The sequence below is a fragment of the Pseudodesulfovibrio hydrargyri genome (assembly GCF_001874525.1).
In the GTDB taxonomy this organism is placed as follows: domain Bacteria; phylum Desulfobacterota; class Desulfovibrionia; order Desulfovibrionales; family Desulfovibrionaceae; genus Pseudodesulfovibrio; species Pseudodesulfovibrio hydrargyri.
This window is the reverse complement of record NZ_LKAQ01000004.1, coordinates 730940-844243: the sequence shown is the minus strand read 5'-3', so window position 1 is coordinate 844243 and position 113304 is coordinate 730940. Positions and strand designations below refer to the sequence as shown.

Below are 113304 nucleotides of genomic sequence, written 5' to 3'. Positions count from 1 at the left end.
GTCACGGCCGAGGAAGTGGAAAAGGCCGAGGCCGACTATCTGCAGGCCAAGGCCGCCTTGAGCCGGGCCGAGCAGGGCGTGGCCGGGGCCGAGGCCCAGGCGCGCGAGGCGGACAAGGTGGTCCAGGAATCCGAGATCGACCTGGGCTACACGACCATCACGGCCCAGGAGGCGGGCGAGGTGGCCAAGCGGCTGGTGGAGCCGGGCGATCTGGCCTTCCCCAACAAGGAGCTTTTGACCCTGCACACCAGCGGGTCCATGCACCTGGAAGCCATGGTCCGCGAGGCGCTCATCGGGCGCATCAAGCTCGGCGACTCCCTGTCCGTGGTCATCACCGCCCTGAGCGACAAGACGCCGCTTACCGGCGTGGTCCAGGAGATCGAGCCGTTGGCCGACCCCGTGACCCGCTCGTTCCTGGTCAAGGTCAGGCTGCCCGACCGGCCCGGCCTGTATCCCGGCATGTTCGGCCGTCTGCTGATTCCTCTGGGCGAGCGGGAGACCGTGCTGGTGCCCAGGGAGGCGGTCCGCCACGTGGGCCAACTCGAGACCGTCATGGTCGAGGGCGCCGAGGGGTGGCAGCCGGTTTACGTGCGCACCGGACAGGCCGTGGACGGCAAGGTCGAGATCCTGTCCGGCCTGTCCGGCGGCGAGACCGTGGGGCTGGGCCGGGAGGGAGGGCTCTGATGCCGCCCGATCAATCCAGGGTCCGGGGATTTCTGCCGTCCATCGTTCGCTATTTCCTGACCTCGCAGATGTCCATTATCCTGGCGCTGGCCTCGCTCATGGTCGGCGCGGCCGCCATCATGGTCACCCCGCGCGAGGAGGAGCCGCAGATCGTGGTGCCCATGGCCGACGTCCTGGTCCAGGTGCCGGGCGCGTCCGCCGAGGAGGTGGAAAAGCTCGTGACCACGCCGCTGGAGCGGCTGCTCTGGCAGATCGACGGGGTGGAGTACGTCTACTCCATCTCCAGCAAGGACCGGACCTCCGTGACCGTGCGCTTCTTTGTCGGCGAGAACCGCGAGGACTCGCTGCTCAAGCTGTACAACACGATCATGAAGAATCAGGATCTGGCCCCGTCCATCGTCACCGGCTGGGTGGTCAAGCCGGTGGAGATCGACGATGTGCCCATCGTCACCCTGACCCTGCACGCGGACCATGGTTACGAAGGCCGCTACTCCGATTTCGATCTGCGGCGCATGGCCGAGGAGCTGTTCCACCGGCTGGCCGAGGTCGAGGACGTCTCCCGGGTGCGCCTGTATTCGGGCCGCTCGCGCGAGGTGCGCGTGGAGCTGCACCCGGACCGCATGGCCGGGTTCCACGTCTCGCCAGGGGAGATCGCCACGGCCCTTTCGGGCGCGGACCGCTCCCTGCCCGCCGGACATTTCGTGTCCGGCGACGCGGACACTCCGGTGGTCAGCGAATCCTTCCTGCTGTCAGCGGACGATGCCGCTTCCCTGGTGGTCGGCGTGTTCGACGACAGGCCGGTCTACCTGCGCGACGTGGCCGACATTCTCGACGGCCCGGCCGAACCGGCCAGCTATTCGCGCATCGGCTTTTCCGACCTGTACCTGACCGAACACGACTGCGAGCCCGAAAACGTGTCCCGGCCCGCCGTGACCATCGGTCTGTCCAAGAAAAAGGGCGTCAACGCCGTGGGCGTGGCCGACGCGGTCATCAAACGCGCCAGGGAGCTCGAGCGCAACGTGCTGCCCGAGGGCGTGACCCTGACCGTGACCCGCGACTACGGCCAGACCGCCCACGCCAAGGTCAACGACCTGCTCTCCTCCCTGCTGTTCGCCATCATCACGGTCATCGCCCTGCTCGCCTTCACCCTGGGCTGGCGCGAGGCCCTGGTGGTCGCCCTGGCCGTGCCCATGAGTTTTTCCCTGGCCCTGTTCGTCAACCACCTGATGGGCTACACCATCAACCGGGTCACCCTGTTCGCGCTCATCCTCTCGCTCGGCCTGGTGGTGGACGATCCCATCACCAACGTGGACAACATCCAGCGGCACATCCGCATGGGGCTGCGCGATCCGCTCGAGGCCACCCTGGCCGCCGTGAAGGAGGTCCTGCCCCCGGTCATCCTGTCCACCCTGGCGATCATCGTCTCCTTTGCCCCGCTCTTCTTCATCACCGGCATGATGGGCCCGTATATGGCCCCCATGGCCGCCAACGTGCCCCTGACCGTGTCCTTTTCCACCGTGGCCGCCCTGACCGTGGTGCCGTGGATGGCCTACCTGCTGCTGCGCAACCACAAGTTCAGGAAACCCGCGCCCAAGGACGATACTTCCGGCGGCAAGACCGGCACCCGGCTGCAACGCATCTACGGCGCGGCCATCACCCCGTTTCTGAGCAAGTCCCGCAACCGCTGGCTGCTGCTGACCGGCATCCTGGCCGGGCTCGGCCTGTGCGCCGGGCTGGTGGTCATGCGGTTGGTGCCGCTCAAGATGCTGCCCTTCGACAACAAGAACGAATTTCAGATTCTGGTGGACATGCCCGAAGGGACCACCCTGGAGCGGACCGACCGCGCCGTGCGCGACTTCGAGGCCTATCTGCGCACCGTGCCCGAGGTGACCGACTTCGTGACCTACGCGGGCCGGCCCTCGCCCATGGACTTCAACGGCATGGTCCGCCACTACTACTGGCGCGAGCAGCCCAACCTCGCGGACATCCGCGTCAACCTCAAGGACAAGTCCGAACGGTCCATGCAGTCCCACGCCATCGGTCTGCGCCTGCGCAACGACCTCCAGGCCATCGCGGACCGCAACTTTGTTCGCATGAAGCTCGTCGAGACCCCGCCCGGCCCGCCGGTTATCGCCACCCTGACCGCCGAGGTCTACGGCCGCCCGGCCATGGACTACGGTTCCCTCATCCAGGGCGCGCGTCACGTGGAATCGGTCATGTCCGCCCTGCCCGGCCTGGTGGACCTGGACGACTCGTCCGAGACCGACCGGACCATGTACGACTTTGTCCTGGACAAGGAAAAGGCCGCCCTGCACGGCGTGACCACCGCCGATGTGGTCGACGCCCTGCGCCTGGCCCTGTCCGGCTCCACCCCGGCCAACGTACACCTGCCCAACGAGCGCCAGCCCCTGCCCGTGCGCCTGGTCCTGCCCGTGGCTCTGCGCACCGGCCCGGACACTTTGGGCGAGCTGCGCATGAAGACCGCGTCCGGGGCCATGGTCCCCCTGGCCGAACTCGGCTCGTTCCGCGAGGTCCCGGCCGAACAGCCCATCTACCACAAGAACCTCAGGCGCGTGGCCTACGTCTACGCCGAAACCGCGGGCATCCCGCCCGGCGAGGCGGTCCTGGACCTCCAGTCCATGCTCAAAAAGGATCCCCCGCAGCCCGGCCTGACCACCGAGTGGGCGGGCGAGGGGGAATGGAAGATCACCCTGGACGTGTTCCGCGACCTGGGCATCGCCTTTGCGGCCGCCCTGATCGGCATCTTCATCCTGCTCGTGGGCCAGACCGGCTCGTTCGTCATGCCCGCCCTGATCATGTCCGCCATCCCCCTGACCCTGCTCGGCATCCTGCCCGGATTCTGGCTGCTCAACCTGGCGGTGGGCTCCACGGTCGGCGGGTTCGGCGACCCGGTCTTCTTCACCGCCACATCCATGATCGGCATGATCGCGCTCGGCGGCATCGTCATCCGCAACTCGCTCGTGCTCATCGAGTTCATCCAGTCCGAGGTTAAGGACGGCGTGCCCCTCAAACAGGCCATCGTCCAATCCGGCGCCGTGCGCATGCGCCCCATCGTGCTCACCGCCCTGACCACCGCCCTGGGCGCCTGGCCCATCACCCTGGACCCCATCTTTTCGGGGTTGGCCTGGGCCCTGATCTTCGGGTTGGTCGCCTCGACGTTGTTTACTTTGGTCGTGGTCCCGAGCGGGTATTATGCGCTGTATGGCGGAAAGGAGAGAGTATAGGTTCGACGAATATTTCTATATCTCTTTTTGAAAACCGCGCCCTTATTGTTTTAGTATAAATCAAATATATTCGGATTGTTAACGACTATTGAAAAAATAAGACCACTGGAGTAGTCTTATTTTGGAGGCAGTCATGTTGGAAGTATCCAAAGAAGAAATAGTCGCTCGCCTATCTTTCATCGACAATCCCTGGTGGGAATCATCGGCGCGCCCTGAGGATTGGCAATATAACGGATTGCCGTATCGAGCGTATTTCAAGGCTTTTTACTCGAGATGCACTCAAAAAAAAGTTCGTAGGGCGGCTATATTGATGGGGCCGAGGCGTGTGGGCAAAACGGTCATGCTTCATCAGGTGATCCACAAAATGGTGGCCGATGGTTGGAACGCGCAACGCATCCTCTTCGCATCTATAGATACTCCGATATATACTGGGATGGGTCTGGAACAATTCGTCGGGATCGTTAGAGAAAGACAATCCCTAGGTAGAAATGACGAGTTTGTGGTTTTCTTTGATGAAATCCAATATTTGAAAGATTGGGAAATTCACTTGAAAAGTCTGGTCGACAGCTACCCCAACGCCAAATTCATTGCGTCGGGGTCCGCTGCGGCCGCATTGAAGGTGAAGAGTCACGAATCTGGTGCTGGACGATTCTCCGATTTTATGCTCCCCCCCCTGACTTTCGCGGAATATCTGAGCTTTATCGGCCGAGAAGAGGAACTCGTGGGGATGGTGGGAGACGAACTGGAGCATCTCCAGGAAGTTTCGATAGGACCGTTGAATGAAGAATTCGTGACATATCTGAATGTGGGGGGGTATCCGGAGGCCGTTGCCAGCCTCGACGTCAGAGAGGGAGCCAGCCAGTTCATTCGCAGGGATATCATCGATAAGGCATTGCTGCGTGATCTTCCCAGTCTGTATGGGATCAATGATGTTCAAGAATTGTATCGGCTGTTCACGGTTGTTGCCTACAATTCAGGCAGTGAATTCAATCTCGACGGCCTCTCCAAGGCGGCCGGGGTCAAAAAAGATACCATAAAGAGGTATCTCAATTATTTGGAAGCGGCTTTTCTGATTATGAAGGTCTGCAGGGTTGATGAAACGGGCAAGGCATTCAAGCGGGAACGAGGCTTTAAGCTGTACCTAACCAATCCTTCGATTCGTGCAGCCTTGTTTCAGCCGGTAGGACCGGACGACGACCCGATGGGATGTTTGACGGAAACGGCTATTTTCAGCCAATGGTTCCATGCTCGGGAAAATGAACTGTTGAGATATGCCCGGTGGAAGGGGGGCGAGGTGGATATAGTCCAATTGAATCCGGCGACCTTAAGGCCCACCTCTGCACTTGAAGTAAAATGGTCGGATTTATATTTCCGTGATTCGACAAAACTTGGGGCTCTGCGGTCTTTTACGGAAAATACGAATATTTCCGCTCTCGCAACCACAAGAACGGCTTTGGGGATAACGCGAGATAAAGGCTTCAGAGTCGCCCATGTGCCGAGCAGCTTTTATTGCTACTGGGTGGGAAAAAAAGGAATCGAGCAAAAGGTGACCCAACTTGCCATACTGTAACAGTATAAAATAAATTGAAATAAATTTTCTCTAGAGAATAAGTCCGGTTGATGATGCTTAATCCAGCTTGTCCATATCCCAGGGTTTTCGGATGAACATGCCGGTCTTGATTTCCGGGTGGTCGCAGATGAACACGGCGCGTTGGCCGGGGTGGGAGGTGTCGACGGCTTGGCCTGTGTCGTCGACCAGGCCGTAGTCCTCGGCGGAGATCTGGGGCCGGATGAGGCCGGGCACGAGGATTTCCACGGGGGCGGCCGAGGTCCAGCGCGCCTTGGTCTGGACGAGCCAGCGGCCCGCGGCCAGGGGGGCGAGGATGCGGGCCAGCACGGGCCGTTTTTCGGTCTCGTCGGGCGGCTGGGCGATGATGCCCCGGTTGGCCGGGTCGAAGAAGCCTGTGGTCAGGGGCCGGGAGGCGGCGTTGACCAGTTCGGACAGGTAGAGTTCGGGCTGGAACCGGCCGGTGGCGGCGTGGGTCAGGGCGGTCTTGTAAGCATCCACGACCTGGGCGAGGTAGGCCGAGCTCTTGGTGCGGCCTTCGAGCTTGAGCGAAGCGACCTTCATGCCCCGGAACCACTCGAGATAGTGGAGCAGGCAAAGGTCTTCGGCGGCGAAGAATTTGGTCCAGTTGTCGGTGTCCAGCGCGGCGGACAGGGCGCGGTCGGCCGGGGGCTGGGACGCGGACCGGTCGTTGTCCGGGGAGGAGAAGGCGAACTCCTCGGGCGCGTCGAAGGTGAAGTCTTCGGAGAACGGGTTTTCGTATTCGCGCATCTCCCAGAGCTTTTCGCCGGGCCGGGTGCGTTCCTCGAAGGTCATGGACACGGGCCGGTACTCGTAGCGGCAGGGGTGGGAGCACTGGCCGAGGTTGCCGGGCCGGTCGTTGAGCAGCGCGGACATGTAGCAACGGCCGGACACGGCCATGCACATGGCCCCGTGGACGAAGACCTCAAGTTCCATGGTCGGCATCTGCTTGCGGCAGGCGTCGAGCATCTCGCCCAGCTCGGCCGAGCGCAGCTCGCGGGCCACGTTGACGCGTTTGGCCCCGTTCTCGCGCCAGAAGCGCACGGCCTCCACGTTGGCGGTGTTGGCCTGGGTGGAGATGTGCACCGGGATTTCGGGCAGCTCGCGGCGCAGCAGGCGGATGACGCCTGGGTCGGCGGCGATGATCGCGTCTGGCCCGAGTTCGCCCAGGGTGTCGAGCTGCTCGCGCACCGCGTTCATGTGCGACTGGCGCGGGTAGACGTTGAGGGTGTAGTAGACCTTGACCCCGGCCTTGTGGGCAACCCGGATGGCCCGTTCCAGGGCCTGGCGGTCGAACCCGCCCGCGCCGGCGCGCAGGTTGAGGCCCTCGCCGCCGAGGTACACGGCGTCCGCGCCGTAGAGGATGGCGGTCTCGAGCTTTTCCATGTCGCCCGCGGGAGCGAGCAGTTCCGGGATGAACGGGGTGTCGGGCATGGCGCAGACTACCTGATGGGGGTTCGTTTCGCCAAGCGGAATGTTGGCGCGGCCGCTAGCGCAGGTGGTCGACTTCGCGCCAGTCGATGCCGAGCAGCCCGGCGGCGGCGCGGTCCACGGCCAAAGGGTCGGCCCCGGCCAGGATCATGCCCACTTCCGGGCGGCACCGAGGGCCGCCCAGGTGGTAGTCCCTGAGCCCGACCGTGGCGTCCATGAGGGTGAAGTGCGGGGTGACGTAGCGGTTCAGGTCGCGGATGGAGCCGTGCATGTCGCGGTGGAAGAGGGCCTTTTTCCAGCCGCCGCCCTGGTAGTGGGAGGGCGGGGCAAAGCCCATCATGTTCTTCATGGTCCCGGTCACGGAGGCCATGGAATGGCCCTTGAGCACGGGCAGGGACACGATGCAGTGGGTGAAGGCGGCCTTGGGCAGCCACATGGTCGGAAAGACCGGGCAGCCCGGGCGCGAGACCTCGGTAAGGTCCGCGTGGTTGAGGTCGAGCAGATCGACGCCCTTGCATCGGGCGAGCTCCTCGTAGCCCAGGGCGGTGAAGACCTCGCCGGTCTCCTTGTCCTTGTCGCCGGTGCCCTCGGCGATGGTGATGGGCGCGTCCGTGTGGGCGCGGACGGCGTCGATGGCCGCGGCCGTGAACTCGGGGTGGGTGGTCACCGGAAAGGGCGAGGCGTTGACCAGATTGGGCTTGAGCAGGATGCGCTCGAATCCGGCCAGGGCGTCCGGGCCGCCCGCCTGTTCAAAGGCGTCGCGCACGGTCCGCGCGTAGCTTTCGCAGGGGAGGGTGACGACGTCGGCCATGATCGTTAGACGGGCAGTCCCTTGGCCCGCCGGGCCGCTTTCATCTTGTCGAGCAGTTCGTTGGGGATGTCCAGGTTGCCCCGGCCCACGCCGAGCCTGATGTCCGGCTTGTTGGTCCCGTGGAAGTCCGAGCCGCCGCTCTTGAGCAGGCCGAGGCGGTCGGCCATCTCGCCGAACGCCCTGGTGTCCGCCTCGGAGTGCTCGGAGTAGAAGACCTCCATGCCGTCCAGGCCGAGATCCATGAGGCGGCGGACCGCCTTTTCGGTTTCCTTGTAGCTCAGTTTCAGGGCGAACGGGTGGGCCAGGATGGAGGTGGCCCCGATGTCCTTCAGGATGGAGAGGGCCTGCTCGGGCGTGAGCTTGCGCTTGGGCACGTAGGCCCGGCCGTTGTCGCCGACCCAGACCTTGAAGGCCTCGTCCATGGACGAGACCACGCCCAGCGCCATGAGCTCCTGGGCGAAATGCGGCCGGCCGATGGTCCCGGTGGCCCGTGCGGCCACGGCTTCGTAGGTGATGTTCACGCCAAGCTTGCGCAGTTTCTCCACGATCTCGTGGTTGCGGTTGGCGCGCCCCTCGATGACCCAGTCAAAGGCCTTTTGGAGTTCGTCCGCCTGTTTTGGCAGCCACAGGGCGACCACATGAATCCAGCCCGTGCCCTCAGGCGACTCCAGGCTCAGTTCCGCGCCCGGAATGACCTCTATGCCGAACTTTTCCCCGGCCTCCAGGGCCTCGTGTATGCCCTGGAAGGTGTCGTGGTCGGTCACCGCGATGGCGTCCAGCCCGCTCTCCTTGGCCAGCCGGACCAGTTCCGTGGGCGTCAGGGTCCCGTCGGAGACCGTGGTATGCGCGTGCAGGTCTATGCTCATGGATATGCTGTCCCTATGGTTGTCTATGGTTCAAGTTTTCAAGATACAGACTCTCCGCTGCGAGGTAAAGCACGGCGTGGTTGCCAATCCCCGCGCCCGGGGCTATCCTGCGCAGCGAAAAGGAGAACGCCATGACCCTGAAAAAAGAACTGCTCGATATTCTGGCCTGCCCGCAGTGCAAGGGCGAACTCACGCCCAAACCCGGCGGCGACGGGCTGGCCTGCCCCAAGTGCAAGGTGGTCTACCCGGTCAAGGACGACATCCCGATCATGCTCGTGGACCAAGCCGTGCCCGAAAAGGACTGGACCGGCTCAAACTAGCCGCTCCAAAGGTTCGTCTTTCACGCCGCCCTGCCCGCATCCGCGGACAGGGCGGCTTTTTTTGCGGCCCGGAATCCCGCGGCCTTTTCTCTCCATTCCGGAACTCTCCCCGCCGTCAGGTCCGCGATAGCGGACCGCGAGCATGAGCAAAAAATTTTCCACAGGGTGTCTTGACGATCGAAAAAGCGTGTCTATTTTTGATTTTGAACGAACGAAAAGGAGGTGCCGTTCATGGTTATCGATTTCAATACGCTCTACAATTTTCCGTCCCGGTTGGATCGTGTCTTTGAGGAAATGCTCAGATCGCCCATGGGCGACGACCGGCGTTTGGCCTATCCCCCGCTCAATTTGAGCAACGACGAGGAGAACATTTACGTCCGCGCGGAAGTGCCCGGCGTGACCATCGAAGACGTGGAACTGACGTTGACCGACAAGACGCTGGTCATCAAGGGCGAGCGCACCGCGCCGCAGGGCAAATTCTATCGCCAGGAACGCCCGAGCGGTGTTTTCCACAGAGTTGTCAACATCGGCGTGCCGGTGGACAGGGACAAGGTGACTGCGGCCATGAAGGACGGGGTGTTGACCGTGACCCTGCCCAAATCCGAAGAGATCAAGCCGCGCACCATCAGCATCGACGTCGCCTAAGGAGGGTGTCATGAGTGAAGTCGCGAAGAAAGAGGCAGTCAAGGAATTGAGCCGTTTCCGTCCGGCCACGGACATCCTGGAGCGCGAGGACGGCTTTCACATCTTCATGGACATGCCCGGCGTGAGCAGGGAGGACATGGCCATCGACCTGGAAGAGGACGAGTTGACCGTGACCGGCCGCTCAGACCAGTGCCCGCTGCCCGGCGAGAAATTCGTGGAGGCTCAGTTCGGCGCGTGCGAATACGTGCGGTCCATCTCCATCTCCGACATCGTGGACCGGGAGCGCATCAAGGCGTCCCTGGAGAACGGGGTCCTGGAACTCTTCCTGCCCAAGGTGGAGAAGGTCCAGCCCAAACGGATCACCATCCAGGCGCAATAGTTTTGTCAATCATTGCATAGCAAGAGCCCCCGGCAACCGAAGTTGCCGGGGGCTCTTTGCGTGCGGTGCGCGACCGTCGGGTGGAAGCGGTCAAATGGCCCAGGTCTCGATATCGATCAGCCCCAGCCGGGCGGCGTAGCGGACGAGTTCCACGGAGCTCTTGAGGCCGAGTTTCTTCATCAGGTTGGTGCGGTGGTTCTCCACGGTTTTGGGCGAGATGAACAGTTCCTCGGCCACGCCCTTGGCGGTCAGCCCTTCGGCGAGCATGCGCATGACTTCCTGCTCGCGCGGGGTCAGGGTGGAGTACGGATCGTCGTTGCCGTCCTCGGAGCCGCTTTTGGTCTGGAGCAGTTTGAAAACCACTTCCTGGGACAGGGCGCTGTCCAGGAAGAGATTGCCGCCGGCCACGGTGTTCAGCCCCTTGATGAGCTGCCCGGCGGCGGATTCCTTGATGATGTAGCCGGTGGCCCCGGCGCGGAAGGCCTCGACGATGTAGTCGGCCTCGGAGTGCATGGAGATGATCACGAATCGGGTCTGGGGCAGTTCGTCCTTGAGTTCGCGGATCATCTGGATGCCGCTCTTGTCGGGCATGGAGATGTCCACCAGGACGATGTCCGGCCTGTGGTCGCGGGCCAGGGCCACGCCCTCCTGGCCGGTGCCCGCCTCGGCGCAGACCGCGAAGTTCTCGTCCCGGCTGACGATGGTTTTGAGCCCCTCCCTGAAGAGGGGGTGGTCGTCGACGATCAGGATGTCCAGGGTGTTCGCTCCCATACTAGCCGTGTCTCCTCGCGCTTTCGATCGGTACCTTGAAAAGTATGCGTGTGCCGGTGCCGGTCAGGGTCTGGATCTCCATGGAACCGCCGATGAGGCGGGCCCGCTCCTCCATGCTCCGCAACCCCATGCGTTTTTCCGCGTCGGCCCTGGCCAGGCTCTCCTCCATCGGGAATCCGCTGCCGTTGTCCTCGATGCGGATGAGGATGTCCGGGTGGCTCTTGACCAGGCGGATGACGGCCTTGGTCGCCCCGGCGTGGCGGCAGATGTTCCTGACGGCCTCCTGGACCATGCGGTAGAGATTGATTTCCACGTCGAAGTCCAGGGTAATATTTTCGAGTCCGGTGGAGAAAAAGTCAACGTCAAAGCCGTAGCGGTTCCCCGAATCGTGGCACAGGTTGGTCAGGGCCTGGACCAGGCCCAGCTGGTCCAGGGCCGGGGGCCGCAGGCCGTAGGCGATCTCCCGGACCGAGGCGATGGTCCGGCGCAGAATGTCGGCCACGGCCTCTCCCCGCTCGGCCAGTTCCAGGTCCGGCGCCGGGAGGCCGTCGAACAGGGTCTCCATCTTGAGCATGATGGACGAGAGGTCCTGGGCCACGTTGTCGTGCAGGTCGCGGGCGATGCGCTGGCGCTCGTCCTCCTGCACGCGGATGAGTTGCTGGGTCAGGGCCTGGATGCGTTCCTGGGCCTTGCCCCGCTCCTCGGCCACGGCCTTGAGCCGGACGTTGGCCTTGGACAGTTCGGCGGTCCGCTTGCGCACCCGGTTCTCCATCTGGGCGTGGGCGATGAGCAGTTCGGACTCGAGCGCCTTGTACCGGGTGATGTTGGTCAGGATGAGCATCTGGGCCTCGCGGCCGCCCCACATGATCGGCTTGACGCTCATGTTCACCCACTTGGTCCCGCCGCTGCGGGTCAGGACGCGGAAGGAGCCCAGGGACTCGTTCATCCCGCCGGAGGCGAGGCGGGCGAATTGGGGGGCATGCTCGTGCTGGTCGCCGGGGTGGACCATGTCCACGAAATCGATGGCCTCGAGCTCCCCGGCCGAGTAGCCGGTGATGCGCAGCATGGACTCGTTGACGTAGCGGACCGCGCCGTGCTGCATGACGATGACGCCTTCCTGGGAATTCTCGGCCAGGACGCGGTAGCGCTCCTCGGAGTCCATGAGGGCCTCTTCGGCCCGCCGCCTGGGGGTCACGTCCAGCAGGGAGACGATGACCCTGGACAGGGTATCCTTGTACTCGTCGGGCACGAAGAAGTGGGCCATGACCCAGATGGTGTCGCCGTCCAGAGTGCGGTTGGCGATCTCGCCACAGTATTCCCGGCCGCCCGAGGCGAGCAGGATCATCTCCTCGGCAAAGGCGGACATGGAGGATTCGGTCAGGACGTTGTCCAGGTTGCCGAACAGCTCTTCCTTGCTGGCCGCGCCGAGCAGGGCCAGGGTGGCCTTGTTCACGTCCACCACGGTGACCAGGTCGGCGCAGCGGAGCAGGGCCTCGGGGTTGTCGCGGAAGAATGCGCGGAAGTCCGTGACGCCCTGCTCCCTGAGGTCGTCGAAGTAGAACTTGAGCTTGGTCAGGTCCTCTTCCCACAGGGAGATGGGGGAGTCCTCGAACAGGGTCCGGAAGCGCGCCTCGCTGGCCGCGATGGCGGCCCCGGCCTCCAGGCGCAGGGTGACGTCCCGGGACACGCCCTGGAATCCGTGGGGGCGGCCCTTGTCATCGAGCAGCCGCTTTATCATGGTCTCGACCCAGAATATCTTGCCGCTCTTGTCGATGTGCTCCAACTCCAGAGTGTTGATCAGGGTGTAGTCGCCCCTGGCCTCGGCCTCTTGCCGCCGGGCCAGGGCCTCCTCGAACTTGGCGATGGACGACCGGGTGATCATCTTCTTGAACGGGCGGCCCTGGAGCTCCTCCGCGGTGAAGCCGCTGACGTCCTTGATGGACGGGGTGGCGTAGACCAGGCGGTATTCGTCGTCCATGGTCCAGATGACGTCGGCGGTGTTTTCGGCCAGGAAACGAAACTTCTCCTCGCTGGCGCGCAACCGTTCCTCGGCCTGCTTGCGCGCGGTGATGTCCGTGGCGATGCCCTCCACGGCCAGGGGAGCGCCGTTCTTGTCCCGGAGCAGGATGTGGCGCTGGCTGGCCCAGTGGACCCGGCCGGACTTGTGGATGAACTGAAATTCGTATTCCTCGCGCACCTGGCCCGCGAGCAGCTCCTCCATGATCCGGTCCAGGTAGTCGTGCCAGTCCGGGTGGATGATCTTGCGGATGAGCATGGGACATTCCTGGTATTCCCGGACCGAGTAGCCCGAGAACCGCTCCACCGAGGGGCTGAGGTAGTCGTACAGGCCGGTGCGCAGGTTCAGGCGGAAGAAGATGTCGCTGGTGCAGTCGGAGATGAAGTTCAGGCTCTTTTCGGCCGAGCCCAGGGCCTCGCGGACGCGGATGAGGTCGGACAGGTCCTGCTTGATGGCGATGACGCAGGTGACTTTCCCGGACTCGTCGGTAATCGGGTCGAACCACCCCTTGACCGTGTGCAGCCGGCCGTCCCTGGCCCGGATCACGTATTCCCCCTGCCAGCGCTCTCCCTGGCTGACCGTGGAGAGGACATTGTTCCAGTACAGCTCCAGGGTCTCCTCCGGCATGAGCATTTCCTGGGGGATGTCCAGGATTTCCCCGACGGAGTACCCCCAGAGTTCGGTCCAGGCCCGGTTCCCCCAGATGGGTCGGAGGTTTTCGTCGTGGATGGAGATGGCCATGCCCGAGGCCTCGACCAGCTTGCGGAACAGGGCGGGGTCGGATTCGATCAGCCGCTTGCGGGTCTCGGCGTCAGGGCGTTCTAGCGGGTCGCGGTCGATCTTCACAGGGCGTCCGGCTGGGTGAAAGTGGCTGGCATGGGCCTCTACGGTGGGGTTACCGTACCGCATTTGCCGGTTGAATGGAAGGAGCGGGCCTTGTTTGGGGCCGCTTCGGGAGGCTATTCGAGACCGTTGATCCAGGACACGGCCAGGGCGGCGTGGTCGTCGGCCACCTGCTCCACCCAGGAGGAGTGTTCACCCTCGGCCTCAAGCACCTCCCGGCTGGTCCTGGCCGGGGCCACCACGATGGTAAAGGCGCGCTTTTCCCGGTCGCGCAGGGTCTCGAGGGTGGTGATCAGGGGGCGCCAGCCGGCCGTCCTGCGGCCGGTGACCAGCCAGAACACGGGCATGTCCAGCCCGGCGAGCACGGCCCGGTTCGGCAGGTCGCCGGGATCGAGACCGTCGGTCAGCATGCAGATCAGGAAGCGGGGGGCGGTCCGGCGCGCGGCCCGGATGGCCGCCGGTACACCCGGGCCCGAGCCCCAGATGCCGGTCTTGTCCGCGTCGATGGACGGATGGGCCGCCAGGAAGTCGAAGGCGGACAGGGTGTCCTCGGCCAGTTCTCCGGTGCCCGCCGGGGAGGGGGATTCGCCGCCGCAGCCGCGCGGGGTGAAGGTCAGGGCCGCCAGGCCGTGCATGGACAGGGTCCGGGCAAAGGCCTGGACCATGCCCGGGTCGGCGCAGTCCGGGCCGTGGACGATCACCGCGCCCGCGTGGCCCTCGTCGTAGGGCGGGCGGGAGAGCCTGGCCTCGATCCGCCCGGCGGGACCGTCAAAGGCGACCTCCTCCTCGCGCACGTGGACCTTGACCGGGTAGTGGGCGATGCGGTCGTCGTCGGTCATCAGGATGAACCGTTCGATGCGGTCGTCCTTGGCCAGGAAGGTGACCGAGCCGGTGACCGGCTCGTCCGCGTACACGGATGGGCCGATGGTGTAGACGTACTTGCCGAAGGCCTGCTTCAGGCGGCGCAGGGTCTTGTTCTTGGAGTCGTAGATCAGAAAGCGCCCGTACTTGGTGTTGCGGGCGTCGATGATGGAGATGATCCGGTCGTCCTTGGTCCGGAACTGGCCGGAAAATTCCTTGGCGGAATAGGAGAAATAATCGCCCATCAGCGCCCGGCCGAAGCGTGCTTCGGCCCCCCGGTGCACGGTGGCGTCCTTGCGCACGTAGATTTTTTTTGACAGGCCGTCATCGGCCAAGTCCTCTTCGGGCGCGGGGGGCAGAGTCTTTGTCGGGCTGATCTCGATGACGTCAGGGTCGAATTCGGGCTCGGCTTCTGGAGTCTCCTCGGAGCCGATGACAGGAGGGGAATCGTCCAGGACCACGGTCTTGTCCATGGGCAGCGGAGCGGCGACATAGAGATCGTTGGGGAACTCCGGCTCATTGGGGATCGCGGTTGCGGGCGGGAGGGCCGGTTTGGGCTCCGGCTTCGGTTCGGGCTCCGGTTCCGGCTCCACACTCAGGTCTACTTCCAGAATTTTCTCAGGAAGCACGACCGGCAAGGAAATGAAATGGAGTGCCGCCATCGCTATCAACGCATGGAAGAGAATGGAGAATATTCCGCCCAGCACCCGTTGCATGCCATCCGTCCCCGGCCGTTACCGTTTTTTGTCTTGCTTGGGCTGTTCGGCCACGATGCCGAGCCTGTCGATGCCCGCGGCCTTGATCTCGCCCATGACCTGGACCACGGTGCCGTAGGGGACTTCCTTGTCCGCGCGCAGGAAGAGCTGTTTCTTCTGCTTGGCCACCAGCCGCTGGATGTATGCCTGCAGCTCGTCCAGGGCCACCTGGTACTCGTCCAGGAAGATCGTGCCGTCCTTCTTCACGGACAGGACCAGGTGCTCGGAATCCTGGGGCAGGTTGCGGACCGTGCGCGTGGTCGGCAGGTCCACCTCCACCCCCTGGGTCATGAGCGGGGCCGTGACCATGAAGATGATCAGCAGGACCAGCATCACGTCCACAAAGGGCGTGACGTTGATCTCGTTGAGGAACCCGCCGCCGGTCTTGATCGCCATGGCTCGCTCCTAGTCCCGCTCGGGCTTGTCGGCCCAGGCGATCTCGCGTTCGGCGCGGTTCAGGAAGGCCCCGGCGAAGTCGACCATGCCGGACTCGACCTCGTTCAGCTTGCCCAGAAAATAGTTGTAGAAAATGGTCGCCGGGATGGCCACGAGCAATCCGATGGCCGTGGCGATGAGCGCCTCGGAGATGCCGGGCGCCACTGTGGCCAGGGCCGCGCTCTGGGCCATGCCGATGGAGTGGAACGAGTGCATGATGCCCCAGACCGTGCCGAACAGGCCGATGAACGGAGCCGCGTTGGCGCAGGTGGCCAGAAACGGCAGGTTGCGGGTAAGGGAGCGCATCTCCTTGGAGATGCCCTGCTTGAGCACGCGGCGCAGGGTGTCCTTGACCAGCAGCCGCTTGCGCTCGCGATTGACGTCGGCCTTTTCCAGCAGCCGGAACTCCTTCACGGCCAGGGACGAGACCCGGGCCAGGGGCGAGTCGTCCTTGTCGCCCAACCCCTTGATACCCTTGGCCAGATCACCTGCGGCAACAAACGCGTCGTAGCCCTGGATGACCTTCTTGCGGGCCGTGCCGATGGTGAAGAACTTGAAGAAGATGATGGTCCAGCTCCACAGGGACATGCATCCCAGAAAGAGCATGACCAGCTTGACCGCCAGGGTCGCCCCGGCAAGCAGGGACAGGATGGAGTTGTCGGGCAGAAAATTCATGGTTGCACCTTTTCGGGTCTGTGTGTCGGGAAGGGTCTGTACTGTGTGTAAACCCCGATGGGCCAGAAATCAAGGGGGATGCGAAATGGAAGGGCTGTCTTTTCAGACGGTTGCGGTCAGCTATGTGGGCCGCCGACCGGCCCGGCGAAACCGTGCCGGACTCGCGGATGCGGTATGCACTTGTCCCTTGTCCCGTTTATGGCGTAAGGACATCGGATAGGCGGCGGGAACCGTTTATCTTTCGGGGCGGCCAGCGGAGGCGTTGCGTGAAAATACTGATCTTGGCGGGCAAGCGTGTGGACGAACGGGACCTGGACCTGCTCCCGGAGGGCCATGAACGGACGGTGGTCCGTCAGGGCGCGGTCTCCCGAGGAGTGCGCCGACTGGAAAAGGACGGTGCCGACCTGGTCCTGTTCGTGCCCGATGCGGACGACGGCTCCTGGCCCCGCGCCGTGCGCCGCGTCCGCGAGGAATACGGGCGGCAGTCCATCGTCCTGACCCGGGATCCGGGCCGGGAGGCCGAGGCCCTGGCCCAGGGGGCCTTCGATTGTTTCGTCCGGGGCCCGGAGACGCGCGAGAGCCTGGCCCGCAGCTTCCGCCATCTCGAGGACCGGCTGGACACCGAGAACCGGCTCAAATCCCGCCAGGACCTGCTCGACTGGATGGAGCGCACCGATTCCTTCGGCAGCTGGGAGATGAACGCGGACGGCGAGATCCGCTGGTCCATGGGGCTGCGGCGCATCTTCGGCAGGGAGGAGGCTCCGGGCCGCAGGCTGTCCGGCCTGCGCAACCACGTCCACCCGGACGACCTGGAGGTCTTTGACCGGGCCAACGAGGCCACCTTCGACCAGGGCTGGCCACTGGATTTCGAGTACCGCGTGGTGGACGAGGACGGCAAGATCCGCCACCTGCACGTCAACCGCGAGGTGGCGCTGGGGCCGGGCGGCGAGGTCGCGCGCATCTGGGGCATGGCCCGCGACGTCTCCCTGCAAAAGGAATTCGAGGAACTGCTCTTCAAGCGGGACGCCATCCTCCAGGTCCTGGCCAACTTCGCCAGCCGGTTCCTGCGCAAGGTGGATTGGAACGGGGGCGTGGACGAGGCCCTGGCCAAGCTCGGCAAGGTCGCGGACGTGACCCGCATCTACCTGTTCATGAAGGAGGGCGACCCGGACGGCGGGGAGGTATTGTCCCTGCACAACGAGTGGGGCGCGGAGTGGGTCGCGCCCCTGAGCGCCATGCCCCTGAGCCGGGACCTGCCGATCTCCCCCCGCTACGACACCTGGCGCGGGGCCATGCTCAAGCGCAAGGTGGTCACCGGCCACGTCAAGCACTTCCGCAAGGAGGAGCGGACCCTGTTCGCGGCCACCGGGGCCAAGTCGGTCATGATCGTGCCGGTCTTCGCCGGAAACGCCTGGTGGGGCTTCCTCGGGCTGTCCGAACACCGCCACGAACGGGACTGGCTGCCCGTGGAGATCGAATCCATGATGCTGGCCGCCAACCTCTTCGGCTCGGCCATCCACTACGGCGAGATGAGCCGCAAGCTGGTGGAGGCCAACCGGTCCGCCGAGGAGGCCTCCAGCGCCGCGCTCGAGGCGAACCTGGCCAAGTCCATGTTCCTGGCCAACATGAGCCACGAGATCCGCACGCCCATCAGCGGCATCCTGGGCATGGCCGAGATGATGGTCACCACCGGCCTGACCGAGGCCCAGCGCGAACACATGGACATGATCCGCGACGCCAGCAATTCTCTGCTGAACATCGTCAACGACATCCTGGACATCTCCAAGATCGAGGCGGGCCGCATGGAGCTCAAACCCGAGGATTTCACCTTCCGTTCGGCCCTGGAGACCAGCGTGCGCTCCTTCGGCCCCCAGGCCGAGCTCAACGGGCTGGTCTTCCGCTACTCCGTGGCCGAGGACGTGCCCGAAAGGCTCAACGGCGACCCGGACCGGCTGGGCCAGGTCCTGTGGAACCTCATCGGCAACGCGCTCAAGTTCACCCCGCGCGGGCTGGTGGAGCTGACCGTGGAGCTCTCGCGCATCGAGTCCGGGCGCGCCTGCCTCCAGTTCAAGGTCCGCGACACGGGCGTGGGCATCCCCGGGGACAAGCTCGACGCGATCTTCGACAGCTTCACCCAGGCCGACAGTTCCCTGCGCAAGAAGCACCAGGGCACCGGGCTCGGCCTGACCATCTCCCGCCAGCTGGTCAACATGATGGGCGGCGAGATCGGCGTGGAATCCGCCGAGGGCCGGGGCAGCACCTTTTTCTTCACCGCCTGGTTCGGCCTGGCCGAGGCGCCCGAGGCCGAACCCGTCCCGTCCCGGTCGCGCACCCCGCGGACCCTGCACCTGAATATTCTGCTGGCCGACGACAACCCCATGAACCGGAAGTACCTGCAACACTTCCTGACCATGTTCGGCCACACCGTGACCACCGCGGAAAACGGGGTCCAGGCCCTGGAGGCCCTGCGCGAAAGGGGGCGGGATATCGACCTGGTGCTCATGGACGTCCAGATGCCCGAGATGAGCGGCCTGGAGGCCACCCGCGCCATCCGCGAGTCCGACGGCCGCCTGTACGACCGCAGGATCCCGATCATCGCCCTGACCGCCTACGCCATGAAGGGCGACCGCGAACGCATGCTCGACGCGGGCATGGACGACTACGTCAGCAAGCCCGTGGACATGCACAAGCTGTCCGAGGCCATCGTCCGCTGTACCGCCGACCGCGAGGCCCGCAGGGGGGTGACCTGCCGTCCCGTCCCCGCGGCCCTGGCCCCCCGGCGGGAGGAAAAGCGAAAGCCCGAGGTCGCCCTGGATGTGGATAGCCTGAGCAGGCGGTTCGAGGGCAATATGGACCTGTACAAGGACATCCTCGACCTCTTTCTCCTCGAAGCCCGGGTCAAGCGCGAAGAGCTCCACAAGGGGCTTGAGGCCATGGACGCCAAGGCCGTGGCCACCGCCCTGCACTCCATCACCAACATCTCCAGCCACGTCCTGGCCATGGATTTGGTCAAGGAGTCCCGGTCACTTGAAAAAAGATGTTATTGCGGTGAGATGGAGGAGGTGAAGGAGGGGGTCAAGGACCTCGTGCCCCGCTTCGACGCCCTGGTCAGGGCCGTGGAGAACGAAGCCGCGCGGTTGTGACCCGTTGCAATTTGCGGACTTACCGAGTAGGTATTGTTGACCCTTTCCGTCCCGGAAATCAGGAGGTAGCCGATGCTGGTCAGAGACTGGATGACGGTCAACGTCATCGCCCTGGGAGTGAATTCCTCGGTGCTGGACGCGGCCGAGATACTGCGGGAAAAGAATATCCGTCAGTTCCCGGTCATCGACAGCGCGGGCTCCCTGGTGGGCATCGTCTCCGACCGGGACATCCGCGACGCCATGCCGTCCAAGTTCATCCCCGGCGACGCCGTGGTCGAAAGCGGCGGCGGCCTGTACACCCTCACCGCCGGGGACATCATGACCCTGGACCCGGTGTCCGTTCCCCCGGACGCGGCCATGACCGAAGTGGCCGACATCCTCGTCAAACACAAGGTCGGCGGCCTGCCCGTGGTCGATCGGGGGCGGCTTGAGGGGATCATCACCCAGCTCGACGTGCTCCGCTTCCTGTGCGCCTCGGCGGGCTCCGCGCGCGGCGGCGCCCAGTTCGGCATCCGCATGGACGGCTCCGAAGGCGCCCTGGCCGACATCCTCTGCGACCTGCGCGCCAGGGGAATCGCCTTCAACAGCGTGTTCACCGCCGTGGACCCCAACCGCTGCGGCTCCCGGAACGCCTACGTCACCATCGCCGACCTCGGCGACAAGTCCGTCGAGGACGTCGTTGAGCTACTGCAAAGCAAATACACTTTATTGTTCTACGTAGCCGAGGGGTGACGGTAGATTTGGTGTAGGGCGGCTTCCGATAGCGGGCCATCCGCACATTTTTCGAGGGTTCGCCTGACCGCAGCGTACCCCAGTACGTGAGGATCAGGCGGACCCTCGAAAAATGCACAGCTGACCCACTCTCGAAAGCCTATCCCGAGCGCGGTAGGAGAGCCGCTGTCGGGTGCTGCGCACCCGAATCGCTCCAGGGGGAGATCTGCGGGGCCTTGTTTCATGGCTTGGGCAAAGGTTGTTTTGCGCGCCCCACCCCGCGAAGCGGCGCCAAAAAGTTTGGAAGGGGGAGTCCAGAGGGGGAAACTTTTGAAAAAGTTTCCCCCTCTGGCCGCCGGAGGCGAAAAAAGGACCTCCCGGCCGCATTGCGGCCGGGAGGTCCTTTTTTCGCTTGAGTACGCCGGGCTAGTCGGCCAGGGCGGTGCGGACGACTTCGACGAGACGGCGGGTGTCGATGGGTTTGGTGAAGGTGTCGACCACGTCGTAGACCTTGGCGAGCTCGACGATGGCTTCGGGGTTGAAGGCCTCGCCGCCGGAGATGGCGATGAACTTGTGGGAGCTGTCTGCCTTGATGAGTTCGCCCATGACCTGGAGGCCGCCCTTTTTGGGCAGGAAGATGTCGATGATGGACAGGTCGATGGGGGTGTCGCGGCAGATATGGATGGCTTCTTCGCCGTCCGCGGCCTCGATCACGTTGAAACCTTCGGCTTCGAGAACCGACTTGAGCAGTTCCCGGATCATGGGGGCGTCGTCGACGACGAGGATGGTTTTCATCAGGGTGCTCCTTTACGTTTCAGGGAGGGTGTCCGCTGCCTGTTCGCGAATATCGGTTAGGTAGTCTAGCGCGGACCGGACGTCGGATTCAAGGATTTTCAATTCTTTTTCGGCGGACGCGACATCCTGCTGGCGGCAGAGATATTCCATCTGTTCGGCGATGGCCCCGAGGCGTTGCGCGCCGATGGTCCGGGCCGAACTTTTGATGGAATGGGCCATGCGCTTGGCGTTCTTCCAGTCGCGCCCGGCGAAGTGGCCGGCCAGTTCCCTGAGCTCGCCGGGCACGTCGCGCAGGAAGATTTCGTCCATGCGGTGCAGGAGAGCCTCTTTGCCGCCGAGCATTTCCAGGGCGCTTTCGCGGTCGAACGGCTTGCCCGAGGGCACGGGGGCGCGGGTTTCGCTTTTCGGCTCCGGGGCCTTGTGCGGGAGGTTGGTGACCCGGGCGATGGTGTTGTAGAAGTCGCGCATCTTGATGGGCTTGGCGATGTAGTCGTCCATGCCCACGTCCAGGAACCGTTCGCGGTCGCCTTTGAGCGCGTGGGCGGTCAGGGCCACGATGGGGATGTTCGGGTCCAGCGCGCCGGAGTTGGGGTCGCGGATGGCCCGGGTGGCCGAGACACCGTCCATGATCGGCATCTGGACGTCCATGAGCACCAGGTCGAAGGGGGACTCGCGCAGGGCATTGAGGGCCTCGATGCCGTTTTTCACGGCCAGGACCCGGTGGCCCTGCTCACTGAGCAGGGTGGTGGCCAGTTCGCGGTTGAGCGGGTTGTCGTCGGCCAGGAGCACGGTCATGGGCGCAATTTCCGGGGGCGGGGTTTCGGCCTCGAGCCGTTCCCGCTCCACGGCGGCCGGATCGCCGACTTTGAGGTCGGCGGTGAAAGTGAAGGTGCTGCCCTTTCCCTCCCGGCTCTCCAGGGAGAGTTCGCCGCCCATGAGCCCGACCAGGAGTTGGCAGATGGCCAGCCCCAGGCCGGTGCCGCCGTATTTGCGGGTGATGGAGTCGTCGGCCTGGAGAAAGGACTGGAAGATGTCCCGCTGCTTGTGCTCCGGGATGCCCACGCCGGTGTCGGCCACGGAAAACACCATGGTCACCGGGGCGCCGGACGCAAGGCCGTCGGCGGGCTCGGCGGGCCGGACGCTCACGGTCACCCCGCCGGTCTCGGTGAACTTGATGGCGTTGCCCACCAGGTTGATGATGATCTGGCGCAGGCGCGAGGGGTCGCCCACCAGGGCGGGGGGCACGTCCTCGGCCACGGTTGCCCGCAGCTTGAGTCCCTTTTCCTCGGCCGCGAGAAGGTGCAGGTCCATGGCGCCGCCGATGACCCGGCGCAGGTCGAAATCGATGGATTCCAGGGTCAGCCGGGAGGCTTCGATCTTGGAGAAGTCGAGGATGTCGTTGATCACGGACAAGAGCGAGTTGCCCGCCTCCATGACCCGGCGCAGGTAGCGGTCCTTGCGCTCCTGGTCGTCGATGGACAGGGCCAGCTCGGACATGCCCAGGATGGCGTTGAGCGGGGTCCGGATTTCGTGGCTCATGTTGGCCAGGAACGAGGACTTGGCGCGGGTGGCGGCATCCGCCTTTTCCATGGCCGTGACCAGGCGGTGGGACTTGCTGGTCAGCTCCATGTTGGCCTTTTCCAGTTCCTTGGTGCGCTGTTTGACGCGGTCCTCCAACTTGTCGCGGGCTTTTTTCAGGGCGTCCTCGGCCCGTTGCCTGGCGGTGATGTCGATGCCCAGCACCATGATCATGCGCTCGCCGTTGGAGTCGGTCATGGGGCTGCATTGCAGGTGGAAGGTGCGCCCCTGGTTGTCGGTCCAGTCCCATTCCACGGCCCGGTCGGTGTTCATGGCTTCCATGGGCGGGCACAGGGAGCAGGTGGTGCCCGAGCAGTTCAGGGCCTCGCGGCAGTTGCGGTTTTTGGGGCTGCCGAAATACCGCCGGAAGTAGCGGTTGGCGTAGCGGATGGTCTGGTCCGGGTAGAGGTGGTAGACGATGCCGGGCAGGGACTCCATGAAGAATATCTGGCGCTGCTGTTCGCGGCGCAGATCCTCGTCGGTGCGCCGCAGCTTGGTCAGGTCCAGGGTGTGCACGGCCAGCCGGTTGACCTCGCCCCAGGGGTTGGCCACGGGCACGATGGAGTGGACCAGGGAGCGGCCGCCGATCTCCTCTTCGAAGCGCACGGACCGGACGCTTTCTATGGCCTCCTTGATCTTGGCCCGGCGGGAGTCCGCCGCGTCCGCGGGCAGCAAGTCGTAGATGTTGGAGCGCTGCAGGCTCTGGCCCGGTTTGAGATCGAACAACTTGGCCGCGGCCTCGTTGGCGGCCAGCACGTACCCGCTCACGTCCATGACGAAGGCGGACTCCACCGAGGAGTCCATCAGCGCCCTGGAGGTCTCGTCCAGAGCCACGTAGGAGGTGGGGCGTGCGGGTTTCTTGTCGAAGGCCATGCTGTTTGTGGATTCGATAGGTTACTCTTGACTAAGTAGTAAGAAACCGGGGCGGTAAGGTCAACGGGAAAGCCCTGCGAACCATTATAAATATGGCCCCCCGGGCGGCTTGCCATTTCCGCCGGTTGCCGTATCGTGGGGAGCCGGAGGAGGACGCATGGACCATCAGGGCATGATCATACGACCGCCGAGCGAGGCCGGGTCCGTTCTGCTGCAGGTCACCCTGGGGTGTTCCCACGGCCGGTGCGCCTTCTGCGGCGCGTACCTGGAAAAACGGTTCGCCATCAAGCCGCGCGAAACCGTGCTGGCGGACATCCTGTACGCGGCCCGTCATCTGCGCGGCCAGCGGCGGGTGTTTTTGTGCGACGGGGATGCCATGATCCTGCCCCAGGCACGGCTGACCGATATCCTGTCGCTCATCCGCGAGCATCTGCCCTGGGTCACCAGGGTGGGCACCTACGCCAACGCCAAGAGCCTGAAACGCAAGAGCGACGCGGAACTGGCCGAGCTGCGCGGGCTGGGCCTGGGCATCGTCTACATGGGCCTGGAGTCCGGCGACGACGCGGTCCTGGATGAGATGGGCAAGAACGGCGATGCGGACTTCATCGTGGAGCAGGGGCGCCGCGCCAGGGCGGCCGGGTTCAAGCTCAACGTCACGGTCGTCAACGGACTGGGCGGAGTGGAGCGGTCCCGGGAGCACGCCGAGGCCACGGCCCGCGCCCTGACCCGCATGGACCCGGACCAGGTGGGGGCGCTCAGCTTGATGCTCGTGCCCGGCACCCCGCTGCACGATCGATTCGAGCGCGGCGAATTCGCCATCCCCGACGCCCGGGGCATCCTTTTGGAACTGCGCCGGATGCTGGCCGGAACCGAACTGACTCGCGGCCTGTTTTTGGCCGACCACGCCTCCAACTACCTGCCGCTCAAGGTCCGTCTGCCCTCGGGCAAACAGGCGGCCCTGGACCGCATCGACCAGGCCCTGGCGGGCGCTGCCCGGCTCAGGGACGAGTCCGTCCGGCGGCTTTGATATCCCGGAAAATCAGCGGATGAACACCCCGTCCTTGACGATGTGCGCGGGGTCTTGCAGCGCGTCCTGCGCGGGCGCGCCGCGCACGGCCAGCAGGTCGGCGGCCATGCCGGGCGCGATGCGCCCCCGGTCCGTGAATCCGCAGACCTCGGCCGCCGTGGCCGTGGCCGCCTGGAGCACGGCGGTGTCGTCCAGTCCCGCTTCAGCCAGCAGACGCATCTCGCGCACCGGCATGCCCGCGTCCGTGCGCCGGTAGGGGAAGTCGTTGCCCAGGGCGATCCGCCCGCCCATCGCGTGGAAGGCGCGGACCGGCGCGAACAGGTCCGGCCCGTTCCACGGGGTGCGGGTGAACACGTCCAGGGTCGGGGTCATGATGATCCCGTCCCGGACCATGCGTTCGAGCAGACGGAGGTAGTACGGCGCGGGCGCGCCATCCGGGTCGAGGACGGGGCGGATCGCGCCCTGCTCGTGCCAGCGGTGCGGGACGTGCTCGATGCAGTCCGCCCCGGCGTCGAGCGCGGGCTCAAGGCCGGACACATCCTCCACATGGCAGCGCACGGCCAGCCCGAGCCGGTGGGCCGCGTCGCAGATCGCCCTGGCCGTGCCCGGGTCGAACAGGGGCCAGGCTTCGGGCAGGCTGCCGGGTTCGAAAGCGATCTTGATGCGCCTCACGCCCAGATCGGCCAGCCGCCTGACCGCGTCCGCGCCCTCCTTGGGGGACGCGACGGACAGGGCGTGTTCCGGGCTGTGCACGGGCAGGGGGTAGCCGCCGGGGGGGCAGAGCATGGGCCCGCAGGCCGAGGCCGAGGCCGTCCGGCCCGTGGGCGCGTCCAGGAGCGCGGGCAGGAACTTGAGCGGCGAGGCCGCGTCGCCGATACCGGTCACGCCGTGGTCGAGCCAGCGCTCGCGCCGCTCGCGGACGGTGTGCAGGTCGTGGCAGTGGGCGTTGATCACGCCCGGTAGGATGGAGCCGTTTTCGGGCGCGACGATGGGGCGGTCGGTTACGGCATGGGCCGGGACCACATCCTCGATGCGGCCCGAACGGACGAGCACGGCGTGGCCGGGCAGGGGGGCTCCCTGCCCCGGATAGACGGTGCCCGCCAGGGCGAAGGTCCCCCGGGGCGGGGCGGCCTGGACCGTTGGCGCTAGCAGGCCCGTTCCGGCCAGCAGGGTCAGGAACGCGCGCCGCGACAGGGCCATGGGCCGGGGCTAGTCCGAGCCGGGTTTGGAGGAGAAGAAGGCGTCGGCCCAGGTGAAGGCGTGCTGGTAGCTGACGGCCACGGTGCCGGGCAGCAGGTTCAGGGCCGCCGCGCGTTCGCCGACCTCGTCCCAGTCCGAGGCCTCGATGGCCTTGGCCAGGTCGAGCCATGGAGTGAACCGGGTCCGTTTGCCGCACAGGGTGGCCTTGACCTCCTCGTCCACGGGCAGGTGGTCGGTGATCTCCTTCATGGCCGTGTCGAGCATGGCGTCCAGCAGGGAGAAGAGGCCGACGATGAACAGGGTGTCCGAGTCCTCCTCGTACCCGCTGCCCAGGGCGGCGGTCTCGAAGAGCTTGGCCCGGTGGGCCGAGATGTAGGCCAGTTCCAGGGTCTTCTCGGACGGGGCCAGGTCGGTCAGGATGATCAGCCGCAGCCAGTTGCGGATGGGCTTCCATCCGGTCAGGACCACTGCCTGCTTGATGGACGTCACCTTGGTGGCGAAGCTGAAGTTGGCGGAGTTGAGGAAGTTGAGCAGCCGGTAGCTGATGGCCACGTCCGCCTCGATGGCCGGGGCCAGGGCGTCGAAGTTGGGCTCGTCCTTTTCGATGATCTCGAAGAGCTTGAGCCGGGTGGCCTTGGCCGAGCTGATCTTGCGTCCGGACTCGATCTGGGGGCGCTTGAAGAAGAACCCGTGGAACAGGGTGAAGCCCGCGTTACGGGCCCGTTCCAGGTCCTCCGCGTTCTCCACCCGCTTGGCCACCAGGCGGGGCGCGCCGAACCGCTTGGCGCGGGTGACGATGGCCTCGAGGTCGGCCTGATCCTTGCCCTCCACGTCGATGAGCAGGGTGTCGGCCAACTCGCCCAGCCGTTCGCAGCCGGGCTTGCCCTCGAAGTTGTTCAGGGCCAGCTCGTAGCCGTCGAGCATCAGGTCGCCCAGGGCCACGAACAATGCCTCGTCCGGGTCCTCGATCTCCTCCAGGATGATGACCGTATTGTCCCACGGGATGGCGTGCGGGATGCCCCGGACCACGGCCTCGGGCGTGAAGTGGATCAGGAACCGGGTCTTGTCGTTCCGCGGGGTGTCGCACAGCGGGAGGTTGGAAACGAGGCTCATGGTCGCCTCGGAATTGTCGGTGAATACGGCGTGGTCGGCGTCTCCGCTGTCGCGGAAGAGCATCATATAGCCCCAGGTCTCGTTCTGGGTATCGAATATGGGCTGACGGGCCACGAAGACGGATTCATAGGTCTTCTCGTCGGTCATCTGTGTCCCCTTTGGCAGGCAATCGGATCGTTCATGCGGTTCATAGGGAAACGGCACGGTACCAAGGATAGGGCGTGGATGGGCATTCGTCAACAACTCCGCACAAAAAGGACCCGGAAACCAGAGCCCGCGACAGGGGAATTCCGCTTTCCTCTTGGGCCGTACTGTATTATGGGAACCCAGGTATCGGACAGACAGCAACCACCAGGAGAGAGGTGACGCAATGCATATCGGAAAGGCCATCCGTCTGGAGAGGATTTTCAACCGCAACACCATGCGGACCATCATCGTGCCCATGGACCACGGCGTGACCGTGGGACCCATCGCCGGGCTCGAGAAGATGCGCGACACGGTCACCAACCTGGTGGCCGGCGGGGCCAACGCGGGGCTGGTCCACAAGGGCCAGGTCAAGCTCGGCCACCGCATGCAGGGCCGCGACTTCGGCTGCATCGTCCACCTGTCGGCGGGCACCTGCCTGTCGCCGTTCCCCAACGTGAAGCGGCTGGTGACCACCGTGGAGGAGGCCATCCGCCTTGGCGCGGACGCGGTCAGCGTGCACGTCAACCTGGGCGACGAAACCGAGGGCCAGATGCTCATGGACCTGGGCAGGGTGGCCGCGTCCGCCTCGGAGTGGGGCATGCCCCTGCTGGCCATGGTCTACGCGCGCGGCCCCAAGGTCCCGGACGAGTACGACCCGGACATCGTGGCCCACTGCGCCCGCGTGGGAGCGGAGCTGGGCGCGGACGTGGTCAAGGTCAACTACCCCGGCAGCGCCGAGAGCTTCGCCCATGTGGTCGAGTGCGCGGGCGTGCCCGTGGTCATCGCCGGCGGGGCCAAGATGGACTCCACCCGCGACTTCCTGGACATGGTCCGCACCTCCCTGGACGCGGGCGGTTCCGGCCTGTCCGTGGGCCGCAACGTGTTCCAGCATCGCGATACCACCCGGCTGGTCGAGGTCCTCAACCGGATCGTCCACGAGGACGCCCCGGTGGACGAGGCCGTCAAGGGGTACGAGGACATCCTCTAGCCCGCTTCCGCCATCGGTCGACTAAACCGAAGCCCCTGGCGCCCTTTCCGGCGTCAGGGGCTTCGTCGTTCCGGGAGACGGCGATGCGGCCGGGCCGGTCCTGTTCCCCGCAGACGCATGGGCCCGGGGGCGCGTGTCCGGGCTCAGCCGCGTCCCGGTCCGGCCCCAGGGCCGTGGACACGGCAAAGCCCGCTTCGCGGAGTTCGGCGGCCGTGGGCAGCTCCTCCTTTTGTTCGGCTTTTATGATCACGGCAAGACGCATAACTCCCCCTGGCTGACCGGCCGTCCTTGAAGAGCGGCAAGTTGGCAATCGATAAATATAGAATCAACGTTGTAACAGTAGAAATATAGTCATAAAATGTCCAGTAAAAACTGACAAAATTTGCATCTAATATCCTATTTTACTTTGAAAAATTAGTAAAATACAATTTAAGGTTTTGCTGTAAAATACAACTTATATAGTTATTGGTGCAGTGTTGCATCCACTTTGTTTGCAAAGTGGATATAGTTGCGTTGCACATAATGCAAAAGACCGCGCCGCGCATGGTATTACCATGCGCGGCGCGGTCTTTTGCAGGGCGCGTCCGCCGGTTATTGTTCCTGGCTCTTGAACACGAAGAGCGGGAGCCGTGCGCGGGTCTCCCAATCTCCGTCGGTCTTCACGGCCACGGCCAGGACGTGCTTGCCCTCGCCCTCCACCTTGAGGCCGGGGAGCTGGAAGTTCATCTTGTGCAGCATGGTCCCGGTGGGGGCGATCTCCTGCATGCCCAGGGTGATCTCCCCGCCCTCGGGCGAGACCAGGGCCAGAGAGATGGTGAACGGGGTGTTGCCCGCGTTCTCCAGGTCCCACAGGCTGGCGAAGTAGATGGGCGGCAGGGTGGTCGGAAAGTTCGGGACCACCGCGTGTTCGATGGTCCGGATGAACGAGGTCGAGCTCGAATCCTTGTCGATGATCAGGTCCGAGCAGATGAGGGCGTAAACGAGTTCAGGCATGGTGCCTCCGTGTCAGTTTTGGTGAAGGACGCCGCTCAGGGAGCGGCGAAGGTCCTCGGGCAGGGTGCGCGCCAGTTCCGGGTCGATGCGGGTCAGGAGCAAGGCGGCCGCCGCCTTCTGCCCATCGCTGCCCGTGGCCAGGGCCGCGCGCAAGGCGGGCTCGGCCTGCGCGCCCATGCGCGCCAGGGTGTACAGGGCCATCTGGCCCATGGGCGTGCCGGGCCTGGTCAGCAACCTGACCAGGACCGGAGTCGCGTCCGCGCCCAGGCGGGCAAACGGCCGGTTGGCGTCCTCGCTGCCGAGCAGGGTCATCTGTCTAAATACCAGCGCCGGGTCCGGCCCGATGAGGTCAAGGGTCTCGGCGATGACGTGGACCAGGCGCATGTCCCGAGTCGCAAGCGCCCGGATCAGGGCCGGGACCGCGGGCATGGCCTCGGGACCCATGGCCCCCAGCAGCCATGCGGCCTTGGCCTGGACCGCGACATCGTCGGCCTGCAGCAGGCGGGCCAGGGCCGGAATCGCGTCCCGTCCCATACGGTTCAGGCACAGGGAGGCGGCCAGGCGGGCCCGTTCGTCGGAACAGGCCAGCAGCCGGGCCACGTCCTGAGCGGCCGTTCTGCCGATCCGGGCCAGGGTGTGGGCGGCCAGGGAGCGGACCGTGGGGTCCGGATCGCCCAAGGCCTTGAGCAGGCCCTCCATGGCCAGGGCGGGCGCGGGCTGCAGGGCCAGGCCGTAGACCGCGCCCCGGCGCACGGCCGCGTCCTGGGCGTTCAGACTCCGGATCAGTCCGGGCAGGGCCTCCTGGCCGCATCGGCGCAGGTCGGACATCCCCGTTGCCCGTTCGCTCTCGTCCTGGCTGCCCAGCCGTTCGGCGATATGAAGTCCGCCCTGCTCCGAGGCCGAGGCGGACGCGGCCGGGACAAGGGGCAGCACCAGGGCGAACAGCAACGCCGGGACAAGCCCGCGGACCGTGATAATATGTCGAAAGTCCAACATGGGGCCTCCTTTTTTGAAAGATGGCTATTTCCGGGTCATGTCGCTCCAGGCCCAGACCACGTTGCCGCCGATGGCCCCATTGATGTCGCCGCCGTAGTCGCGGCCGAGCCGGAAGGTGACGGGCGGATGCTCGCGGCTGTTGTCCGAGTAGTAGATCAGCTCCACGTCGTCGTCCAGCCGCCGGGTGCTGACCCGCCGGATATGCACCGCCCCGTCCTCGCCCGGTTCGCGGACGAGCATGATCTTGCCCGCCGGGCTGGGGTCGCGGTCGTCGCGGTCCACCAGAACGACGTCCCCCGGGTGCAGCGTGGGGGTCATGGCCTGCTCGGCCCGGCCCACCTCCACGGCCACCAGGTTGGTCCGAAAGCGGATGGACTCCTGGTGCCGCCAGACCAGAATCCAGCCCTCCACGCCGGCCTCGGGGACCAGCCCGGCCGAGGCGGCCACGGCCGGAGCGGCCAGGGGCACGGCCAGGTAGTCGTCGGCCCTGGGGTCGGGCGCGGCCGCACCGGCCCGGGCCCGGTCGGGCGGCCGGAAACAGACCTGGCGGGCGGCGTCGGCCGGTTCGTCGCAAAAGGACAGGGTCACGCCCACGCGGTCCAGAATGTAGCCCAGGGAGTCGCTGTTCAGGCCGCGTTCCCGCTTGAGGAAGCGGTTGAGCTGCGACGGGTCGACTCCGAGTTCGTCGGCCATCCGTTTGTTGTTGGGGTACCGTTTGCCCGGTCCGATCCGGTCGAGAAGCGCCTGGCGCACGTCATCGGTGAATCCCATTTCATCCCCTTTTCCTTGTAATGGTCGTGCACTCTTATACATGAAAATTGGCAAATGTCTAAAGAGAATTTGAGGAAAATGGTTGACTAGCAAATTGCCAATTGACTATAAAAGGTTGTAACTGCTTTGTCAGATTACAAACACGGAGGTGTAACTGATGAGAAAAGTTGATATTACACGACTGGAAAAAAGTGAAGAAGGGACTTTCGGCGTGCTCCGCCTGGACGGCCGGGTCCAATGCGTCACCCTGGAGCCGCCCGAGCGGGGCAACCGGGTCGGGGTGTCCTGCATCCCGGCCGGGACCTACACCTGCCGGAAGGTGGATTCGCCCAGCTTCGGGCCGACCTTCGAGGTGACCGGCGTGCCCGGCCGCACCGCCATCCTGTTCCATCAGGGCAACGTGGCCCGCGACACGCACGGCTGCATCCTGCTCGGCAGCCGGTTCGGCAGGCTCGGGGACGAGCGCGGCGTGCTCGATTCCCGCGCGGCCTTCACGGAGTTCCTGGACCGCTGCGCCGGGGAGCGGACCTTTCAATTCACCATCGAGGGATAGAGGCGGTGCGCGTATGTCGGAGATCTGTCTGAAAGGGGCGAAGGATATCTGCGAGGCCGTGGGGGAGAACCCGCGCAACATCACTGAACTGGTCCGGGACAAGGGGCTGCCCGCGTGGAAGCGGGACGACAAGGGGTCGTGGCGCGCCCTGCCCGAGGATCTGCATCGCTGGATCCGGGAGCAGCGCGACCGGCACATCAGCAATTACGTGTTCAGGGAGCGGGTGGAGGCGGGGGCGGATTGAGGCCTGTCCGGCCCTACGCGGGTGGCGCGGGACTCGCGGGCGCGGTGCGCATGACCGGCAGCCGCAGCGAGCTTCCGCCGTTCACGCCCTGAGCGCACGGGTCGCCGTCGCGCGGGGGGACGGACAGCCGCAGGCCGTCGGCCGACTGCGAAAGGTAAAGCGTCTCGGCCTGGGCCAGCCCGTTCTCCAGCCGATTCAGCCGAGCCAACAGCGGGTCCGGCGCATGGGGCACGTATGTGTGGACAGGGGCGGACCGGCGCGCCGCGACGATCCGGACCGGTTCGCTGAAGGTGGGGCCGGCAGCGACCTCGGCGGCGATCACCCGGAGCCCGGCGGTCCGTTGCACGGGGGCGATTTTCCTTTTCGTCTTTGCGGATGAGGCCTTCCTTACCGCCCTCACGGGCTGCCCTTCCTCGGCGACGGCAGTGGATTCTGCGGCCGGTTCGGCAACAGGCCCGGCAACGGGACCGGTCATGTCCCCGGCGTCGGCCACGGCCACGCTCAGGGCCCCGGCAAAGGCGGCCGGGTCGGGCTCGTCCCCGTCGTTCGCGAGCCAGTCGAACTTGGCCAGGAAGACCTCGTCCGGCGTGCGGCCGTGGGCCCCGTATTCGTAGGAGTATTCGGCCACGGTGTAGGCCGTCCCGGCAAGTTGCGCCGCGGGCGGTCCGATCGCGCCGAGCACGCCCAGGGCCGCGTTGATGGCCAGGCAGCCGGGCAGGATGGTCAGCGCTCCCAGGAGCAGGATATGGCCGAGTTTCGATCCGCGCATGGGACGTACGCTGCATGGCCCGTTCCCAAACGGTCCAAGGCGTGGGAAATCAGTCCGTTGCGCCGGGTGGTTTCGCGGTCCGCGCGGCTGCCGTCAAAAAAAGGTCGGCCGGTCAGGGCAGGGTGTTGAAGGAGCGGACCGTGTGCAGGAGCACGCCCTCGGGCCGGGCCAGGTGGCGGAGGTTCGCTCCCGGTTCCAGGGTGGAGATCACGGTCCGGCCGATGACCCGCCGTCCCTCGACCCCGCTTTGCCTGGTCTTGAGGCCCCAGATGGTCTGCAGGACCACGGGTTCGCCGTCCTTGGAACCTATGTAGAGCATGATGTGCCCCGGCTTGCGCACCAGGGTCAGGAACGGCACGCCTTCCTCGAGCAGCCGCGCCTTCTTGGCCGCGTCGCTCTCGCCGTCCAGGGGCTCCACCCAGCCGAGCCTGGCCTGCTGGCTCGAATTGCGCGGCAGGAACACGCCGAACGCGGCCATCAGGTCCATGACCGTGGCCGAGCAGTCGCGGTCCGTGTACAGCCCGCCCCATCCGTAGGGCTCGCCGAGCATGCGGTCGGCCAGCATGGCGAAGTTGTCCGGCGTGGGTGCGAGCGGCGCGGGGAGCGCGTCTCCGGGCGCGACATGGGCGTACCGGACCACTGCCCGCCCCAGGACGTCCCTGGCCGGGACCATGACCGTGAGGCCGCCGTCTTCGGTGCTTTTCACACTTTCAGCCACGGGCAGCAGGGTGCCGATGAATCCCTTGAAGCGGAACACGCCGTCCGTGTCCGCCAGGGAGACCCCTTCCCGGACCAGGGCCGCGTATGCGCCGGTCCGGAAGGTTTTGGCGAAGTCGTCGTCCACCCAGGCGATGTCCGCGCGGCGCACCCAGCCGTAGGCGAAGCGCGACTCCACCAGTACCCAGGCGCGATCCGCGCTCTCGTGGCTGGCGTACAGCGGCGTCCCGGCCAGGACCAGGGAGTTCTGCAGGTAGTCGAAGGGGAACCCCTCGCCCGCCTGTCCCGGATCGCCAAAGGCGGGCTTTTCCGTGGGCAGGACCCGCATGGCCGTGTTGGCCACGGCGATAGCCCGCCGGTTCAGGCTCGGATACCCGGCCGCCTTTGACGCCTCGGCCATGGCGTCGAGCCAGGCCGGGCCGCGCGGTCGCAGGTTCTCGCCGTATACCGGCTTGTCCGCAAAGGCGGCCAGCCCCCAGAAGACCTTGTCCGCCGGATATTCCGGCCGCGTCCGCTCCCAGGGGTCGAAATGGCGCGCAAGAAAGTCCGACCACGCCACTCCCTGGACCTCCGGGCCCATGAGCAGCGCATCCCCGGGCAACCCGTGGTATGCCCCGGCGTCCTGCGCGGGCAGCATAAGCGGCGCGTCCGCCTCCCGCACCGCGCACCCCGCGCCGGTCAGGAGCAGGGCCGCGAGCAGGAGCGGAAACGGAAATGCGGACAGGCCGGTACGACGCATGGGCTAGCCCTTCTTCAGGAATTTCTTGCCCACATCGAACCCCTTGCCGACCTTTTCGCCCACAGTGTGGTAGTTGCGGGTGCCGGGGGAGAAGATCAGGGGCAGGACTTTTTCCGGGTCCGGGTACTTGCCGTCGGCCAGCTTGTCCTCGTCGCACTTCACGTCCTTGATCTCGCCCACGAACATGACGTGCACGTTCAGGTCCACGGTTTCCTTGAGTTCGCACTCGATGACCAGCGGGAACTCCTCGATGTACGGGGCGTCCACGAACTCGCCCTTGACCGGAGTCAGGCCGGTGACCGCGAACTTGTCCACCTTGTCGCCCGAGGCCATGCCCAGGAAGTCCGCCTCGGCGGCCAGCGGGGCCGAGCTCACGGACACGGTGAACGCCTTGTGCTTGAGGATACCCTTGTAGGTGTGGCGCGACGGGCGCACGGACACGGTCAGGCAGGCCGGGTCCGAGCCGCAGATGCCGCCCCAGGCCGCGATCATGGCGTTGGGCTTGCCCGCTTCATCATAGGAGCCCACCGCCCAGACAGGGGCGGGCTGCGCCAGGGTATTGGGACCGAGGGATTTCTTCATGATGGTTGCTCCTTGTATGGATTGGGGCCCGCCGTCCGGGGCGGGCCGGGGTGAATGGAACCGTCAGCGCCCGAACCCGGACAGACCGGGGCCGGTGCGTTCGGCCATGCGTCCGGCCAGGACCGAACACAGGCCGCAGGTCCGGCACGCCTTGTCGCACGCCGTGACCTGTTCGAAAAAATCGGCGGGCAGCCCATGGTTGGGGATGTACACCTGCTCCGCCAGGTCGCCCATGGCGTCCATCAGGTCCAGCAGGTTGCCCTCGTATTTCCCCTCCACATACGCGGCCACCGTGCGCATCAGGAAATCCGCGCCCCGGTTGCGTCCGCAGAGCTTGAGCCCGTGGGCCGTCCCCGCGTGGCGGCCCATGTCCTCGGGACGGATGAACGGCGAGGCGAGCATCAGCCCCGGCTCGTCGAGCATGCGCCGGACGCAGCCGAATTCCCGGTTCATGGCAAAGGTCCGGTCCCCGCACAGACCCTCCACCACCAGCGCGATATGCGCGTCGTGGGCGGGCTTGTACGGGCATTGGTACAGGCACCCCTCGTTGGCCAGCAGGAACAGGCGCACGTCCGCATGCCGGGCGCGCAGCCCGTGGACCAACCCGCTCAACCCCTCCGGGTCGCGGTTCAGCGCCCGGTCCGCCACCAGCCTGGAGGGTGGCCGGAACGCGGTGCCCGCGATCATGTCCAGCAGCGCGAAGGCCCTGGCGGGCGAGTCCGGCACGGCGTTGACGCTCGGCACCGCCTCCAGCCGTTCGCACGCCCCGGGCCGGGCGTCGGACAGGGCCTGCAAAAAATACGCGTCCGCGAACACCACCCCGGTCAGCCCGGCCTCGTCCGCGAGCCGCTCCAGCAGGTCGGCGGTCGCGTCCAGCCCGGCCTTGTCGAAATACCGTTCCGGCCGGTGCAGCCGCCCGTTCATCAGCAGGAAGCGGTCCACGCCCTCCAGCCGGTTCAGGCCGCGCACGACCTCCCCGAGATTCGTCTCGACCAGCCGCTGCCGGGCGTCCGGCACGCGCGGGTCGGTGAGCGGGAAGTGGACCGACGCGAGCCGGGCCGATCGTTCGCGCAGGAAATCGACGTAGTCGTCGCGGGGCAGGAAGGGCACGTCCAGCAACATACTCTGTTCTCACCCCATGGGCGGCTCGCGTCAAGCTTCCTGTCGCAGCGCCCGGTCCAGGTCCGCCTTCAGATCCTCCACGTCCTCGATGCCCACGGAATAGCGGATCAGGCTCTCCGGAATGCCCATGGCCGCGCGTTCCTCCTTGCTGCATTCCACATGGCTCGTGGTCGCGGGCGGCCCGGCAATGGTCTCCACCGCGCCCAGGTTGGCCGCGCGCCGCGCCAGCTTCAGCCCGGACAGCACCCGGCAGGCATCCGCATACGTTCCGCCCTTGGCCACGAAACTGAGCATGCCGCCGAACCCGCGCATCTGCCTGCGCGCGATCTCATGCCCCGGATGGGACGTAAGCCCCGGATAAAACACCTTCTCCACCCCGGGGTGGCCCTCCAGGAACCGGGCGATCTCCAGAGCGTTGGCGTTCTGCCGCTCGATGCGCAGGTGCAGCGTCTTCATGCCGCGCAACAGCAGATACGCGCTCATGGGCTCCAGCACGTTGCCCACGATCTCGCGGTACGAATAGATGGTCTTGATCAGCCCGGCGGCGCCCACGGCCACTCCGCCCAATGCGTCGGCGTGCCCGCCCAGGTACTTGGTCGCGCTGTGCAGCACCAGGTCCGCGCCCAGGGCCAGCGGGTTCTGGTTCACCGGCGTGGCGAATGTGTTGTCCACCATGACCACTGCCCCCACGGCCTTGCCCGCCTTGGCCAGCCGCTCGATGTCCAGCACCTTGATGGTCGGGTTGGTCGGCGTCTCCAGATAGAGCACCGCGCACCCCTTGGCCACCTCGGCCTCGATGGCCGCATGGTCCGTGGTGTCGCACAGGGTCACGTCCACGTTCACCCTGGGCAGGAACTCCGTGAACATCCGGTTCGTGCCGCCGTAGGTGTCCTTGACCGAAACCACCCGGTCGCCCGGCTTCAGCAGGGCAAATAGCGCGTTGGAAATGATGCCCATGCCCGAGGAAGCGCTCGTGGCCGCCTCACCGCCCTCCAGCAGCCGGACCTTCTCCTCGAACACCGACACCGTGGGGTTGGTGTTGCGCGTGTAGATGTGCCCCGGCCGATTGCCCAGGGCCACGTCCAGCCACTCGTCCATGTCATCAAAGCCGAACGACACGCTGTGCACTACCGGCACCTGCGTGGCGTTGCCCTCGAACAACCCTTCCTCGCCGCCCCAGACCGCCTTGGTCCCCATGGCGTATTTCCTGTCCCGGCTCATAGGCACTCCCGGAGTTATTCCATAATGATCGCGGAGAAATACCAAAGTCGAGCACGGGAAACAAGCGCGGTCGGGCGGATGGAAGAATGCCTCCGGCGGGCCCTCGCCGGGCGGCGTCTCCGACGGCTTAAGAACCTTTTGGGAAAAAGGTTCTTAAGAATCTTCCAAACTTTCTGTGTCGCCTGCGGCGAAGGTGCGGGAGCGGGGTGACGAGGTGTTGCGCGGGAGGTTGGGAGCAACTTGGCAGGGCGGTGTCCCGAATGGTTCGCGCCGGACGTCCATGGGCCTCGGAAGACGTCCTCGTCGCGGCCTTCCGTCGCCGCACCCCCGAGCGTAGCTCGGCTATGGGATTCTTAAGGCCCTCGGCCTTAAGCGGGTCCAGGGCAGCGCCCTGGTCTCCCCGAAGGGGCCGCCAGAGGCATTCCTTCCTTTACACGTACTGCCTCACCCAGGCCGCGATGTCTCGGGCGTTCATGGCCCCGGACTGGCGGGCTGCCTCCTGTCCGTTTTTGAACAGGATGAGGGTGGGCACGGCGCGGATGCCGTAGCGTCCGGCAATGGCCTGTTCGGCCGAGGTGTCTATTTTGGCCAGCCGGACCTGGGGGAACAGGGTCTTGGCGGCGTCGGCGAACTGGGGGCCCATCATCAGGCAGGGGCCGCAGGTGGGCGAGTAGAAGTCCACGAGGGTGGGCACCTGGGATTTGGCGATGTGGCGGTCGAAGGTCGAGCCCACGAGTTCCAGCGGGTGGTCGTCAAAGACCTTGTCGCGGCATTTGCCGCAGACGGCTTCGGCCTCGCGGCCGGTCCGGACGCGGTTGACGGCCCCGCAGTGCGGGCAGACGATGAGTCGGTTGTCGGTGGTCATGGTGTTCCTCCGTTGGTGTCGTACGGAAGAAAAATAAGCATGAAACCGCGCGGGGCAAGGGCGGGGGATCAGGCCAGGAGCAGGAACGAGGCCGTGGCCCGGGCCACTTCGCGGTTGTCGCTTGATGCGGTGGCCTCGACGAACAGGACGCGGCCGCCGCGTTTGATCACGCGGGCCTCGCAGCTCAGGTCCGAGCCGGGCTTGACCGCGCGCAGGTAGCTGACGGACAGGTCCACGGTGGTGGTCCGCTCGCCGGGCTGGTTGCCGCCGAGCACGGCGTGGGCCATGGTCTCGTCGAGCAGGGTGGCCAGCACGCCGCCCGCGACCACGCCCGCGCCCTGGGTCAGGGCCGGGCGGAACGGCAGGCGCAGCACGGCCCGGTCCGGTTCGAGAGTGTCGACGACGATGCCGAGGAAGGCGAAGAGGTTGTTTACGGTCTGGCCCGGCTGGCGGACCTCGTCGAGATAGGATTGGGGCATGGGTCAGTCACTCCGGACGGTTGTCAGCCGCGCCTCCATGTCCTGGCGCAGCCTGGTGAGCAATTCCACGGTGCCGTCCATGTCGTCGGGGAAGGCGCCCGGTTCCAGTTCCAGGGTAATGTATCCCCCGTAGCCCCGTTTGCCAAGGCGCGCCAGGAATTCGTCCAGCGGGAGCGCGCCTTTGCCCGGCGCAAGGTGTTCGGTATAGCCCACGGCGTCGGAGAAATGGACGTTGTAGAGCAGATCGAGCGGCACCTTGTCGATGGCCTCCAGCACGTTGCGGCCGGACACTCCCATGTGGCAGACGTCGAAGGTCAGGCCCACGTTCTTGTCCCGGCACTGGGCCATGAGCTTGTCCAGGGGATCGCGGCCGAACGGCGACCCCTCGGCCCAGGGCATGTTTTCCAGTGAGAAGCGGATGCGTCCCTTGGCGTCCAGGAGCAGGGGCAGGTCCACGGCCTTTTCGAACCAGCGGTTCTGGATCATGTTGGCCAGCCGCGAGCCGGGCGGGTGCATGACGATGTGGTCCGCTTCGGGCAGGGAGTTGGCCAGGGCCGTGGTCGCGCGCCAGGAATTGAGATGTCCGCCCCAGGCCGCCCAGTCGCGGAACGGGGCGTGCAGGCTGCGGATGGGCAGGATGTCGCTGATCGCGGTGAGCCCGGCCCGCGGGTCGAGCTTGGGCGAGTTCATGATCAGTTCCATGCCCGCGAATCCGGCCTCCCGGCCGATGCGCGCCACAAGCTTGAGCGGCAGGTGGAACAAACACCCCGCCGACAGCAGAATCTGGGGGCCGCCCGGGCCGACTGCGTCTTCTCCCATGCCTGCACCATACGGCACCCTCCGGTCCAGGCAATGAAATATCGGGGAAGGGCGCAATCCGGCGGGTAAACGGCGGCAAAACGAGTCCGGCGTCCGCTCGCTGCCGCGAACGGACCGTCCACGGGGATCCGCGCCATGCACCGCCTGTCCGGTCCATCGCGATCCGTTCGGGCCGGAAACCGGACCGCCGAAAAAAAGCCGCCTGACGAATCAGCGGCTTTCATTATGCTTAAATTATAATAAAAATAACTTATCGTCGCTTATCGATACTTACTTGGTCGGTGACTTCTCGATGAGGTCGACCAGGACGAGCGCCCAGGCCATGTCCCGTTTGTTGTCCTCGGTCATGGCGTCCAGGAGCCATTCCTTGAGTGGCTTGACCGCCGCCTTGAGCCGGGCCGGACCCAGGTCCTCCACCCTGTAGGCCGCGTCCAGAGCATCGAGGCACAGACAGTCGAACGCCTGCCCGGACCCGTCCGCGTGCCGGGCCGCGCGCAACGACGCATGGTAGGCCGCGATCTCCCGGACTTTCAACAGCCCGAAGACCACCGCCTCCAGCTGCGTGTAGTCCCGGCCCCATATGTCCGCACCCCGGATCTCCGGCCGCGCCAACGCCCGGCCGCGCTCCTCGCGCCGGTCCAGCGTGCGCCGGAATTCCTCCAAGGCCACCACGTTTCCCATAACCGCTCCTTTTTCCAAACGCTGTCTCCCTCTTTTCGGCCCTTCTTCATATTTCTTAAGGTGGTTTTGATCCTTTGGCGGGAAGGGGCAGGCCTCCGGCGGGCCCTCGCCGGGCGGCGTCTCCGACGGCTTAAGAACCTTTTGGGAAAAAGGTTCTTAAGAATCTCCCAAACTTCTTGGATGCCTTCGGCAGGTGTGTACGGGGCGGGGAGGCTGTCGGATGCGCGGAGGGTGTGGAAGTAGCTTGGCAGTGCGGTGTCCCGAAGGGTTCGCGCCGGACGACCATGGGCCTCGGAGGGCCGTCCGGCGCGAACCCTTCGGGACGGTTGTCAACGCCGCTGGCGGGCGTGGGCGTATCCCACTAAAGCGCCCTTGCGGCGTTTTGTGACTGCGGGCGAGATGAGCTTGAAACCCATGTCTTTCCCCAAAAAAGGAACCCAGCGATTTCGGGCTGAAAAAACGGATCGAAATCGCCCACCGGCACGGCGGAAGGCGTCCTCGTCGCGGCCTTCCGCCGCCGCACCCCCGAGCGTAGCTCGGCTATGGGATTCTTAAGGCCCTCGGCCTTAAGCGGGTCCAGGGCAGCGCCCTGGTCTCTCCGAAGGAGACCGCCGGTAGGCCCGCCGGAGGCATTCCCAAACAATCCGCCGCCGCAAACGGCAGGAGGCCGCTCCTTGCGGGGCGGCCTCCTGGATTCGGGAAAAGGCAGAGATCGTCGGTAAGATACGACTATATTACGAGTGGATATAGATCAAGTAACTTATCGGGCTTTTATCGAAAAAGGTGATTTTCAGCGTTATCCCGGGAATTAGATGACATTGTGGACGGAGTCCACGGCCCAGTAAACGACGTCGAAGGTCTCGGCGAGGTCCTGCTTGAGGCGTTTGAACTCGGGCTTTTCCATGTCGCGGATGCGCACGTAGACGTTCTTGAACCCTTCGGATTCGGGCACGTTGTGGGTCATGATGGACATGATGCGCGCACCGTGGTCCTTGAGAAAGGCGAGCACCGGACGCAGGCTGCCGGGTTCGGTGGAAAGGCGCAGGCAGAATTGCGCGCCGCCCTCGTAGACGCCGGAGATCTCGACCAGGACCTTGAAGATGTCGGTATCGGTGATGATGCCCACGACCTTGTTTTCCTCGTCGACCACGGGCAGGCCGCCGAAGTTGCCCTCAAGCATGAGTACGGCGGCCTTTTCCACGGTCTCGGTGTCGCGGATGGTGACCACCTTCTTGGTCATGATGTCCCCGACCTTGATCTCGGAGAGCAGGTAGTACAGCTCGTGCACGTCCAGGGTGGTGGCCTTGGACGGGGAGGCGTCCTTGACGTCGCGGTCCGAGACGATGCCGATGATGGCGCCGTTCTCGTCGACCACGGGAAGCCGGCTGATGGATTTGTCCTTCATCAGCTTGGATGCCTTCATCATGGAGCGCTCGGGGGTGATGGTGATGACGTCGGTGCTCATCCAGTTGACTACCAGCATAGGGGTATTCCTCCTTGGTTAACCGGTCTCGCCCGGCCGGATACAATCGATATTCTGAGCTATTCTTAACGGTTCCCGGGCCATTTGGCTAGTCCCGGAACGCTTTTTTCGCGCCCCGGACGGGTCCGGTCGGCTACCCCGGCCGGGCGAACCCCGTCAAGATGATTTTTTATACCATTCAATTGTTTTTCCCTGCCGATCGTTCCCGAAACCCGGTTTTGCCGAAAACCGGGGCTATGCTGTCCGGGACCGGGGTGGCGTACGCAACCCTCTAGGACATGGAGAACGGCATGATACCGATTATCGCGGCCGTGGCGGGACTGCTGACCACGGTGGTGGACGGAGTGACGGACCACTTCAAGGGTAAACAGGAGTTGAACAAGGCGGTCATGGAGAACCGGATGCGGCTGGCCCGCTCCGACCGGGAATTCAATCACGACTGGGAGATGAAGCAGCTGGAGAACGCGGGCTGGAAGGACGACGTGCTCTTTTTCGCCTGGATAGGCTTCTTCATCTGGTCCGGGGTGGACCCCGAGGGCGCGGGCGAGGTCATCCGCTCCTGGGAGGCGCTGCCCGACTGGTTCTTGCAGATCACCTTCTGGATCGTGGCCGCCGTGCTCGGGGTCAAGAAGATCGGCGACTACCTGCCCGGCGCGGTGCGCGGGCTCAAGGACGCCCTGGGAGGCGGCAAATGACGGCCATGGAGAGACAGGACCTGCAGGACCTTCTGGTCCGCATCGACGAGAGGGTCAAGGCCATCCAGGTGGCCATCCGCGAGATCAACGAGACCCGGCACTGCGCGGGCAACCGGGAGAAGCTGCGGCTGCTGGAGCGGCTGGTCTGGGGCAGCGTGGCGGGCGTGGCCACCCTGGGCGGGAGGATGCTCTTCGAGGTCCTGCGATGAGTTTACGGGTAGGTCCTGTCCCGATACTGCCGCAGTTGGTCCGAGTATTGGGCGGCCAGGAAGTCGTCACCCCGGGCGCGCGCCATGGCCAGGGCCTTTTCCGCCGCCGCGATGGCCTGGTCCATCTCCCCTGCTCCGGCCAGGGCCTCGGCCAGGAGTCCGTACAGGGCGCTCTGCCCCGGCTCCAGCTGGGTGGCTCGCTGGTAGTCCCGGGCGGCCGACCGGAACCGGCCGAGCTTGAGCAGGATCTGGCCCCGCGCGGTGAGCAGTCCGACGTTGTCCGAATCCAGGATGTACGCCTGGGACAGGTCGCTCAGGGCGGCGTCGTACTCCTTCCGGGCCAGGTAGGCCATGCCCCGGTTGTAGTTGGCCTCCAGGTTGGCCGGATTCAGAGCCAGGGCGCTGCCGAAGTCGTCGATGGCCTCGTCCTCGCGGCGCAGTTGCATGTAGCACAGCCCGCGCCGGACGAACGCCTCGGCGATGGACGGGTCATGCCGGATGACCTCGGTGAAGTCCCGCGCCGCTTCCCGGAACCTTCCCAGGTTCAGGAGGATGGAGCCGCGCGTGTAGTGCGCCTGCACGTGATCCGGCTTCAGCTCGATGGCCCGGTTCACGTCGGCCAGGGCCTCGTCGGCCCGCCCCTTGGAAAACAGGATGGTCGCCCGCTGGTAGCGCGCGTTGGCCAGGTCCGGGTTAAGGTCCAGGGCCTGGTCCAGATAGTCCAGCGCCGTGTCCGCGTCCAGGAACCCGCCGTCGTGTTGGAGCTGCATGGCCTCGGACAACGCATCGGCGGCCCGGGCCTCGCGCCGTTGCGCGGCCAGTTCCTCGGCGGTGGGCGGCGCTGTGGGCGGGGTCTGTCTCTCCGCGCAGCCCGGCGCGGCCAGGACCAGGCAGAGAAGAACAATCAGGGCGTACGTGCGCATGGCCGTGGAATACCCTCGGCCCGCACCGCCCGTCAACATAAGCGAGGAAACAATGTCCAGTGATCTGTATGTGCCCAGGGAGCACCAGGCCAGGATCGAGGCCGAACTCGGCCGCTTCTCGGTCCTGGTCTGCCACCGCCGGTTCGGCAAGACCGTGCTGTCCGTCAATCGGCTCATCCGCGCGGCCCGGGCCACCCGCCGCGACGACTGGCGCGGGGCCTACATCGCTCCCCTGTACCGCCAGGCCAAGACCGTGGTCTGGGACGAGCTCAAGCGCTACTGCGGCCTGGGCTCGGACGGCTGCACGGTCAAGTTCAACGAGTCCGAGCTGCGCGCCGACTTCGACAACGGGGCGCGCATCCGCCTGTTCGGGGCCAACAACCCGGACTCCCTGCGCGGCATGTACCTGGACGGCGTGGTCTTCGACGAGGTGGCCCAGATGCCCCTGCGCGTCTGGACCGAGGTTATCCGGCCCGCCCTGTCCGACCGCCGGGGCTGGGCCATGTTTATCGGCACCCCGCGCGGCAAGAACGCGCTCTACGAGATATGGGAAAAGGCCAGGCTCGACCCGGACTGGCTGGCCGCCATGTACCGCGCCTCCGAGACCGGGATCATCCCGGCCGGGGAGCTGGACGCCAGCGCCCGCGAGATGTCGCCCGAGGAGTACGAGCAGGAATTCGAATGCTCCTTCACCGCCGCCATCCGGGGGGCCTACTTCGGCCAGCTGCTGGCCGACGCCGACCGCGAGGGCCGCGTCACCCGGGTGGCCGTGGACCCGTCCATGCCCGTGCACACCGCCTGGGACCTGGGCATGTCCGACTCCACCTCCATCTGGTTCGTCCAGGCCCGGCCCGGCGGCACCTTCGCGGTGGTGGACTACTACGAGGCCAACGGCGAGGGCCTCGACCACTACGCCAAGGTCCTGGACGCCAGGGGCTACAAGTACGGCACCCACATCGCGCCCCACGACATCCGCGTGCGCGAGCTGGGCACCGGCAAGTCGCGCCTGGAAACGGCCCGGTCGCTCGGCATCCGCTTCGACATCGCCGCCAACATCCCCATCCAGGACGGCATCAACGCCGTGCGCACCATCCTGCCGCGCTGCTGGTTCGACGAGACGCGCTGCGGCCCGGGCCTCGAGGCCCTGCGCCACTACCGGCGCTCCTTCAACGACCGGACCGCCGACTTCTCGGCCCACCCCCTGCACGACTGGACCAGCCACGCCGCCGACGGCTTCCGCTACTTCGCCGTTGGTTTCCGCCAACCCGAACCCGGCCCGCGCCCGTCCCGGACCGCCAATAACTACAACCCGTTCGGAGGCCTCCATGCCCGTGACTGAAACCAACCACCGGCCCGACCGCCTGGCCAACTTCCCGCAAAACGGCCCCTACCGCTGGCTCGAACTCGCCGACGACCAAGGCCCCTACGCCGCCTGCGCCATCGCCGAGCGCCCGGAATACCTCGAACTGCACATCACCGTGACCCGCTGGGGGCCCAGGACCCGGCGTACCCTGGCCCGCGACCTCGAATGGCTCAAAGGCGAGGCCCGCCGGCTCGGCCTGCCCAAAATCATGGGCGTCCGCGCCAACGACCAGGGCCGGTTCGACGCAAAGCTCTTCCGCTTCGCCCGGCTCTATGGTTTCGGCGAGATGTGCGTCTTCCAGACCGCGTGTCTGGCCGTGGATTAGGGAGAGGAGGGAATGCCTCCGGCGGCTGGGGCGCCGCCCCCGACTCCGCCAGGGGGAACCCTTTGAGAAAAGGGTTCCCCCGGGACCCCCTCCCAAACTTTTTGGGTCGCCTGCGGCGAGGGTGCGGAAGCGGGGTGGCGAGGAGTTTTTCGATCCAGGCAGATGTTAACGGTGTGATAGGCCCTTCTTAGGCACCAGGGGAGCCACGCAACCATGCGTAAATGGAACTTGCAATACGCCGCACGCCTTGTTCCAGCGGAGCGTTGGTCACACCGCGAACTCTGTATGGCAAGAGCGAAAACCGTCCTCTTCAATCAGCTTCCTGCGCTCCTGCGGATACGGCATCGGCGTCCTGTGGTGCTCCGTGGAGACCTTCCTGCATCGCCATAATCTGAGAAAATCACGCCCGCTGGCACCGCGCGACCAATAGCCTGCCCACACCGGATGGGGCCAGGAGCAAAATGGATCGACTTGGAGACAGGCGCTGACGGCAGGAGCGTTCTCAGGAGAAACAATTCCCGAAATATGCCTCGCCCTGACGCCTCGGCCTTGAAACGGCTACAATGCGCCCATCGCGCTGAGGGCTTGCCTCGCGTGCTCGTTCCCCGGATCAATCAACAGGATACCGAACAGAATCGACTTGGCTTCGTTCATCTGCCCCAAATTGGCATGGGCGACGGCTTCCGCGTACATGTATTGGGGGTTGTTCGGCTCCAGTTCATTGGCTTGCCTGCTATGCTCGAGGGCCTTTTTCATGTCGCCCATCTTGTAATAGCAGGCGGCCGTGTTGTGGTGGACGATTGCGGTCTGATACCCCATTGAAAGCGCCTTCTTGAACAACGCCAACGCTTCCTCCGGTTCTCCCATGTCCATCAGGATGGAACCATAGTCGTTGTATAAGATAACGCTCTGGGGGTACCGCTCCAGATAGTCCCGATAAAGCGCTCGGACTCCGTCCCAATCCCCGCTTCTGAACAGCGTCAGGGCAAGACGACTGACAATGTCGGTCGCCCCGGGCTGGATCGCGAGGGCCCTTCCGTACAGCCGTATGGACTCGGAAATACGGCCCTCTTCCCTTGCGATATACCCGAGCTTGTCCAGGGCGAGCCAATTGTTCTCATCTTGCTCCAGGGCATGGGCAAATAGCGTCTCGGAGTTCTTCCAATAACCCACCTGCCTCCAGGACAGAAACGAAAACACAAGCAAGACGCTTCCCGCAACGCAGAGGAACGCGGTTTGGCCGTGGCGTTTGGCGAGAAGGCTCCACAGGCCAAAGGCGACGGCTATATACAGGCCGACAGCTGGTAGATACGCGTACCGCTCAAACATGCTCGCCTGCAATCCGGCCGCCGTATAGACCCCGGCGGCCGGGACAAGGCCGAGCACAAACCAGAACCAACCCACGGCGACGGAGGGGGTTTTGACCGACGCAAGCAAGGCCGAGGCGCTGCCCGCGACAAGCAGGGCGAGCCCGCTGACGGCCATGACGGTCGGATCGAGGTCGAGCAGGGGGTGGAATATGGACAAGCCGGCCGGTATGAAAATCTTCCAGACGTACAAGACATAGGAAAACAGCCAATTGGCGATCCAATGTTGATTGGCCCCTATGTACACCCCGTCCAGGGCATACGAGACCGAACTCAGTTTGACGATGACGGCCGTCAATACCGCCAGGACCAGAAAGGGAACCTTTTCAAGGACAACCAGACCGATATCCCGCAGCATCCGCAGTCGGGTTCCCCTGCTCCGCAAAGCAGCCGGATCAATGCGTCCAAGGGGCCAGAAGTCCAGCAGCAGCATGAGGGCCGGGAGAACCGACAAGGTGGTTTTCGCCATCAGGCCACAGGCAAACAATGAAAGGGACATTACATAGGCAGTGATTTTTCTGTTCGCCGCGTAGTAAAAATAAACGTACAGGGATGCCATCCCGAAAAACAGGAAAAGAACATCCTTTCTTTCGGTACACCAGGCCACGGATTCAACGTGAATCGGATGCGTCAACAACAGCGCCCCGGCAACGAGGCTCGGCCAGAAAGCGTCCGTGCCCTTGCGCAAGAGCCCGAAGAGCATAAGACAGGAGCAAAAATGGAGGGCGGCGTTGATCAATTTGAATGTCGTCACGGAAAAACCGAAAAGGCTTATGTCCATCATGTAGGACAGCCAGACGAACGGGTGCCAAAAATCAAAATAGTTCGTTGAAAATGCCCATTTGATTCCCTCCAGAGTCAGCCCATTTTGAATGTGCGGGTTGTTGATAATGAAGGACGGGTCATCCAAAAGAATGAAATCCTGGTTCAGGAGCTGGTAGTATTGAACGGCAAGGAGAAATATATAGGCAAGAATAGCCGTGATGGTGCCGTGCCTTTCAATCTTTGCTATTGTCACTGAACACTTCCCTAAATAAAAAAATGGTGGAGTGCGGATTGCGAGTCGCAACCACGGCCACTCCGCGTCAATATAAAATCAATGGTATTTTTGACAAGTGCTTATGTACTCATGGCCGGTTTCATTTATGAGTCTACTTTGTTGGATGGCCGAGCGGCATTTTTAATAGGGACGGTTTCGAGGGCGAAGCCGCTATACCTCTTGTCGTCGACCGCGGTGACAACAGTGCAAGCAAAGTTCTCGGGGCAAGGCCGGATCGCCAGGCGTCCGCCAAAAGGCTCGTTTTTTTGCGGCGGCTGCTTGCGTCCCGCTGACAAGGGAATCGGCGGGTGGAGCAAAATCGTCCCGCTAGAATTTGCGCGAAGGTTTCACGGCGTCATATGGCAGGGCATACCCACCGGAGAGTTTCCTTATCAGAAGGAGGTGAAACGCAATGAGGCCGCGTTCATGAGTTTTGACGCAAGTTTAGACTGAAGAACGCATGAATCCGCACCAAGATGCCGTAGCGCCAAGCGTACCCCCCTAGGCGTTGCCGACCACGATGGCGCCGCCGGCGCGTTCGGGGGCGGCGAAGTTGAGGAAGGTTCGCGACGAGTTGTCGAACACGTAGGTGGGGTCTTCGGTGGTGGTGAAGTGGGACTGGCTGGCGTCGACGTGATTGATTTCCGAGACGCTGCGGTCCACGTTCTCGAAGTTGTTGATCTGGCTGAAACTGCTGGAGTTGTCGGCTTCGAGGATTCGGGTTTCGGGGAAGGCCATGGTCACGTCGCGGTTTTCCTCGAGCACGGTGTCGTTGTCGTTGACGTAGGTGGTCTGGGAGTTGTCCTGGTCGGTGAAGTTGTAGGCCGTGGTGGTCTCTTCGCGGCGCGAGTTGTCGATCTCGTTCACGTGGGTGTCGTTGTAGGCCAGGGAGGAGTTGAGTTCGGTGACCACCTCGGTTCGGGAGTTGTCCTGCTCGGTCCGTTCCACGATGTGGTTTTCGGTGGTGCTCTGGCTGGCGTCCACGTTGCGCACGTCGGTGTTTTCTGTGGCCAGGGTGGTTTCGTGGTTTTCCCGGTTGGTGAAGCTGCGCGAGTTGTCCTGTTCGTTGCTGACGTTGGTCACGTTGGAGAACTGGTTGTCGTTGTTGAAATTCTGGGTGACCTTTTCGGTGTTCTCGGTGGTTTGGTTGGTGGACAGGTCCAGGTTGCGGTGGGAGGAGTTGTCGAACTCGTTCTGGGTCAGGGACCGGTCGTTGCGCTCGATGGACTGGTTCATGGACTGGTCCAGGACCTGGTCAATGGTCTTGTTCTCGGTCACCTGGCGGTTCTGTTCGATGTCCTGGGTCTGATCGATGTTCAGGGAGTATTCGGAGCGCATGTCGATGGGCGCGCCTCGGCCCATGTCCTGGTCGAATTCGGCCTTGGGCGGGGTAAAGGGCTCCTCGTAGCCGTCCGAGGTAGGCACCCACGGGGCCATGGGCACGGTGGGGTGCTCGTAGGGCGAGGAGTGGCGCGAGTGGTGGAAAACGTCGTTGGGCCAGTGCTGGGTGTGGCCGAAGAACATGCCGTGCGGGTTGGTCAAGCGGAAGGCCATGATGGTCCCGCCCGGGGTGATGGGCACGAACCCGGTCAGGGTGGGCATGGAGAAGCCGATCTGGGGTGTGATGTGCACGCTGCCCGCGGGCGAGATGGGCTGGACGCCCAGAGCCGGGGTGATGGTCACGTTGCCCGTGGCCAGGGTCGGGGGCGAGCCGGGGTGCTCGATGGGGTTGCCGCCCACCGGGCCGCTGGGGTTGCCGCCCGTGGCCGGGGACGCGTTGGTGCGGCCGCCCTCGGTGGAGATGGGCACGTTGGCTCCGCCCGAGACCGCGAATCCGCCGGACGTGCCCTGGCTGATGGGGTTGCCCGGTCCGGACTGCCCGGAGGTGCCGCCCGTGGCCGGGGAGATGTTCGGCTTGCCCGCCTCGGTGGAGATGGGCACGTTGGCCCCGCCCGAGACAGAGAACCCGCCCGAGGTGCCCTGGCCGATGGCGTTGCCGGAGCCGGATTGTCCGGTGCTGCCGATACCCGTGGCGCTGCCCACGGAGCCGCCTCCGCCACCCCCGCCGATGTGCGAGGAGGACATGCCCGCGCTCAGCCCGCCGCCCGCCGCCCCGGCAAAGGCCGAGGCGAGCCCGCCGCCCGCCGCCGCGGAGTAGGGGATTCGGGCCATGGACGTGTCGATGGGCACGCGTGCGGGCGTGGCGTCGATGGGCACGTGCCCGGGTTCGCCAATGGATACCTGTCCGGGCGGACTGGCCTGGAACGAGCCTGCCGGACCTGCGGTGACCTGGCCCGGAGGCCCTGCCACGATGAAATCTGTAACTCCCATGGACATGGGATTTTCTCCCCGCCGAGCGGGCCTTCCCTGGTCCGCATGCGCCCGCAAAGGGGCCTTCTGGCGTATATCTACAATATACGACGGGAAAAAAGGGCGTCAAGGGGTATATTCTCCGCCCGGAAGGGGCGGGGAAGGAAGGGGCCGGGAAGGGCCCGGTGCGGTGCGGGCGGGGTGCCGGACCGCCCTGGGCCGGGATCAGAAGTTCTCGACCGAGTTGCCGAAGCCGTTGGCGCGCGTGCCGCCGCCGTCGGCCATGCCGCTGACCTTGAGCTTGCTCTGCTCGGCCTTGAGCAGCTGGTCGCGCAGGTCCATGAGCATGGCCTGCTTTTCCTGAAGCTGCACCTGCTTGCGGTCCTCAGGGAGATCGCCGTCCTCGATGGCCTTGATCTCCTCCTCCAGCTTTTCGATGCGCTTCTTGAGGGTGTCGATGGTCTGGTCCATGTCCTTTTCCTGGTCGAGCTCATGGGAGTCGCCGGGCTTTTCCATGGCGACCAGGGCGCGCCCCTCCTCGGAGATGGTCACGGTATCGCCCTGCTCGGGAACGCGGAGCTGCTGTGCCGTTTCGTTTCCGGTCTTGTCCGTGGCCGCCGGTTTGACGGTCAGCGCGTCCACGAAGGCCCCCGCCTGCTGCATCAATGATTCGATAGCCATGGTTCGCACTCCTTTGTGGCTGACATGGGCATCCCCTCACCCGGCTTATCGGGCCGTGCAGAGAAAACTTTATGTTCGCAAACAAACCGGCGTCGGTCCCGGCAGGGAACCGGGCCGTTCGTCAAAAGGACGCGGCCGAGCCGCCGAAGCCCTCGGCCCGGGTGCCGCCGCCCACGGCCCCGCCGATATTCTTCATCTTCTTTTCCAGGGCCTCGGTGAGCTGGTCGTTCAGTTCCATGAGCATGACCTGCTTGTCCTGGATCATGGTCCGTTTCAGCTTTTCGGGCATGTCCGACTCTTCCAGGGCCTTGATCTCTTCCTCGATGCGTTGGATCTGCTCCTTGAGCATGCGGATGATCCGGTCGATTTCGCTCTCTTCCTGGTCTTCCTCGGGCTCCAGGGAGTCGATCCCCACCTTGGAGCCGTCGGACTTCGCGGAATCACCGGACTCTTCGGCGGCGGCCAGGGCGCGCCCCTCCTCGGAGATGGTCACGGTGTCGCTCTGCTCGGGAATCCGCGCCTCCCGGGCTGTTTCGGACGCGGTCTTGTCCGTGGCCGCAGGCTTTATGGTCAGCGTGTCCACGAACGTGCCGGCCTGCTGCATCAATGATTCGATCGCCATGGTCCGCACTCCTTTGTTGCGTACTATGGACCTTCCCCTGGTCAGCTTATCGGATTGCGAATAGAAAACTTTAGGTTTGTATATGGATTTTTATATAAATATGGAAACGCGCCTTGTGCGCCCCGCCCGGCGGCGTGTCCGGCCGGACGCCGGGCGAGCCCATTCTGCGGTTGCCTCGTGGCGGTAAAAGACGCTATCCTCCGCCTGAACCGTCCTGTCGCGACACGCCAAGGAGCCACATGAGCGTCACCAATCTCGAATACCTCTTCAAGCCCAAGTCCGTGGCGGTCATCGGCGCCACCAACGACCCCCGCAACGCGGGCAACATCGTCATGCGCAACATCATGGCCGGCGGGTTCCTGGGGCCGGTCATGCCGGTGTCGTCCCAGGCCGAGGCCATTGCCGGGGTGCTGACCCACCCCTCGGTCAGGCATCTGCCCAAGACCCCGGACCTGGCCGTGGTCTGCTCGCCGCTCGACGAGGTCCCGGAAGTCATCCACTCCCTGAAGGAGCGGGGCACGCGCGCGGCCGTGCTCATGGGCGCGGGGTTCGCGTCCATGTCCTACGACGAGAGCCAGGACATCAAATCGACCATCCTGTCCATCGCCCAGCCCCCCGAGATCCGCATCCTCGGGCCCAAGTCCCTGGGGCTCATGGTCCCGTCCATGAACCTGAACGCCTCCCTGGCCCACGCCAGGGTGGAGCCGGGAAAAGTGGCCTTCATCTCCCAGTCCGACTCCCTGTTCGCCACGGTCCTGGACTGGGCCATCGACAAGGGCGTGGGTTTCTCGCACATGGTCGCCCTGGGCAGCCGCATCGACGTGACCTTCGCCGACATCCTCGACTACCTCGGTTCCGACCCGCTGACCCGGTCCATCATGCTCTACGTGGAGTCCATCCGCGACGCCCGCGAGTTCATGTCCGCGGCCAGGGCCGCCTCGCGCAACAAGCCGGTGCTGGTCATCCGTCCGGGCCAGGCCCTGGACACCGTGTTCGCCGAGCTCAAGCAGCGCGAAACCGGCGAGGCCCGCTATTCGGACGAAATCTACGACGTGGCCTTCCGCCGGGCGGGCATGCTCCGGGTCGAGGACATCGACGGGCTGTTCGACGCGGCCCAGACCCTGTCCGCGCCGCGCCAGGTCTTCGGCCGCAAGCTGGCCATCCTGACCAACGGGACCAGCGCGGGCATCCTGGCCGCCGACCGGTTGCTGGTCGGCGGCGGCGAGATGGCCCCCCTGTCCGAGGAGACCGTCAAGGGCATCGACGCGGTGCTCGGCGCGAGCAACTGGTCGCGGGCCAACCCGGTGGACATTCCGTTCAACGCCGACGGCAAGGCCTATTCCGAGGTCCTCAAGCTGCTCATCAAGGACAAGAATTCCAACGGCATCCTGGCCATGCACGTGCCCTGGACCGCCCAGCCCGACGTGGAGGTGGCCGAGGCCATCCGCGACTCCCTGAAACGGGTCCGGCGCATGGTCCTGACCGCCTGGCTCGGCTCGGGCCAGGCCGGGCAGGCCCGCGAGGTCTTCCGCAACGCGGGCATCCCCACTTACGAGACCCCGTCCCAGGCGGTCCAGGCCTTCCTGTACATGGCCGAGTACCTGCACAACCAGGAGATGCTCATCGAGACCCCGGATTCCCTGCCCACGGACTTTTTCCCGGACACCGCCGGGGCGCGCCGGATCGTCCGCCGGGCGCTCGAGACCGGGCGCGAGTCCCTGACCGAGCCCGAGGCCAAGGACATCCTGGCCGCCTACGGCATCCCCGTGGTCGAGACGCGCATCGCCGTGTCCGCCAAGGAGGCGGTCATCGCGGCCGACGAGCTCGGCTATCCCGTGGCCCTGAAGCTGCGCAGCCCGCAGATTCCCCAGCCCTACGACGTGGGCGGCGTGCTCCTGGACCTGGAGACGCCCGAGCGCGTCTGGGAGGGCGCGGCCTCCATCCTGGCCCGCTGCACCCGCGAGCGGCCCGACGCCTACATCGAGGGATTCACGGTCCAGAAGATGGGCCGCAGGCCCGGCGCGCACGAACTGTCCGTGTCCGCCCACCTGGACGGCATCTTCGGCCCGGTGCTCCAGTTCGGCCACGGCGGCATGGCCCGCGAGATGATCCAGGACCAGGCCCTGACCCTGCCGCCCCTGTCCATGTCCCTGGCCCGGGAGCTGGTCTCGCGCACGCGCATCAGCACCCTGCTCAAGGGCACCCCGTCACATCTCCCGGCGGACATCGACGACATCTGCCTGACCATCATCCAGATATCCCAGCTCATCGTGGACGTGCCCCAGATCACGGCCATCGACATCAATCCGCTCTACGCCGACTCCGAGGGCGTGCTCGCCCTGGACGCCAAGATCGACATCGCGCCCTTTGACGGCGCGGGCGAGTCCCGGCTGGCCATCCGGCCCTATCCCCGCGAGCTGGAGGAGTGCGTCACCCTCAAGAGCGGGCGGCAGATCACCCTGCGGCCCATCCGGCCCGAGGACGAGGACACCCACCGCGTGTTCCTGGCCAGCCTGTCCGACGAGGACCTGCGCCTGCGCTTCTTCGGCGTGGTCCAGCGCGAGTTCGACCACAAGGACATCGCCCGCTTCACCCAGATCGACTATGATCGGGAGATGGCCTTCATCGCCACGGCCCTGACCGAGCGCGGCGAACCCGAGACGCTGGGCGTCATGCGTACCAACACCAAGCCGGACAACTCCGAGGCCGAGTTCGCCATCGTGGTCCGCTCGGACATGAAGGGCGAGGGGTTGGGCTCCATGCTCTTCCACAAGGGCATCCAGTACACCAAGGAGCGCGGCACCAGGCTGCTCGTCGGCCAGACCATGCTTGAGAACAAGGCCATGCAGGGACTGTCCAAAAAGTTCGGCTTCGAGATCGCGCCCGACCCCCACGATCCGGACCTGGTGGACATGACCTTGGACATGGACACGGTGGACATCTAGGCATGGCCCTGCCCCCGGTCCATCACCACACCGGCCTGGAGACGAGCGGCGGGGCGACCCGCGTGGCCCGGCTGCTGCTCGAGGGGCTGGGCCGCTACGAGGTGGACGCCAGCCTGTCCTTTGAACTGGCCGAGAGGGCGGATGTCATGGCCATCCCGCCCGAGGATTTCGGCGCGCGCCTACCCGAGGGGGCCGTCGCCCACGTGCACTGCACCGGCGACTGGCCCGCCCTGCTCGGGGCCATCCCCACGGGTGCGAAGGTGGTCGTCACCCTGCACGACTGCGAGCTGTTCACCGGCGGCTGCCCCTATCCCCTGGATTGTCCCATCGCCGAGGACGGCTGCGCCTCCCCCTGCCCGCGCAATTTCCCGGACGCCGACGCGCTGCGCAAGCGCAAGCTGGCCGAGATACAGCGGCTCGATCCGGTCCTGGCCGCTCCATCGCGCTGGCTGGCCCGGCTGGCCAAGACCCACCTGCTCCGGCCGGTCCGGGTCATCCCCAACGGCATCCCCTGGCCCGCCGACCTGCGTGCCAAGGCCGAGGCCCGCAAGCTGCTCGGCATCCACCCGGCCGCGCGCGTGGCCCTGTTCGCGGCCCACGGCGGCATGAACGCGGCCTACAAGTCCGGCGACACCTGGCAGGAGCTCTGGGAGCGGCTGAAAAAGGCCCTGCCCGACCTGGTCTGTTTCGCCGTGGGCGGGGACCGCGAGGAGCGGCGCGACGACTTCATCCTGTGGCCCTATGTGGACCGCGACAAGCTCGCCCTGCTCATGGGCGCGTCCGACGTCCTGCTCTATCCCACCCGCGCGGACAACCACTCCCTGGTGGTCCTGGAGGCCATGGCCGCCGGGCTGCCGGTGGTGGCCTACGCCGTGGGCGGCATCCCCGAACAGATCGTGGACCGCATGACCGGCATGCTCGTGCCGCCCGGCGACCGCGAGCAATTCGTTGCCGCCGCCCTGTCCGTCCTGTCCAGCCGCTCCCTGGTCCGTCAGATGGGCCAGGAGGCCTTTCTGTCCGGCCGCCGCAAGTTCTCGGTGGAACGCATGATCGGGGATTACGCCCGACTGTATGCGAGTTTGTAGAACAAGCTTCAGAAAAATCAGGGTTGGAAAGCCGCTACGCGGCGATGTCGGGTGACTTCGCCTTGATTCGCCCCGTCCTGGGGCTCACCCCTTCGGGGCGCCGGGAAGCCCGGCGTCCAAATCCGCTGTCCTGCGGATTTGTCGGCGGGCAGCACTAGCTCTTAGGCGAGTCCTCGAGCCTTAGAGATAGCGACAGCAGCGATAGGGTTCGCCCCCTTGCATCCCGTGTATGCGCCTGCGGCGCGGGTTTTGGGCTTCGCGGGGGAAGTCTTTTTATAAAAAAAGCCCCCGTACCGATGATCGGTGCGGGGGTTTTTTGCGGTTTGTCGTGTGTGCTAGGTCAGCTTCTTGCGCAGGTGGGAGCGGAGCATGATGGCCACCAGGTTCATGCCCAGGACCAGGGCCACCAGCACCAGCGAGGTGCCGTACTGGAGCGGCAGGGTGGCCTCGGGGTCGGTGGAGGACACGGACAGGGAGTAGATCTGGTACGGCAGGGCCATGACCTCGTCAAAGATGGACTTCGGCAGGGTCGGGTTGTAGCTGGCCGCGGCCGTGAACATGATCGCCGCGGTCTCGCCCGCCGCGCGGGAGATGGACAGGATCGAGCCGGTCAGCACGCCGGGCATGGCCGAAGGCAGGACCACCTTGAAGATCGTCTGCCACTTGGTCGCTCCCAGGCCGAGAGAAGCCTCGCGGTAGGTGTCCGGAACGCTCCGAAGCGCCTCCTCCGAGGTGCCGATGATGACCGGCAGGATAAGCACGGCCAGGGTCATGCAGCCCGAGGCGATGGACACGCCCATGCCCAGGCCGCCGAGATCGCGCCCGGCCACGAAAAAGGCCATGCCGAACAGGCCGAAGACCACGGACGGCACGCCCGCCAGGTTGTTGATGCACAGCCTGACCACGCGCATGAACGGGCCCGGGGTGGCGTATTCGTGCAGGTAGATGGCCGCGGCCACGCCCAGCGGCAGGGCCAGGGCCATGGAACCCAGGCAGAGATAGAAGGTGCCCACGATGCACGGGAAGATGCCGCCCGCCAGGCCGCCCTCGGTGGGCTGGGTGGTCAAAAAGTCCCAGTTGATGGCCGGGAGGCCGTAGTAGACCATATAGCCGACGATGATGAACAGGGCCAGGCCGTTGATGGCCACGGCGATGCGGAACAGGGTGAACCAGATTTCCTGGGTCGCCTTGCGCTTGAAGCGCATGCCCGGGGTGTCCGGAATGTTCGAGCCGTTCACGGTCATTTCGGTGCTTGCCATTTCAGACATGTCCTTTTCCTAGAGGCTGGCCGAGCCGACCTGCTTGTATTTGTGGGCGATGTGGTCGGCCAGAAGGTTGAAGAGAAAAGTGATGATGAAGAGGACCATGGCGATGGCGAACAGGGCGAAATAGTGCCGTTCCAGGCCGAAGCTGGTCTCGCCCATTTCGGCCGCGATGGAGGCGGGCATGGGCCGGACCGGGTCGAAAATGGAGGTCGGGATGCGCGCCGCGCCGCCCGCGACCATGAGCACGACCATGGTTTCGCCGATGGACCGGGACATGCCCAGGATGACCGCCGTGGACAGCCCGGACAGGGACGCGGGCAGGACCACGCGCCAGATGGTCTCGAACCGGGTCGCGCCCAGGGCCAGGGAACCCTCACGGACCTCGTCCGGCACCGAGTGGATGGCGTCCTCGGCAATGGAGGTTATGGTCGGTACGGCCATGAAGGCGAGCATGATCGAGGCGTTGAGCATGTTCACGCCGAACCGGATATTGAAGAGCTCGAGCAGGATCGGGGCGACCACGACCATGCCGAAGAAACCGATGACGACCGACGGCAGGGAGGCCAGCAGTTCGACCATGGGCTTGACGATCTCGCGGACCTTGTGGGGCGCGATCTCGGCCAGGTACACCGCGGTCATGATCCCCAGCGGAATGGCGATGAGCGAGGAGAGCAGGGTGACCCAGAAGGACCCCATGATCAGCGGCAGGATGCCCCAGCGCGGATGCGAGGAGATGGGCTTCCAGTCGGTGCCGAAGATGAAGTCGAAGAAGTTGAGTCCGCTGATCTTTTCGCCCATGGCGTCGAAGCCGGTGAACGTGGGCAAAGCCTCGGTGATCAGGAAGTACATGATCAGCCCGAGGGCGAGGATCGACGCGCTGGCGCAGATCAGGAAGCCTGCCCGGATGAGCTTTTCCTTGGAGGACCGTGAAACGAGCATGTGTTGCCGCCTTTGATGCGTGATCCCGTCGGGGCGGTTACCCACCCCGACGGGACGTCGCGTTCGTCTTTGGTTGCCGTTCGGTCTAGTTGACGGGCACGAAACCGACTTCGGCGATGATCTTCTGGCCGGCCGGGGACATCACGAAGGTGATGAACTTGGCCACTTCGCCGGAGGGCTGGCCGCCGGTGTACAGGTTCAGCTTGCGGGCCAGCGGGTAGGAGCCGTCGGCACCGGTCTTGACCGAGGGGACCACGCCGTTGACGGACAGGCCCTTGATCTTGTCGTTCAGGAAGCCGAGGCCCACGTAGCCGATGCCGTTCTTGTTGCCGGCGATCTTGGCGGCCATGGCGGCGTTGGAGGGCATGCGGGAGACCAGGTCGTTCTCGTCTTCCTTCTGCATGACCTTGCCTTCCCAGACCTCGTAGGTGCCGGAGTTGGTCTCACGGGAGAACAGGGCGATCATGCCGTCGTTGCCGCCGATCTCCTTCCAGTTGCGGATCTTGTCCTGGTAGATGTCCTTGAGCTGGGCGGTGGTAACGGCGCTGACCGGGTTGGAGGGATGCACGATGGGCACGATGCAGTCCAGGGCGATGATGGAGCGCACGGGCTCGATGCCGTTGGCCTGGCATTTTTTGATTTCGGCGTCCTTCATGGGACGGGACATCATGCCGATGTCGGCGGTCTTGTTGATGATCGCCTTGGCGCCGTCACCGGAGCCGGTGGCGGAGATGGAGAAATTCACACCCGGGTTGGCGGTCTGGTAGGCGGCCACCAGTTTCTTCATGGCCGGGTCCACGGTGGTGGAGCCCTTGACGCGGATTTCCGCGGCAAAGGAGAGAGCGGAAACGCTCAGGACGGCCAGGGTCACGAAAGCAATGAGCAGTTTTTTCATCAGAAGTACCTTCCTTAAAAATTTATGATCAAATCCATTCCTCGTCGACGTGTGCCGTAGTGATAGACCTGCCGTGTTACATCTTCGTGACGGCCTCTAGAAAGGTCAGTTACAGTTTTTGGGGGGGCGGCTTCCGATAGCGGGCCATCTGCACATTTCCCGAGGGTCCGCCTGATCCTCACGTATGGGGTACGCTGCGGTCAGGCAAACCCTCGAAAAATGCACAGCTGACCCACTCTCGAAAGCCTAGTGCGAGCGCGGAGAGCCGCTGTCGGGTGCTGCCGCACCCGATTCGCTCCAATATTGAAGGGGAGAGGATGGGTTGTATGAGCGCGTGTTCTACTGCGCCTATGCTTGCCGGATTGACGTTGAAGTCAATGTGTCGGGTTACGACTTGAAATAACGCGCCCGCACCCCGCGAAGCGGCGACAAGAAGTTTCGGAAAGGATGGGGATGGGGGGCCGGGGAAGGGGAAGGAAAAGCCCTTTTCAAAGGGTTTTCCTTCCCCTTCCCCGGGCGCCGCAGGCGCTCTAAAACAGCGTCGTCAGTATCTCGGCTTCGTCGCCGGGGGTGAGGGTTTGGCCGCTTTGGAGAACGGCGAGACCGTGGGCCTGGGCCAGGCCGTGCATGGGGGGCACGGCTTTTCCGGCCAGGGGGGTGGCGGTCAGGGTGGAGCCCTGGATTTCCAGGCGGCACTGGACCAGCCATTCGGAGCCGGGGCGGACGTTGATGGCCTGGGTGAACCGGGCGGTGCGCGGTTTCGGTTCGGGCAGGCCGCGCAGTCTGCGGACCACCGGGAGGATGACCGCGTGGAAGCAGGCGTGGCCCGCCGCGGGCGGTCCGGGCAGGCCGAAGAGCAGGGTGTTGCCGTGCGCGGCCGCGAACATGTTCCGGCCGGGGCGGATGTCGATGTGCTTGAAAAGCGGCTCGAACCCGGCCTCCAGGGCGGCCTCGAAGGCGAAGTCCCGTTCGCTGTTGCCCGTGCCGCCCGTGGTGGCGATGATCTCGGGCAGGTCCGGGCCGGACAGGACCGAGATCAGCCTTTCGCGGTCGTCCGGGATGACCCCGGTCCGTTCCACCTTTGCCCCGGCCGCCTCGAAGAGCCCCTTGAGCAGGACCAGGTTGTCCGCCGGGAAGCGCGCGGTGCCGGACGCGGGCAGTTCCGCCGGATCGATGCCCGGCTTGGCCAGCTCGCTGCCCAGCGCCATGAGCCGGACGCGGGGCCGGGGATGAACCAGGATGGAGTCCACGCGCGTGCGGGTCATGACCGCAGCCGCCTGGGGGGTGATCTCGCCGCCCGCCGGGGTGATGACCGTGCCCGCCGCGATCTCGCCGCCCGCCGCGCGTACGAACCAGCCCGACCGCACGGGCTCCCCGGCCAGAATGTGGCCGTCCTCTTCCCGCACGTCCTCTTCGGCATAGACCGCGTCCGCGCCCGGGGGCACCGGGCCGCCGGTCAGCACGCGCACGGCCGTGCCCGGCTCGAGGATTTCCGGGTCCACAGACTCGGCCCGCAGGCATCCCCTGACCTCCAGCCGCACCGGGGCCGAGGGCCTGGCCCGCTCCACGTCTTCGCTTCGCACCGCATAGCCGTCGCGCACCGAACAGGCGTGCTCGGGCACGTCGCACAGGGCGGCCGCGTCCAGCCCGGCGGCCAGACCGACGCCGTCCATGGGGGCCACGGGCCGCGCCTTGGCCGGACGGGCGCGGCGGAGCAGTTTCTGGACCGCGTCCTTGCGGGAAATGGGTGTGTGCATGGGCTTCCTTGGAATGTTTGGGGGCTATGGGGGCATACTGGCACCCGGCCCGCAGGTTGTAAAGGAGCGCACCCTCGGCTCCTATAATAATTGCACCGTTTGCTCCCTTAATATATGATAAAAATCTGTAGATGCGCCGCGCCGGGAGGCTGTTGCGGACTCCCGGCCGCGTCCCTGTATCGCAACCTGAAAGGATTGAAATGTCACAGCATATACTCTGCATCGTCGGCAAGAAAAAGTCCGGCAAAACCACCTTTATGGAGAAACTCCTGCCCGAGCTGCGCAAGCTCGGCCTGTCCGTGGGCGCGGTCAAGCACGACGCCCATTCCTTTGAAATGGACGTGGAGGGCAAGGACTCCTGGCGGCTCAAGCGCGCCGGGGCCGAGACCGTGGTGATTTCCTCGCCCGAGCGCGTGGCCATGATCAAATCGGTGGACCGCGAGCGCTCCCTGGAGGAGTTGGCCGAGACCCTGTTCGCGGACAAGGACCTGGTCCTGGCCGAGGGGTACTTCAACTCCGACCAGCCCAAGATCGAGGTCTACCGCAAGGACGCCAACGTCCATCCCCTGTGCGACCGGCACAACCAGCACGCCAAAAAGCTCATCGCCATGGTCACGGACCGCGGCGCCGACGCCGACGTCCCCAAGTTTGGTTTGGACGACGCCCCCGAAGTGGCCTCCCACATAGCTCGCAAGTACTTCGGATGGGTGTACAACGGCATGTGGGATACGCATGATTAGGTTTATTGAGCGGTAGTCGGCTTCCGATAGCGGGCCATCCGCACATTTTTTCCGGGGGCTTCCATCCTCACGTAGACGGCTACGCTGCGGTGAAAGCCCCCGGAAGAAAATGCACAGCTGACCCACTCTCGAAAGCCTATTCCGAGCGCGGGGGACTGAGCCGCTGTCGGGTGCTGCGCACCCGAGTCGCTCCATGGGGATATTTCTGGAGTTACTCCCGTGTTTTTTGCCGGCCATTCGCATAAATCCAATCCATTCATACGCAGGGCAGCAATCGGAAGTGGACCTTAGAGCCCGTTTCCAGCGGCGAAGCGAGGCCGGATAGGCCTTCGATCCGGCCAGCGAAAGCCGCCTACGGGCTCTTGGGTCCGCTTCCGGGCGCTGGCACCACAGCGCAGCTTTTGCTTCCTTTTTTCTGCGCCAGCAAAAAAGGAAGTCGCCGTAAAGGCGAAATCAATAAGTAAAGTAAACAGCCAATAGTCCCGACGCGGATGCGCGGCCGTTCCCCCGCGCTCACACCCGCCGCAGTGCGGCGAACATGGCCGGTCTTTCGCGGCCATTCAAATAAAGCGATTACGCCTGGGCGGCCTGGCCCGTGGAAACGGTCCGGCCGTCCTTGGCCTTGGTGGGGTCGATGAAGCGGTCGAGCATCTTCTCGACCGTGGGCAGGGAGACCGTGGTGTCGAGGCAGGGGCCGTGGGGGCGCTCGTTGAGCACGCCGTACACGGGCAGGGGGTAGGTGTCCTGGATGCCGGAGGAGAGGTCGCGGTAGCAGGCCACGGCGATGATCAGCCGGGGCCGCAGCTGGACCACGATGCGCCGGGCGATGGTCCCGCCCGTGGCGATGGCCAGGTTCACGCCGTACTTGTCGTGCAGTTCGAGTAGCCCGGCCAGGGGGCACTTGCCGCAGCGCACGCAGTTGTTGATGTCGTAGGTCAGCCGCCGGTCGCACTTGGAGTTCTGGAGGCAGTGCGGCATGAGCAGGAGGATGTCCCCGGGCGCGTATCGCCCGGCCTCGGCCAGGACCATGTCGTTGTTCACCGAGATGAACGACAGCATGATGTGCTCCTTGGGGATGCCGAAGGCCCGGCCGAGCAGGACCATGAGCGGCAGGAACAGCTTGATGGTCAACCCCCGGAAGCGGCGCGCGCCGAGCAGGGGCTTCTTGGTGACGATGTTCAGGAACAGCCCCCAGTAGGCCACGCAGACCAGGCCGACCAGGCCCAGCACCAGCGCTCCGAACACCCACTTGGCCGCAGGGTGGATGTTGTCCAGCCCCACGTACGGCACCAGCCAGAGCAGGCCGAGCAGCACGCAGATGACAAAACAGGCGATGCTGATCAGGCCTACGAACAGGCGCTTGCGCGCCCGGCGCACGGACCGGGGCTGTTCCAGCGGGGTTCCTACTTGCATTCCTTCATGTACCCGCAGGTGAAGGCCGTGGCGTCCATGCCCTTCTTGCCCTGGGGTTTGACCTCCGGGGTCAGGTATATCCTGTCCGCCGTGGTGATGGCCAGTTTGTCGTCCATCTCGCCCAGCACCGTGCCGGGTGAGATCCGCGGGGTCGACTCCTCGGACACCTCGCCCGGGGTCACGTGCAGGCGCAGGACCTTGCCTTCGGGGTTGGTCCAGTCGAAGAACGCGCCGGGCCAGGGATACATGGCCCGGATCCGGTTGTGGATCATTTCCGCGGGCTGGTTCCAGTCGATCTCGCCTTCATGCTTCTCCAGCTTCTTCGCATAGGTGGCCAGCGAATCGTCCTGGGGCTTGAGGTCGTAGGCCCCGGTCTGCAAGCGGGCCAGGGCCTCGCAGATGCAGATGCCGCCAAGCCGGGCCAACTCGTCGTGGATGGTCCCCGCGTGGTCGTTGTGGCCGATGCGCAGGGCGCGCTGGACCATGACCGGGCCGGTGTCCAGCCCGGCCTCCATCTTCATGATCGAGATGCCGGTGACCACGTCGCCGTTCTCGATGGACCGCTGGATCGGGGCCGCGCCGCGCCAGTGGGGCAGCAGCGAGGCGTGGATGTTCAGCGGCAGGACGGCCGGGATGTCGAGCACGGCCTGGGGCAGGATCAGCCCGTAGGCCGCCACCACCAGCACATCCGGCTTGAGCGCGGCCAGCTGGTCGATGTCGGCCTGGTCCTTGAAATTCACCGGCTGGTATACCGGGATGCCGTTCTCCAGGGCCACCTGCTTGACCGCGGACGGCCTGCACTGCCGCCCGCGCCCGCAGGGCCGGTCCGGCTGGGTGTACACGCCGACCACGTCGGCGGCGTCGAACTTGAGCAATATGGAAAGGGCCTCGGCCGCGAAGTCCGGGGTGCCCATGAAGACCACGCGCAGCGGCTTGAGGTCCACCGCGCCCCAGGATTCGGGCGTGCTCACGCCGTTGGCTATTTCTTCCATCGCAAGGCCTTCTTTCGGTACATGGCTTGTTTCAGGCGGCCCGCGCGGTCGGCCAGGGTCACGCCGTCCAGGTGGTCGATCTCATGCTGCAGGATGATGGACAGGAAGCCTTCCGTCTCCACGCAAATCTCCTCGCCCACGCGGTTCAACGCCTTGACCTTGACCCGCTCCTTGCGCTTGACCTTGAGGTTCAGCTCCGGGCAGCTCAGGCAGCCCTCCTCGGACTCCACCTCGCCGCCGCACTCCACGATCTCCGGGTTGATCAGCACCCGCAGGTCGCCGCGCTCCTTGGGCCCGGTCTGGTCCACGCAGATCAGCCGGATGGACTTGTTCACCTGCGGCGCGGCCAACCCCACGCCGTCGGACTCGTACATGGTCTCGACCATGTTCTCGATGAGTTCCTCGAGCTCCGGCGTGATCTCGTTGATGGGTTCGGCCTTGGCCTCAAGGACCTCGTCGGGCCAGGTACATATCTCTAATCGCATTGTGGTTGCCTCCGGCGGCCGGGGAAGGGGAGGAAAACCCTTTGAGAAAGGGTTTTCCTCCCCTTCCCCCGAACCCCCATCCCCTCCTTTTCCTAAACTTTTTATCGCGCCGCGGGGAGTATGGAGGGGATGCGTTTGGTCCCGTTTGCGGCGGAATCGGTCTTGTCTATTAACTTAATAATTACGGAAATTCAAAAGGCCAGTTTCAATGTGAAACCAGCCGTAATCGGTATACTTTTTCGCGAACTGAAAATCCCGCGAAGCGGCGCTAAAAAGTTTTGGAGAGGAGAGCGCGAGAGGGGAACCTTTCTTAAAAGGTTCCCCTCTCGCATCTTCGTTCCTAATCTTCTTTTTTCTTCTCGCGCAGGCGGATGCCCAGTTCGCGCAGTTGCTTGCTCGGGACCTCGGACGGGGCCTCGGTCATCAGGCAGGTGGCTTTTTGGGTCTTGGGGAAGGCGATGACGTCGCGGATGGACTTGGAGCCGGTCAGGATCATGATCAGCCGGTCCAGGCCAAACGCGATGCCGCCGTGGGGCGGCGCGCCGAACTTGAGGGCGTCCATGAGGAAGCCGAACTTCTCTCTCGCCTCATCCTCCTGGATGCCCAGGGCGGCGAACATGGCCTTCTGCTGGTCCTCGGTGTGGATGCGGATGGAGCCGCCGCCGACCTCGTAGCCGTTCATGACCAGGTCGTAGGCGCGGGCGATGGCCTGGGCCGGGTCGTCCTTGAGAACCTGCATCTGCTCGGGCCGGGCCGAGGTGAAGGGATGGTGCCGGGCCACGAACCGCTTCTCGTCCGGGTCCCATTCGAGCAGCGGGAAGTCGGTGATCCAGACGGGCTTGAACTCGCCCTCCCTGATCAGGCCGAAGCGCTTGCCCAGCTCGCAGCGCAGGTTGCCCAGCGCGGCGTTGGCGATGTCCGCCGGACCGGCCTGGAAGAACAGGATGTCGCCGGGTTGGCAGCCGGAGCGCTCGCGCAGGGTGGCGATCTCCTCTTCGGAGAAGAATTTGACGATGGGGGACTGCCACTCGCCGTCCTCCTTGACCTTGATCCAGGCCAGACCCTTGGAGCCGTAAATCTCGACGAACTTGGTGTACTCGTCGATCTCCTTGCGGGACAGCTCGGCCCCGCCGGGCACGACCATGACCTTGACCAGTTCGGAGGAGGCGAAGACCTTGAACCCGGAGTTCTTGAAAACGTCGGTGATGTCGATGTGTTTGAGCTCGAAGCGCAGGTCCGGCTTGTCCACGCCGTAGTCGCGCATGGCGTCGGCGAAGGTCATGCGCGGGAACTCGGCGGGCAGGTCCACGCCGATGGTCTCCTTGAAGAGCCGCTTGACCATGCCCTCGGCCATGTCCTGGATCAGCGCCTCGTCCACGAACGACATCTCGATGTCGATCTGGGTGAACTCGGGCTGGCGGTCGGCGCGCAGGTCCTCGTCGCGGAAGCATTTGACGATCTGGAAATAGCGGTCCATGCCCGAGACCATGAGCATCTGCTTGAACAGCTGCGGGGACTGGGGCAGGGCGTAGAATTCGCCCTGGTTGACCCGGCTGGGAACCAGGAAGTCGCGCGCGCCCTCGGGCGTGGACTTGGTCAGCACCGGGGTCTCGACCTCGAGGAAGCCCAGACCGTCCAGATAGCGGCGGACCGACTGCGCGGCCTTGTTGCGGATGACGAAATTGCGGGCCAGGGAGGGACGCCTGAGATCCAGGAAGCGGTACTTGAGGCGCAGGTTCTCGCCCACCTCGACGCGGTCCTCGATGGGGAACGGCGGGGTCTCCGAGGTGTTCAGGAGCTTGTAGTCCGTGACCTCGATCTCCACCTCGCCGGTGACCATGTTCGGATTGGCCATGCCCTCGGGGCGCGGACGGACCTTGCCCTTGATGGCGACCACGTACTCGGGGCGGATGGCGTGGGCGCGCTCGTGCACCTCGGCGTTGTCCTCGGGATTGAAGACCACCTGGGTCATGCCTTCGCGGTCGCGCAGGTCCAGGAAGATCAGCCCGCCGTGGTCGCGGCGGAACTGGACCCAGCCCATGAGGCAGACTTCCTCGTCCATGTTGGCGGCGGTCAACTCGTTATTGTGGTGCGTGCGCCGCCAGCCCGCCAGGTCTTCGATGACGCGGTACTCGTCGTAATCTCTCTCTTGTTCGGACATTCTCTCTCCGGTATCTCGTATTTAGTGCCTCCGGCACCCCCTGCGGGGGGCTTGCCTCCGGCGGCCTAAGAAACCTTTTGAAAAAGGTTTCTTAGGGATCTTCCAAAACTTTTTAGCGCGCCTTCGGCGGGCGAGATCGCCCGATGAAGGCTTGGGTACACAACCCTGCGGCGGAGCCGCACATGGGATTCCAAAGGCCCTCGGCCTTTGGCCGCCGGAGGCGAAGTCATCCGACCCCGCCGCGCGGCGGCATCCAAATCTCTTCCTACAGACTCGCCAGATACAGCTTCCGGTCCAAGGTTTCCTGTTCACGGTCGCCGGCCATGTCCTTGACCGTGATGGTCTTATCGGCCAACTCGCTGCCACCCATGATCAGGCAGGTTTTGGCCCCGGACTTGTTGGCCGCCCGCATGCGCGACTTCATGGACCCGCCCGAGAAGCTGGCTTCGCCGGTCAGCCCCTTTTCGCGCAGGGCCTGGGCAAAGAGCATGGCCTCGTTCGCGGCCTCTTTGTCGACCACGGCCAGATAGAAGTCGGGGGTCTGGGGCTGCACGTCGTTCAAAAGCAGGGCGAGCCGCTCCATGCCGCAGGCGAAGCCGGTGCCCGGGCAGTCCGGGCCGCCGAGGTTCTTGACCAGGCCGTCGTACCGGCCGCCGCCCGCCACAGCGGTCTGGGAGCCGATGTCATTGCTGGTCACCTCGAAACAGGTGCGCACGTAGTAGTCCAGGCCCCGGACCATGCGGGGGTTGATCTCGTAGTCCACGTTCGCGCCGTCCAGGACGGCCCGGACGTCGGCGAAGTGCGCCCGACAGTCCGGGCAGAGGTGGTCGGTGATGACCGGGGCGTCCTCGACCAGCGCCTTGCAGGTGGGCACCTTGCAGTCGAGCACGCGCAGCGGATTGGTCTCCATGCGCCGCTGGCAGTCCTCGCAGAAGTTCGCCTTGTCCTTGGACTTGTAGTAGTCCACCAGGGCCTGCTTGTAGGCCGGGCGGCACTCGTGGCAGCCCAGGGAGTTGATCTCGATGGTCAGCTTGGTCAGCCCGATGGCGTTGAGGAACGCCTTGAGCATGAGGATCAGCTCGGCGTCGGCCTGGGGCTCGTCCGCCCCGAAGATCTCGGCGTCGATCTGGTGGAACTGGCGCTGGCGGCCCTTCTGCGGGCGCTCGTACCGGAACATGGGGCCGAAAGTGAAAAATTTCGAGACGTTGCCCGGCTGATGGATCTTGGACTCGATGAACGCGCGGACCACGCCCGCCGTGGCCTCGGGCCGCATGGTCAGGGACCGGTCCTTGCGGTCCGGGAAGGTGAACATCTCCTTGCCGACCACGTCGGTGTCCTCGCCGATGGACTTCTGGAACAGCTCGGTCTTCTCCAGGATGGGCGTGCGCAGCTCGCCGAAGCCGTAGCGCGAAAAGACCTCGCGGGCGCACTTTTCCATGAAGGTGTACTTGGCGGCTTCCTCCGGGAAAAGATCCGCGAATCCTTTTATTTTTTGTACGTTCGCCATGTCGCGTTCAATATCCTTAGATAAAAGTAGGGTAGCTGGAACCGAATCTGGTTAGACCAAACCCGTATGATTGTCAAAAAGAGTGTGGTCCGGAACGCGGCGCACGCAGGCACGATGGCTCTCCCCTCGGTTCTTTTGATTTGACCTTGGGCGCTCGATACTCCACTCTCCCGGCCAGGGAGAAAAGGCATGAAGACCATCACGGCATGCACCATGGACTGCGGCGACGCCTGTTCGCTGCTGGTCGACGATGAGAAGAGGACCGTCCGGGGCAACCCGAAACACCCGTTCACCAAGGGCTTTTGCTGCAAGAAGGGCGGCCGCTACTTCGAGCGGCTGGACGCGGACGAGCGAGTCACCGAACCGCTCGTCCGGCGCGGCGGCGGGTTCGCGCCCGCAAGCTGGGACGAGGCCCTCGGCCTGGTCGCGGATAAGCTCGACGCGGCCCGGGCCGTGCCCGAGTCCATCCTGCACGTCCACGGCCACGGCTACAGGGGCATCCTGGGCATGGCCAGCACCCACTTCTTCGAGCGGCTGGGCTCGTCCACAACCTACGGCTGCGTGTGCGACGACACGGGCATCGAGGCCTGCCTGCGCGACTTCGGCGCGCTCCACCACAACGACCCCGAGGACATCCTCAACAGCGACCGGGTGGTCAACTGGGGCCGGGACCTGACCCGCAGCTCCGTGCACCAGCTGGCGCTTTTGAAGCGCGCCCGCAAGAACGGCACCGAGGTCCTGTCCATTTCGCCCGGCGGGGACGGCACGCCCGAGTTCTCGGACGTCAACGTCGTCATCCGGCCGGGCACGGACCGCTTTCTGGCGGCCGCCGTGCTCAAGCTCTTTCTGGAGGCGGGCGACCTCAACCCGTGGGTCCTGACCCGGACCGCCAACTGGCCCGCCCTGCGCGGCCTGGTGGACGGCCTGAAGTTCCGCGAGCTGTGCGCGGCCTGCGAGGTCCCGCCCGCGGACGCGGAGATGGTCTACGAGTGGTACGCGGACCGGGGCAACGTGGCCACGGTCATCGGCTGGGGCCTGCAGCGCCACGTCTTTGGCGGCGAGAACGTCCGCTTCATCAACGCCGTGGCCATGGTCTCGGGCAATGTCGGGGTGCGCGGCGGCGGTGCCTATTTCAACATCTCCTCGGCCCGCAACTTCGGCTCCTGGGCGCACCTGATCGAAGGCGGCGTTGAGCCGGGCGAGCGGCGCAGACTCCTTTTGCAGGACCTGGGCGCGGAACTGCGCCGGGCCGATCCGCCGGTTCGGTTCGCCTGGATCGACGGCCATAACGTGATCAACCAGGTGCCGGACAGCCTGGCCGTGGCCGACGCGCTGGCCGCGCCGTTCACCGTGGTGGTGGACGGGTTCATGAACGACACGGCCATGCGGGCCGACGTCATCCTGCCGCCCGCGCTCATGTTCGAGCGCCTCGACGTGCTCGGCTCGTGCGTGCACAACTACGTCAACCTCTGCGCCCCGGCCGTGGCCCCGCGCGACCAGGCGCGATCGGACTTCGAAGTCCTGGCCGACCTGGGCTCGCGGCTGCGCGAGCCCGTCCGCCTGCCGGACCAGGAAGCCTGCCTGCGCGAAGGGCTCAAGCATTCGAACGTGTCCCTGGATGAATTGCGCGAGAATGGGTTCGCCAAGGTCAACCATCCCTTTGTGGCCTTCGAGAACATGGTCTTCGGCCATCTGGACGGGTTGTACCGTTTTCCCGAGGCGCTGCATTCCGAGCCCGAACGGGACCCGGATTATCCCCTGCAATTGCTGACCGTGGTGCGCGGCGAGTTCCTGCATTCGCAGATTCCCGAGTCCGAGCAGCGCGGCGTGCCTTTGGTCTGGATTTCCAAGGCCAATCCGGCGTATAGTGTCCTTGACCTGTCCGCGGACGTATATCTGACCACCGGCCTCGGGGCCATGCAGGTCAGGGTCGAGACCCTGGACGGCCTGCACCCCAGGGCCGTGCTCATGCGCCGGGGCGGGTGGATGAAATACGGCCACGGGGCCAATGTGATCATCCGCCCCATGAACACGGACATGGCCTTCGGCACGGCCTACTACAGCCAGACGTGCCGCCTGGAAAATCGCTAACCGAAAAGGATGTCCCCATGAAGACGCTGAAAAAAATCCTGACCGTCGCCTGCCTGCTCGCCGTTTTGACCGTGGCCTTCGGGTGCAGCGAGGAAGGGCCCATGGAAAAGGCGGGCAAGAAGATGGACAAGGCCGCCCAGGAGGCGGGCCAGCAGATGGACAAGGCCGCGGACGACGCGAAGGACACCGCCAAGAAGATCTTCGAGTAGGGTTTGGGCCAGCCCGGACCCGGGGCGTCACGCTTTGTCACGGCGTTGCCATGCGCTGCCGCTTGCCAACCCGTGGACGGAAGGGTAACTAGGCACGTATGCAAGCACATTCATCAAAGCCCCTGCCTTCGGCGCGGCGGGCGGCGCTCGAGGCCCTGTTCCGATGTCTCATGAACCGGCAGGACATCCAGGCCTCCCTGGACGCGGCCCTTTCCACCGGGGTGGACGACCCCCGCGACGTGGGGCTGGCCACGGAACTCAGCTACGGCTATCTCCGGCTCAAGGGACGCATCGAGTACGTCCTGTCCCGGTTCCTCCAGGATCCGGGCAAACTCAATCCCAAGATGCGGCTGGCCATGGGCGTGGCCGCCTACGAGATTCTGTTCCTGGACAAGATTCCGGCCTACGCCTCGGTGGATTGGGCCGTGGAGTTCTCCAAGTCCAAGCCGGGCGCGCGCCTGGCCGGGCTGTTCAACGCCGTGCTCCGCCGGGTGTCCGAGCTGGGCGCGGACGCCCATGATCCCGACTTTTTCCGCAAGGACGCCTCCCTGCCCGAATTCCTGTCGCGCTGGTACGCCTGTCCCCAGTGGCTGGTGGACCTGTGGTGGCGCGAGTACGGGGAGAAGACGGCCACCGACTACCTCGAGGCCCAGATCAAGGCCCCTGCGCTGGGTTTCAACCTCTTCGGCCATCCCGATGCGGACGAGCTGTACACCGAGATCGCGGGCTGGCCCGAGCTGATCGACATCGAGGGCATGAGCTTCGCCCTGCCCGGGGGCACGGCCTTCGAGGGCGAGCCCGACCCGCCCCTGGCCCGGCAGTCGTTCGCCGCGCGCCAGGCCGTGGAGGCCCTGGACCCGGAGATCTGGGACGGCCCGGTCTGGGACGCCTGCGCCGGACGCGGGGGCAAGACCCGCATCCTGCTGGAAAAGGGGCTGGACGTGTTCGCCTCGGACCCCCATCGGGGACGGCTGGCAGCGCTTGAACGCGAGCTGCACGGGGTGGAGGTCTTCGAGGCCAACGCGGCCACGGCCGAGCCGCCGCGCACGCCCGGCACCATCCTTCTGGACATGCCCTGCTCGGGTCTGGGCGTGCTGTCGCGCCGCCCGGACACCAAGTGGAAGCGCAAGCCCGCCGACCTGAGCGACCTGACCCTGCTGCAGCGCGAGATCCTGGACAACGCCCTGGCCCAGGTCAAACCCGGCGGGCGCATCGCGGTCATCACCTGCACCCTCAACCCCGAGGAGAACCAGGGGCTGGTCGCCCGGTTTGCCGGGGACAACGACCGGGTGTCCTTGGAGCGCGAGTGGACCACGCCGTCCGACTCGCCGCTGAACGAGTTCTTCTACGCCGCCTCTCTCATCGTGAAGTAATCCTTGGCGCGCGGCCCCGCGAGCGGGCCGCGCGCCGTTTCCGTTTTACCGTCAGCCGCCGAGCTTGGCCCCCAGCCACGTGGCCGGGGCCATGGATTCGGCCACGCCTTCGCGGGCGTTCACGCCGCGCGCCTCGGCCAGCTTGTCCTGGTAGGTCTGCCAGCAGGACTGGGCCAGGGACGTGGACCCGGACAGGGGGTAGGCCAGAGTGGCGGCCAGCCGCGCGGACAGGACCTCGGACAGCAGGGCGTCGTACTTTTTGGGGTCGGTCTCGCGACGCACGTAGGCGATGTACAGGGGGGCCTCCTCGTCGCACAGGATGACCCCGGACTGGATCTCCCAGTCCCGGACCTCCTCCCCGTCCGCGCCGGTAATGGCGATGATCCGCAGAAAGTCCGTGGGCAGGATGTACCGGAAGGCCCACTTCCACAGGGGGGCGATGGACCCGGCGGCCAGTTCGGCCTGGGCCGTGGCGCAGTTCCAGGGGTGGGCGCGCAGGACCGCGTCGCGCACCGCGGGCCAGCGGTGGTTGCACAGCCCGGCTGCCTTGGAGTCGTCGCCCAGGGACATGATCGCGTCCTCTCCCAGGTCCAGAAGGGCGTTGTTGCAGATTTCGATCACACTCGTTGCCATATGCGTGTTCCTCGCTTCGCTAGGGTTTCGGGCATCCCGGCGCGAAAATCGTACCACGCGTTCTGGTCGCGGCCCGCTTTTGTCGGCGAATGACAAGGAAAAGCGTCCGATCGGCAGGGAAAATCAACTTGACATGGTCCGCTGGGTGTCCATCTCCAGCCGTGTCACCGGTTGTTGACAACCGCTTGCGGGTGTGGTTGCCTGCCCGTTCGCGGAATATAATTGGCAGTGTGTGAGTAAAAAAGGATGATTCTTCGCAGTTCGCGGCGGATTTCTCAAATTTATCTAGTGGCAGCGTGTGTTGCATGGAAGACGTCTCTCTTATCGACATAGCCGGCGGCATCTCCACCGCTCTGGACTACATCTCCCCCACGGTCACCGGGCACCACCGGCGGGTGGGGCTGGCCTCCGCCCTGTTGGGCAACCGGGTGGGCATCAAGCCCTCCTCCCTGGTGGATTTGCTTCTGGCCGGGCTGCTGCACGACATCGGGGCGTTTTCCATGGATCTGGCCCTGGACGGCCTGAGCTTCGACGCCGACCTGGAGGAGCACGCGGTGGTCGGCTACCGGCTGCTCAAGGACCACCCCTTCCTGGAGCGCCCCTCGCGCATGGTTCTGTACCACCACACCAGTTGGCGGGACCTGCGGGTCATCCGCCAGGAGGGTGACCGCGAGACCCTGCTGCTGGCCAACATCGTCAATCTGGCCGACCGGGTGGACATCCTGCGCCGGATGGGCGCGCACAGGCGGGAGCGCAGTGACGTGGAGCGGGCCGTGGCAGGGTTCACCTCGGACCTCTACGCCCCGGAACTGACGGCCGCCTTCCGGGAACTGACCGCGAGCGGCCTGTTCTGGCCGCTGATGGAGGACATGGACATGCCGGTCAGGGAGATGCTCTCCAAGGACCTCCTGGACGTGCGCATCTCCCCGGACCAGCTCATCGACTTCTCCGGCTTCTTCACCCGGATCATCGACTTCCGGAGCCGCCACACGGCCACCCACTCGGCGGGCGTGGCCGAGACCGCGGTCCTGCTGGCCCGGCTGGCGGGCATGGACGAGAAGGAGCAGAAGGCCATGCGGTTGGCCGGGAACCTGCACGACATCGGCAAGCTGGCCGTGCCCACCTCCCTGCTGGACAAGCAGAGCGCCCTGGACGACGACGAATACACCCGGATCAAGGACCACGCCACGGTCAGCGCCGAGGTCCTGCGCGCCATCCCGGGCCTGGGCGAGGTGGCCGATTGGGCGGCCCAGCACCACGAGCGGTTGAACGGCAAGGGATATCCCCTGGGACTGACGGAAAAGGAGCTCTCGCTGGGCTCCCGGATCATGCAGGTGGCGGACGTGCACACGGCCATCACCGAGGACCGCCCCTACCGCAAGGGCATGACCAGAGAGCGGACCGTGTCCGTGCTCCGCTCCATGGCGGACAGCGGCTTCCTGGACGTGGACATCGTCAACCTGGTCATCGAGAACCACGAGTACCTGGACGCGGTCCGGACCATGGTCCAGAGCCGCGCCCTGTCCGAATTCCGGCGCTTCACCGAGGAAATCGGCTAGCCCTCTACGCCTCCTCGAATATCTTCCGGATTTCGTCCTGGTCCGAGGTCAGCCCCAGGGCGCACATGAGCCGGATGCGGGCCTTGGGTCCGCCCAGCCTGCCGCACAGGATGACGCCCTTGGCGTGCAGGTCGGCTCCGCCGCCCGGGTAGCCGTACACGGGCCAGACCCCGCCCTCGATGCAGCGGGTGGCCAGGACCACGGGCAGCCCCTTTTCCAGGCAGGCCTCGATTCCTTCGACCAGGGCCGGGGGCACGTTGCCTGCGCCGAACCCTTCGATGACAACTCCCTTTGCTCCTTCGCTTATTGCATGATCGATAGGCTTTCGGTCAATTCCCGTATACGCGGTAATGAGCGGCACGTTGGTCTCGATGGAAGCGGGGGCGAACTTGCGCCTGGGGGTGGGGGTGGACCTGGGCCGGGCCAGGAGCACGGACTCTCCGGCCACGTAGCCGACCACACCGGCCTCGCGGGACTCGAAGGCGTCCACGTTGAGCGAGTTGACCTTGACCGCCTCGCGGGCCGCGAAGATGCGGTCGGTCATCAGGATGCACGCCCCCACGCCCGGGGGCAGGGGGAGCAGGCAGGCGCGCACGGTGTTGGCCAGGTTGCGGATGCCGTCGTAGCCCGCCTCGGAATAGTAGCGCATGGAACCGGTCAGGATGACCGGCTTGTCCGAGCGGACCACCAGGTCGCACATGTAGGCGGTCTCGGCCAGGGTGTCCGTGCCGTGCAGGACCACGGCCCCGAGCACGGACTCCTCCTTAAGCGCTTCCTCCACGTCGCGGGCCAGCCGGAACATGTCCTCCGGGGTCATGTGCGGGCTCGGCTTGTCCGACCAGAGCACGGGCCGCAGGACCACGTCCGCCTCCTGGGGGGAGAGCTGGTTGAGCAAGCCGTCGAAGTTGCCGCCCGGGGCCACGCCCTCCTTGCCTTCCACCGGGGACATGCCGATGGTTCCGCCGGTGAAGAAAATCACTATTTCAGCTTGTTGCGTCATATTCATTCGTTTGTTGCGGTTAGTTGCAGTCGGTTGCGGTTAGACCTTTCGCCGGGCCGCTTCCAGGGCTTGGCGCAGCACGGACTCGTCCACGGCCCCGGTGACGCGCGGCTGGCCCTCGACGATGAAGGTGGGCAGTGCCGTGACCCCGGCCTCCTTGGCCTTCCTCGATCCGTCCGCCACGCGGTCCGCGTAGCGGTGGTCGGCCAGGGCCGCCTTGAGCGGCTCCCGGTCCAGGCCGGTCCGGAGAGCCACGTCCAGAATCACTTCCATGTCCCCGATGTTGCGTCCCTCGGTGAATCCGGCCCGGAACATGCGGCCGTGGAAGTCGTGGTAGAGGCCCGCGTCGCGCGCGAACTCGGCGGCCTCCAGGGCGAGGCGGGAGTTGAACAGCATCTCGGCACGGGCGAAGCGGATGCCGTAGGGCTCGCCCCGCTGGTTGCAGGTCATGATCACCTGGTCCAGGTCGAAGCGGTCCACCAGGTCGTCCAGGGGCCGCCCCTCGGGCGGGGTCTCGGGATGCAGTTCGTGGGGCAGCCAGGTGTCGCGGATGTCGAAGTCCTTCCTCAGACGGTCGATGATGCCCGAGCCGACGAAGCAGAACGGGCAGACGAAATCGGAAAAGATGGTCACGTTGATGGGCATGGGAGGTCCTTGGGCTCTGGTATGCCCACACTCTACGGCCGGTTTTCGAAAAGTAAAGCGTTTTACCGGGCCTTGGAAGCGGCCAGGAGATCCCTGCGCAGGGCGTCCAGGCGCGACTCGTCCAGGAGCCGTTGCCCGTCCTGGGTGCGCACGTGGAAGACGTCGGCCGCCCGGCCCTTGATGGTCGTGATCATGGCCAGGTGGATGGACAGCCCGTGGGCGGCCAGGGTGCGGGCCATGTCGAACAGGAAACCGGTGCGGTCCGTGGCCGCCACCTCGATCACGGTGTAGAAGTCGCTGGCCCGGTTGTCGATGGTCACCAGAGGCTTGAGCTTGGGGCGGCCCCGCCCCCTGGTCAGGGGCGAGCGGCTGCGCTCCTCCAGCCGGGCGGCCAGGTCCAGCTTGCCCACCATGGCGTAGCCCACGGACCGGCCGACCCGGGCCCAGACCTCCTCGGCGTAGAGGTTCTCGGGCGGCTCGCCCACGGTGAACACGTCCACGGCCGTACCGTCCTTCCAGCTGAAGATGTCGGCGGCCAGGATGTTCAGCCCGTGCAGGGACAGGGCCCCGGCGATAGTCGCGAACAGGTTGGGCTGGTCCACGGCGGCGATGGTCAGCTTGAAGGTGTTCTCGGCCCGGCCCGGCGCGGCCTCGATCAGGATGACGCCCTTGCCGCCGATGGAGGACGGCTTGCGCATGCGGTCCTCGGCCACGGCTCCCCACAGTTTTCTGACCAGCCGCACATGCCCGGCGATGGCCTCGGGCGTCAGGGCCAGGAAGGCGCGCGGGGGCATGGCCCGCATGGCCGCGTCCACGAACTCCGGGTCCTGGTCGTGGGCCGCCGCGAGCACGGCGAGCTTGGCGTCGGCCAGTTTGCGGGCCGCGTCCGGCTCGGCCAGGGGGCCGTGGCGCAACAGGTTGCGGACCTTGAAGTACAGCTCGCCCAGCAGGGAGCGGGTCCAGGAGTTCCAGGCGCGTGGGCCGGTGGCCATGGAGTCGGCCGTGGACAGCAGGTGGAGCATGTCCAACCGGGCCGTGTCCCCGACCACGGCGGCCACGTCCGCCACCGTGCGCTCGTCGGACAGATCGCGCCGGGTGGCGGTCTTGGGCAAAAGCAGGTGGTGCTCCACAAGGAAAGCCACGTCCTCGATGACCTCGGGCGCACGTCCGTAGCGGCCCAGGACCCGGCGGGCCATGGCCGCCCCGGCCCCGGAGTGGTCGGGCGCGCCCTTGCCCAGGTCGTGGAAGAATCCGGCCAGGACCAGGCGGGCCGGGTCGGTCACCCCTCCGGCCAGCTCCCCGGTCCACTCCCCGTCGCCGCGCGCGAAATCCGAGAGCAGGGCCACGGTGGCCAGGGTGTGCCGGCCCACCGGATGGACGTGGTAGTCGTTGAACTGGATGAGGTGCTCCACCTCGGCGAATTCCGGGAACAGGGCGGGCAGCAGCCGGGTCTCGAGCAGCCCGTCCAGAGCGGTCCGGCAGTGCGGGGCCAGGAATATCTCCACCAGGATGGACAGGGTCTCGCCCCGTCCGGCCAGCCCGGCCGCGAACCGGGCCGGGTCGCGCCGGACGATGCGCCGCGCGCCCCAGGTCAGGGGCAGGCCGGCGCGCGCGGACTCCAGAAACGCGCCGAGCACGTTGTCCGGGGTGGCCTCGGACTGGCGGATGAAGCGGATGCCCCCGGGCCCGGTAGACAGGTTGCGGATGGTCGGTTCGGGCAGGGGGGTGCTGCGCACCGGGAAGGCCTCCTGGAACAGGGCCTCGCGCATGGCCTTGATCCGGGTCATGGCCTGGTGCAGCCGGGACAGGAAGAACTCCACGGCCAGGCCGGTGTCCTCGGGCGAGGCGGTGCGCGAGGCGAATCCCATGAGCCGCGCCGTGGGCGGCTGGAGGTCGAAATAGAGACGGTCGGTCTTGCGTCCGGCGGCCAGGTGCAGGGCCGTGCGCACGCGGTTGAGGAAGGCCTGGTCCTCGCGCAGCCGCGAGAGTTCCTCGGGCAGGAAGATGGGGTTGCGCTTAAGCGCCTTGAGCACCCGGGTCAGCCAGACCACCTGCTGGCCGTCGCGCAGGCCCCCCAGGCCGTTCTTGAGCTCGGGTTCGAGCAGGGCCGAGGCGTCGCCGTACTGGGCGGCGCGGGCCTCGTTGTGTTCGCGCAGGGAGGCGGCGAAGGTCTCGCCGTGCGTGTTCAGGACCTTGGCCGCAAAGGCGGACCGGAAGGCCTCGAAGACCTCGGCGTCTCCGGCCAGGGGGCGGGCGTCCATGAGCGAGGCCAGGACCTGGAAGTCCTTCCTGGCCAAGGACACGCAGTCGGCCACGGTGCGCACGCCGTGGCCCAGGTCCAGGCCGAGGTCCCACAGGGGGAAGAGCAGGGTCTTGGTGAATTCTTCGGCTCCGGACGGGATGCGGCGCTTGAAGAGCAGGAGGACGTCCACGTCCGAGCCGGGACACAGCCGCCCGCGGCCGTAACCGCCCACGGCCACGAGCGTGAAGGCGAAGCGCTGCGGCCCGGCCTCCCGGATGCGGCTCTCGAAATAGCGGTCCACCAGGTGGGTGTACTCCCAGGCGAAGCCGCCCACGGAACCGGCCCCGGCCCGGGCCCACAGGTCCGCCCTGGCCTGTTTCAGCCTGCGGGCGGATTCGGGAAGAAGGCTGTCCGGCTGCATGGCGCTCCTGGGGTTGTCCGGCCCGGCGGAAAAGGAACGGCCGGGAGTCCTTTCCGGTCCCGGCCGCAGTCAGCCCGGCGGGCTGGGATATGCCCGGGCGGCCGCTGGGACTCTCTTTCCTCGCAGGCCCGGATGGCTCCGGTCCGGGTTCGCCCGGACCGGAGACGTTCTCGTTGTATCGAAGCTAGATGGCCTCTTCGCCGGTCTCGCCGGTGCGGATGCGCACAACCTCGTCCACGGGGGAGACGAAGATCTTGCCGTCGCCCACCTCGCCGGTGCGGGCGGCAGCGCGGGCCGCCTCCACCACCTCGGCGGCGAAGTCGTCCTCGACCACGGCCTCGATCTTGATCTTGGGCACGAAGTCCACCTGGTACTCGGCCCCGCGGTACACTTCCTTGTGGCCGCCCTGGCGGCCGAAGCCCTTGACTTCGCTGACGGTCATGCCCTTCACGCCGATGCCGGAAAGGGCGGTCTTGACCTCGTCGAGCTTGAACGTCCGGGTGATGATCTCGATTTTCTTCATGTCGCTGTCTCCTTGACTACCACTGATAACCGGTCTCGGAATGCTCGGCAATGTCCATGCCCTTGTCCTGGTCCTCGTCGCTTGCCCGCAGGCCGATGGTGGCGTCCACCACCTTGAAGATGATGAAGGTCATGGCGAAGCAGAAAGCCCAGGTGGCCACCACGGAGACGAATTGGACCCACAGCTGGTGCGCGTTGCCCACGATCAGCCCCTCCGCGCCCACCGTGGCCAGCAGTCCGGTGGCCAGGGCCCCGTAGGTGCCGCCCAGGCCGTGGATGCCGACCACGTCGAGCGCGTCGTCGTAGCCGAATTTGTTCTTGAGCATGATCCCGCCGTAGCAGAGCACACCCGCGCCCAGGCCGAGCACGATGGCCCACATGGGGGTGACGAACCCGGCGGCCGGGGTGATGGCGACCAGCCCGGCCACCGCGCCCGAGGCCGCGCCCAGGGTGGTGGCCTTGCCGCCGTGCATCCACTCGGCGATGATCCAGGACAGGGCGGCCGCGGCCGTGGCCATGTGGGTGGTCACGAACGCGTTGGCGGCCGCGCCGTCGGCGGCCAGGGCGGAACCGGCGTTGAAGCCGAACCAGCCGAACCACAGGATGGCCGCGCCCAGGATGGTCATGGGCAGGTTGTGCGGGATGAAGGCCGTGGAGCCGTGGCCCTTGCGCTTGCCGATGAGGATGGCGCAGCACAGGGCTGCCGCGCCCGAGCTCATGTGGACCACCGCGCCGCCCGCGAAGTCGAGCGCGCCCATCTGGCCCATCCAGCCGCCGCCCCAGACCCAGTGGCACATGGGGGCGTAGACCAGGATCAGCCACAGGGCGGAAAAGACCATGAATCCGCCGAACTTCATGCGTTCGGCGAACGCGCCGGAGATCAGCGCCGGGGTGATGACCGCGAACATGCACTGGAAGATCATGAAGGTCAGGTGGGGCAGGTTGTCGGCCGGGGACCCGGCCGTGGTCATGCCCACGCCCTTGAGGAAGACGAAGTCGAGCCCGCCGATGAGCCCGCCGATGTCCGAGCCAAACGACAGGGTATAGCCGATGACGGCCCAGAGCACGGACATGAGCCCGAGCATGATGAACGACTGCATGATGGTTGCGAGAACGTTTTTCGAGCGGACCAGCCCGCCGTAAAACAGCGCCAGCCCGGGGGTCATGAACATGACCAGGGCAGCGCAGACCAGGATAAAGGCGTTGTCGGTGTAATTCATTGTTCAAACCTCCAGCGGCCCGCTATGCAAGTCCGGGGCCAAGAAAAAACCACAGTATTTGGGCGATATCTACACAAAAGTATTTTTTTGAGTTTACAAAAGTGGCAAATTTTGCAAAAAATTGCCAATATTGTTAAACTACATAACGGTATTTGTCGATTGGAGCGATGCCCGCCGGGCCGGGGGCGGGTTTGACCCTGGCTGGGCAAAACAGTAGGGTTTATTGGAGGAATTGTTACAGGCACGTTACCTGGGGGGTGTGACGCATGACCATGAGGACCAAAAGCGCGCTGGTCGTGACCATCGGCCTGCTCCTGCTCTTTGCGGTGCTGTTCTCTTTCGACTACACGGACCGCTACGTCAGCGACCGCTTCTTCAAGGCGTTGAAGGAGGCCCCGGCCGGGACCGGCCGGACCTATTCCCTGGACGCCTTCATGGAATACTACGATTGGGATTCGGTCTGCGTGGTCCTGCCCGGCGGGGAGCACGACTTCTCCACCTTGTTCGGCCGCGACTACGAGCCCGCCCCCAGGAAGGAGGGAGGCTGGAGCCTGGTCTTTCTCAAGGAGGGCGCGGTCAACGCGGAGATCGTCGTGGACCCGGCCGTGCTCGAACCGTCCGCCGACCGGACGGACGGCTGTCTCGACCGCTGGGCCGCCATCTTCTCCCTGCGTCCTGATGAGCAGGGCAAACTCCACATGACCTTTGCCGGGCATTAGATCATGTCGAATCACGCCCTGCACAATGCGGCCGAGGCCCTGAAAAAAGCGCGCTGCGCCATGGCCTTCACCGGCGCGGGCATCTCCGTGGAATCGGGCATCCCGCCGTTTCGGGGGCCGGGCGGCGTGTGGTCCAAATACGACCCGGACAAGTTCGAGAAGGGGTATTTCAAGCGCCATCCCGAAGAGGTCTGGCCCCTGCTCAAGGAGATATTCTACGACATGTACGGCCGGGCCAAGCCCAACCCGGCCCATCTGGCCCTGGCCGAACTGGAGGCAGCCGGAAAACTCGTCGGCATCGTCACCCAGAACATCGACTCCCTGCACCAGGACGCGGGCAGCCGGGTGGTCCACGAGTACCACGGCTCAACAAGGCGCATGCAGTGCCTGTCCTGCCGGACCTTTTTCAAGACCGAGGCCATCTCGCTGGACATCCTGCCCCCGCCCTGCCCGGCCTGCGGCGGGCTGCTCAAGCCGGACTTCGTCTTCTTCGGCGAGGGCATCCCCGACGACGTGCACCGGGCGGCCACGGACCTGGCCAAGCAGGCGGACGTCTGCCTGGTCATCGGCACGGGCGGCGAGGTCGTCCCGGCCGGGCGCATCCCGATCGTGGTCAAGCGGCACGGCGGCACAATCATCGAGATCAACCTGCGGGATACCTCGTACACCTACAACACCACCGACTATTTCCTGGAAGGCAAGGCCGGGACGCGCACCCCGGAGCTGGTCCGGGCCGTGCTGGGCTGATCAGCCACCGGTTTCGGCCATGCCGTCCTTCGCCCTGGACCGGGAGCGAAAGATCAAGTCGTGTGGGAGGAGACGTTGGTGCAGAGAACGATCAACGTATTGCCCGCCGGTCATGCTCTTTTTTTACTTATGAAATTAGATGGATACCGATTTCAGTACAATAGAATAATTTTAGGTACAGTGGCTGATTGTAATATATTGTATTTATGGAGTATAGAAAGGGATCTTCAATTTTTACCCAAAATATAAGCAGGGGGGCGCAATGGTAACTGATCTCCCGATTCCAATTAGGAAGGGTAAGGCAAAGAGCATTCTTGAGTCTTCTGTTGATTCCGCGTTGCTGGCGATCGAGATATACAACAAGCCACGAACGACATTTAGGAGTGAGGGGTATATATCTATGATGGTCATAGCATGGACAAAACTGTTTCATGCCTATTTTCAAGCAACAATTGGTGCTAAATATTACTATAAAAATCCTAATGGTAGATTCAAAAAGAAGGATGGTGAGAAATTAGCCTGGGAGTTGTCCACATGTATACGAAAGTATGGTAAGCTCTCAGAAGCAGTGAAAATGAATATAAAGTTTTTTATTCGCCTCAGGAATAAAATTGAACACCGTCATATTAATAAAAAAGAAGTAGATGTATCTATTTTTGGTGAATGCCAAGCGTTTTTATTTAATTATGAGAATTTCCTTGTAGCGCTATTTGGTGAAGGATATGCTTTGCATGAGTCTTTGGTGTTTGCTCTACAGTTTTCACACATGAGGTCTTGCCAACAAATAATGGCGAATAAATCTGCTTTAGCAAAAGATGTGCAAGACATTAAAAAATTTATCGACGACTATAGAAATTCATTGCCTGATGAGGTGTTTATTGCTCCTGAATTTAGCATTAAATTACTGGCAATGCCAAAAGTCAGCAATACTAAACGTGGTGATTTGGCAATAGATTTTGTCCAGTTGAGTCAACTGTCTCCAGAAGATCAGAGAACTTACGATCAAGTTACAGCACTTATTAAGGATAAAAAAATCAAAGTAGAGGGTTGTAATATCGGCAAGCTGAAACCGGGAGGAGTTTGTAAAACAGTCAACAATAGATTAGGAAAGCGTTTGATTACGACAGTTCATCATAGTTGGATTGTGAGAATTTTCAATATTCGCCCAAGAGGGTCAGCGGAAGATCCCTTTGAAACGGATACACGATTCTGTCATTATGATGAAGCTCATAAGGACTATCTATACAACGATAGCTGGGTCGATTTTCTAGTAAGTGCTTTTCAAGAGGATAAGTTAACTATAGACGACATGCGACGGGCGAGGTATTCCGACAGTAAGCAGTGCATGAATATTGATGATTTTATTTGAGATTTTCGGGAAAAGTATAAAACAATATTGTACGACTGTTAGATAATATTCTCCACAAATCAAAGCCCCCGCCATATTCAGCGGGGGCTTCCCTTTCTCGCGTTGAAAAATCGTCCCGGTCAGGACTGCATGCGGCCGATGAGTTCCTTGAGGGCTCCGGCCAGGGAGGACAACCGGTCCAGGTCGGTGCGGGCCTCGGCCATGGCCTGGGCGGTTTCGCTGGAAATGGCGGTGATCTCCTCGGTGGCTCGGGTGACCTGTTCGCTGGTGGCCGACTGCTCCTCGGCGGCCGTGGCGATGGAGCGCACCTGGTCCGCGGTCAGGATCACGCTTTGCCGGATGTTCTCGATGGACTGTCCGGCGCGGTCGGCCAGGCCGGTGGACTCCTGGATGGAGGCCACGGCCCTCTCCGTGGCGGCCACGTTCTCATGGGCGCCGGTGCGGATGGACTGGATGGCCGCGTCCACCTCCTTGGTGGCGGTCATGGTCTTTTCGGCCAGCTTGCGGACCTCGTCCGCGACCACGGCGAAGCCTCGCCCGGCCTCGCCCGCGCGGGCCGCCTCGATGGCCGCGTTCAGCGCCAGCAGGTTGGTCTGGTCCGCGATGTCGTCGATGACCTGCATGATCGCCCCGATGTCCTCGGTCTGCCGGTCGAGCTGGGCCATGGATTCCTTGAGGGCCTCGGACTGCACGCCCACGTCCTGGATGGCCCGGACCACCTGGTTGACCAGCCCGGCCCCCTCCTCGGCCAGGTCGCGCATGTCGTCCGCGTTGTTGGAGGCGCTCCCGGCGTTCTGGGCCACCTCAAGCACGGTGGCGTTCATCTGCTCCATGGCCGTGGCCGTCTCGGTGGCCCGGTCGCGCTGGATGTCCGAGCCGTGGCTGGCCTCGTCCACCTTGTGGGACAGGGTGGCGGACGCCCCGTCCAGCTCCTCGGCGATGGCCTCGGCCTCGCGGGCGGTCTGGGCGATGACCTCGTGCTGGTGCAGGGCCTCGGCCTCGCTCTGCTTGATTTTCGTGGTCTCGGTCAGGATGGTGAACGCGCCCACCACCTTGCCGTCCAGGTCCTTGATGGGCGAGACGTCCACCAGCAGGTGATAGGGGCGGCCCTTGCGGCCCTTGCCCTTGGTGGCCTGGCCCGTGACGACCTTGCCCTTGCGCATGCACTGGCCGAGCAGAGTCGGCCGCGAGCGGTCGCCGTAGACGAACTCGGACATGTGCATGCCGATGAATTCGGACGGTTCCCCGTCTATCTGCAAGAGGTCCAGCTCGGGCTGGTTCAGGAAGGTGATGATCTCGTCGGTGTCCACGACCACGCACGGCTGGGTCAGGCTGGTCAGCAGCCCCTGGGCCATGCCGAGCTTGGCCTTGAGCTCACCGGTCATGTTCCGGACCGCGTCGATGGCCTCGCCGATGGCGTCATGGGCCTCGTATTCTATGGCCGCATTGTAGTTGCCCGCCGCCACCTCCAGGGTGTAGGCCGACAGGTTGTGCAGCGGCTTGAGCAGGGCGCGAACCAGCAGAAAGCTGCCCAGCAGGGAGCCGAGCACGCCCGCGGCCACGATGGCCCCGGCCACCAGAAGGATCTGGCGCTCCACCGCGCCCAGGGCTTCGGGGGACACGTTCAGTTCGTTCAGCGCGCCGTCCATCAGATAGACGATGCCCCCGGCCAGGATCAGGGCGGTCAGGGCGACCATGGCCACCACGCCGAGGATGAGCTTGTAACGGAACGGAACCCTCTTGGAATCGAACATACCTTCTCCCTCCGGGACTGCCGGATGGCGCCCGCTGGGCCCGTCGGCTCGGGCCAATTCTCTAGATAATATTTAGATTCTCTACGGCGGCCGTCCGATTCTGTCAACACGGACGGATTTTCACTAAAAGGCCAGCGCCCCGATTCCGGCCCCGGCCAGGACCACCCAGAGGATGTCCGCCTTCTTGCGCAGACTGATGAACGCGGCCAGGGCGAAGACCGCCTGGGGGATGGTCCAGTGGATGGACACGCCGAAGCGCACGGCCACGGCGGCCATCAGCCCCACCAGGGAGATGAGGCTGCCCTTGAGCACCCGCCGGGCGATGGGCGAGCGGATCAGCCTGTCGGCAAAGGGGGTGGCCGCGCACAGGACGATGAGCGAGGGCGAGAACACGGTCACCGCCGCTATGAGCGCCCCGGCCAGCCCGGCCACGGCATAGCCCACGAACGCCCCGGTCATGACGATGGGCCCGGGCGTGACCTGCCCGAGCGCGATGCCGTCCATGAACATGGGGCCGGTCAGCCAGCCGCGCACCTCGACCACCTCGTGAAGCATGAGCGGCACGGACACGTACCCGCCGCCGAAGGCGAAGCAGTCGATCTTGACCATGAGCAGGCCGAGCCGGAACAGCTCGGGGTCCACGATGAACAAAGCGGCCAGGAAGAGGGCCAGGCCCGCCAGGAGCAGCAGGGCGAAGCGCAGCGGCCCGTTCCCGGTGGACTCCCTCGGCTCGGGCAGCCCGCAGCCCTCGTCGCGCAGCAGAAACACGGCCAGGGCGCAGACCGCGGCCATGGCCAGGATGGGGTTGCCCTTGAGCCCGAGCCAGACGCCGGCCAGGCAGGCCAGGGCCATGTCGGCCGGGCCGCTCAGGTAGCGCCGGGCGAAGTTGACCGCCGCGTGGAGGATCAGGGCGACGATGACCAGTTGCAGTCCGGCAAAGGCCGAGGTCACCACGGCCACGTCGCGGGCCGAGAAATAGAGCGCGGTCAGGCCGAGCATGAGCAGGAAGGCGGGCAGGCCGAACCCGGCGTAGGCGGCCAGGGCGCCCGGGCCGCCGCGCGTCCGCAGCCCCACGTAGGCGGCCATCTGCATGGCCGTGGCCCCGGGCAGCAGCTGGGTCAGGGACATGCCCAGGGAGAACGAGGCGTCGTCGAGCCACTGTTTGCGCTCCACGGCCAGGGCCCGGATGTACGGGACCATGGCCGGGCCGCCGAAGGCGGTCAGGCCGAGCCGGGTGAAGGCCAGGAAGATGCGGGTCAGGGAAGGGGCGCTCATAGGGGCCGCCTAATCGCCGAAGGCGAGCCGTTCGATGATCACGTTGGACACGAGCATGCCGTTCTTGGTCAGCCTGAGCCGGCCGCCCGAGATGCGCACCAGGTTCTCGCGGTGCAGGGCGCTGATCAGCTGTTCCTTCCTCTTGACCAAGTCGAAGCCGGTGCGTTTGCGGTACTCCTTGAGATCCAGCCCCTTGCCCGTGCGCAGGGAAAGCATGACCATCTCCTCGAGCAGGATATCGTCGGTCAGCTCCTCATAGTCGCTGCCCACCAGTTCGCCGCGCACGTAGGCGTCGTACTCGTCCATGTAGCGCGGCACCGTGAACCGCCTGCGCCCCAGGGTGGACACGGCCGACGGCCCGAGCCCGAGGTAGTCGGACCCGTCCCAGTATCCGGAGTTGTGCACGGACATGAACCCCATGCGCGCGAAGTTGGAGACCTCGTAGTGCAGGTAGCCCACGGATTCCAGGAACTCGGCCCCGTACACGAACATGCGTCCCTGCTCCTGGTCCAGGGGCAGGGTCAGGTCCCCGCCCTCTCCGCAGCGCCGGGCCATGACCGTTCCCTCCTCAAGGGTCAGGTTGTAGGCCGAAATGTGTTCGGGCCGCATCTCGGAGACGATGCGCAGCTGGTCGAGCCAGACCTTGAGCTTCTGGCCGGGCAGCCCCCAGATGAGATCCAGACCGATATTGCCGAACCCGGCCCGACGCGCCTGGTCAAAGGCCTGATAGGCCATGGCCACCGAGTGCGGGCGGCCCATGACCTGCAGGTCCGCGTCCTTGAGGCTCTGCATGCCGAGCGACAAGCGGTTGAAGCCCATGGACAAAAGCCCCCGGAAATAGCTGACGTCCTGGGCCGAGTCCGGGTTGGCCTCGATGGTCGCCTCGACGCCCGGCTTGAGGACGAACGCCTTGTTCAGGGCCTTCATGATCCGGTCGAGCTGGGCCAGGGGGATCAGGGACGGGGTGCCGCCGCCGAAATAGATAGTGCGCAGCTTCGGGCGGTGCAGCCGTCGCCCCCACAGCTCGATCTCCTTGAGCAGCAGGGACAGGTACCAGGCGAAGGTGGCCTGGTCGAAGGACTGGGAATGGAAGGAGCAGTAGTGGCATCGGGCACGGCAGAAGGGCACGTGGATGTAGAGCAGCAGCCCCTTGCCGTTGTCCGCGACCTGCGCCGGTTTGGCCCCGGCGTCGGGAAAGGCGGGCCGCACCGGGACGTTCTCGCCGTAAATCCTGCCCACGTTCAGCCCTCCCGGCGGCTGGCGAAGACCGCCAGCGCCCCGACGACGAGGTACAGGGCCACCACAAGGCCGATCAGAGCCATGCCGGGCGCGCTGGTCAGGCTGGACCAGGCCAGGAGCAGGCCTCCGGCCGCCTCGTAGAGCATGAGCAAAGTGACGGCCCAGATGGAGATGGCCCGCCCGGCCTGGGCGAAGCGGGCGATGACCGCGTAGACGGCGAGGGCCAGGATGCCGATGCCCCATACCTCGGCCGAGCCTTGGACCAGTCCGTTGACGATCACGGCAATGGTTTTGAGCAGCAGAAAACCGACAAGCGCATGCTTGCGCGTGAACAGGAAGGCGAACAGCGCGCGCATGGCTAGCCCAGCAACTCCCGCTTGTACCGCTCGTTCTCGCTGTACAGGCAGCCGCAGTACTGCTGGCGGTAGATTTCCCACTCCTTCGAGGTCTCGATGCCCTCCTTCCAGCCCTCGCGGAAGTCGTGGTACAGGAATTTCGTCTTGGCCGACTCCAGGTCCCGGCCGAGGGCCGCTATCTCGTCGTGCTTCTGGTACTTGGAGTAGAGCAGGGTGGTGGTGAAGAAGTCGAACCCGCCCCGTTTGGCGATCTGCGCGGTGCGCTCCAACCGCATGGCGTAGCAGTGGAAGCAGCGGTTGTTCTCGCGGTGGGCCACGGCCCGAAACCACTCCTGGGGCCGGTACTCGTCGTCCTTGACGATGACCTTCACGCCCAGCTTCTCGGCCACGGTCAGGCAGCCGTCCCGCCGCTTCGCGTATTCCGTGAGCGGATGGATGTTCGGGTTGTGGAACAGTCCCGTGACCTCGTGCCCCTCGGCCAGCAGCGTCTTGAGCGTGGTGATGGAGCATGGGCCACAACAGATATGCAGCAATAGTTTCGTCATTGGGTCGCAGTTTGAGCCCATTTCGCGCGGTTTGTAAAGGGAACCGGGGCGGCCCGCGCCGCCCGCGCGGCTCCCATGCCCCCGGCGGAGCACCGTTTTTTCGCGTTGCACTGTAAAGCGGGCCGACAACAAACACGCGTTTTTTACATGTTGACGCGGGATGCATTCGCGGAAGATATTGTATTCCGTATGGATAGCCAGGCAGCACGGCTTTTGCTATATTTCTGTTACAAGTGTAGGGGAACTTCCCCTGAATGGCCCGCATGGGGCCGACGTACAGACTCTGGAGCATTCTCATGAAGTATACATATATTCTTTTCACCCTGCTGGCCCTGGTCCTCGCGGCCTCGCCCGCCCGGGCGTCGTACATCGACCTCGGAGTGGCCGGGGAGTACAACGCGTTCATCCTGGGCGACTTCACCAGCAACAGCAGCGACACCCAGGGCAATCTGGCCGTCGGGGGCAACGCGGTGATGTCCAGCTACAGCATCGGCGGATCCGTAGTGGTGGGCAACGATTTCACCCTGACCGACGGCAGCATCGGCGGCGACGTCGTGGTGGGCGGCACCGCCAACCTGACCAGGGTCGGCACCGGCTCCCGCTCCATCGGCGGCCATGCCACGCTGCCGTTCGATTTCGATGCGGCGGCGGCCTATCTCAAGAACCTGTCGCTTACTTTGAGCGGCACCGGAGCGAACGGTACGGTGGGCGACAACTCGGGCGTCCTGACGCTGAACGGGAACAACTCCTCCGGGCTTCAGGTCTTCAACATCGACGGCAGCACTCTCCTGAATGCCAACACACTGTATTTCAATCAGATCGCCGATGATGCGACCATACTGATCAACGTCTCCGGCGATCTTTCTGGGCTGACCAGCATGGGACTGTTGTACCCCGGAGAGTTCAGCGACAACGTCCTGTTCAATTTCTTCGAGGCCGACACGTTGCTCCTGGACGGCGTCGGCGTCCGGGGCTCCATTCTGGCTCCGCATGCCCGAGTGACCGGCGCATCTGGTGAATACAGCGGATGGGGGAACATCGACGGGACCCTCATCGCCTCATCCTACAACGCCCACATCGAGCAGCACGACGTCCCCTTTGACGGCGGGACGCCGGTGCCCGAACCCGGGACCTTCCTGTTCACGGGCCTCGGACTCCTGGGCCTGGCCGGCTTCATGCGCCGGAGCAAGCGTCGGAACAAGGCATAGCCGAGAGCCCCGGACCACGGTCCGGGGCTTTTTTTGCGCCCGCGAGCCGCCCCCTTGTGCGCGGTCCGGTTCTCCTTTTCTCCTTTCCTTCCCCATGGTAACCTGGGGCCAAACCAAACAAGGAAAGGATTTCGCATGGCACGATACACCGGCATCAACCACCTGGCCATGGTCACCGGCGACATGGACGGGACCATCCGCTTCTGGCGCGACCTGCTCGGCATGCGCCTGGTGGTCGGCCTGGGCCACCCCGGCTACCGCCACTATTTCTTCGAGATCGCGGAAAACGACATGATCGCCTTCTTCGAGTGGGACGGCGTGGAACCGTTGGACGAGCGGGACCACGGGTTTCCGGTCAAGGGCAAGGTGGCCTTTGACCACATCTCCTTCGGGGTGGCGGGCGAGGACGACCTGTGGGAGATCAAGGACAAGCTCGAGGCCGCCGACATCTGGTGCTCCGAGGTGGTGGACCACGGGTTCATCCACTCCATCTACACCTTTGACCCGAACAACATCCCCATCGAGTTCAGCGCCACGGTGCCCGGCGTGGACCTGCGCAGAACCCCGGTCATGACCGACTCCGACCCCAGCCCGGAGGCCCGCAAGGGACCCGAGCCGCGGCCCGGGGTCTGGCCCGAGGTGACCGAGCCCACGCCGGACGAGGACAAGGCCGTGTACGAAGGCGAGGGGCACAAGATCGTCGAGGCCCTGGAAAGACTCAGGCGCGGGGAATAGCCGGGGACCCCGGGGTTTTTGGCTGGCAAAAGCCGGGGAAATCGCCTAGTGCTTGTGCCCCAGGAGAAACCGTGTCCAGACCCGCCGCCCATATACCCTTTCACGCCCCGTGCCGCCGCGCCGCCTTTATCCGACGGATAAAGCGGTTCACCGTGGAGGCCGAGGCCCTGGACGGCCCGGACAAGGGGACGGTCCTCAAGGCCCACACCAACAACACCGGGTCCATGCTCGGCCTGCTGCGGCCGGGCGGAACGGCCCTGCTCTCGCCCGCGGCCAACCCGGACCGCAAGCTCAAGTACACCCTGGAGGGGCTGGAGCTCGCCGGGGCCATGGTCGGGGTCAACACCCTCACGCCCAACCGCATGCTGTACGCGGCCTGGCGGGCCGGAGCCATGCCCGAGATGGACGGCTACGGCCATTTCCGGAAAGAGGCCAAGGTGGGCCAGAGCCGCCTGGACGCGCACCTGACCGGCGATCCCGGCGACCTGTGGGTGGAATGCAAGAACGTGACCATGGTCGAGGACGACGTGGCCCTGTTTCCGGACGCGGTCACCGAGCGCGGCCAGAAGCACCTGCGCGAGCTCATGGCCCTGGCCGCGACCGGCGCGCGTGTGGCCCTGTTCTTCCTGGTCCAGCGGCCCGACGGCCGTTGCTTCGGCCCGGCGGACATGATCGACCCGGTCTATGCGGAATTGCTTTACGAAGCCCTGGACGCCGGGGTTGAGGCCTGGCCCTACGTGGCCGGCGTGGACGAGACCGGCATCACGCTGGGCCGCAGGCTGAAGGTGGTGGCCCCATGAGCGCATTGGTCATCGGCGCGGTGCTGATCAGTTTTTCCTCGGTCATGGTGGTCCTGGCCGGGCTGCCCCCGGACGTGACCGGGTTCTACCGGTTGACCTGCGGCGGGCTGGCCATGCTCATGGTCCTGGCCCGGGCGGGCAAGCTTCGGCTGTTCACGCCCAACGTCGTCAAGTGGGGCTGCGTGGCCGCCGTGTTCTTTGCGGGCGACTTCGTGTTCTGGCACCGCTCCATCGCCTTTGTCGGCCCCGGACTGTCCACCATGCTCGGCAACTTCCAGGTCATTCCCCTGGCCGTGGTCTCGGCCCTGTTCTTCAAGGAGCGCATGCCGCCGCGCATGTACGCGGCCATCCCGCTGGCCCTGGCCGGGCTCTACCTCATGGTCGGCGTGGGCTGGTCCGGCTTTTCCGCCGACTACCGCCTGGGCGTGTTCTACGGCCTGGCCACGGCCTGTTTCTACGCCCTGTACCTGCTCTCGCTCAAATACGCCCTGGCCAAGGACAAGGCGGACTCCCTGGTCCTGGCCTCGGCAGCGGCCCTGGCCACCGGTCTGATCCTCGGCGCTTTCGCCCTGGTCGAGGGCGAGTCCTTCGCCATCCCCACGTTCAAGTCCCTGGCCGCCATCGCCACCCTGGCCCTGATCTGCCACGCCGTGGGCTGGTTCCTGATCACCAGGGGCATCCAAAACGTGCGCGGCGCCCTGGTCGGGCTGATACTGCTGTTGCAGCCGACCCTCTCCTTCGTCTGGGACATCCTCTTCTTTGGTAAGGCGATCAACCCAATAGAACTATCCGGTGTGGCTTTGGCGCTCGCAGGCATCTATATCGGCTCACAGGGCGGGAGGAGGAAGCGGGCGCGGTAGGCGGCTTCCGATAGCGGGCCATCCGCACATTTTTCGAGGGCCCGCCTGATCCTCACGTACTGGGGTACGCTGCGGTCAGGCGGGCCCTCGAAAAATGCACAGCTGACCCACTCTCGAAAGCCTATCCCGAGCGCGGTAAAAGAGCCGCTGTCGGGTGCTGCGCACCCGAATCGCTCCAAGGAAGAGACAGAGCCTTCGATTTAGTTATAGGTCGAAGGCCTTTTCCCCGTGTGTACTTGCCCCGCGAAGCGGCAACAAAAAGTTTGGAAGGGGGAGTCCAGAGGCATCCATGCGAAAGGGCCGCCCTTGGGCGGCCCTTTCGCATGGGGTCATTCCTTGGTTGGGCAGACCCTTTTGCCCTCTTCGAGTTCGCGTTCGCGTTTGCGGTTTTCGCGGCGGAGTTCGGCTTCGCGGTAGCGGCGTTTGGCGGTTTCGGTCTCGAGCTTGAGGGGCGGGACTTCGGCGGGTTTGCCGTTGTCGTCCAGGGCCACGTAGGTCAGGTAGGCGGAGTTGGTGTGGCGGACCTCGCCGGTGCGCAGGTTTTCGGCCTCCACGCGCACGCCGATCTCCATGGAGGTGCGGCCCACGTGGTTGAGGCTGGCCTTGAAGATGAGCAGTTCGCCCATGTAGGCGGGCTGCTTGAAGGCCATGCGGTCGATGGACACGGTCACGGTATTGCTGCGCGAGTGGCGTTTGGCGACCACGCCGCCGGTGGTGTCCACGTGTTTGAGTATGACGCCGCCGTGCAGGTTGCCTGCGGGGTTGGCGTCCTGGGGCAGAACGAGATGGGTCATGACCACCTCGGACTCCGCTGCGGATTTCGCTTTCATATCAGTCCTCTCTGGATTTTCCGTATTGCACTCGGGCCTCCCAGACCAGTTTCCCGATCTTGCGGCCCAGGTCGGCCTGGCGCGTCTTCATCAGCGCCTCGGCCGCCTCCTGGTTGCCCTGCTGCTTGAGCAGGGTGGCGGATTCGAGGTCACGCAGGTGGCTCTCGCACTCCCGGATTATACCCGAAAGGTTCAGGGTTTCCAATTCCTTGGGAACACGGACACTGCGAACTTTCTTGCTCATTGCACCACCCCCCCGGAGGTTTTCATTGTGTCATTCAAATTGATGACAGAGCGTGGCGCGGTGGTCAAGCCCCGTATTTCGGGCCTTTGCGGGCCGTTTGCACAGGGGGGTGGTCCCCGGGCGCGGATGGCTGTATGCTGTTTCGCGCCGGGCCTGAAATCCGGGCCCGGCCACGCAACCCGGAGCTTCGATGGAACATACCGACAATCCAACCGGAAAACGGCTGGCAGGGCTTTCCCTGGCCGCGCTGGGCGTGGTCTTCGGCGACATCGGGACCAGCCCGCTGTACGCCCTGCGCGAGTGTTTCCACGGCGACTACGGCATCGCGGTCACCCCGGAGAACGTCCTGGGCGTGCTCTCCCTGATCTTCTGGGCGCTGATGCTCATCGTGTCCTTCAAGTACCTGACCATGGTGCTGCGCGCCGATCACGACGGCGAGGGCGGCGTGCTCGCCCTGACCACCCTGGTCAAGCCGCGCCGGGAGCGCATGACCAGGGGGGCCTGGGTGCTGGTCATCCTCGGCCTGTTCGCGGCCTGCCTGCTGTACGGCGACGGCATGATCACCCCGGCCATCTCGGTCTTGAGCGCCGTGGAAGGATTGGGGCACATCACGCCCTTGTTCGATCCGTACATCCTGCACATCACCCTGATCATCCTGATCAGCCTGTTCCTGCTGCAACGCCACGGCACGGCCAAGGTCGGCACCCTGTTCGGCCCGGTCATCCTGGTCTGGATGGCCAGCCTGGCCCTGATCGGCCTGCACCAGGTGGTCAAAAACCCCTCGGTGTTCGCGGCCATCCTGCCCTGGCACGGCCTGCATTTCCTGATCGCCAACAAGGTCCACGGGTTCGTGGTTCTGGGCGCGGTCTTCCTGGTGGCCACCGGGGCCGAGGCCATCTACGCGGACCTTGGCCATTTCGGGCGCAAGCCCATCCGGCTGACCTGGTTCCTGGTGGCCCTGCCCGCCCTGCTGCTCAACTATTTCGGCCAGGGCGCGCACCTGCTGTCCGCGCCCCAGGACGCCTTCCACCCGTTCTACGCCATCGTGCCCCGCTGGGCGATCATCCCCATGGTCGTGCTGGCCACCATGGCCACCATCGTTGCCTCCCAGGCGGTCATCACCGGGGCCTTTTCCCTGACCTCCCAGGCGGTCCAGCTGGGCTACCTGCCCAGGCTGCGCGTGACCCACACCTCGGCCGCGCACATGGGCCAGATCTACGTGGCCCCGGTCAACTGGCTGCTGATGGTCTGCACCGTGGGCCTGGTCCTGGGCTTTCAGACCTCGAGCAGGCTGGCCGCGGCCTACGGCGTGGCCGTGACCGCGAGCATGCTGGTCACCGCCACCCTGTTCTACGTGGTCATGCGCAGGCGCTGGGAGTGGAAGCTGCCGGTGGCCCTGGGGCTGACGGTCCTGTTCTTCACCGTGGACTTCTCGTTCTTTGCCGCGAACATGACCAAGATCGCGCACGGGGCGTGGTTCCCGCTGGTCATCGCCCTGCTGGTCCTGGCCGTGATGCTCACCTGGGAGAAGGGCGGCGAGATCCTGGCCGTGCGCGCCCAGGGGCTGACTCGGCCCCTGGACGACTTCCTCAAGGAGATCACCGACAATCCGCCCAAGCGCGTGCCGGGCCAGGCCGTGTTCCTGACCCGCAGCCACAACACCGTGCCCGTGGCCATGATCCAGAACCTGCGCCACAACAAGGTCCTGCACGCCGAGGTCTACTTCCTGAACATCCGCACAGAGCAGATCCCCCGCGTGCCCAACTTCGAGAAGATCGAGCTGGAGCGTTTCGGCTCGGGTGTGCTTCGGGTCATCGCCCACTTCGGCTACATGGAGGAGCCCACCGTGGCCGTGATCTTCGCCCTGTGCCGGGACAAGGGCGTGGACGTGGACATCAACGCGGCCAGCTTCTTCCTGGGCCGCGAAAAACTGACCGTGGGCGATCCCCCGGCCATGGCCCGCTGGCGCTCCAGCCTCTACCTCTTCCTGGCCAGGAACGGCATGGACCCGGCCGCCTTCTTCGACATCCCATCCGAGCAGGTCATCGAAGTCGGGGCCAGGTTGCAGATCTAGGTTCGTCAGGCGGCTTTCGGGAGCTGTGCCGGCTGAAAAAGAGGATTGCACCAGAATTGCGGAGTAATGTGCATTCCTCTCGGGTAGCTGCTATGTAATCAATGAAGGCGAAGAATCCGTTGCCATTCACGCGCTTCCCGAAGCCTTTGGCCTGCGAGGCCGATCCTCCGGCTCCGGGGGGCGTGGAGGCGTTCCACTCTTTTGCATTACGGAGATGCCATGCAGTACAGAACATTTGGAAAAACCAATGAGAAGGTTTCGGCGCTCGGTTTCGGCACCATGCGGCTGCCCGTTGTCGGAGGCGATAACAGCAAGGTGGATGAATCCGCCGCGCTCAGGCTGTTGCAACATGCCGTGGACAACGGCCTGAACTACATCGACACGAGCTGGCCCTATCACGGCAACAGCCTGACCGAGGGCGGCGCGAGCGAGCCGTTTGTCGGCCGGGCGCTGAAGGCCATCGGCCGGGACAAGGTCTTCGTGGCCACCAAGCTGCCCATCTGGGTCGTCGAATCACGCGCCGACATGGACGTCTACCTGGACAAGCAGCTGGAACGGTTGCAGACCGATTACGTGGACTTCTACCTGGTTCACAACATCATGGAGCCGACCTGGAGGAACGTGGTCTCCCTGGGACTCCGCGATTTCCTGGACAAGGCCCTGGAGAGCGGCAAGATACGCTATGCGGGCTTCTCCTTTCACGACACGCCCCAGTTGTTCCAGGAAGTGTCGAACTTCTACGACTGGTCGTTTTTTCAACACGCCTGCAACTATTTCGACACCAAGTTCCAGGCCGGTCTGGCGGGTATAGACGAAGTCTGCGGACGCGGCCTGGGCTTCGTGGCCATGGAGGCCGTGCTGGGCGGCATGCTCGCGGACCAGTTGCCCCAGGAGGCCCTGGACGTGTTCGCGGCCACGGGCATCGACCGCTCTCCGGCGGGCTGGGCCCTTCGCTGGGCCTGGAACCGGCCGCAGACCAGCCTCGTCCTCAGCGGCATGAGCACCATGGCACAGGTGGAGGAGAACCTCCGCCTCGTGGACGAGGCCCTGCCCGGCTCCCTGACGCCGAAGGAACTGGAGGCAATCGAGACCGTCCGGGCGATCCTCAAATCCAAGGGGCCGGTTCCGTGCGTCGAGTGCGGCAAGTGTTCCTGTCCCAAGGGCGTGGACATTCAGCAGAATTTCACGATCTACAACTCGAATCACACATTCAGGAATGTGCCGCTCGGCTGTCATCAATACCCCCTCATGCTCACTGCGGCGGGACATGGCGCCGAGCTGTGCGACGGCTGCGGCGAGTGTGAACCCATGTGCCCCGAGGGTATCGCCATCGCAAAGGAAATGCCCAAGGTGGCGGCATACTTCGCGGACGATGGCAAATAGCCCGAGAACAACGCGGCGGGCGGTTCAGCCTTCTATCCTCCGTCTTTCCTCCCGCCCCGCGTAGCGGCGCTAAAAAGTTTGGAAGGGGGAGTCCAGAGGGGGAAACTTTTCCAAAAGTTTCCCCTCTGGCCGCCGGAGGCAAAAAAGGACGCGCCCCGCTGAGCGGGGCGCGTCCTTTTAGTTGCTTCGGTCGGCCGACCGGTTACATGACGCGGCAGCCGTCATCGGTGACGAGGACCTGGTATTCCCAGCGGATGCCGCCCCAGGCGGGGTCGTAGAGGCCTGGTTCGACGGTGACGACCATGCCGGGTTCGAGTTCGCCCTGGCCCACGCGGGACAGGGACGGGGGCTCGTGGGTTTCCAGGCCCACGCCGTGGCCCAGGCCGTGGGTGAACAGGGCCTCCACCCCGTCCTTTTCAAAGACCGCGTAGGCGGCGCGGTAGGCCTCGACGCAGGTCAGGCCTGGGCGGATGATGTCGATGGCCGCCTGCTGGGCCGCGCGCACCTGGTCCATGGTCTTCTTGAAGCGGTCTGACGGCTTGTCCCCGACCCAGAAGGTCCGGGTCTGGTCGGAGTTGTAGTCGAGCAGCCGGCAGCCGGTGTCGATGAGGACCATGTCGTTTTCGCGAAGCAAGGTGTCGCCGGGGATGCAGTGGGGCAGGGCCGCGTTGGGGCCCACGCCCACGATGGTCGAGAAGGCCAGTTCCTGGGCGCCGTGTTCGCGGAAGAATTTCTCCACCAGCCAGGCGACTTCCTTTTCGGTGCGGCCGGGGATGAGCTCACCCTCGATGTATTCGAAGAGCTCGTGATTCAGACGCATGGACTCGTCCATGCGCCGGATTTCGTCCTCGTCCTTGATGATCCGCAGGGACTCCACGATGTTCTCGGTGGGAGTCAGGTCGAAGTTCTCGGACAGCTTGTCGTAGTCGAACAGGTGCAGGGCCTTGGGCTCGAAGCCCAGGGCGTCGACGCCGCGCCCCTTGAGGAACTCGGCGATCTCCTTGTGCTTGCGGGCCGCGTAGATGCACAGGTTGTTCTCGTCCCAGACCTGCCGGGCCGCATCCAGGTAGCGCGGGTCGGTGAACAGGTAGTCGTCGCCGGGGGTGACGACGATCCAGCCGGACGATTCGTTGCACTGCGCGTCGTGCAGTTCGAAGCCGCTTAAGTAATACCGGTTGGCCGCCAGCGACACGAGCATGGCGGACAGGCCGCGGGCGTGCATCTCGCTCTTGAGATCCTCGCGGCGTTTTTCGAAAACGGATTTGTCCATGATGTCCTAATCCAGTGTGTAGGTTTTTTCCGGGGTGCCGGTGACCATGCGCTCGGCCCACTCCACGCCCTGCATGACCGAATGGTCCATGTTGGAGACCTCGTATTTCCAGCCGCCGAAGCGGCCCCGGGACTGGATGCCCATGGCTTCCAACCCCGGCTGGAGGATGCTGAGCGCGTTGTCGCGCGCAAGGCACGGCACGGGATAGCCGTAGTCCACGGCCATCTCCCAGCGGGTCAGGATGTCGTCCACCCTGTCCCCGCGCAACAGGGCGGAGTTTACCAGACCGTCCACGGTGCGGTCCATCAGTTCATGGACGTTTTCCGGCTTGTGCCTGGAGAAGGACGTCTCGCACATGAGGGCCAGCTGCTCGCCCGGCCGGGCCGCGTTGTTCGGCGAATAGTTGTGGAAATTGGTCACCCGGTAGAAGGGCGAATCCGACTCCGGGAAATACATCCAGCACCGGGGATCGCGGGCGGCGTCCGGCTCCCTGTCCAGGCCGACCCCGGCCACGTACACCGAGTTGTGGGTCAGCTTGCCCGCCGCGTCGATCATGGCGTCCGGGGCGTCCGCGAGCCATTCGCGGGCCAGGATGTCCAGGGGCGCGGTGTTGAGCAGGGCGTCGTATTGGACGGTCAGCCCCTGTTCGGTGGCCACGGTCCTGGTTTTGGCGTCGATGCGGTTGACGGCCTGATTGTATTCGATGCGTCCGGCCAGGCGATCGGCCAGCCGCCGGAATATTTCGCCCGTGCCGCCGTGCAGCGGAAACTTGAAGGTGTTGTTCGGGCCCCAGGCCACGTCGTCGCGCTCCAGGATGATGTTGCGCAGCACCTTTTTCAGGTCCACCACCGAGACCCGCTCGCCGATCCAGCCGTACTGCATCAGCTCGGGCGGGGTGGCCCAGACCTTGAAGTTGTACGGGTCCATGAAGTGGCGGGCGATACCCGGGCCGAAGACCGCGTCTATCCACTGGGCGAAGTTTTCGGGCGGCGCGTCGGGCCGGTTGCCGGGCAGCAGCCCTTCGACGCACTCCCAGCGGGCGTCCTTGGGCAGATAACGGATGTTGTTCTGGAACGGGTAGGGCACCCAGGCCTGGTTGGAGCGGACCCAGGATTCGCGCTGGTGCTCGAGCCGCTCGTCGCCCAGCAGGGAATCCATGAGCGCGTCGAAATAGGCGTAGTGGGAGAAGACCACGTGTCCGCCGATGTCCCAGGTGAAGCCCTTGCCGTCCTTGAAGCTGGCGGCCAGCCCGCCCGCGTAATCGTTGCGCTCGAGCACCAGGAAGTCGGCCTCGCCGAGTTCCCGGAGCCGGTGGGCCGCGCCCAGGCCGGTGGGGCCCGCGCCAATGATCAGGTATTTGGTTCTCACTGTTCGCCCTTGGTTGCGGTGGCAGTTCTTTCCGGTCCGTTCAACCTTATCAAGTTTGGTGCCAGCCGGAAGGGCTTCTGTCAAAGGGCCGGGCATAAAGGGGATTTCCCAAGCCCGGGAAATAATAACTCGACTAAGTGAACGGCCCCTTGCCAATCCGTGATCGGGGGCTTACCTTGAGATCATGACCAGGAAATTCGATCCCGAATTGTTGTATGTGGAATGTCACCGTTGCGGCCAGCCTGTCCTCTGGAAGCGCGGCATGACCACGAAGCTCCTCAAACTGGCCAAGATCGATCCGTCCTCCCTGGATGAGCGGTGCGTGATCCTCTCGGAAGGATGCCCCAACTGCGTTCCCGACGAGACCACCTTCACCACCCAGGTCATTCGCCTGAACCGGGAAAAGGACGAACGATCCTCCTTGCCGGCAGTGGCCAACTAGGGCAGGCCGACATACGGCGTGAAAAGCGCCTGTATTCCGGGTAACCATCCGGAATACAGGCGCTTTCGCTTTTTTGTCCGCTGCCTGGCCCGCCACTTCCCGTTTTCCGTCCCCCCTTGTCCGCTTTTGCTTGTCATTTCATACCCCATCGCTAGACATTCTCTTCCCAAGCCCATTTCCCGGGACGCCTTCAATGGCTTGCCGTGGGATGTAATATATTGATTCCATGGGATAAAAAATAGAGAGGTGTCGGCCTGCGGCACGCCCGCCCCGCTGAAAATCCGTCAAGCTGTTTTTTCATACCTCTCGGCTCCGCTCGGCACCCTGTCGGCTCCCGGCCGGAAAACCGGGGCTATGCTCCCTGGCAAGCCCGGGGCGCGTCCCCGAAAATCAAGGAGCCGAGCGCATATGAGCATAGCCACCCCAGCGATCACCAATTTCACGGCGGGCGAGATCTCCCCCAGGCTGGAGGGGAGGACCGACCTCTCCAAATACTTCAACGGGTGCCGCACCCTGGAGAACTTCCTCGTCCATCCCCACGGCGGGACCTCGCGGCGGCCCGGATTCCGGTTCGTGGCCGAGTCCCTGGGCCGGGACGCCCCGGTCCTGCTCATCCCCTTCGAGTTCAACGCGGAGCAGACCTACGTGCTCGAGTTCGCCGGGGGGGCGGACGGGCAGGGGCGCATGCGCGTCTTCACCGGGCACGGCGTGGTCCTGTCCGACGGAGAGGAGTACATCCGGGACATTCCATACACGGCCGATGAGTTTGGCGAATTGGGCTACGCCCAGTCGGACAACTCGCTCATCCTGGTCCATCCGGACCATCCGGTGCGCGAAATGACCCGTGTGGACCACGACGACTGGACCCTGGAGGAGATGGCCTTCACCGGACGGCCCGAGGCCTGGGCCGAGAGTGATTATCCTTCGGCCGTGTGCTTCTACGAGCAGCGGCTGGTCCTGGCCGCCACCCGCACCCGCCCGGCCACCCTGTGGCTGTCGCGCACCGGCGAGTTCACGGATTTCCGGCTGAAGACCCGCGAGGTGCCCCTGGAAGGCTGGCGGGACCTGGAAATCACCGACAAGAACGGCGACGGGCTGCGCGACGGCAAGGCCGGGGACTCGATCGTTCTCCTGGCCGGGACCGGGTTCGAGGCACGGGACGCGCTCAAGGGCCAGCACCCGGACGGGGCCACCCGCTACTACCGCTATAAGGGCGCCAAGAACTTTTCCGCCGTCAATGCGCAGGTCACGGTCGTGTTCGCGGCCGAGCCGGCGGGCAACCAGATCGAGCCGATCTGGAATGAGGCGGGCGAATTCAACGGGGAGGCCTGGGACGGTTTCGAGGTCGGCGACCGGACCGACGCCTCGGCCGGGGACGAGCCGCTGGACGACGACGCCATCGAGGTCACCCTGTCCGGCCGCCAGGCCAACGGCATCGAGTTCATCGTTCCGCGCCGCTCCCTGTGGATAGGCACCGCGGGCGGCGAATGGACCTTGAGCGCCTCGTCCAGCGACCCGCTCACCCCGGAGAACGTCAAGGCCGCCCAGGAGGGCACCAGCGGGGCCTCGGCCACCCGGCCCGAGTCCGTGGGTTTCGCCACTCTGTACATCCAGCGGGCCGGGCGCAAGATCCGCGAGATGTCCTACCGCTTCGAGGCCGACGCCTACGTGTCCAAGGACCTGACCCTGCTCTCGGAGCACATCACCGAGGGCGGGCTGACCCAGCTGGCCTACGTCCAGGAGCCGGACTCCATTCTCTACGGCGTGCGCGGAGACGGGGTGTTGGTCGCCCTGACCTACGTGCCGGACCAGGAGGTCGTGGCCTGGTCGCGCATCGTCACCGACGGAGTGGTGGAGCGCGCGGCCACGGTCTACAACGACGCCGAGAAACGCGACGAGCTGTGGATCGCGGTGGTGCGGACCGTGAACGGCGAGCCCCGCCGGTACATCGAGTACCTGGAGGCCCCCTTTGACGGGACCATCGCAAACGGATTTTTCGTGGACAGCGGCCTGACCTATCGCGGGGCCCCCACAAACACCGTGGGCGGGCTTTCCCACCTGGCCGGGCGGACCGTGTCCGTGCTGGCCGACGGGACCGTACAGGCCGACCGGATCGTTGCCGGGGACGGTACCCTGGTCCTGGACCGGCCCGCCTCGGTCATCCACGCCGGGCTCCCCTATGGCTCGGTGCTCCAGCCCATGCGTCTGGACACGGGCAGCCAGCGGGGCACGGCCCAGACCAAGAAGAAACGCATCACCAAGGTGGCCGCCCGGTTCCACAACACCCTCGGCGGCCTCATCGGCCCGGACCTGTCCAGGCTCGAGCCGGTTTACTTCCGCTCCCCGTCCACGCCCATGGGGCAGTCGCCCGGGCCCTTTTGCGGCGACAAGACCGTCAATTTCCCCAAGGGGTGGGATCGCGACGGGCTGCTGACCATCGTGCAGCGGCAGCCCCTGCCCATGACCGTGCTCATGATCGTGCCCCAGCTCATCGTCAACGAATAACCGGGAACAACCCGAACCATAAAGAGAGGATAACCATGGGAAATCAAGCTTCCACGCAGGTGCTGCAACAGGGAGTCGACCTGTTCAGCGACGTGACGGACTTTTTGGGCGATCGGAACAGCCAAAAAACGGCTGCCTCAAACGCCAGGGACCGGGCCGCGCTCATCGAAACCGACGCGGCGGGTGCGGCCCACGACACCCGGCGGCGGGCCGTGCAGGACGCCGCCGGACTCCGGGGCGAGCGCGAACGGGTCCGTTCCCGGGGCAACGCGGGCTGGGGCGGCTCGGGACTGGCCATGTCCGGGTCCAAGGCGCTCATCCGCGACGCCGAGCGGCTCAAGGACCGCCAGGCCGAGGAGGACGTTCTCTTCAAGGGCGAGATGAATGCCCGGTCCGGCCTGCGCTCGGCCCGCAGCAGCGCGAACGCGCTGCGCATCGACGAGAACGTCTCGCCCGCGCGCTCGACCTTGTCCATGGGGTCCAAGATCTACGGGAGGAACTGAGCATGACCATTTCCTCCACCGAAACCAAGGCGATCTATGCGGGCGACGGGTCCACGGACACCTTCCCGGTACCGTTCATGTTCCTGCGCAACGAGGACATCCGGGTCCTGGTCATCGATCGGGACGGCCTGGAGCGGCCCCGGTACGAAGGGATCGACTACAACCTGTCCGGGGTCGGGGAACAGATGGGCGGGACCTGCGTCCTGGCCAGCCCTCCCGAAGCGGGCCAGACCGTGGTCGTCAGCCGTGAACCGGCCCTGGTCCAGGAGGTGGATTACGTGGAGAACGACGCCTTTCCGGCCGCCACCCACGAAGCCGCCCTGGACAAGCTGACCATGATCTGCCAGGCCCTGGCCGAAAAGCTGGATCGCGCCCTGACCTTCCGAATCTCCTCGGCAGTGACCGGCGTGAACCTGCCCGAACCCGGCCCGGACCTGGTGCTCGCCTGGAACGCCAGCGGCGACAACCTGGTCAACAAGGACGTGGCCGGAGCGGGTGGTCTGACCGTTCCCGTGCCCATCAGCCAGGGCGGCACCAACGCGGACAACCCGGCCGAGGCCCTGTTCAACCTCGGCTTCGGCGCCGTGGGCGTGACCGTGGCCGGGTGCGAGGACGAGGCCGAGGTCCTGGCCGCCATCGGGGCCGAGCCCGCGGACGTTGCCCTGCTCAAGGCGAACCGGCCCGGCCTGCTGCGGGCCGCCTACGGCGACGACGCCCAGGTCCACTCGGGACCGGACCTGTCCGGCCTGGCGGTGGACCGCAACCACGTGGCTTGGATGCTGACCGGCGACAGCCTGTTCAGCGACGTCCCCCTGCCCTATGACGGGACCTACGTCTTCCACGTCTACCCCGGAGGCAACGCCCTTTCCCTGGCCGCGAGCTACAAGAACGACGGTTTCCTGCCGTCGCCCAAGCCGGACGCCGGGGAGATCCGCATCGTCCTGGAACAGTACAACGCGCGCAAGACCATCGTGTCCCTGCAGAACATGGAGGTGTAGAGTGCTGACTCCCAAGGAAACCGGCGGCCGGGGCGGCGTTTATGCGGTGCCCATAGCCCATGCCGCCCTGTGCGAGAACGGCTTTTCGTCATCCGGGGCCGTGGCGGCGAACGCGACCGTGGCCCTGGGCTGGAAACCGACGGCAGTGGACACGGCCCATCCGCTGTGCGACCCGACGCATCACTATCTGCTGACCGTGTGCAAGGCCGGAACCACGGTCACGGTCTGGAGGCAGGACGTGGAGCTTGGCAGCTACACGATCACGGCCGCGACCTACGCCGGGCTCCTGTCCGAGGCGCTGACCGCGTTCGCCGGAACGGTCAAGGGGTACGTTTCCCGGTTGGTCGTGGTGGAGGAGGCGCTGGACTTTACCGCCTTTTACCAGCCATCCGGCGCGGTGGCCGGTCTGTGGGTGCCGCGCAGCCTGGGTGGGCTGGCCCCGCAAGCCCTGCTCGACTTCACCGACGCCGCCGACCTGGGCGCGGACAGGTCCGGCAACGGGAACCATTGGACGTTGCCCGGGGCCGTCCAGTCCGTGGACACGCCGACGAATAATTACGCCACCCTCAACCCCCTGGCGTCGACGACCGGTGAAGCGGCGCTTTCCGGCGGCAATCTGGTCATTGGCGGCGCTGGGTCCGGCGCTCCCTGGGGTTGCGGAATATCCACAATCGGCCTTGACCAACCGTTCTACTTTGAGGTGACGCTCGGAAATCTGAGCGCTCAGAATTACGCTATTGCCGGAATATTGGTTGACCCTGTGTCGATGTCCTCTGTCACATACCCAGGGGACTCTGCGGATGGTTGGGGGATACAGTCGTTGAACGGCAACTTGTACCTGTACCATGCCGGGGGAAGCTCCAATCTTGGGGCGTGGGGAGACGCATACGCTTGGGATGTGTTCGGCCTGGCGGTTGACCCGGCAACCGGAAACGCGTGGGTTCGCAAGAACGATTCCGCGTGGTTCGGCGGCGGAGACCCCGTTGCCGGAACCTCTCCGACATTCTCGGCAAACAGCGGGATGACCTTTGCGGCTGTGGCCATGCTCGATTCCGTGGGAACTTCCACGGTCGACTTCGGGCAGAACGGGTATGCCTGCACGCCGCCGGAAGGCTTTTTGCCGCTGTGCGACGCATCCCGGCCCGAGCCTGCCATATTGGATCCGTCCGCGCATTACCATGTGTCCACGTTCGTTGCCCGTGCGTACACCGGGACCACGCGCGCGGACCCGAGCGGGGCAACCGTGTTCGGCAACCTGGTGAGCGCCGGGGGGAACGCCGCCGCGTTCGACGGTATCAAGGTCCAAAACGCGGGGACGGACGCGGCCTATGGCCCCGGTGAAACAACCGGCATAATCGGGCTTGACCTCGGCGTCGGCAACGAAGCCGTCTGGCAGGGGGCGGTATGCACCTCCACCGCCAACGCCGGATTCTGGGGACAAAACAACCCTGCGGGCATGTGGCTGGAAATGTGCGGAACCAACGACGATCCCACGGGCGACCCGGAATGGACGTTGCTTGGGGTGTCTCTCACGTTCAACGACAAGTCCGGCTATCTTGGGCAAAAGGCCATTCAGGCCCCGCACTCGACCCCGTACAGGGCATATTGCGTCAGAATACGCTCCGCGGGCGACGCCGGGCTCGGGCCGGCAATAGGGGAGGTGGAGTTCTGTACGGGCGTTCCTGAGACGCGCGTGGACGTGGGCTTTGACGCGGAAAACGAGGATTGGCTTCTGGTCCTCAAGGGGCTCGGCGCGCAGCCGTGGTATTGGGTCAACACGGTCTGCGGGCTGGACCGCTACATCGACCCCGCCTTGGCGGATGGGGAGGTTGTGCTTTCCCAGCCCGTTACCGTGTCGGGTAACTCCATCACCATCCCGGAGGAGATGATGGTATACGGCTGGACCTATTCCGTCACGGTCATCCGGGCCGGGGCGGACACGGGATTCGACATCGCGACCTACACCGGCGACGGGACCGCCCTGCAGAAGGTGGACCACGGGCTTGGGCGGGTCCCGTTCATGTTTGCCGCGTTCGGCCGGTCCGGCATCAGCGACAAGTCCACCTATTGGGAGATTTGCGGGGCCGACAAGCGCATAGATCTGGCGTACGCCACCGGACAAACCACAGGCGTGTGGGGGAACGCCTCGCCCACGCCCACCCAGTTCGCTGTGGGCGGCGGGTACGCCGATTCCAACGCCGCAGGGAGAAATTACGTCGCCTTCCTGTTCGGCAGGACGGAATTCATCGAAGAGCTGCACTACACGGGCAACGGTTCCGTGGACGGACCTTTCTGCCCGACGGCCGGAGTGGTCGAGCGCATAGAGTTTTTGCGCGCCCGCAACCAAGCCTATGGCTGGAACAATCTCGATGTCCTCCGCAACCCTTACAACCCCATGGACAGGACCCTGCACCCTCATGACGATACGGCCGAGGCCGTGGCGGACGCCCTGGTCATGGCTTCAGCCGGCTTCAAACCCCTGACGGGTGCCAACGCGTTCAACGCCAACGGCGAGGAATACCTCGGCCTGGGCCTGGTCAGACAATCCAAATACCGAAACGCCTTCTAAGGAGAACAATCATGTGGAAATACCCTGACGGAACATACCGGCACAATCCCCCGGCCCGCGTGGAATACGCGGGATACGTCCGCGACTTCGCGGACCTGACCCCGGCCCAGCGCGACGGGATCGGCTACAACGAGGCAATGCCGTTCAAGCGCGAGCCGTTCACCGCCTACGAGACCGAGTGGGTCAAGGGCGAGGACCTGGTCTTTCGAGAGGCCGTAGTCAGCGCCGTGCTGGACGAGGCGGCCCGGGACGAGGCCGTGGCCGAAGCCCTCCGGATCGAACGGGACCGGCTGCTGGCCGAGAGCGACTGGACCCAGCTGGCCGACGCGCCGCTTGACGATGCGGAAAAGACGCTCTGGGCCGCCACCCGCCAAGCCCTGCGCGACGTGCCGCAACAGGCCGGGTTCCCCCATGCCGTGGCCTGGCCCGAAGCGCCCGCCGCCTAGACCCGGCAACGAAGCATATTGTCATCCCTACCTTCCCACCTCAACACGGGGCGCGTTCCTTTCGGGGGACGCGCCCCCCTCCCATGGGGAGAGATCAGTAGATGAAGGCCGCTGCGCGGCGGTTGACGGGTGACTTCGCCTCCGGCGGGCAAGGGCTCGCCCCCTTGCATCCCGTTTTGCGCCTGCGGCGCGGGAGGTTATGCAGCGGTCAGACGGATGATTTGTTCGCGGAATTGAGGGTAGCGGGATATCAGTTCGGCGCGGTCGCCGTGGGCGTAGTCCTCGTATTCGAAGCCCGGGGCCACGGTGCAGCCCATGAGCGCGAAGTCCGCGCCGGGCAGCAGGCGCAGCCCCTGCCAGCAGTCGCGTGGGACCACTATCTGCGGGCGCTGTCCGGCCAGGACGTCGTTGCCGAAGAGAACGGTCTCGCCCGCCCCGTCCGGGTGGAGCCTGAGCATCTCGCACGGGCCGCCCGCATAGAAGTGGAAGGTCTCGTCCGAGACGAGCCGGTGCATGTGCGAGTACGTGTCGGGCGTGAGCAGGTAATAGATGGCCGTGCCGAAGGCGCGCGGCCCGGCGTACCGGTCCGGCAGCACCTCGTGGGGCAGGGACTCGTCGGCCCGGTGGGTCTCCCTAAACCAGCCGCCCTCTTCGGGGTGGGGGCTCAGGCCGAGATACTCGATGATTTCCCTGGCGGTCGGTGTGTTCACGCTCCCCCCTAACCGTTGTAGTGGGGCGGGGGCACGTCCGCCGGTCCGGAGCTTTCGATCTCCTCGTCCAGGGCGCGGACTTTCTTGGCCAGCCGTTCCACCAGCCGCCTGAGGTCCTCGATCTGCTTCTGCTGATCGAATATCTGGTCGCTCAGCTTTTCCATGGTCCGGTCCTGGAGCGCCACCAGGCTCTCCAGCCGTTCTATCCTGTCGTCCATGCCGTCCTCCTTGCTGGGGCGAGTATGCGCCATGGGCGCGGGGTTGGCAACGGCCTTTGCGGCCGGGCCCGGTCAGGCCCGGTTGGTCAGGTACACGCCGCTGATGACCATGAATCCGCCCACGGCCAGGGAGAGGTGGATGGGCTCGTCCAGGAGCAGAAAGCCGGTCAGCACGGCAAAGGCCGGGACCATGTTGATGAAGATGCCCGCCCGGGACGCGCCGATGATGCTGATGGCCCGGTAGTACCAGTAGTAGGCCAGGGCCGTGGCCAGGAAGCCGAGGAAGATCACGCAGCCCCAGTCAACGGGCCGGACGTTGGCGAGGTCCGCGACGAGCCCTTCGGCCAGGGCCGCGGGCAGGAGCATGAGGGTGCCGGTGAAGCTCGACCAGGCCACCGAGGTCAGCGGGGGCAGGTGCTTCATGACCGCTCGCCCGCCCATGGTGTAGGCGGTCCAGCTGGCCACGCAGCCGAGGATCATGAAGTCGCCCCGGCTCACGCCTCCGGCCAGCAGGGCCAGCGGGTCGCCGTCCGCGATGACCACGGACACGCCGATCAGGGAGATGAGCGCCCCGGCCGCGCGCAGGGGGCTGAACCGTTCCCCGCAGAACAGGGCCGAGATCACGGCGATGCACACGGGCGTGCAGGCCACGATGAGCGCGGCCCGTCCGGCCGAGATGGTCTGCAGGCCGGTGAAGAAGAAATAGCTGTAGGCAAAGACCCCTGTGGCACCCAGGAAGACCACCGGCAGGATCTGGTCGCGTCTCAGCCGGGGCAGCCGCCCGTCGGCCCGCCAGCACATGTACAGCAGGATGATCGAGGCCAGTCCGAAGCGCAGCAAGGCGGCGGTCATGGGATGCACCGACTGGGCCAGGACGCGTCCGGCCACCCAGGTGCCGCCCCACAGCATCATGCTCAACACGAGCAGGACGTAGGTATAGGTCAGGGATTGCTTCATGGTCGGTGGGGTATACTCGCGAACGTGCGAATAATCCACCCCCGGAGCAGGGCTTTTCCCGATGGCCCCCATCGCTCCCCGCGATGCCTGCCTACTGCGGGCCGCCGCCCTTTTTCGTCCCGGCGTAGAGTTCGTATTCCAGCAGACGGCACTCGATCTTGGCGTTCCAGAAGACGCGCCGCCGCTTGGTGCGCAATCCCACGCACTTGGCCAGGTCCATGTTGCCGGTGAAGATGAATCCGGCCTTGCCGCCGCAGCGCCGCTTGAAGAAGTCGCCGATCCCCTTGTAGACCGCCTTGAGCGATTCGATCTCGCCCAGGCGCATGCCGTATTCCGGGTTGAGCATGACCACGCCCGGCCCTTCCGGCACCTCGGTCTCGGTGAAGTCGCAGACCTGAAATTCGATGAAGTCGCCCACCCCGGCCAGGCGGGCGTTGTCCCTGGCCGCCTCGATGGCCTCGGGGTCGTGGTCCGTGGCGATGATCCGCCCCTTGATCTCGGGGACCTCCGCGTCCTCTGCCTGGCCGAGCAGGTCGTCCCACGCCTCGGGGGTGTAGCCGACCACGCGCATGAAGGCGAATTCGTCGCGCAACAGCCCCGGCGCGCCGTTCATGGCCATGAGCGCGGCCTCGATGGGCAGGGTGCCGGACCCGCACATGGGCGCGATGAAATGGCCGCCCTCGGCGGCCAGCCCGGGCCAGCCCGAGGCCAGGACGCAGGCCGCGGCCAGGGTCTCCTGCATGGGCGCCTTGTGCGGCCGCTTGCGGTAGCCTCGCCGGGGCAGCGGTTCGCCCGTGGTGTCCAGGTAGAGCGTGGCCCGGTTCTCGCGCCAGTGCAGGAACAGGCAGACCCCGCTTGTGTCCGGGCCCGAGTCCGGCCGGGCTCCGGTCAGCCCCGTGAACCGGTCGGCCACCGCGTCCTTGACCCGCAGCCCGGCGAAGCGCGCGTCGTTGACCGTGGTGTCGCGCACCGACGCGTCCACCCGGAAATAGCCGTCCGCCGGGATGTACTCCTCCCAGGCGATCCGTTTCGCCTCGCGGTACAGCTCGTCCGCGTCGAAGGCCCGGAACCGCTTCAGCTCGAAGAGCACGCGGTGGCCGGTGCGCACCCACAGGTTCAGGCGCATGCAGTCGTCCAGCGAACCGTGGACCTCCACGCCCGCGTCCAGGGGGATGGTCCGGGAAAAGCCGAGCCGAGTGAGCTCCGCCTGGAGGTACTCGGGCATGTCCCTGGGGCAGGTCACCAGGATGGGGGCCGTGTCGGAAAATTTCGTCATGTTCGCTCGCAGCTCCGGCCTAGAGGGGGCGCATGCCCGGTTCGCGGGCCGGATCGTCATCGGTTTGAGGTTCGGGGACCGGTTCGGCCCGTCCGTTTCCAGGATCGCCGAGGCCGGACAGGGACGCGTTCCGTGGCGCGGACAAGGCCAGGATCAGGCCCAGCCCGGCCACCGCGCCCGTGGACGGTTCATAGAAAAGCGGGGTGGACATGCCCTGGACAAACAGGACGGCGGTCAGCCCGGCGCCCATGCGCGTCGGCCGCCGGAAGACCAGGATGAACAGCGCGGCCAGGCAGGCAGCGGGCAGGATGGCCCCCCAGCCGAGGATGCAGCGCAGCCAGAAGGACGGCACCTGGTTCAGATGCGCGCCGAACAGGGCGGGCGTTTCCGCGACCCGCTCCCAGACCGGGATCATCTCGGGCGGAAAGGCGAAGGGCAGGGCGCGGTTCAGAGGCAGCCCGGCGATCAGGACGGACGGGTCCTGCGAGAACAGGACCATGGACTTGGCCCACAGCCAGTAGTCCACGTACCGGGCCAGGTCCGAGGGCGTGACCGGCAGCAGGAAGGTCGCGGCCAGGGCCGCGAGGCAGGCCAGGAACACGGACGCGCGCAGGATCCGCCCGCCCCGGCCGAAAAAGACATAGACCCAGGCCGCGGCGAACAGCCCGGTGCGCGACAGGGTGGCCAGCAATCCGGCCAGGATCAGGGCCCGGTACACCGGCTTGCCCTGGTCCGGCTCATGCAGTCCGTTGTCCGCCGGTCCGGGCCTGAGCGAGGCGCACAGGCAGACCAGCAGCAGCCCGGCCAGCAGGTTGGCGTCGCCGATCCAGCGCAGGGAGGGCGCGGCCCGGTAGATGAACGCCTCCACGGCCAGGTCGAGCACGCAGACCAGTCCGAGCGCCGCCCCCCACCGCTGGAAGGCCGCCCGGTCCGGCGTTCCGAAGGTCAGGACCCACAGCCAGCAGAAGCCGAGCATGATCACCGGCGTCAGTTCCGGCAGCAAGGGCGTGAGATTTCCCAGCTTGAAAAGGAGGACCTCGCGATGCCGGACCACGACGGCCGCAAGCCCGGCGAACATGGCCAACTCCAGGAAGAAGCGGGTCCGCAGCCGTCGACCCGAGCGCCGGAACAGGATGGCGTGCGCCGTGCCCAGGGCCGCCAGGATCAGCCAGGGCAAATACGGCGACCCCTCCGGGCCGGGACCGGCGAACCGCGAAAGCAGGGTCCCCAGAGGCACCGCCGCACAGGCCACGGCCAGGGGCACCGCCGCCAGCCTGGACCAGGTCCGTTTCTTGGGCTGTTCCTGTTCCATACGCACCGTCAATTACCTCTTTGGGCACGCCAGGTAAAGGCGGCTCTGCGAGTCGGAATTGGTTTTTCCCCAATGATTCCGAGGCATCTGTTTTTTGACCGTCCCTGAAATCGTGGGATTTTGCGGAGCCAAATTTTCTAGATAATATCTTGAAATAATTATGATAATGGGATGACAGGGAGAGGTGTACGGCAACCGCTTCAAATATTTTGATAATATTGTCCTGCGCGCAAAAATGGTATATGGTCGCGGCGTGTTGCCAAGCCTGGGGGGGCATGCGTGGACGGTTCTCAGTGACTGGAGAGTCCATGAAAAAGGTTGCACAGACCCTGTCCGTGAAAACGGTCTTCGTTCTGTTTGTCCTGCTGTCCGTGTCGGGGCCGCTGTCCGGCTGCGCCGTGGTCGCCCCGCTGCTCGGCGCGGGCGGGTTCGCGTTCGCACCCCTGCAATACGCGTCCACGGCCTACACCGTCGGCGAGTTCTCCTACGAATACGCGGCCAACGACAAGACGCCCGGCCAGGTCGTGGAGGACAAGTACAACGCCATGGTCAGCGGCGAGGCCTTCAAGCTGCCCGAGTACCTCCAGGCCGAGCCCGCCGGGCCGGAAGCCCCGGTCATGACCGCCCAGGCCGAAACCCCGGAATCCTCCATGGACCAGGGCCCGGCCCTGTCCGAGGAAGCGCGCCGCAGACGCATCGAGAACATCCTCGGTAAACGCCGTACCCAGTTCCAACGCCTCGAAATGCGCCGCATGGCCTTTCTTCAGGCCGGCCAGCCCAGACAAGCCCTCAGTTTCAACCAGACCACCCGAACCGGAACCCCGAATCTCGTCCAGGCCACCGGTTCGCAGGTCTCGCTGGATTGATGCGGGGAGGCCTCCGGCGAGCCCTCGCCGGGCGGGCGTGAAAGGGATGCCTCCGGCGGCTTAAGAACCTTTTGGGAAAAAGGTTCTTAAGAATCTCCCAAACTTTTTGGCGCCGCTTCGCGGGGGCGGGCGCGTATGTGCGGCTGGTTTCGCGCGGAGTGCGGGAGTAGCTTGGCCGGGCGGTGTCCCGAAGAGTTCGCGCCGGACGTCCACGGGCCTCGGAGGGCCGCCCGGCGCGAACTCTTCGGGACGGTTGCCCAACGCCGCGGGCGAGGTTGCGCGGACACGGCCAAGCGGTCTTGCGGCGTTTTGTGACTGCGGCGGACCTATGATCCTTTTCAGTAATAGTCTTTCTTTAAAAACAACCCTGCGATTTCGGGCAGAAAAAACGGACGGAACGGCGGGAGGCATCCCCAATGCTCCTTACTTCGCCAGCACTGTCAGAATTTCCTCCCAGACGGTGGTGTACCGGGGCGAGCGCATTTCGCGTTTCATGCGCCAGTCGCGGGTGATGCCCGAGGCGGCGAAGGAGAGGGTGTCGCGTCCCCAGCGCTTGTTGACGCGGTCCACGGCGCGCATGAGCGGGGTGTCGCCCGGCCGGTGGTCGGGGGGCAGGGCGAGCAGACTGAGCCAGCGGCCGTGTTCGGGTTCCAGGCCCGAGAGCATGACCCCACACTTCTTGTACTGGTAGCCGTGTTTGAAGATGCGTTCCATGCCGGTCTTGGCGGCCCGGATCAGGGTGGGGGTGTGGGCGGTGGCCACGGGCAGGGGCACGGACAGGGCGTTGGAGTATTGCGGCTGGCCGAGCCTGAAGGAATTGGTCTGCAAATGGACCGTGATGTTCGCGGCCACGGCTTCCTGTCCGCGCAGCCTTTCGGCGGCCCGGGTGGTGTATTGGGCGGTGGCTTCGAGCATGTGGTCGAGCCGCGTGACCGGGTGGCCGAAGGAGCGCGAGGACACGATGGTCTTCTTGTTAGCCGGACCGGCGTGGAAGCCGTGGCAGGGGAAGCCGCGCAGTTCCAGCAGCGTGTGCAGCCCGGCCACGGTCATCTTTTTCTGCACCCAGTCCCGTTTCAGCTCGCGGAACTTGAGCGCGTCGGTCACGCCCAGGGCGCGCAGCCGCTTGGCATGGCGCGGGCCGATGCCCCAGACGTCGCCGATGTCGGTCCAGCGCAGCACCCGGTCCGGGTCCGGGCTGGTGGTGAGGTCGAACACGTCCCGGCTGCGCGGCTGTTTCTTGGCGAACCGGTTGGCCAGCTTGGCCAGGGTCTTGGTCCGGCCGATGCCCACGGACACCGGGATGCCGGTCCAGGCCAGGACCGTGGCCCGCACCCGCCGCGCGTACGCCTCGGCCCCGCCCGGCACGCCGCTCAGGTCGCAGAACGCCTCGTCGATGGAATAGACCTCCACACCCGGGCAGAACCTTGAGAGAATCCGCATCACCCGCGCGGACATGTCCCCGTACAACGCGTAGTTGGACGAGAACACGGCCACCCCGAGCCGCTCAAGCCGCGCCCGGCACTTGAAATACGGCGTGCCCATGTCGATCCCCATGGCCTTGGCCTCCGAGGACCGGGCGATCACGCATCCGTCGTTGTTCGACAAGACCACCACCGGCCGCCCGTTCAACTCCGGCCGGAACGCCCGCTCGCACGACGCATAAAAATTGTTGCAGTCAACCAACGCATAACTGGCCATGGCGCGCCTCCGGCGGCCGGGGGAAGGGGAGGAAAAACCCTTTGAAAAGGGTTCTTTCCTCCCCTTCCCCCGGACCCCCATCCCCTCCTTTTCCCAAACTTTTTGTATCCGCCTTCGGCGGGGCGGGACGCACTAAATGGCACCGCCGCAACAACGAGCCAAGGTCCCCGCCGACCTCCCCCTGGAGCGATTCGAGTGCGCAGCACCCGACAGCGGCTCTCTCCCCCGCGCTTGGGATAGGCTTTCGAGAGTGGTGCAGCTGTGCATTTTTTTCCAGGGGGCTTTCACCGCAGCGTAGCCGTCTACGTGAGGATGAAAGCCCCCTGGAAAAAATGTGCAGATGCGCCGCTATCGGAAGCCACTTCACACCTTGTGAACCACATGCAAAACAACTCCCCAGACTTGGAAGTCCGTCTCCTCCGAGAGCGGAATGACCTCATATTCCGGATTTTCCGGGGCGAGCTCCAGGCCGAACGGTGTCTTTCTCAATCTCTTCACCGTAAACTCCCCATCCACCAGAGCAATAATGACATTACCCGGCTTGGGGTCCAGGGAGCGGTCCACCACCAGGAGGTCGCCGTGGTGGATGCCCGCGCCGATCATGGAGTCGCCGGACACGCGCACGAAGTAGGTTGCCTCCGGGCGCGCCACCAGATGCTCGTTCAGGTCCAGCCTTTTTTCCAGGTATTCCTCGGCGGGCGACGGGAACCCGGCCGGGACCGACTCCCCGGCCAGGGGCACGGCCAGCCGCGGCCCGAAATCCGGCCGGGCCACGGCCCGTACCCAACGGCCCGCCGAAAGTGCCGTGTGCAGGCAAGAATCCATGTATTGTCCTTTTTTGTCAATTTTGATAAAACATTTTCCGTAAAATAGGTTGAGTTGTCAATATTAATACAACAAAAATAGGCAAAAAAAGGGGACGACCGGGTCGGGAAAATGGCGGCGCACCGGGGCGGACGGCTTGCAATCGGGACTGAAATCATGCACGTTTTTTGCGCAATACCACTATATGCGGCCCATGGACGGCCGATGCAATGTTTCCATATCGGAGGAAAGATGAAGCGACGCGACTTTTTGAGCAAGGCGGCCATTGCCGGCCTGGCGGGCGGTACGGCCCTGTTGGCGGCCTGCAACGACGACGCCGGAAAGACCGGCGGGGCCCAGGGCGAGGCCAATCAGGCCGCGGCCCCGGCCCAGGTCGGCAAGACCGTGCACTGGAAGATGGTCACCACCTGGCCGCCCAAGTTCCCCATCCTGCAGACCGGGGCCGAGGACCTGGCCAAGCGGATCGAGGCCATGAGCAACGGGCGCATGAAGATCGACGTCTACGCGGCCAACGAGCTGGTGCCCGGCCTGGGCGTGTTCGACGCCGTGTCCCAGGGCACCGCCGAGTGCGGTTCCGGCTCCCCCTACTACTGGGC

The 113304-nt window shown here is 65.1% G+C and carries 101 protein-coding genes (2 of these 101 only partly in view); 40 read left to right on the top strand and 61 right to left on the bottom strand.

Features of this window, described 5'->3' with window-relative positions:
- From BerOc1_RS08295 to BerOc1_RS08285, 3 genes are all read left to right on the top strand, one after another.
- Window positions 1–684: the 3' portion of an efflux RND transporter periplasmic adaptor subunit gene (locus BerOc1_RS08295; RefSeq protein WP_242652920.1), read on the top strand. Its footprint begins 363 nt before the window's first position; the window shows 684 of its 1047 coding nt (coding positions 364–1047); its start codon lies off the left edge, out of view; it ends in the stop codon at window positions 682–684.
- Window positions 684–3929, top strand: coding sequence for an efflux RND transporter permease subunit (locus tag BerOc1_RS08290; RefSeq protein WP_071545246.1), 3246 nt, complete (start codon window positions 684–686; stop codon window positions 3927–3929). The genes BerOc1_RS08295 and BerOc1_RS08290 overlap by 1 nt, the downstream gene beginning before the upstream one ends.
- A 133-nt stretch (window positions 3930–4062) precedes the next feature.
- Window positions 4063–5499: an ATP-binding protein gene (locus BerOc1_RS08285; protein WP_071545245.1), complete on the top strand. Its 1437-nt coding sequence runs from the start codon at window positions 4063–4065 to the stop codon at window positions 5497–5499.
- Between the two features lie 57 nt (window positions 5500–5556).
- On the opposite strand, the gene BerOc1_RS08280 is transcribed toward BerOc1_RS08285, so the two are convergent.
- The 3 genes from BerOc1_RS08280 to BerOc1_RS08270 are packed head-to-tail and all read right to left on the bottom strand — an operon-like array spanning window position 5557 to window position 8625.
- The gene (locus BerOc1_RS08280) at window positions 5557–6951 is read right to left on the bottom strand and encodes a peptidase U32 family protein (RefSeq protein WP_071545244.1); all 1395 of its coding nucleotides are present in this window, start codon (window positions 6949–6951) and stop codon (window positions 5557–5559) included.
- A gap of 55 nt (window positions 6952–7006) precedes the next feature.
- The gene (locus BerOc1_RS08275) at window positions 7007–7759 is read right to left on the bottom strand and encodes a DUF362 domain-containing protein (protein WP_071545243.1); all 753 of its coding nucleotides are present in this window, start codon (window positions 7757–7759) and stop codon (window positions 7007–7009) included.
- A gap of 5 nt (window positions 7760–7764) precedes the next feature.
- Entirely contained in the window at window positions 7765–8625 is an 861-nt protein-coding gene (locus BerOc1_RS08270; RefSeq protein WP_071545242.1) for a PHP domain-containing protein, read from the bottom strand.
- A gap of 131 nt (window positions 8626–8756) precedes the next feature.
- Between BerOc1_RS08270 and BerOc1_RS08265 the strand changes: the two genes are divergently transcribed.
- From BerOc1_RS08265 to BerOc1_RS08255, 3 genes are all read left to right on the top strand, one after another.
- Window positions 8757–8945, top strand: a complete 189-nt coding sequence (locus BerOc1_RS08265; protein WP_071545241.1) for a Trm112 family protein — start codon at window positions 8757–8759, stop codon at window positions 8943–8945.
- Between the two features lie 231 nt (window positions 8946–9176).
- A complete protein-coding gene (locus BerOc1_RS08260; protein ID WP_071545240.1) occupies window positions 9177–9590 on the top strand; it encodes an Hsp20/alpha crystallin family protein in 414 nt (137 codons plus the stop codon).
- A gap of 10 nt (window positions 9591–9600) precedes the next feature.
- Window positions 9601–9969 carry an Hsp20/alpha crystallin family protein gene (locus tag BerOc1_RS08255; protein ID WP_071545239.1) on the top strand — a complete coding sequence of 123 codons (369 nt, stop codon included), beginning with the start codon at window positions 9601–9603 and terminating at the stop codon, window positions 9967–9969.
- 90 nt (window positions 9970–10059) lie between these two features.
- Here BerOc1_RS08255 and BerOc1_RS08250 read toward each other — a convergent pair whose 3' ends face one another.
- The 5 genes from BerOc1_RS08250 to BerOc1_RS08230 form a co-directional block, all read right to left on the bottom strand.
- Complete coding sequence (locus BerOc1_RS08250) at window positions 10060–10740, bottom strand: response regulator (protein ID WP_071545238.1); 681 nt, start codon at window positions 10738–10740, stop codon at window positions 10060–10062.
- A 1-nt stretch (window position 10741) separates the two neighbouring features.
- Window positions 10742–13603, bottom strand: a complete 2862-nt coding sequence (locus BerOc1_RS08245; RefSeq protein WP_071545237.1) for a sensor histidine kinase — start codon at window positions 13601–13603, stop codon at window positions 10742–10744.
- Between the two features lie 113 nt (window positions 13604–13716).
- The gene (locus BerOc1_RS08240) at window positions 13717–15054 is read right to left on the bottom strand and encodes an alpha/beta hydrolase family protein (RefSeq protein WP_129586506.1); all 1338 of its coding nucleotides are present in this window, start codon (window positions 15052–15054) and stop codon (window positions 13717–13719) included.
- Between the two features lie 141 nt (window positions 15055–15195).
- Window positions 15196–15612 carry a protein TolR gene (gene tolR, locus BerOc1_RS08235; protein WP_071545235.1) on the bottom strand — a complete coding sequence of 139 codons (417 nt, stop codon included), beginning with the start codon at window positions 15610–15612 and terminating at the stop codon, window positions 15196–15198.
- Between the two features lie 9 nt (window positions 15613–15621).
- Window positions 15622–16326, bottom strand: a complete 705-nt coding sequence (locus tag BerOc1_RS08230; RefSeq protein ID WP_071543795.1) for a MotA/TolQ/ExbB proton channel family protein — start codon at window positions 16324–16326, stop codon at window positions 15622–15624.
- A 266-nt stretch (window positions 16327–16592) separates the two neighbouring features.
- On the opposite strand from BerOc1_RS08230, the gene BerOc1_RS08225 reads away from it, so the two are divergent.
- Together BerOc1_RS08225 and BerOc1_RS08220 are read left to right on the top strand one after the other, a co-directional pair.
- Window positions 16593–19469 carry a hybrid sensor histidine kinase/response regulator gene (locus tag BerOc1_RS08225; RefSeq protein ID WP_071545234.1) on the top strand — a complete coding sequence of 959 codons (2877 nt, stop codon included), beginning with the start codon at window positions 16593–16595 and terminating at the stop codon, window positions 19467–19469.
- A gap of 72 nt (window positions 19470–19541) precedes the next feature.
- The gene (locus BerOc1_RS08220) at window positions 19542–20201 is read left to right on the top strand and encodes a CBS domain-containing protein (protein ID WP_071545233.1); all 660 of its coding nucleotides are present in this window, start codon (window positions 19542–19544) and stop codon (window positions 20199–20201) included.
- A gap of 405 nt (window positions 20202–20606) precedes the next feature.
- Here BerOc1_RS08220 and BerOc1_RS08215 read toward each other — a convergent pair whose 3' ends face one another.
- Both BerOc1_RS08215 and BerOc1_RS08210 read right to left on the bottom strand, forming a co-directional pair.
- The gene (locus tag BerOc1_RS08215; RefSeq protein ID WP_071545232.1) at window positions 20607–20975 is read right to left on the bottom strand and encodes a response regulator; all 369 of its coding nucleotides are present in this window, start codon (window positions 20973–20975) and stop codon (window positions 20607–20609) included.
- 12 nt (window positions 20976–20987) lie between these two features.
- Complete coding sequence (locus tag BerOc1_RS08210) at window positions 20988–23426, bottom strand: PAS domain-containing hybrid sensor histidine kinase/response regulator (RefSeq protein ID WP_071545231.1); 2439 nt, start codon at window positions 23424–23426, stop codon at window positions 20988–20990.
- A 157-nt stretch (window positions 23427–23583) separates the two neighbouring features.
- Here BerOc1_RS08210 and BerOc1_RS08205 point away from each other — a divergent pair, with 157 nt between their 5' ends.
- Window positions 23584–24453, top strand: coding sequence for a radical SAM protein (locus BerOc1_RS08205; protein WP_071545230.1), 870 nt, complete (start codon window positions 23584–23586; stop codon window positions 24451–24453).
- A 12-nt stretch (window positions 24454–24465) separates the two neighbouring features.
- Here BerOc1_RS08205 and BerOc1_RS08200 read toward each other — a convergent pair whose 3' ends face one another.
- Entirely contained in the window at window positions 24466–25653 is a 1188-nt protein-coding gene (locus BerOc1_RS08200; RefSeq protein ID WP_071545229.1) for an amidohydrolase family protein, read from the bottom strand.
- A gap of 9 nt (window positions 25654–25662) precedes the next feature.
- Window positions 25663–26913: an EAL and HDOD domain-containing protein gene (locus tag BerOc1_RS08195; RefSeq protein ID WP_071545228.1), complete on the bottom strand. Its 1251-nt coding sequence runs from the start codon at window positions 26911–26913 to the stop codon at window positions 25663–25665.
- Between the two features lie 223 nt (window positions 26914–27136).
- On the opposite strand from BerOc1_RS08195, the gene BerOc1_RS08190 reads away from it, so the two are divergent.
- Window positions 27137–27940, top strand: a complete 804-nt coding sequence (locus BerOc1_RS08190) for a 2-amino-3,7-dideoxy-D-threo-hept-6-ulosonate synthase (RefSeq protein WP_071545227.1) — start codon at window positions 27137–27139, stop codon at window positions 27938–27940.
- Window positions 27941–28531: 591 nt separating this feature from the next.
- Here the strand turns inward: BerOc1_RS08190 and BerOc1_RS08185 are convergent.
- The 3 genes from BerOc1_RS08185 to BerOc1_RS08175 are packed head-to-tail and all read right to left on the bottom strand — an operon-like array spanning window position 28532 to window position 30700.
- Window positions 28532–28933 carry a hypothetical protein gene (locus BerOc1_RS08185; protein WP_071545226.1) on the bottom strand — a complete coding sequence of 134 codons (402 nt, stop codon included), beginning with the start codon at window positions 28931–28933 and terminating at the stop codon, window positions 28532–28534.
- A 12-nt stretch (window positions 28934–28945) separates the two neighbouring features.
- Complete coding sequence (locus BerOc1_RS08180; RefSeq protein WP_071545225.1) at window positions 28946–29929, bottom strand: HEAT repeat domain-containing protein; 984 nt, start codon at window positions 29927–29929, stop codon at window positions 28946–28948.
- Window positions 29930–29953: 24 nt separating this feature from the next.
- Complete coding sequence (locus BerOc1_RS08175; protein ID WP_071545224.1) at window positions 29954–30700, bottom strand: S24 family peptidase; 747 nt, start codon at window positions 30698–30700, stop codon at window positions 29954–29956.
- 157 nt (window positions 30701–30857) lie between these two features.
- Between BerOc1_RS08175 and BerOc1_RS08170 the strand changes: the two genes are divergently transcribed.
- Both BerOc1_RS08170 and BerOc1_RS08165 read left to right on the top strand, forming a co-directional pair.
- A complete protein-coding gene (locus BerOc1_RS08170; RefSeq protein WP_071545223.1) occupies window positions 30858–31253 on the top strand; it encodes a DUF5675 family protein in 396 nt (131 codons plus the stop codon).
- Between the two features lie 13 nt (window positions 31254–31266).
- Window positions 31267–31497 carry a helix-turn-helix domain-containing protein gene (locus BerOc1_RS08165; protein WP_071545222.1) on the top strand — a complete coding sequence of 77 codons (231 nt, stop codon included), beginning with the start codon at window positions 31267–31269 and terminating at the stop codon, window positions 31495–31497.
- Window positions 31498–31510: 13 nt separating this feature from the next.
- Here BerOc1_RS08165 and BerOc1_RS08160 read toward each other — a convergent pair whose 3' ends face one another.
- The 10 genes from BerOc1_RS08160 to BerOc1_RS08115 all read right to left on the bottom strand — a co-directional run bounded on the left by BerOc1_RS08160 (window position 31511) and on the right by BerOc1_RS08115 (window position 40974).
- Window positions 31511–32266, bottom strand: a complete 756-nt coding sequence (locus BerOc1_RS08160) for a hypothetical protein (protein ID WP_071545221.1) — start codon at window positions 32264–32266, stop codon at window positions 31511–31513.
- 112 nt (window positions 32267–32378) lie between these two features.
- Entirely contained in the window at window positions 32379–33722 is a 1344-nt protein-coding gene (locus tag BerOc1_RS08155; RefSeq protein ID WP_071545220.1) for an SH3 domain-containing C40 family peptidase, read from the bottom strand.
- Window positions 33723–33725: 3 nt separating this feature from the next.
- The gene (locus tag BerOc1_RS08150; protein ID WP_071545219.1) at window positions 33726–34304 is read right to left on the bottom strand and encodes a flavin reductase family protein; all 579 of its coding nucleotides are present in this window, start codon (window positions 34302–34304) and stop codon (window positions 33726–33728) included.
- Between the two features lie 63 nt (window positions 34305–34367).
- On the bottom strand, window positions 34368–35426 hold the full coding sequence (locus BerOc1_RS08145; RefSeq protein ID WP_071545218.1) for a hypothetical protein: 1059 nt from the start codon (window positions 35424–35426) through the stop codon (window positions 34368–34370).
- Window positions 35427–35456: 30 nt separating this feature from the next.
- Window positions 35457–36647 (bottom strand): cystathionine gamma-synthase family protein, encoded by a 1191-nt coding sequence (locus BerOc1_RS08140; RefSeq protein ID WP_071545217.1) that lies wholly within the window; start codon window positions 36645–36647, stop codon window positions 35457–35459.
- A 430-nt stretch (window positions 36648–37077) separates the two neighbouring features.
- A complete protein-coding gene (locus BerOc1_RS08135; protein WP_071545216.1) occupies window positions 37078–37512 on the bottom strand; it encodes a thioredoxin family protein in 435 nt (144 codons plus the stop codon).
- 68 nt (window positions 37513–37580) lie between these two features.
- Window positions 37581–37991, bottom strand: a complete 411-nt coding sequence (locus BerOc1_RS08130; RefSeq protein WP_071545215.1) for a PaaI family thioesterase — start codon at window positions 37989–37991, stop codon at window positions 37581–37583.
- Window positions 37992–37994: 3 nt separating this feature from the next.
- Entirely contained in the window at window positions 37995–38810 is an 816-nt protein-coding gene (locus BerOc1_RS08125; RefSeq protein ID WP_071545214.1) for a sugar phosphate isomerase/epimerase family protein, read from the bottom strand.
- Between the two features lie 270 nt (window positions 38811–39080).
- A complete protein-coding gene (locus BerOc1_RS08120) occupies window positions 39081–39491 on the bottom strand; it encodes a hypothetical protein (RefSeq protein ID WP_071545213.1) in 411 nt (136 codons plus the stop codon).
- An 808-nt stretch (window positions 39492–40299) separates the two neighbouring features.
- Window positions 40300–40974, bottom strand: coding sequence for a CBS and ACT domain-containing protein (locus BerOc1_RS08115; protein ID WP_071545212.1), 675 nt, complete (start codon window positions 40972–40974; stop codon window positions 40300–40302).
- Between the two features lie 290 nt (window positions 40975–41264).
- Between BerOc1_RS08115 and BerOc1_RS08110 the strand changes: the two genes are divergently transcribed.
- Both BerOc1_RS08110 and BerOc1_RS08105 read left to right on the top strand, forming a co-directional pair.
- Window positions 41265–41669 (top strand): hypothetical protein, encoded by a 405-nt coding sequence (locus tag BerOc1_RS08110; protein WP_071545211.1) that lies wholly within the window; start codon window positions 41265–41267, stop codon window positions 41667–41669.
- Window positions 41666–41878: a hypothetical protein gene (locus BerOc1_RS08105; protein WP_071545210.1), complete on the top strand. Its 213-nt coding sequence runs from the start codon at window positions 41666–41668 to the stop codon at window positions 41876–41878. The genes BerOc1_RS08110 and BerOc1_RS08105 overlap by 4 nt, the downstream gene beginning before the upstream one ends.
- A gap of 2 nt (window positions 41879–41880) precedes the next feature.
- Here BerOc1_RS08105 and BerOc1_RS08100 read toward each other — a convergent pair whose 3' ends face one another.
- Window positions 41881–42801: a tetratricopeptide repeat protein gene (locus BerOc1_RS08100; protein ID WP_071545209.1), complete on the bottom strand. Its 921-nt coding sequence runs from the start codon at window positions 42799–42801 to the stop codon at window positions 41881–41883.
- A 52-nt stretch (window positions 42802–42853) separates the two neighbouring features.
- Here BerOc1_RS08100 and BerOc1_RS08095 point away from each other — a divergent pair, with 52 nt between their 5' ends.
- Together BerOc1_RS08095 and BerOc1_RS08090 are read left to right on the top strand one after the other, a co-directional pair.
- Complete coding sequence (locus tag BerOc1_RS08095) at window positions 42854–44140, top strand: terminase large subunit domain-containing protein (protein WP_071545208.1); 1287 nt, start codon at window positions 42854–42856, stop codon at window positions 44138–44140.
- Entirely contained in the window at window positions 44127–44489 is a 363-nt protein-coding gene (locus BerOc1_RS08090) for a hypothetical protein (protein WP_071545207.1), read from the top strand. The genes BerOc1_RS08095 and BerOc1_RS08090 overlap by 14 nt, the downstream gene beginning before the upstream one ends.
- A 558-nt stretch (window positions 44490–45047) precedes the next feature.
- Here BerOc1_RS08090 and BerOc1_RS08085 read toward each other — a convergent pair.
- The 4 genes from BerOc1_RS08085 to BerOc1_RS08070 form a co-directional block, all read right to left on the bottom strand.
- Window positions 45048–46874, bottom strand: coding sequence for a tetratricopeptide repeat protein (locus tag BerOc1_RS08085; RefSeq protein WP_071545206.1), 1827 nt, complete (start codon window positions 46872–46874; stop codon window positions 45048–45050).
- Window positions 46875–47396: 522 nt separating this feature from the next.
- Complete coding sequence (locus BerOc1_RS08080) at window positions 47397–49232, bottom strand: hypothetical protein (RefSeq protein ID WP_129586505.1); 1836 nt, start codon at window positions 49230–49232, stop codon at window positions 47397–47399.
- 198 nt (window positions 49233–49430) lie between these two features.
- The gene (locus BerOc1_RS08075) at window positions 49431–49886 is read right to left on the bottom strand and encodes a hypothetical protein (protein WP_071545204.1); all 456 of its coding nucleotides are present in this window, start codon (window positions 49884–49886) and stop codon (window positions 49431–49433) included.
- Window positions 49887–50007: 121 nt separating this feature from the next.
- Entirely contained in the window at window positions 50008–50508 is a 501-nt protein-coding gene (locus BerOc1_RS08070) for a hypothetical protein (protein ID WP_071545203.1), read from the bottom strand.
- A gap of 239 nt (window positions 50509–50747) precedes the next feature.
- Between BerOc1_RS08070 and BerOc1_RS08065 the strand changes: the two genes are divergently transcribed.
- Together BerOc1_RS08065 and BerOc1_RS08060 are read left to right on the top strand one after the other, a co-directional pair.
- Entirely contained in the window at window positions 50748–53453 is a 2706-nt protein-coding gene (locus tag BerOc1_RS08065) for a bifunctional acetate--CoA ligase family protein/GNAT family N-acetyltransferase (protein WP_071545202.1), read from the top strand.
- A 2-nt stretch (window positions 53454–53455) separates the two neighbouring features.
- Window positions 53456–54538, top strand: a complete 1083-nt coding sequence (locus BerOc1_RS08060; protein WP_071545201.1) for a glycosyltransferase — start codon at window positions 53456–53458, stop codon at window positions 54536–54538.
- Between the two features lie 335 nt (window positions 54539–54873).
- On the opposite strand, the gene pstA is transcribed toward BerOc1_RS08060, so the two are convergent.
- The 4 genes from pstA to BerOc1_RS08040 all read right to left on the bottom strand — a co-directional run bounded on the left by pstA (window position 54874) and on the right by BerOc1_RS08040 (window position 59394).
- Window positions 54874–55806, bottom strand: a complete 933-nt coding sequence (gene pstA, locus BerOc1_RS08055) for a phosphate ABC transporter permease PstA (RefSeq protein ID WP_129586504.1) — start codon at window positions 55804–55806, stop codon at window positions 54874–54876.
- Between the two features lie 9 nt (window positions 55807–55815).
- A complete protein-coding gene (pstC, locus tag BerOc1_RS08050) occupies window positions 55816–56742 on the bottom strand; it encodes a phosphate ABC transporter permease subunit PstC (RefSeq protein WP_071545200.1) in 927 nt (308 codons plus the stop codon).
- 85 nt (window positions 56743–56827) lie between these two features.
- Window positions 56828–57637 carry a PstS family phosphate ABC transporter substrate-binding protein gene (locus tag BerOc1_RS08045; protein WP_071545199.1) on the bottom strand — a complete coding sequence of 270 codons (810 nt, stop codon included), beginning with the start codon at window positions 57635–57637 and terminating at the stop codon, window positions 56828–56830.
- 530 nt (window positions 57638–58167) lie between these two features.
- Entirely contained in the window at window positions 58168–59394 is a 1227-nt protein-coding gene (locus tag BerOc1_RS08040; RefSeq protein ID WP_071545198.1) for a molybdopterin molybdotransferase MoeA, read from the bottom strand.
- A gap of 200 nt (window positions 59395–59594) precedes the next feature.
- Here BerOc1_RS08040 and mobB point away from each other — a divergent pair, with 200 nt between their 5' ends.
- Window positions 59595–60134 (top strand): molybdopterin-guanine dinucleotide biosynthesis protein B, encoded by a 540-nt coding sequence (gene mobB, locus BerOc1_RS08035; protein WP_071545197.1) that lies wholly within the window; start codon window positions 59595–59597, stop codon window positions 60132–60134.
- 573 nt (window positions 60135–60707) lie between these two features.
- On the opposite strand, the gene BerOc1_RS08030 is transcribed toward mobB, so the two are convergent.
- From BerOc1_RS08030 to hisS, 5 genes are all read right to left on the bottom strand, one after another.
- Window positions 60708–61547 (bottom strand): DUF116 domain-containing protein, encoded by an 840-nt coding sequence (locus BerOc1_RS08030; protein ID WP_071545196.1) that lies wholly within the window; start codon window positions 61545–61547, stop codon window positions 60708–60710.
- Entirely contained in the window at window positions 61538–62539 is a 1002-nt protein-coding gene (gene fmt, locus BerOc1_RS08025) for a methionyl-tRNA formyltransferase (RefSeq protein WP_071545195.1), read from the bottom strand. The genes BerOc1_RS08030 and fmt overlap by 10 nt, the downstream gene beginning before the upstream one ends.
- Window positions 62527–63024 (bottom strand): peptide deformylase, encoded by a 498-nt coding sequence (gene def, locus BerOc1_RS08020; protein WP_071545194.1) that lies wholly within the window; start codon window positions 63022–63024, stop codon window positions 62527–62529. The genes fmt and def overlap by 13 nt, the downstream gene beginning before the upstream one ends.
- A 340-nt stretch (window positions 63025–63364) precedes the next feature.
- Window positions 63365–65185: an aspartate--tRNA ligase gene (gene aspS / locus BerOc1_RS08015; RefSeq protein WP_071545193.1), complete on the bottom strand. Its 1821-nt coding sequence runs from the start codon at window positions 65183–65185 to the stop codon at window positions 63365–63367.
- 265 nt (window positions 65186–65450) lie between these two features.
- Window positions 65451–66692, bottom strand: a complete 1242-nt coding sequence (hisS, locus tag BerOc1_RS08010; RefSeq protein ID WP_071545192.1) for a histidine--tRNA ligase — start codon at window positions 66690–66692, stop codon at window positions 65451–65453.
- A 189-nt stretch (window positions 66693–66881) separates the two neighbouring features.
- On the opposite strand from hisS, the gene BerOc1_RS08005 reads away from it, so the two are divergent.
- The 3 genes from BerOc1_RS08005 to BerOc1_RS07995 all read left to right on the top strand — a co-directional run bounded on the left by BerOc1_RS08005 (window position 66882) and on the right by BerOc1_RS07995 (window position 70365).
- Window positions 66882–68783, top strand: coding sequence for a molybdopterin-dependent oxidoreductase (locus tag BerOc1_RS08005; RefSeq protein WP_071545191.1), 1902 nt, complete (start codon window positions 66882–66884; stop codon window positions 68781–68783).
- A gap of 17 nt (window positions 68784–68800) precedes the next feature.
- Window positions 68801–68992 (top strand): hypothetical protein, encoded by a 192-nt coding sequence (locus BerOc1_RS08000; RefSeq protein WP_071545190.1) that lies wholly within the window; start codon window positions 68801–68803, stop codon window positions 68990–68992.
- A gap of 98 nt (window positions 68993–69090) precedes the next feature.
- Window positions 69091–70365 carry a transcription antitermination factor NusB gene (locus tag BerOc1_RS07995; protein ID WP_071545189.1) on the top strand — a complete coding sequence of 425 codons (1275 nt, stop codon included), beginning with the start codon at window positions 69091–69093 and terminating at the stop codon, window positions 70363–70365.
- Window positions 70366–70416: 51 nt separating this feature from the next.
- Here the strand turns inward: BerOc1_RS07995 and BerOc1_RS07990 are convergent, their stop codons facing one another.
- Window positions 70417–70998, bottom strand: coding sequence for a phage connector family protein (locus BerOc1_RS07990; protein WP_071545188.1), 582 nt, complete (start codon window positions 70996–70998; stop codon window positions 70417–70419).
- Between the two features lie 305 nt (window positions 70999–71303).
- Between BerOc1_RS07990 and BerOc1_RS07985 the strand changes: the two genes are divergently transcribed.
- Window positions 71304–72557: an HD-GYP domain-containing protein gene (locus tag BerOc1_RS07985; RefSeq protein WP_071545187.1), complete on the top strand. Its 1254-nt coding sequence runs from the start codon at window positions 71304–71306 to the stop codon at window positions 72555–72557.
- A gap of 4 nt (window positions 72558–72561) precedes the next feature.
- Here BerOc1_RS07985 and BerOc1_RS07980 read toward each other — a convergent pair whose 3' ends face one another.
- From BerOc1_RS07980 to BerOc1_RS07960, 5 genes are all read right to left on the bottom strand, one after another.
- The gene (locus BerOc1_RS07980) at window positions 72562–73557 is read right to left on the bottom strand and encodes an asparaginase (RefSeq protein WP_129586503.1); all 996 of its coding nucleotides are present in this window, start codon (window positions 73555–73557) and stop codon (window positions 72562–72564) included.
- A gap of 39 nt (window positions 73558–73596) precedes the next feature.
- The gene (locus tag BerOc1_RS07975) at window positions 73597–74202 is read right to left on the bottom strand and encodes a DsbA family oxidoreductase (protein WP_084641255.1); all 606 of its coding nucleotides are present in this window, start codon (window positions 74200–74202) and stop codon (window positions 73597–73599) included.
- Window positions 74203–74264: 62 nt separating this feature from the next.
- Window positions 74265–76865: a [protein-PII] uridylyltransferase gene (gene glnD, locus BerOc1_RS07970; RefSeq protein WP_071545185.1), complete on the bottom strand. Its 2601-nt coding sequence runs from the start codon at window positions 76863–76865 to the stop codon at window positions 74265–74267.
- Between the two features lie 184 nt (window positions 76866–77049).
- A complete protein-coding gene (locus BerOc1_RS07965) occupies window positions 77050–77388 on the bottom strand; it encodes a P-II family nitrogen regulator (protein ID WP_071545184.1) in 339 nt (112 codons plus the stop codon).
- A 16-nt stretch (window positions 77389–77404) separates the two neighbouring features.
- Window positions 77405–78607, bottom strand: coding sequence for an ammonium transporter (locus BerOc1_RS07960; protein WP_071545183.1), 1203 nt, complete (start codon window positions 78605–78607; stop codon window positions 77405–77407).
- A gap of 266 nt (window positions 78608–78873) precedes the next feature.
- On the opposite strand from BerOc1_RS07960, the gene BerOc1_RS07955 reads away from it, so the two are divergent.
- From BerOc1_RS07955 to BerOc1_RS07945, 3 genes are all read left to right on the top strand, one after another.
- Window positions 78874–79326: a hypothetical protein gene (locus tag BerOc1_RS07955; RefSeq protein WP_071545182.1), complete on the top strand. Its 453-nt coding sequence runs from the start codon at window positions 78874–78876 to the stop codon at window positions 79324–79326.
- A gap of 3 nt (window positions 79327–79329) precedes the next feature.
- Window positions 79330–80073 carry an SIR2 family NAD-dependent protein deacylase gene (locus BerOc1_RS07950; protein WP_071545181.1) on the top strand — a complete coding sequence of 248 codons (744 nt, stop codon included), beginning with the start codon at window positions 79330–79332 and terminating at the stop codon, window positions 80071–80073.
- Window positions 80074–80335: 262 nt separating this feature from the next.
- Window positions 80336–81442, top strand: coding sequence for a DUF3644 domain-containing protein (locus BerOc1_RS07945; RefSeq protein WP_071545180.1), 1107 nt, complete (start codon window positions 80336–80338; stop codon window positions 81440–81442).
- Between the two features lie 119 nt (window positions 81443–81561).
- Here the strand turns inward: BerOc1_RS07945 and BerOc1_RS07940 are convergent, their stop codons facing one another.
- The 5 genes from BerOc1_RS07940 to BerOc1_RS07920 form a co-directional block, all read right to left on the bottom strand.
- Complete coding sequence (locus BerOc1_RS07940; RefSeq protein ID WP_071545179.1) at window positions 81562–83196, bottom strand: methyl-accepting chemotaxis protein; 1635 nt, start codon at window positions 83194–83196, stop codon at window positions 81562–81564.
- Between the two features lie 123 nt (window positions 83197–83319).
- Complete coding sequence (chrA, locus tag BerOc1_RS07935) at window positions 83320–84471, bottom strand: chromate efflux transporter (protein WP_071545178.1); 1152 nt, start codon at window positions 84469–84471, stop codon at window positions 83320–83322.
- Window positions 84472–84480: 9 nt separating this feature from the next.
- Window positions 84481–85710, bottom strand: coding sequence for a radical SAM family heme chaperone HemW (gene hemW, locus BerOc1_RS07930; protein ID WP_207503300.1), 1230 nt, complete (start codon window positions 85708–85710; stop codon window positions 84481–84483).
- 2 nt (window positions 85711–85712) lie between these two features.
- Complete coding sequence (locus BerOc1_RS07925; protein WP_071545177.1) at window positions 85713–86066, bottom strand: hypothetical protein; 354 nt, start codon at window positions 86064–86066, stop codon at window positions 85713–85715.
- 2 nt (window positions 86067–86068) lie between these two features.
- On the bottom strand, window positions 86069–86611 hold the full coding sequence (locus BerOc1_RS07920) for an epoxyqueuosine reductase QueH (protein WP_071545176.1): 543 nt from the start codon (window positions 86609–86611) through the stop codon (window positions 86069–86071).
- 296 nt (window positions 86612–86907) lie between these two features.
- Between BerOc1_RS07920 and BerOc1_RS07915 the strand changes: the two genes are divergently transcribed.
- From BerOc1_RS07915 to BerOc1_RS07900, 4 genes are all read left to right on the top strand, one after another.
- The gene (locus tag BerOc1_RS07915) at window positions 86908–87819 is read left to right on the top strand and encodes a choice-of-anchor A family protein (RefSeq protein WP_165610800.1); all 912 of its coding nucleotides are present in this window, start codon (window positions 86908–86910) and stop codon (window positions 87817–87819) included.
- A gap of 135 nt (window positions 87820–87954) precedes the next feature.
- Window positions 87955–88554, top strand: a complete 600-nt coding sequence (locus tag BerOc1_RS07910) for a VOC family protein (protein WP_071545175.1) — start codon at window positions 87955–87957, stop codon at window positions 88552–88554.
- A gap of 71 nt (window positions 88555–88625) precedes the next feature.
- The gene (sfsA, locus tag BerOc1_RS07905; RefSeq protein ID WP_071545174.1) at window positions 88626–89354 is read left to right on the top strand and encodes a DNA/RNA nuclease SfsA; all 729 of its coding nucleotides are present in this window, start codon (window positions 88626–88628) and stop codon (window positions 89352–89354) included.
- Window positions 89351–90214, top strand: coding sequence for a DMT family transporter (locus tag BerOc1_RS07900; protein WP_071545173.1), 864 nt, complete (start codon window positions 89351–89353; stop codon window positions 90212–90214). Before sfsA ends, BerOc1_RS07900 begins: the two co-directional genes overlap by 4 nt.
- 329 nt (window positions 90215–90543) lie before the next feature.
- Here BerOc1_RS07900 and BerOc1_RS07895 read toward each other — a convergent pair whose 3' ends face one another.
- Window positions 90544–91044 carry an acyl-CoA thioesterase gene (locus tag BerOc1_RS07895; protein ID WP_071545172.1) on the bottom strand — a complete coding sequence of 167 codons (501 nt, stop codon included), beginning with the start codon at window positions 91042–91044 and terminating at the stop codon, window positions 90544–90546.
- A 1-nt stretch (window position 91045) separates the two neighbouring features.
- The gene (locus BerOc1_RS07890; RefSeq protein ID WP_071545171.1) at window positions 91046–91288 is read right to left on the bottom strand and encodes a hypothetical protein; all 243 of its coding nucleotides are present in this window, start codon (window positions 91286–91288) and stop codon (window positions 91046–91048) included.
- A gap of 190 nt (window positions 91289–91478) precedes the next feature.
- On the opposite strand from BerOc1_RS07890, the gene BerOc1_RS07885 reads away from it, so the two are divergent.
- Complete coding sequence (locus tag BerOc1_RS07885) at window positions 91479–93362, top strand: potassium transporter Kup (RefSeq protein ID WP_071545170.1); 1884 nt, start codon at window positions 91479–91481, stop codon at window positions 93360–93362.
- Window positions 93363–93581: 219 nt separating this feature from the next.
- On the top strand, window positions 93582–94745 hold the full coding sequence (locus BerOc1_RS07880) for an aldo/keto reductase (RefSeq protein WP_071545169.1): 1164 nt from the start codon (window positions 93582–93584) through the stop codon (window positions 94743–94745).
- Window positions 94746–94947: 202 nt separating this feature from the next.
- Here BerOc1_RS07880 and BerOc1_RS07875 read toward each other — a convergent pair whose 3' ends face one another.
- Together BerOc1_RS07875 and BerOc1_RS07870 are read right to left on the bottom strand one after the other, a co-directional pair.
- Window positions 94948–96015, bottom strand: coding sequence for a M24 family metallopeptidase (locus BerOc1_RS07875; protein ID WP_071545168.1), 1068 nt, complete (start codon window positions 96013–96015; stop codon window positions 94948–94950).
- A gap of 6 nt (window positions 96016–96021) precedes the next feature.
- Window positions 96022–97383, bottom strand: a complete 1362-nt coding sequence (locus tag BerOc1_RS07870; RefSeq protein WP_071545167.1) for a protoporphyrinogen/coproporphyrinogen oxidase — start codon at window positions 97381–97383, stop codon at window positions 96022–96024.
- Between the two features lie 262 nt (window positions 97384–97645).
- On the opposite strand from BerOc1_RS07870, the gene BerOc1_RS07865 reads away from it, so the two are divergent.
- The 6 genes from BerOc1_RS07865 (at window position 97646) to BerOc1_RS07840 (ending at window position 104846) form a co-directional block, all read left to right on the top strand.
- Window positions 97646–97825 carry a hypothetical protein gene (locus tag BerOc1_RS07865; RefSeq protein ID WP_242652918.1) on the top strand — a complete coding sequence of 60 codons (180 nt, stop codon included), beginning with the start codon at window positions 97646–97648 and terminating at the stop codon, window positions 97823–97825.
- Window positions 97826–98233: 408 nt separating this feature from the next.
- On the top strand, window positions 98234–100330 hold the full coding sequence (locus BerOc1_RS07860) for a phage tail protein (RefSeq protein ID WP_071545165.1): 2097 nt from the start codon (window positions 98234–98236) through the stop codon (window positions 100328–100330).
- Between the two features lie 35 nt (window positions 100331–100365).
- On the top strand, window positions 100366–100833 hold the full coding sequence (locus tag BerOc1_RS07855) for a hypothetical protein (protein WP_071545164.1): 468 nt from the start codon (window positions 100366–100368) through the stop codon (window positions 100831–100833).
- A 2-nt stretch (window positions 100834–100835) separates the two neighbouring features.
- Window positions 100836–101831, top strand: coding sequence for a hypothetical protein (locus tag BerOc1_RS07850; RefSeq protein ID WP_071545163.1), 996 nt, complete (start codon window positions 100836–100838; stop codon window positions 101829–101831).
- 46 nt (window positions 101832–101877) lie between these two features.
- Window positions 101878–104400 (top strand): DUF7483 domain-containing protein, encoded by a 2523-nt coding sequence (locus tag BerOc1_RS07845; protein WP_129586502.1) that lies wholly within the window; start codon window positions 101878–101880, stop codon window positions 104398–104400.
- An 11-nt stretch (window positions 104401–104411) separates the two neighbouring features.
- Window positions 104412–104846 carry a tail fiber assembly protein gene (locus BerOc1_RS07840; RefSeq protein ID WP_071545161.1) on the top strand — a complete coding sequence of 145 codons (435 nt, stop codon included), beginning with the start codon at window positions 104412–104414 and terminating at the stop codon, window positions 104844–104846.
- 197 nt (window positions 104847–105043) lie between these two features.
- On the opposite strand, the gene BerOc1_RS07835 is transcribed toward BerOc1_RS07840, so the two are convergent.
- The 5 genes from BerOc1_RS07835 to BerOc1_RS07815 form a co-directional block, all read right to left on the bottom strand.
- The gene (locus tag BerOc1_RS07835) at window positions 105044–105556 is read right to left on the bottom strand and encodes a cupin domain-containing protein (RefSeq protein ID WP_071545160.1); all 513 of its coding nucleotides are present in this window, start codon (window positions 105554–105556) and stop codon (window positions 105044–105046) included.
- Window positions 105557–105564: 8 nt separating this feature from the next.
- Complete coding sequence (locus tag BerOc1_RS07830; RefSeq protein ID WP_084641246.1) at window positions 105565–105774, bottom strand: SlyX family protein; 210 nt, start codon at window positions 105772–105774, stop codon at window positions 105565–105567.
- Between the two features lie 72 nt (window positions 105775–105846).
- The gene (locus BerOc1_RS07825) at window positions 105847–106731 is read right to left on the bottom strand and encodes a DMT family transporter (protein ID WP_071545158.1); all 885 of its coding nucleotides are present in this window, start codon (window positions 106729–106731) and stop codon (window positions 105847–105849) included.
- Between the two features lie 91 nt (window positions 106732–106822).
- Window positions 106823–108007, bottom strand: a complete 1185-nt coding sequence (locus tag BerOc1_RS07820) for a THUMP domain-containing class I SAM-dependent RNA methyltransferase (protein ID WP_071545157.1) — start codon at window positions 108005–108007, stop codon at window positions 106823–106825.
- A 19-nt stretch (window positions 108008–108026) separates the two neighbouring features.
- Complete coding sequence (locus BerOc1_RS07815) at window positions 108027–109325, bottom strand: hypothetical protein (protein ID WP_129586501.1); 1299 nt, start codon at window positions 109323–109325, stop codon at window positions 108027–108029.
- Between the two features lie 302 nt (window positions 109326–109627).
- Here BerOc1_RS07815 and BerOc1_RS07810 point away from each other — a divergent pair, with 302 nt between their 5' ends.
- Entirely contained in the window at window positions 109628–110185 is a 558-nt protein-coding gene (locus BerOc1_RS07810) for a hypothetical protein (RefSeq protein WP_071545155.1), read from the top strand.
- Window positions 110186–110608: 423 nt separating this feature from the next.
- Here BerOc1_RS07810 and BerOc1_RS07805 read toward each other — a convergent pair whose 3' ends face one another.
- Window positions 110609–111883: a Y-family DNA polymerase gene (locus BerOc1_RS07805; protein WP_071545154.1), complete on the bottom strand. Its 1275-nt coding sequence runs from the start codon at window positions 111881–111883 to the stop codon at window positions 110609–110611.
- 363 nt (window positions 111884–112246) lie between these two features.
- Window positions 112247–112708 carry a LexA family protein gene (locus BerOc1_RS07800; RefSeq protein ID WP_084641244.1) on the bottom strand — a complete coding sequence of 154 codons (462 nt, stop codon included), beginning with the start codon at window positions 112706–112708 and terminating at the stop codon, window positions 112247–112249.
- Window positions 112709–112939: 231 nt separating this feature from the next.
- Here BerOc1_RS07800 and BerOc1_RS07795 point away from each other — a divergent pair, with 231 nt between their 5' ends.
- Window positions 112940–113304, top strand: partial view of a TRAP transporter substrate-binding protein gene (locus tag BerOc1_RS07795; RefSeq protein WP_071545152.1) — the start only. It continues 781 nt past the right edge of the window; only the first 365 of its 1146 coding nucleotides appear in the window; its start codon is at window positions 112940–112942; its stop codon lies off the right edge, out of view.

Excerpts from the sequence above, each read along its gene's own strand:
- BerOc1_RS08290 (WP_071545246.1), top strand. The coding sequence starts at position 684 with ATGCCGCCCGATCAATCCAGGGTCCGGGGATTTCTGCCGTCCATCGTT.
- BerOc1_RS08285 (WP_071545245.1), top strand. The coding sequence starts at position 4,063 with ATGTTGGAAGTATCCAAAGAAGAAATAGTCGCTCGCCTATCTTTCATC.
- BerOc1_RS08280 (WP_071545244.1), bottom strand. The coding sequence starts at position 6,951 with ATGCCCGACACCCCGTTCATCCCGGAACTGCTCGCTCCCGCGGGCGAC.
- BerOc1_RS08275 (WP_071545243.1), bottom strand. The coding sequence starts at position 7,759 with ATGGCCGACGTCGTCACCCTCCCCTGCGAAAGCTACGCGCGGACCGTG.
- BerOc1_RS08270 (WP_071545242.1), bottom strand. The coding sequence starts at position 8,625 with ATGAGCATAGACCTGCACGCGCATACCACGGTCTCCGACGGGACCCTG.
- BerOc1_RS08265 (WP_071545241.1), top strand. The coding sequence starts at position 8,757 with ATGACCCTGAAAAAAGAACTGCTCGATATTCTGGCCTGCCCGCAGTGC.
- BerOc1_RS08260 (WP_071545240.1), top strand. The coding sequence starts at position 9,177 with ATGGTTATCGATTTCAATACGCTCTACAATTTTCCGTCCCGGTTGGAT.
- BerOc1_RS08255 (WP_071545239.1), top strand. The coding sequence starts at position 9,601 with ATGAGTGAAGTCGCGAAGAAAGAGGCAGTCAAGGAATTGAGCCGTTTC.
- BerOc1_RS08250 (WP_071545238.1), bottom strand. The coding sequence starts at position 10,740 with ATGGGAGCGAACACCCTGGACATCCTGATCGTCGACGACCACCCCCTC.
- tolR (WP_071545235.1), bottom strand. The coding sequence starts at position 15,612 with ATGGCGATCAAGACCGGCGGCGGGTTCCTCAACGAGATCAACGTCACG.
- BerOc1_RS08230 (WP_071543795.1), bottom strand. The coding sequence starts at position 16,326 with ATGAATTTTCTGCCCGACAACTCCATCCTGTCCCTGCTTGCCGGGGCG.
- BerOc1_RS08220 (WP_071545233.1), top strand. The coding sequence starts at position 19,542 with ATGCTGGTCAGAGACTGGATGACGGTCAACGTCATCGCCCTGGGAGTG.
- BerOc1_RS08215 (WP_071545232.1), bottom strand. The coding sequence starts at position 20,975 with ATGAAAACCATCCTCGTCGTCGACGACGCCCCCATGATCCGGGAACTG.
- BerOc1_RS08210 (WP_071545231.1), bottom strand. The coding sequence starts at position 23,426 with ATGGCCTTCGACAAGAAACCCGCACGCCCCACCTCCTACGTGGCTCTG.
- BerOc1_RS08205 (WP_071545230.1), top strand. The coding sequence starts at position 23,584 with ATGGACCATCAGGGCATGATCATACGACCGCCGAGCGAGGCCGGGTCC.
- BerOc1_RS08200 (WP_071545229.1), bottom strand. The coding sequence starts at position 25,653 with ATGGCCCTGTCGCGGCGCGCGTTCCTGACCCTGCTGGCCGGAACGGGC.
- BerOc1_RS08195 (WP_071545228.1), bottom strand. The coding sequence starts at position 26,913 with ATGACCGACGAGAAGACCTATGAATCCGTCTTCGTGGCCCGTCAGCCC.
- BerOc1_RS08190 (WP_071545227.1), top strand. The coding sequence starts at position 27,137 with ATGCATATCGGAAAGGCCATCCGTCTGGAGAGGATTTTCAACCGCAAC.
- BerOc1_RS08185 (WP_071545226.1), bottom strand. The coding sequence starts at position 28,933 with ATGCCTGAACTCGTTTACGCCCTCATCTGCTCGGACCTGATCATCGAC.
- BerOc1_RS08180 (WP_071545225.1), bottom strand. The coding sequence starts at position 29,929 with ATGTTGGACTTTCGACATATTATCACGGTCCGCGGGCTTGTCCCGGCG.
- BerOc1_RS08175 (WP_071545224.1), bottom strand. The coding sequence starts at position 30,700 with ATGGGATTCACCGATGACGTGCGCCAGGCGCTTCTCGACCGGATCGGA.
- BerOc1_RS08170 (WP_071545223.1), top strand. The coding sequence starts at position 30,858 with ATGAGAAAAGTTGATATTACACGACTGGAAAAAAGTGAAGAAGGGACT.
- BerOc1_RS08165 (WP_071545222.1), top strand. The coding sequence starts at position 31,267 with ATGTCGGAGATCTGTCTGAAAGGGGCGAAGGATATCTGCGAGGCCGTG.
- BerOc1_RS08160 (WP_071545221.1), bottom strand. The coding sequence starts at position 32,266 with ATGCGCGGATCGAAACTCGGCCATATCCTGCTCCTGGGAGCGCTGACC.
- BerOc1_RS08155 (WP_071545220.1), bottom strand. The coding sequence starts at position 33,722 with ATGCGTCGTACCGGCCTGTCCGCATTTCCGTTTCCGCTCCTGCTCGCG.
- BerOc1_RS08150 (WP_071545219.1), bottom strand. The coding sequence starts at position 34,304 with ATGAAGAAATCCCTCGGTCCCAATACCCTGGCGCAGCCCGCCCCTGTC.
- BerOc1_RS08145 (WP_071545218.1), bottom strand. The coding sequence starts at position 35,426 with ATGTTGCTGGACGTGCCCTTCCTGCCCCGCGACGACTACGTCGATTTC.
- BerOc1_RS08140 (WP_071545217.1), bottom strand. The coding sequence starts at position 36,647 with ATGAGCCGGGACAGGAAATACGCCATGGGGACCAAGGCGGTCTGGGGC.
- BerOc1_RS08135 (WP_071545216.1), bottom strand. The coding sequence starts at position 37,512 with ATGACCACCGACAACCGACTCATCGTCTGCCCGCACTGCGGGGCCGTC.
- BerOc1_RS08130 (WP_071545215.1), bottom strand. The coding sequence starts at position 37,991 with ATGCCCCAATCCTATCTCGACGAGGTCCGCCAGCCGGGCCAGACCGTA.
- BerOc1_RS08125 (WP_071545214.1), bottom strand. The coding sequence starts at position 38,810 with ATGGGAGAAGACGCAGTCGGCCCGGGCGGCCCCCAGATTCTGCTGTCG.
- BerOc1_RS08120 (WP_071545213.1), bottom strand. The coding sequence starts at position 39,491 with ATGGGAAACGTGGTGGCCTTGGAGGAATTCCGGCGCACGCTGGACCGG.
- BerOc1_RS08115 (WP_071545212.1), bottom strand. The coding sequence starts at position 40,974 with ATGCTGGTAGTCAACTGGATGAGCACCGACGTCATCACCATCACCCCC.
- BerOc1_RS08110 (WP_071545211.1), top strand. The coding sequence starts at position 41,265 with ATGATACCGATTATCGCGGCCGTGGCGGGACTGCTGACCACGGTGGTG.
- BerOc1_RS08105 (WP_071545210.1), top strand. The coding sequence starts at position 41,666 with ATGACGGCCATGGAGAGACAGGACCTGCAGGACCTTCTGGTCCGCATC.
- BerOc1_RS08100 (WP_071545209.1), bottom strand. The coding sequence starts at position 42,801 with ATGCGCACGTACGCCCTGATTGTTCTTCTCTGCCTGGTCCTGGCCGCG.
- BerOc1_RS08095 (WP_071545208.1), top strand. The coding sequence starts at position 42,854 with ATGTCCAGTGATCTGTATGTGCCCAGGGAGCACCAGGCCAGGATCGAG.
- BerOc1_RS08090 (WP_071545207.1), top strand. The coding sequence starts at position 44,127 with ATGCCCGTGACTGAAACCAACCACCGGCCCGACCGCCTGGCCAACTTC.
- BerOc1_RS08080 (WP_129586505.1), bottom strand. The coding sequence starts at position 49,232 with ATGTCCATGGGAGTTACAGATTTCATCGTGGCAGGGCCTCCGGGCCAG.
- BerOc1_RS08075 (WP_071545204.1), bottom strand. The coding sequence starts at position 49,886 with ATGGCTATCGAATCATTGATGCAGCAGGCGGGGGCCTTCGTGGACGCG.
- BerOc1_RS08070 (WP_071545203.1), bottom strand. The coding sequence starts at position 50,508 with ATGGCGATCGAATCATTGATGCAGCAGGCCGGCACGTTCGTGGACACG.
- BerOc1_RS08065 (WP_071545202.1), top strand. The coding sequence starts at position 50,748 with ATGAGCGTCACCAATCTCGAATACCTCTTCAAGCCCAAGTCCGTGGCG.
- BerOc1_RS08060 (WP_071545201.1), top strand. The coding sequence starts at position 53,456 with ATGGCCCTGCCCCCGGTCCATCACCACACCGGCCTGGAGACGAGCGGC.
- pstA (WP_129586504.1), bottom strand. The coding sequence starts at position 55,806 with ATGTCTGAAATGGCAAGCACCGAAATGACCGTGAACGGCTCGAACATT.
- pstC (WP_071545200.1), bottom strand. The coding sequence starts at position 56,742 with ATGCTCGTTTCACGGTCCTCCAAGGAAAAGCTCATCCGGGCAGGCTTC.
- BerOc1_RS08045 (WP_071545199.1), bottom strand. The coding sequence starts at position 57,637 with ATGAAAAAACTGCTCATTGCTTTCGTGACCCTGGCCGTCCTGAGCGTT.
- BerOc1_RS08040 (WP_071545198.1), bottom strand. The coding sequence starts at position 59,394 with ATGCACACACCCATTTCCCGCAAGGACGCGGTCCAGAAACTGCTCCGC.
- mobB (WP_071545197.1), top strand. The coding sequence starts at position 59,595 with ATGTCACAGCATATACTCTGCATCGTCGGCAAGAAAAAGTCCGGCAAA.
- BerOc1_RS08030 (WP_071545196.1), bottom strand. The coding sequence starts at position 61,547 with ATGCAAGTAGGAACCCCGCTGGAACAGCCCCGGTCCGTGCGCCGGGCG.
- fmt (WP_071545195.1), bottom strand. The coding sequence starts at position 62,539 with ATGGAAGAAATAGCCAACGGCGTGAGCACGCCCGAATCCTGGGGCGCG.
- def (WP_071545194.1), bottom strand. The coding sequence starts at position 63,024 with ATGCGATTAGAGATATGTACCTGGCCCGACGAGGTCCTTGAGGCCAAG.
- aspS (WP_071545193.1), bottom strand. The coding sequence starts at position 65,185 with ATGTCCGAACAAGAGAGAGATTACGACGAGTACCGCGTCATCGAAGAC.
- hisS (WP_071545192.1), bottom strand. The coding sequence starts at position 66,692 with ATGGCGAACGTACAAAAAATAAAAGGATTCGCGGATCTTTTCCCGGAG.
- BerOc1_RS08005 (WP_071545191.1), top strand. The coding sequence starts at position 66,882 with ATGAAGACCATCACGGCATGCACCATGGACTGCGGCGACGCCTGTTCG.
- BerOc1_RS08000 (WP_071545190.1), top strand. The coding sequence starts at position 68,801 with ATGAAGACGCTGAAAAAAATCCTGACCGTCGCCTGCCTGCTCGCCGTT.
- BerOc1_RS07995 (WP_071545189.1), top strand. The coding sequence starts at position 69,091 with ATGCAAGCACATTCATCAAAGCCCCTGCCTTCGGCGCGGCGGGCGGCG.
- BerOc1_RS07990 (WP_071545188.1), bottom strand. The coding sequence starts at position 70,998 with ATGGCAACGAGTGTGATCGAAATCTGCAACAACGCCCTTCTGGACCTG.
- BerOc1_RS07985 (WP_071545187.1), top strand. The coding sequence starts at position 71,304 with ATGGAAGACGTCTCTCTTATCGACATAGCCGGCGGCATCTCCACCGCT.
- BerOc1_RS07980 (WP_129586503.1), bottom strand. The coding sequence starts at position 73,557 with ATGACGCAACAAGCTGAAATAGTGATTTTCTTCACCGGCGGAACCATC.
- BerOc1_RS07975 (WP_084641255.1), bottom strand. The coding sequence starts at position 74,202 with ATGCCCATCAACGTGACCATCTTTTCCGATTTCGTCTGCCCGTTCTGC.
- glnD (WP_071545185.1), bottom strand. The coding sequence starts at position 76,865 with ATGCAGCCGGACAGCCTTCTTCCCGAATCCGCCCGCAGGCTGAAACAG.
- BerOc1_RS07965 (WP_071545184.1), bottom strand. The coding sequence starts at position 77,388 with ATGAAGAAAATCGAGATCATCACCCGGACGTTCAAGCTCGACGAGGTC.
- BerOc1_RS07960 (WP_071545183.1), bottom strand. The coding sequence starts at position 78,607 with ATGAATTACACCGACAACGCCTTTATCCTGGTCTGCGCTGCCCTGGTC.
- BerOc1_RS07955 (WP_071545182.1), top strand. The coding sequence starts at position 78,874 with ATGACCATGAGGACCAAAAGCGCGCTGGTCGTGACCATCGGCCTGCTC.
- BerOc1_RS07950 (WP_071545181.1), top strand. The coding sequence starts at position 79,330 with ATGTCGAATCACGCCCTGCACAATGCGGCCGAGGCCCTGAAAAAAGCG.
- BerOc1_RS07945 (WP_071545180.1), top strand. The coding sequence starts at position 80,336 with ATGGTAACTGATCTCCCGATTCCAATTAGGAAGGGTAAGGCAAAGAGC.
- BerOc1_RS07940 (WP_071545179.1), bottom strand. The coding sequence starts at position 83,196 with ATGTTCGATTCCAAGAGGGTTCCGTTCCGTTACAAGCTCATCCTCGGC.
- chrA (WP_071545178.1), bottom strand. The coding sequence starts at position 84,471 with ATGAGCGCCCCTTCCCTGACCCGCATCTTCCTGGCCTTCACCCGGCTC.
- BerOc1_RS07925 (WP_071545177.1), bottom strand. The coding sequence starts at position 86,066 with ATGCGCGCGCTGTTCGCCTTCCTGTTCACGCGCAAGCATGCGCTTGTC.
- BerOc1_RS07920 (WP_071545176.1), bottom strand. The coding sequence starts at position 86,611 with ATGACGAAACTATTGCTGCATATCTGTTGTGGCCCATGCTCCATCACC.
- BerOc1_RS07915 (WP_165610800.1), top strand. The coding sequence starts at position 86,908 with ATGAAGTATACATATATTCTTTTCACCCTGCTGGCCCTGGTCCTCGCG.
- BerOc1_RS07910 (WP_071545175.1), top strand. The coding sequence starts at position 87,955 with ATGGCACGATACACCGGCATCAACCACCTGGCCATGGTCACCGGCGAC.
- BerOc1_RS07900 (WP_071545173.1), top strand. The coding sequence starts at position 89,351 with ATGAGCGCATTGGTCATCGGCGCGGTGCTGATCAGTTTTTCCTCGGTC.
- BerOc1_RS07895 (WP_071545172.1), bottom strand. The coding sequence starts at position 91,044 with ATGAAAGCGAAATCCGCAGCGGAGTCCGAGGTGGTCATGACCCATCTC.
- BerOc1_RS07890 (WP_071545171.1), bottom strand. The coding sequence starts at position 91,288 with ATGAGCAAGAAAGTTCGCAGTGTCCGTGTTCCCAAGGAATTGGAAACC.
- BerOc1_RS07885 (WP_071545170.1), top strand. The coding sequence starts at position 91,479 with ATGGAACATACCGACAATCCAACCGGAAAACGGCTGGCAGGGCTTTCC.
- BerOc1_RS07880 (WP_071545169.1), top strand. The coding sequence starts at position 93,582 with ATGCAGTACAGAACATTTGGAAAAACCAATGAGAAGGTTTCGGCGCTC.
- BerOc1_RS07875 (WP_071545168.1), bottom strand. The coding sequence starts at position 96,015 with ATGGACAAATCCGTTTTCGAAAAACGCCGCGAGGATCTCAAGAGCGAG.
- BerOc1_RS07865 (WP_242652918.1), top strand. The coding sequence starts at position 97,646 with ATGACCACGAAGCTCCTCAAACTGGCCAAGATCGATCCGTCCTCCCTG.
- BerOc1_RS07860 (WP_071545165.1), top strand. The coding sequence starts at position 98,234 with ATGAGCATAGCCACCCCAGCGATCACCAATTTCACGGCGGGCGAGATC.
- BerOc1_RS07855 (WP_071545164.1), top strand. The coding sequence starts at position 100,366 with ATGGGAAATCAAGCTTCCACGCAGGTGCTGCAACAGGGAGTCGACCTG.
- BerOc1_RS07850 (WP_071545163.1), top strand. The coding sequence starts at position 100,836 with ATGACCATTTCCTCCACCGAAACCAAGGCGATCTATGCGGGCGACGGG.
- BerOc1_RS07840 (WP_071545161.1), top strand. The coding sequence starts at position 104,412 with ATGTGGAAATACCCTGACGGAACATACCGGCACAATCCCCCGGCCCGC.
- BerOc1_RS07830 (WP_084641246.1), bottom strand. The coding sequence starts at position 105,774 with ATGGACGACAGGATAGAACGGCTGGAGAGCCTGGTGGCGCTCCAGGAC.
- BerOc1_RS07825 (WP_071545158.1), bottom strand. The coding sequence starts at position 106,731 with ATGAAGCAATCCCTGACCTATACCTACGTCCTGCTCGTGTTGAGCATG.
- BerOc1_RS07820 (WP_071545157.1), bottom strand. The coding sequence starts at position 108,007 with ATGACGAAATTTTCCGACACGGCCCCCATCCTGGTGACCTGCCCCAGG.
- BerOc1_RS07810 (WP_071545155.1), top strand. The coding sequence starts at position 109,628 with ATGAAAAAGGTTGCACAGACCCTGTCCGTGAAAACGGTCTTCGTTCTG.
- BerOc1_RS07805 (WP_071545154.1), bottom strand. The coding sequence starts at position 111,883 with ATGGCCAGTTATGCGTTGGTTGACTGCAACAATTTTTATGCGTCGTGC.
- BerOc1_RS07800 (WP_084641244.1), bottom strand. The coding sequence starts at position 112,708 with ATGGATTCTTGCCTGCACACGGCACTTTCGGCGGGCCGTTGGGTACGG.